A 115343-nucleotide genomic window follows, 5' to 3' on the forward strand; every position below is an offset into this window, starting at 1 on the left:
GAAGGCCTGTGGAGCGCGGCCCGCCCGCTGGAGACGGCCGCGCGGCGCGGGGAGGCGGAAGCGCTGCTCGGCCTGGTTGGCCTTGCCGACGACGCTGAGCGGATCAGCAGCACCTTGCCCGAGGGGCATCGTAAGCTCTTGGACATCGCGGTCGCGCTGGCGCTCAAGCCACGGCTCTTGTTGCTGGACGAGCCGACCAGTGGCGTTAGCGCGCTGGAGCGGTTCCCGCTGATGGAAGCGCTGATGAATGCGTTACGCCAGCGCCGGATCACGGCGCTATTCGTCGAGCACGATATGGACGTGGTCGCGCGCTACGCGAGCCGCGTCCTGGTCTGGAACTCCGGTAACATCATGGCCGAAGGGCGGCCCGACGAAGTGTTCAGCAATGTGCAGGTTCGCGAACGCGTCGTAGGGGTGGCGTGATGCTGAGCCTCGACAGGGTCAACGTATCGATTGAGGGCGTTCGCGTGCTGCGCGGGGTCAGCTGCGACATCCTCGAGAGCAGGACGACGGTGCTGATCGGCCGCAACGGTGCGGGCAAGACCACGACGCTACGCGCGATCATGGGTCTTCTCGACCTCGACGGCGGTTCCATCCGTCTCGACGAGGATGACCTCGGCCGCATGCCGGCCCATCATCGTGCTCGCTCCGGGATCGGCTATGCGCCCGAGGATCGCCGCCTGATTCCCGAGTTAAGCGTGCAAGAGAACATTCGCCTTCCGGGTCTAGCGCTAAAGCTAGACAGAGCGGAGATCGCGCACAGGCTTGACGAGGTCTATGGCTTGCTTCCCGAATTGCATGTCATGCGAGCAAGGCCGGCCGGCGGCGTCTCCGGCGGGCAAGGCAAGATGGTGGCGCTCGGCCGTGCACTGACAGTCGCGCGCAAGGTGTTGCTGCTCGATGAACCGTTCCAGGGCCTGGCCCCGGCGCTGGCGCTCGACTATGCGCGCACGCTCGGCGAGTTGCGCAAGCGCCGCCCCGAGCTTGCCCTGCTGATCACCGAATCGTCGCCGGCGTTGCTGGACCGGATCGCCGATCGGACGCTGCAGATCGAGCGTGGCGAAATCCTCTCGACATCGACCAAGGATAGGGAAGCGCATGTTGCTGCAGTTTGACCGCATCGCAAAAGACCGGACCGACCATGTCGGCGTCGAGATCAATGCCCTCGTCATCGCGGGGTGGGCGGGCCGAGACGCAGCGGCGATCGAACATCACATCGAAGAACTCGCAGCGCTCGGCATTCCACGTCCCTCGACGACACCGCTCTACTACCGCGTTGCGGCGCAGATATTGACGCAGGAAGCCAGCCTGACCGTGCTGGGCCAAGATAGCTCGGGTGAAGTGGAGCCGATCGTGGTCGCGATGGCCGACGGGCTTTGGATTGGCATAGGATCCGACCATACCGATCGCAGGGCCGAGGCATCGGGCATCGCGCTGTCGAAGCAACTCTGCGGCAAGCCAGTCGGCGCGCAGCTTTGGTCCTACCCCGATATCGAGGGGCATTGGGATCAACTGATGCTGCGGTCATGGGCCACCATCGATGGAAAGCGCGTGCTCTATCAGGAGAGCCCGGTTTCCTCCCTGCGCACACCGCGCGATCTGATCCGCCGCCACACGGGCGCGGACACGCTGCCCGCCGGCACGCTGATGTTTTGCGGCACGCCTGGCACGATCGGTGGCATTCGGCCGGGGACGCGGTTCGAGATGGAGCTGCAGGACCCTGTCCTCAATCGTGCACTCACGTATGGCTATGAAGTTGCCGCGCTGCCGATCATCTCTTGATCGCCACACCCAAGAACCGTTCGGAAGCAATGACAGACACGCGAGCCAATGCAAGTCCTTCGGCCGTCGCGCGGCTCGAGCTGACACTTGACCGCATTCGGTCGCTCGAGATGGAGGGCAGCAGGTCCTTTACCGCCGTCTTTGCCGACAGTGCGCAGCGGGAGGCCGAGGCAGCAGACCAGCGCGCCGCCGCCGGGTCGACGCGCGGACCGCTTGACGGTCGCATCGTCTCAGTGAAGGCATTATTCGACGTTGCGGGCACAGTGACAAGCGCGGGCTCCGCTGTGTTGCGTCGCCTGCCAGTCGCGGCTCGTGACTCTGCCGTCGTGGCGAATCTGCGCGCGGCGGGTGCGATCATCGTTGGCAAAACCCAGATGACCGAGTTTGCCTTCTCCGCACTTGGCACGAACCCGCACGACGGCGTGCCAGGCAATCCGCGCGACCGCAACCGTGCGCCCGGAGGTTCGTCGTCGGGGGCCGTGGTGTCGGTGGTCGACGGCATGGCTGAGATCGCCATTGGTAGTGATACCGGTGGATCAATCAGGATCCCCGCGGCGCTATCGGGAGCGATCGGCTTCAAACCGACGAGCGGTCTCGTGCCGACGGTTGGCGCTTTCTCGCTGTCATCGAGTCTTGACACGATTGGCCCGATCGCCTTGAGCGTTTCGGATTGCGCGGCCGCCGACATGGTGCTGTCGGGACAGCGAACGCCGTCAGGACTGCGGCCCGCGTCTCTCGGGACCTTCTCTCTCAGCGTTGCCCGCGGTCGGATCTTTGAGCGCTGTGAGCCGGAGGTGGTTAATGCGTTCGAACACGCAATCCAGCGGCTGCGGTCCTACGGCGTGCGGATTGCGGAGAGATCAATCGACGCAGCTCTCGACGACCTTGCGCAGATCGATAGGATAGGAACGTTTCCATCCATCGAAGTCGCCGCAACGCTGCGCGACCTCGGGCTTGAGAGTCTCGATGGGGTCGATCCGAAAACCCGGGTTCGCATCGAGGCGGGTGAGGGCATCCTCGCTGTCGACTATGTGCGCATGATGCGGCTTCGCCGCGCCGCCGTACAATCCTTCGAGCAGTCCTTCGCTGCGAACGAAGTCCTCATTCTGCCAACGACACCGATCCGCGCGCCGCTTTTGTCGGCGGTTGAGGACGATGCGACATTTCATGAGCTCAATGGGCTTGTCCTCCGCAACCCTCGCATCGCCAATCTTCTTGACTGCCCCTCGATTTCGCTTCCCTTACCCCTCGACGGTCTACCCGTCGGATTGATGCTGATTGGCCGCAGGAACACGGACCGGCGCCTGTTGGAGACTGCGTCCACCGTCGATTCAATGTTGCAACGTGGCGGGCACGCCAACGACATCGAACCGTTCTGATCAAAGAATTGAAGTAAAGGGAACGAAATGACCGAAGCGGTTGTCTTCACGCCAAGCGATCTACCAGTGGCTAAGCCTTCCAAGCCGCTTGAAGCCAGCTTGCGCGACTATCTTCATACTCACGCGAACTCCGTCGTCCGAATTCGTAAGCCCGTTGGCCTACGCGACATTGGCGCTCTATCCGCCCAAACGGACGATCCAATCCTGTTCGAGAATGTCATCGAGGCGCCTGGCTTCCGTGTCGCAGACATCCTGGTGAAAAACCGCGAAAACCAGGCGCGCGCGCTTGGCGTTTCACGCGAAGACTATTTAAAGACGCTGGCGTATCGGCTCAGGCTGCCACCGCGTCCCTTGGTGAAAGTTTCCGGCGGCCCAGTCAAGGAAGTTCGCTGGCTCGGCGTCGATGCCGACCTGACGCGGCTGCCGATCCCCTTTCACAAGGAAGGCGATGCGCAACCTTACATCACGCTCGCGAACATCATTCGGGATCCGGAAACCGGATTTCTCAACTCCAACCACGCCGGCACGACCGTTACCGGCCGCCATAGCGGCGCGATCAGCTTCGCAACACCGCACAGCATCCGCATCATGAACAAATATCGCCAGATGGGTGAGACCAGGATGCCGATCGTGATGATGGGCGGCGTACCTCCGGCCTACGAGATCATGGCCAACTACTCCGGCCTGCATCTCGACCTCTGGGGCGAGTTCGACATGATCGGCACAATCATGGACCGCGATATTGAAGTCGCTGATGCGGAGACCGTTCCTCTTCCGGTTCCAACTCAGGCAGAGGTGATCATCGAGGGTTACGTCCACTTTGCCTCGCAAAAGGTCGGTGCGGTTACCTCGCCGAGCATGTACCACCTTCCTCAGCACGAGCATGTGCCGACCTTGGAAGTCACCGCGATCACGATGCGGGAGGACAGGCCCATCTATCGAAACCATCAAACGTGTCCGGCAACCGACCATCAGACGTTACCTCGGCTCTGCCATGAAGCGATACTGTACAATCGCCTTAGCGAGATGGGGCTTGCCGTTAAGGACGTACGTTTTCCGACCTGGGGCGCGGCGTTGTCCTGCATCATACAGTTCGACTACCGTCATGATGGTTTTGTCAATGACGCATTGATGATGGTGATGGGCGCGCCCTGGATTAACACCAAGCTTGTTATTGCGGTTAGTCCCGACACCGATCTGGACGATCCTGCGGACGTTTATCACGCGATCGCGACCCGTTGCGACCCGGAGCGCGATACATTCGTGGTGCCCCGCACGCGCGGCTCGCTCTATGATCCATCCGCGACGCCCCTGCCGGCGGAATTTTATCCATATCGCGTGGTCGGGAAGATGGGGATCGATGCGACGATCAAGTCACGGCACGACCGTAATGATTTCAAGCGCGCCTGGCCGATGAATTGGGGGAAGGTCAAGCTTTTGGATTTTCTCTGATTGGGCCCGGCGCGATAGCGGGATGCGAGAGCCCGGAAGGAGGCATCATGAGCAGGTTGCATAACGAATTCTTCGGTCTCTATCCGGATTTCAGCTCGACCACTTGTGCGGTGCGGTCGCTCGCGGGCCTGTCTGGACCGTTCACTTGCGAAGTGGATGCTGGTTTATGAGGACTCGAGTCGGAAACGGCCATGCCGAGTGATCATCGTTCGAATTCGGACTTAGTACGCCCGCATGCGTTCGCGGAGCACGATGGGCCCAGAAGCAGGCGTCTTGAGAGCCAGCCGCTGAATCGGAGACTGGTAGTTGGAATCAGCGGTGCGTCCGGTGCTGTTTACGGCGTCCGCCTGCTCGAGTTGCTCCGAGCGGCTGGGGTGGAGACACATTTGGTAATGTCCAACGCGGCGAGCATTACTCTTGCCCACGAGGTCGGAAGGCCCCTGTCCGAAGTCAGAGCTCTTGCTGATCGGAGCTATGGTCAAAAGGATTTGTCTGCGCCCATTGCAAGCGGCTCCTTTCGGACGTCCGGAATGATCATTGCGCCCTGCTCGGTGCGGACAATGTCTGCCATCGCGGCAGGTGGCGCCGAGGGACTGCTTGCCAGGGCTGCCGATGTAGTGCTGAAAGAACGGCGGCGGCTAGTTCTCCTCCTGAGGGAAACGCCGCTGCACTTGGGGCACCTTCGTGCAATGACCGCCGTTGCCGAGATGGGTGCAATCATCGCTCCGCCGGTCCCTGCATTCTATGCAAAGCCAAAAGGTTTGGAGCAGATGATCGACTACACGCTCGGCCGCGTACTTGACCTGTTCGATATCGATATGGATTTGGCCAGCCGTTGGGAAGGCTTGCATTCATCGTCGACGAAATAGCGTGCTTAGCAACGCAGAGGTTGAGTTCCATCGCGCCTTGCGAGCGCATGCAGGCGCGGGGCGCGGGACCGCTTCGTCTCGACGAAAGCTGCGGCAATTTACGAATGAGATCCATCGGGAAGCTCGACGAAGCGCATACGTCCTGAGTCGAGGAAGGTCTGCTCCGCGGGCAGAAGGATGCATTTGCGACCGACCGAAACCCGAACTTGACGATCTAGACGGAGGATCTGCTGCCATGGTTGTGGAAAGCCGCTCTAAGCTTGACGCTCAGGGATGGCAGCGAACAAAAGCCCGAGGCCTTCCGCATATGTAAGGTGCGCAATCACTGCATCACGCAGTTTCGTGTAAGATGATCTCGCGATTATTGCTGTCTGAACCGCTGCAAGCACTTCGCCGGCATCGGCGCCGATCATGGTGAAACCAAGCACGCGATCATCACTCGCGCTCACAATTGCTTTCATCCATCCGCGCGTTTCCTCCGTCGCTTCGGTTCGCAGGACCCGACTCATTGGCAACTTCGCGACGCGAACCGGGATGCCTTGCCGCTTTGCCTCGTCTTCAGAGAGGCCAACCCGCGCGAGGGGCGGCTCAGTAAACATAACATATGGGACGAGGCGATCGTCCGTTCTACGATTGCCCCCCGCCATATTCTCGCGAACAATCCGAAAATCATCGACGGAAACATGCGTGAACTGCGGGCTGCCGGCGCACTCGCCGATCGCCCAGACGCCCGGGGCACTTGTTTCCAAACGTTCATTCACGCGGACGAAGGCTCTCGCGTCCAGCTCGACCCCAGTTTTTTCCAGCCCGATACCGGCGGTGTTGGCAACCCTGCCGGTAGCTACGAGCAGGTCGCTTCCCTCGATGGTCTTCTCGGCGTCCTCAGTGCGCAGCGTGACCGTCACGGCATCACCCGACAGCCCCTTCACCAATATCGGCTTCACGTTGGTCAGAACCTCGACGCCCTCGCTCGTCAGGATGCTATTCATCTCCTGAGCGACGTCCGCATCTTCACGGCCCATGGGTTGCCGCCCGGGTTCAATAATAGTCACTCGACTGCCGAGCCGCCGATAGGCTTGTGCCATCTCGATCCCGACATATCCGCCACCGAGAATGATCAGGTGAGAGGGCAAATAGTCGAGTTCGAGGGCTTCTATGTGCGTAAGAGGGCGAGACGTTGTCAGGCCCGGAATGTTGGGAATCGCGGCATGAGTGCCGACGTTGATGACCACCTGCAGGCCGGCGAGTGTGCGCGTGCCCCCGTCGTTCATCGCCACTTCGATGGTCTTCGGACCAATGAACCGACCATTCCCCATGATCAGTTCGGCACCGCTCTCTTCATAGGCGTTCAAGTGAGCGGCAATCTCCCTGTCGATCATATCTTGTTTCCGCCCACGCACCCTCCGCATGTCTGTTTGAAGGCCGCCCACGTTGGTGCCGAAATGCGCAGCATTCCGGGCCACATGAGCGACTTTCGCGCTCCAAATCTCGTTTTTGGATGGCAGACAAGCCACGGCGGGACAGGATCCGCCGACCCACCGACGCTCGACGACGGCAACTCTCTTGCCAGACTTGGCGAGGTGCCAAGCGAGCAGCTTGCCGCCCTGGCCACTGCCGAGGATCACCACCTCGAATTGTTCGTTGTGAGGCATAGCGACCCTCCTATTAGTCTACTGGTGGACTACCGAGATGTGAGCGTTACGTTTTCTCGTTGGCCTCTTCGCTTTCCGAGAGCGCGCGATAGCGCGCCAAATCGGGGTCCCCATCGAGGTAGAGTCCAATGAAGCCCCGGTAGCCGAAATCGTCGCGCAGAAGCACGAGCAGCCGATCCAAATCCTTGTAGGTACGATCGTCCTTGTCGCCCCAGGTCCGCAACGGCAGGAACTCGCGTCTCCAGCTCGGCCGAACATAGGCCAAGTGCTCGATCGTACCATCGATAGTCTTGGTGATGATGAGGACATTGCGCAAGTGCCCGCCGCTTTGCAGCTCCTGCTTAATTTCCCCTTCCTGTAACCCGCTCGTCAAGGGTCGCTCCCGCAAGTTGATCGCCCAAAGGCGGAGACCACAACGGGGCAGACTTCCTTGCGCCTACCAATCCGCACTCGCCTCGCGATATGCGGCTCAGAAGACTTGGAGCGAGTCGAACTGCTCCACGGCGAAGCTGCCTCCGGCCCGTGTCTATCAGTGAAGGGGGCGACCCTGCGAGCCCGACAATGAGGCGACGCGCACCGACAAGCGTTTCAATCCTGTCTTAGCTTCCTAATATCGACGGTATATATGGAAGTCGTTGTTTTTATTTTTGTGGCGACCATCGGCGTTACCGCACGGGCGGGAATGCGCAATTTCAGAGAAAGTCATTATATATCAATTTCTTACTTCTTGTGCCTCATGGCGGCGATCAGGCGTCGTAGGAGAATGAAAGCGAGTATGCCGCATGTGGTAGCGGGTAATTTCATAAAAACACCGGCGCGTGGCAGCTGTTGCGCCATGCGGCCGCTTGCCCGGCGAGAAACCCTCCAAAACGACCAATCCGTCAGCAATGCTCGAAGTCGGCAGGATCGATATCGGAACATTGTCTTTTTGAAAAACGCCTGCATTCAATACGACGAGGTCAGGGGGAGGTCAGTTCGCACGCGATCGGACGCGACGGCCTCCAGAGAAGCCTCGACGGATCGACCCTCTTCGCTCGCTGTGCGTACGACGCTGTCGAACTCGCGCAGATAACGAAGAGGGAATTCGATGCCCGCGGGATGCGCCGCCGCGGCCGCCGCAGCGTGGGAACCGCCGCGCAAGAGACCGCGGTTATTTCGCGGCTGCGCTGGCCGCCTGTATGATCACGTCGGCCACCACGTCCGGGTTGGAGACGGTGACAGCGTGCGAAGCCCTGACCTCAATGACGGTGGAGCGGGCACGATCGGCTTCGAACTTCTGTTCGGCCGGAGGAATGGCGAGATCCTGCGTGGTCAAGATTTGCCAGGTAGGCTTGGTCGCCCACGCAGCGGACGTCAGCTTCTCGGTCAGGCAGGCGAAGTCCATGTGGCGTTGGGTGGCGAGCAACATGGCGGCCTCGCTTGCGGGCACATCGGCGGCGACCTGGCTGTGGAACTTGTCGGCTTGGTAGAGGAGATACCTGCCACTGCTTCCGTCGGGCCGGGTGTAGGGGATCACGTCGGTGGACGTTGGGAATGAGCTGCCGGGAAACCGTTCGATCAGTTGGCTTGGAGCCTCCCCTACCGCGGGCAAAATTGAGCCCGCGTACACGAGGCCCTTTACCTTTTCATCCCCGCCGGCCTCGGTGATGACGGCCCCGCCGTAGGAGTGGGCCACCAGGATCATGGGTCCCTGAATTCTGTCGATCACGCTACGCAGATAGGCGGCATCGACCGCCACACCCAGCAGCGGGTTGGCGAAGGCGACGACCGGGTAGCCATCGCGCTGGAGCCGTTGGATTACTCTATTCCAGATCGACGCGTCTTCGAAGGCCCCGTGCACAAGCACGATAGTGGGCTTGGTTGATTTGCTATTCATTGTGATTTCCTTCTCAGGAGGGTTGGGCAGGAGGTGGCGCATCAGCTGCCTTGTGGGGAGCCGCAGAACGGCGCCTTACTTCTCGGCGATCATGTGAAGCCGATGAACCTTTGGAGCCACTGCGAACAGTTCGTCCGCACGCCCGAAGAGTGCCTTCGCAAGCTCTCCGTTCAGGTGGGCGTCGCGCCCAACTTCGTCCTTGAAGGTGTCGATGATCGCATAGACGCCGGGCTCTTCTTCCTTCGCCGCATACCACGACACGATCCCGGCCTCGGCCTTCGCCATCACGGCGCCCTGCTTCAGGAAGGACTCGACGTCCGCTTCCCTTCCCGGCCTTGCCTTCAACTCAACATAGAAGCCGAACTTAACCATTCGATTCATCCTTTCGCCGTCGTCTGACATAGATGCGCATCTTCAACGCGCGACTTCTTATCAAAACCTTTGCTGATCATGAAGGCGTTTTTTAAGAAACACCTTTTCAATAACGCTAGATTTTTCGCCATTCAGAGATTCTTGTCATCATTAAATATGCTGTAATATCAGTAGGCTATGCGATATGACTGGATATTCGGAAGGGGCGAATCGGGGGAGATATAAAAACGATATCGTGATGATAACTCATCGCTCTCCGATGAGGCCGCCAGGCGCTTGGTCTTGCTCGCAGCCATCCTTCCGAAGGGAGAGGATCTTTCGCGTCGTGCTCTCCGTCGGCGTAGCGCGAAGTCAGTCAGGCTCGACGCCTAACAGGGACGTGTTCACTTCGTCCCCACAATGCGGCTGTATCGCTGCTGCGGTTCAAGGTATCGGCGCAGTCGTCCCAAGTGAGCGCGGGGCGCATCTCAAAGATTAGTCCGAGCTCTGCGTGCCAGGAGACGAAGCTGGCTCTTGCCGCTTCTGCGGCGCCAGCTCGTTGATCGCATCTCGAAGGTGGGTCGCCGCTTTCAAGTGCTCCGTCCCATCTAGCAAGCTCAGCGCTTCCAGCATGAGCGAAAGCGCCACCGAAGTATCTGAAATCGAGTCCAGCATGGTCTTCCCCTGCGCTGCGGAAGCAATCCTCGGAAGGACGGTCGGCTCAGCGACGCTGGCGAACATGGTCTCCCGAGATGGCGCAACCGGGCTTTCTTCACGTCGCCAGTTCGATTTCCTTGATGTCGGCGATAGGTCCAAGAATTGCCGGGTCGAACTCTTTCAAGGCGCTGCGTTCGGACAGACGCCTAGGCAAGTCGGGATTCGCGAGAGCTCCTCTACCGATGGTGACGATATCGGCACCGTCGTCGAGCGCAGCCACCGCCTGCTCGATATTGTGCAGGCTGCCATTGGCGAAGATTGTTGCTTTCGGAGCATAGCGCTTGGCGAGCCGCATCAATGACGGACCCCCCTCGGCGAACGCCGGTCTCCACGCCTCGAATTCGGTTACATGGATGAAGTCCGCGCCGGCCTCGCCGAGGCTGCCGAAGATGATTTCGGCATCGCTCTCCGTGCCCGCCCACTTATGACCATAGTCATTCACCTTGCCCTGCGAGATCCGGACGCCGACTGGCGTGGTGGTGCTGACCTTTGCCCGCACCGCCTTCAACGTTTCCACGATTAACCGCACACGGTTTTCCGTGACACCGCCCCAGCGGTCCGTTCTGTGGTTGGAGTAGGCGGTCAAGAACTGGTCGAGCAAATAGCCGTTGGCGCCGTGAACTTCGATGGCGTCGAATCCGGCAACTTCAATTGCCCGTGCAGCCGAGTCAGCAAAGCCGGTGATGGCATCGGCGATCTGTTCTTCCGTAATGGCGGCTGGCAACGCGTAGCGGTCCTTGCCATGATAGAACGTCATCTGCTGGCCCATCGGCTGAATTGCAGACGGCCCGATTGTGCCATCGCGAAAGCGATTGCCCTGGCTGATCGCGCCAGCGTGCATCATCTGAGCGATCGCGAGCGCCCCGTGCGCCTTGATGCCGTTGACAACCGGCTTCCAGGCGTTGGCCTGTGCCTGATCGGTCATGCCGGGCTGATGGAAATAGCCCTGGGAGAACGCCTGATCGGTGTAAGTGCCTTCGGTGCTGACCATCCCAAAGCCGCCCCGCGCGAAGCGCTCGTAGTAGCGGGTCATGGTTTCGGTCGCCCGGCCGTCCTGGGTCGCCGTGATGCGGGTCATCGGTGCGACAGCGAGGCGGTTCTTTACTGTATGGCCTTTTATAACGATCGGCGCGAAAAGCGCGCTTGTGTCGATGTCCATAGCCAAGGTCTCCTTTGACGCCAAAAAGAAGCGCTTTGATCCCGAAAGTGTGGATTTGCAGCTCGATGGACATGCATTTAGCTTCTGCCGCTACGGTGCAGAAGCCAGACTAGAAGATAAGCACTATATCGCTTATCGTTATAATATGGATCTCGCAGACGTCGCGTTGTTTCGAACGATTGTGTCGGTCGGTAGCCTGTCGGCCGCGGCGCGCCAGCTCGGCACAACGCCGATGCTGGTCAGCCGTAGGCTGGCCGGCCTTGAAGCCGAGTTGGGCGTGCGCCTGTTTCACCGCACGACGCGCTCTCTGTCGCTTACCCCTGAGGGCGAGGCCTTTTCGCCCCATGCAGTCGCTCTCATTGAGGCTCGCGATTCAGCGCTCGAGTCGGTGTCGACCGCCGGCTCAGGCCTGTCGGGTGTATTGAAAATCACGGCCCCAAACGTCATCGGGCACTCTGTTGTCGTCCCCGTCGTGGCCGATTTGATCGCCGCCAATCCCGCACTACGCGTCGATCTGACCTTGAGTGATGGTGTTGTCGACATCGCGACGGCAGGATTGGATGTGGCGGTTCGCGTGGCCGTGATGAGGCCTTCCGACATGATTGCGACCAGGCTCGCAGATAACCCATTCACCCTCTGCGCGTCGCCCAGCTATGTCGCGCGCTTTGGAGAGCCCACCACAACCGGCGACTTGGTGGGGCACTCGTGCATCAAGCTTCATGCGATGGATACTTGGCCATTCATGCGTGACGGCGAGCAACATCGGATCCGTGTCAACGGTGCCTTGTCGGCCAGCACAGTCGATGCGGTGCGGGCAGCCTGTATTGCGGGCGTTGGCATCGCCTATTTGACCTACTGGGACGTGCACAAACTCGTTGCGCGTGAAGAGTTGCGGCGGATCATACTCAGCGACGCCAAGCCGCTCGAAATTGGCATATGGGCGGTTTTTCCGACTCGTACACTAATGCCCGCCCGCGTGAGAGCTTTCATTGATGTTTTACGCGAACGGTTGCACGCGGGGGCAGATGCAGAATTACATGTGACGCCCGGTTAGCGTTCGCGCGGACGCTCCTGAAGGCTCAGCCGATCCTCTGCATCGCCGATATCTGGTAGAGCAGCCTGAGAGAGGCTTTTCACCACCGATATCGCGTCGTGCCACGATCGGCACATCGCAATCTCGAACTGAGTCCGCAGGCGTGCTTGGCTTGCTATCGATGTTGCTCGATTATTGCGAGCTTGCGTCAGGACCAATCGTGCTCTCCGCACCATGGCGCGGAGGAGACCCGTGCAGCCCCTTCCGGGGCAACAATCCGTAGATGGCATCTCGGAGGTGACTTGCAGCCTCGGAGTGCTGCGGTTCATCAAGCAACTTCAGCGCTTCCGTCATGAGCGATAGCGCTACAGACGTGTCGGCAATCGAGCTTTTCATGATCCTACCTTGCCCTGCGGAAAGCAATTTTCGATGGAGAGGAGTGAGTGGATGGCCAAGGGACTGCAGCAACGGATCCACATCGGCCTTGCCGCGAATGATTCACGAACGACCTGCCGAAGATCCGCGAGGTTCAACTTGTTTGCGGAAGGCGGTGTCCAACCCAGTCACTCCGCGCGATCGCAGGTCACGTCCGCGCCTATTGTTCGTCAGGAGGACGCGTTCGGTTACAACTGGCTACGTTTTTTGCGCGTTACCGGAAGTTGATCCGCGAAATATTCGCCGGCTTCCGAACCGGATTCGAGCAATATCGCCGCAAACGCGATAATCCGGAAATAATGCGGCTCTCCTTGGGCCCCATATAATGAGCGCAGCATCCTTGAGGGGGTGGACGCTTGAAAGTGCGATTATGCGGGTTGGCGCAATAGATTTTGTCGTCTGCACGGCTGCCAAAGTCGTGATCGGCTCGGACGGTAGCTGACCCTGTCTTGAGTTAGATGGAGCCGGGGCCGTCGGGTAGTGCGAATGCATAAGTCGGTTTAAGCGGTCATGCCCGAAGTCGGGCGAAGGAGGGGATGCGGAGGCGCATCACCGTCTTGGGTGTGAAGCAGGGCGTTCAAGAAGCATATGGCCGGGCGTCGGGTCGTGAGACCGACGGTCAAGGTAGTTTACCGAGGAGTGACCGACTGATGCAGACTCAAACTAAACGTTACGACTTCACGCCGATTGTCGATCGTTCACTTGTCTCCTTTCCGAAAAAGGAACGTGTCGCCGTCGTGATCTATATCAATTTGGAGCATTTTCCGGAGGATCGACCTGGCCCGGCGATTGTGCCGCACACCGCGCATTTTATGCCGGACTCTCTTAATTACGGGTGGCGAGACTATGGGCAGCGGGTGGGCATCTGGCGGTTGATGGAGACGCTGGACAAGTGTGGCTTGCCGGCAAGCGTGTGTCTCAATTCCGATGTCTGTCGCGAGTATCCCCGGGTTGTTGAGGAAGGTTCGAAACGCAAATGGGATTTTATGGGGCACGGACGAAATAACTCCGAGATCGTCAACGGTCTTTCGTTGGAGGAGGAAGCTGCGCTGATCGAGAACACGCTCACGGTCATCGCGGAGGCCACTGGTGAAAAGCCGAAGGGCTGGCTCAGCCCGTTCTTGACCGAGACGCACGCCACGCCGGATCTGCTCGCGGAACGGGGCATCGAATATTTGTGCGACTACACGTGTGATGATCTGCCCTTTCAGATGAAAGTGAAGAAGGGCTCACTTCTGGGAATGCCGTACTCCGTCGAATGCAACGACCTTCCGTCGGCTCTGACGTTTGGTGCGTCCGCGGAAGACTTTGGCCGGATCATACGAGACCAATTTGACGTCCTTTACGAGGAAGGAGAGCGTATTCCGAGGGTTCATCCCATCGCCTTGCATCCCTTTATTTCGGGGCAAGCGTTTCGGACGAAGCACCTGGCGGCAGCCTTCGCTCACATCTTGAGCCGAAAGGACGTGTGGGTGACAACCAGCGGCGAGATCAACAAATGGTACAGGCAACAACATTGCGGAGCCGTATCGTGTAGCGAGCGGTGATCTTCGCACCAAGCGGACGGCCTGGGCCAGGGCCGGAAACGTCGGTCTCGCGCGGATTTTGTGTAGAAGCGATCGCCGGCGAGCACGATGCTTGCCGGCGATCCTTCGCTATCGGCGGAAAGAAACTATCGTTGCACCAAACGCGCCAAGTCCTGCCTGAGGAGATAGAACGACACAGCGAGCAGGACGACGTCCTTCATCAGGAAGGGCACGTTACCGGTCATCGCGGGGAAGCCTCCCGCGGCGAGGTCCCAGCCCTCCGGCATGAAGGGGATGATGGTGACGGTCGCGATGAAGGTGCCGGTCGAGCCGAGAGCGCCGAGCACACCAAGCCGGTGGCTCCAGAAGCCCGCGAGCAGCAGCGCGCCAAAGGTCCATTCAGAAATGCCGAGGAAATAGCTGGCGCCAGCATGGCCGAACACAGGATAAAGCCATCGGATCAACGGGCCACTGCTGATGAACGGGACCAGCCGTTCGAATTCGTACGGAAACCACTTCTGGTAACCGAAGAAGAAGAACATGATCACCATCGAGGCGCGAACGAGATGGTAGTCGAGATCTTTCGCGAGCAAGCCGGATCCCTGCAGGGCGCGGACGAGAGGATTTTGGGCAGTGTGGGTCTTGGCAAGCATGGTCATGGTCGTGATCCCTGAGATGAGATGATCGACGTGGCGGCCGTCGCGTTAGGCGACGGCCGGGAAGTCGATCTCGGTATCGTTGATGCGGTTGAAGACGTTGGTGAACGCGGTGGTAGCAAAGGCGAGGCTGATCTCGACGAGTTGCGCGTCGCTGTAGCCGGCGGCCTTGATCGCGACGAAATCCTTGTCGCTGATGGTGCCGCTCGTGCGCGCAAGCTTGTCGACGAAAACGACCAGCGCATCGCGCCGGGCATCACCGGTGGGCTGGCCATCGCGGATTTTCTTCAGGACTTCCGGCGCCAGGCCGACGAGCTTTCCGAGATGGCTGTGGGCGGCGACACAATAGTCACAGCCGGCGGCCTCGCTGATGACGAGCTTGATGATCTCCTTATCGGACTTGGTCAGTCCGCCTGAGGCGAGCACGGCGTCGGCGGCGAGTACGGCCTTGAGCGCGGCGGGGCCATGGGCGGCGATGGCCGCAAAGGTGTTCGGCACGCTGCCGATGGCCTTCTTGATCTGGGCATAGACCAGGCCGGAGGGGCCGGCGTCAGTTTCGAGGTTCGGGACGGAAAGACGGGACATGATGGCACTCCGTGGTTGGGGTAGTGAACGATTGCGGAGTGACACTATGGACGCGGTATGAGATGTTGAATGCTTAATGTGCTTGCATATATGCTCATTCGTCTCATTTGCATATCGAGAGGGGAGCAGGATGGATTGGCTGAGCCGGCTGTTCGAGATGATGCCTGTGCGCGGCCGTCTGGACCTGCGCTGCTCCTACGGCGCGCCCTGGCGGATCGAGCAGGGGCCGGGCGAGGCCAACGAAATCCCGTACCATGCGGTGCTCGCAGGCTCGGCGATGCTGGACGATCCGGCGGGAGGCCGGCCGCTGCTGCTGGAGGCCGGCGATATTCTGCTGCTGCCGCGCAACCCCCGGCACGTCATGCACGACGGCAGCCGAGCTGCGCCGCTGAAGGCCCGTAATCGCGCGTCACTGAACTTCACCATCAGCGAGAATCCCGGCTCGGATGCCCGGCTCGATCTGTTGTGCGGACATTTTTCGATCGCCCCGCCGCACGACCGGCTGCTGCGCAACTATCTGCCGCCGGTGCTGATCGTGAGGGCCGGCGCGCAGGCCGGAGAACGGGACACGGCGGGGCAGCTCGCAGGCCTCGTTGCCTTGATGCGCGGCGAAACCGCAGACGATCAGCTGGGTGGCCGCGCGATGCTGAACGCCCTGTCTACGGCGATGTTCGCGCTCGTGCTGCGCCTCGCCAGCGAGACCGGGGACGCGCCACGCGGGCTGCTTGCGCTTGCAGGTCACCCACGCCTCGCGCCGGTCGTCGCGGCCTTGTTCAATGCGCCCGCGCGCGCATGGACGCTGCCCGAGCTTGCGCAGCTCGCCAACATGTCGCGTGCGACACTCGCCCGTCAATTCCAGGAGAAGGTCGGACGCTCGCCGAGCGAACTGCTGACCGACATCCGCATGACGCTGGCAACGAACGAACTGAGGAAATCCTCGCTCTCGACCGGAGCTGTGGCGGAGGCGGTCGGATATCTGTCCGAGGCGGCGTTCCAGCGGGCATTCAAGAGCCACATGGGCATCACCCCCGCGCAATGGCGAAAGGCTGCGCAGACGCCTGCGACGATTGACGAGCTGGAGCTGGCGAAGAGGCCAGAGGCAACATCGGGTGTCGAGAATGCCTAGGCAGGCGAGCGCGAGGTGGCCGAGCTACCTCAGCATCTGCGGCAGATGATGAGCTTGCGATCCAGCATCTGATTGCGCTGCTGCTGCTCACGCTCCCAGGCCGACAGAGCATCCGATTGAGGCGCATCTGCCCGGCTCGGCTGACGGTGGCCGACCGGAGCGAGCCAGGGCAGGCGCGACGTCGGCTCGGCCGAGGCGAAACGCTGGGCGGCGCGCGACGGCAGATCGGGGAGGGCGTCGAGAGAGCTGTTCCGGTCGGAGGCATGTGCGGGCGACAGCAAGCCGATCAGGAGGAGGCCCGCAAAAGCGGAGCGGATCGAGCGTGTCTGGTTCGAACGATAGGACATTGTGGCGCTCCCGTAATGGAGGCTCGGGATGAGCGGCTCCGTTGAGGGTCACAATAATCGTGGACGCGAAAGGCTGAATGCTGCGCGATCTCTAAGGTGTGCTCGTTCGTCTCACGAACGTCGATGGAGTGGACTGGTTGCAGCTTCAGCGGGTTGGCTACCAGGCGTTGGCTCGGGGACCACCTCGCCGATGTCGAGATTACGATCGGGGCCGTGTGAAACCACCAACTGGCCGGGTTCGAGACGCATCTGCGTGCCATCGAGATGGACCGTCACGATGTCCGGCTCGAACGATACAAAATTGGAGATGCGGCGGACTTCGGGATAGGCGTCGAGATACGACCATGCAGCCTGGCGCGCGCCTCCGATCGAGTAATAGCTGCAGAGGCCCTTGTACGGGCAGAAGGTCTGGAGCTTTACCGGGGTGAGGGCAGACTCATCGATGTCGGCACGAGGAACGTACCATCGGGGTGCAAAGCCAGACTCGTAAAGGACCAGCGGCCGCTTTGTATCGGCAATGGCCCGGCCCTGGTGGCTGACCACGAGGTTACGAGAGGTCTGGCGGATGTCGATGCGGTGATAGGGATCGGCAGCATGGCCCACGATGCGTTCGTCTTCCTCGTAGAAGGCATCCATGGCCCGCCAGGCGAAGGCGATCAGACCCTGCAAATCGCCTGCATGGGCGGGCAGGTTGGTGTGCTGCCACGCTCCTCGCGCCGCGATGTGTTGCTTGTCGACCCGAACGCTGTACCAGGACGTCGGCCCAAGATCGGCGTGTTGAGTGATATGCTCGGTGCGTTCCAGCACATGTGGGGAAACATCGGCCTCCGGGAAATAGGCCACAGGATAACGGCCCGGTTCAAAAAGCAGGAGGACCCGTTCGCTATCGGCGATCCAGCTTGCCCCAAAGCGCACACGTATGCGGCGACGTAACGGTTCGACGTACAATAGTCGCTTGGGCAGCGGCTCGGGGACGAGAAAGCGGCCGATTGCTCCCGTTGAAAGCGGGCCTTGTTGCCAGGACAGTCCCAACTGATCTCTCCCTGCAGCACACCGTCAGCCGATGGCGGATCTATTCCGGCTCGTGCTTGGCTTCGCCGGTGCGATCCGATGGCTATATTTCGTTCGCGGCCCGGCCTTGGTTACAGTCACCCAACCAATTTTGCGGTGTGATGACGCCAGCCGAGACGGTTCAACCAACCGCAAAGCCGTCATCGATTGGTACGGTGAATTGGAAGACGGCTCCGCGCGGTTCGTTTGCAGCCGCCCATAGCCTGCCGCCATGCGCCACGATGATCGAACGGCATATCGACAGTCCGACACCGAGGCCGCCCGACTTGGTCGTGTAGAAGGGTTCGAACAGCCGCGCTTGGCCTTCCGCAGACAAGCCCGGTCCCGAATCCGTGATCGATACGAGTATGCTCTCGGCATCTGCTCTCGCGGTTTGGATCAATAGCTCGCGCTTGCCCTCCGTTGTCTCGCTCATGGCCTCGATGGCGTTCAGGATCAGGTTGAGCGCGACTTGCTGCAGCTCGACGCGATCGCCGATGACCTTGGGCAGACGATCGGCGAATATCGTCTGGATCGAGACATCGTTCCGCGCCGCTTCAGCTTCCGTGAGTTCGATAACTTGGTCGATGACGTTGTTGATCGCCAGGGAATCCCGTTTGGGCGGTGACTTTTTTACGAGATCCCGGATTCGCCCAATGACCTCGCTGGAGCGGATGCCGTTCTCGATGGCGCGTGTCAGCGCCCTGCGTGTCTGCTCCAGCGCCGGCGGTTGGTGATCGAGCCAGCTCAAGGCCGCTTGCGCGCTGGCGATAACGGCGGTGTTCGGCTGATTGACCTCGTGGGCGATGGACGCCGTCAGTTGTCCCATCACCGCCACGCGGTTGGCGTGGGCCAGTTCCATCTGAGCCTCGCGGTAACGCTGCTCGTTCTCGCGTGCCTCGGTTTCGGCGCGCTTGCGCTCGCTGAGATCCAGTACGAAGGCAACGCCTTGCTCTTGCTCGTCGTCGAACAAGGCTCCGCCGGTCAGCACCGGCACCCGGCTGCCGTCCTTGCGGAAGAACGCCTTTTCGAACGGCTGGACAACCCGCGTCGCCTTCAATTCGGCCCGGGCGCGAGCGGTGCGCTCCTGCCATTCGGGCGGCGTTAGATCTGCCCAGCGCAACCGGCCTGCGGCGAGATCCTCGCGATCATATCCGATGGTCTTCAGGAACGCGTCATTGGCATCGAGAAAGTCGGGGGTGTGATCGAAGATGAATATCCCGATGATGTTGGCCTCGACCATCCGGCGGATCCTCGACTCCCGCTCCTGAAGCTCACGGTACAGACGGGCATTGTCGAGCGAGGTCGCAGCCTCGGATGCGAGAAATTTCAGGATTGCGATCCGGGCGGGCGTGAAGACGCGCGAGGCGAGATTGTTCTCGAGATACAGAAATGCCACCGCCTTACCTTGCTTGATGAGCGGCACGCACACGGCTGATCGGACGTGCTTCTTCCGGATGTATTCGTCGCCGCCGAACGCGCTGCTCGTCGAGGCGTCGTCAAGCACGACGCTTTCTTGGGTGCGAGCCGTGTAAAGTACGATCGACATCGGTACTTCAGCGGCGGAGATCGGTGAATCGGCGAGATCGAGAGCGACCGAACCGCCGCCAGTCACCGCGTCCGCCCGAATTCTCAGCTCAGAACCCCTCGGTAAAATCAGCACGCCACGTTCCGCACCCGCATGCTCGATGGCCGAACGAAGCAGGGTCTCAGTGAGCTTCTCCAGAACGATCTCGCCTGAAACAGCCTCCGACACCTTGAGAACCGTCGCAAGGTCCAACTGTTCGACAGGTGCTCCGATCGTACCGGCCGCGTTGAGCGCGGATCCGCTCTCCCGCAGGCCCGGATGGAGTTTCTCGAGCTGGCTCACCTTCGCCTCGGCCCCCCAGCGCGCGTAGCAATCGCACGCTTTTTTCAAGTAGGACAGAACGACCGTTCGAATGCCTCGCGCCTCGTAGAACCCAGCTGCACGTTCCGCGGCGATCGCTTCGATCTGCGCGAATCCGGATTCTTGCGCCAATCGGATCGATTCTTCGTACAGCTGTTCCGCCTCAAGTTCGCGGCCTTCGATGCGCGCGAGCTCCGCCGTGACGAGCTTCTGCCGGGCGGCGAAGTTTGCGGGGCAGCGGTTGGACCAGATTGTCAGCTTGCGGTGGTGTTCGCGGAGGTCGCTGAAGCGTCGCTCGCGATCCTCGGGCCGTGATGCGTGATAAGCTCCGGCATGAGCAAGCGCCGTGTAGAACCGGTATTCGGTGAAATCCGAATAAGCCCGGACGCACCATGAGAACGTTTCTGCGCGTGCGGCGAGGGCGATCGCGACATCGTTACGTCCGGCAAGGACTTCGATCTGAATCTGCGTCGCGTAGTAGAAGAAGGCGCTTAGCGGTTCGCTCGCGTCCGAGGTCTGAAGCGCCCCGGGGCTCTCGAAGTCATTCGGCCCATCGCGCGCCATAAGGCTCAGCGCCAGATTTCGTTGCCTGATGAGGCCCTCCGCAGCCAATCGGACGCCCAGACCCTCGGCGAACGTCAAGGATTGCTCGGCGTTCGAACAGACGTCCATGAGCGAATCGCCGCAGAAGAGATCCACCGATATCAGTCCGCGATGCGAATACGCCGCGAATGCTAGATCTCCAGTCGTCAAACTGATTGCAAGAGCGCGCCGAATGAACGGCCTTCCCGATCGGATCGGGAGAATCCATGGGGTCACGTGGAGGCCGAATGCCAAAAGCGCGCGGCCGCTCAGCCCTGTCTGCGGTTGCCTGTCAGCAAGCGCTGCACCAAATTGTGATAATCTGAATCCAAGTTCTGCATCGGTTGAATTGCTCGCGAGCACGCCGAATATGGCGGTCAGCGGGTAGCACGATTCAGGGCAGGTCCCGTGCTCGAGCGTCAGTCGAGTTGCCTCCACGAGCATGGTGTCGGACAGGTTACGATCGGTGAGAAACGCAGGTGTGAGGAGGTCAGCCAAAACGCCCATGGTCGCACGATGATCCGGATCGGTCATCGGCGGTAGCGCGTAAAGCTGATCATCGGACAGCTTTTCGGTCAAACTCCGCAAACGTCGCCGATCCTCATCCACCTCGCTGCGGCTCGGATGAGGAGACCAGTCAATGCCGGTTCTGCGCAAAAATGCGAGGCAAACATCGACCGCCCGCTCGAGCTGTCCCGCAGTGGTGTATAGCTGCGCCTGGAGTCTGGCGACCTCGGCGTTCGCCTGAATGTCTGAACGGCTCTGCGACAGGACCGTCAATTCCGCCTCTGCTGTGTTCAGCTCGCCAAGCAGGAATTTGCATTCGGCGTGGAGCAGGCCGATCGCGAAGGCGTCTCGGCTGCACTGCGGATGCCCTTCCTCCCCGAGCAGTTCGCGGGCGATTTCAAGGTACGTTGCGGCCGCGTGGTAAGCCGTTGCATTTCGCGCGCGCCGGCCAGCTGCGAGATTGACGGCAATGACCTGTTCGCGTTCAGCGTCGTTCGTCAAAGAGGCAATGCCGCGGTTCAGCTGGTTGGCAACCATATAGACGCGCTCGTTGGTCTCGTCAGGCGTCAGCTGCGCTGCCAAGACCAGACCGATCCGAAGGTGCAAGGCTGTTCGCCTGTCCTGGTCCGGTTGAAGCGCATAAGCGGCCTCTTGCACGCGATCGTGCACGAACGCGTAAGAGCTCTTGAGGCGTCGAATTAGTTCGAGATGCGTCGCATCTCGCAAATCTGCGTGCAGTGTCTGCTCCGGTGTTCCGTGCACGAGGCAGAGCATTGCGATCTCGGCGCTGTTGCCCAAGCAGGCCAGCTCCAGCAGGGCCTGACGTGTCTCGTCGCGCAAACCGCTCAGCTTGCCGACCATGAGATCCGCGACGTTTTCGGCGTAGCTCTTTTCCCTGATGCGCTCGAGATCCCAGCGCCACTGTCCCTTGTCATGATCGAAGGTCAGTAGCTTTTCTTCGGCCAGTGCCCGTAGAAACTGCGTGAGAAAGAACGGATTCCCGTTTGTCTTCTCGTATATCAGCTGCGCCATGGGCATGGCGTATGCCGGCTCGCAGTGAAGTGCATCCGCGGTGAATTCCAGGACGGCAGCGCGAGTGAGGGGTGCTAAGTCGATTTCCAGCACCCGTTTGCGGGAGGCCCGAATTTCGACGAGTCGTTGTGCCAGTGGATGTTTAACGTCGACATCCTTGCGTCGATAGGCAGCGATGAGAAGCAGATCTTGCAGGTCGGATCTGTCTAGAAGAAACTCGATCAGATCCAATGTGGCCACGTCGAGCCATTGCAGGTCGTCGAGGAAAAGCACGAGTGGATGGTGAGGCTTGGCGAAGATGCCAATGAAGCGTCGAACGACGAGTTGGAAGCGTCGCTGTGCGTCTTGCGGGGGAGCTTCCGGGACAGGTGGTTGATCCCCGATCACGAGCCGCAGTTCCGGTACGAGATCCACCATCAGTTGACCGAGAGGGCCCAGCGCGTCGTGCAGTGCGCTACGCCAGGGTGCCAGATCGGCATCGCTCTTGGCGAGGAGGCCTCGGATAAGGCCTTGGAGCGCATGCGCGACCGTCGCGTAAGGCATATCGCGCTTGCTCTGATCGAACTTGGCGGAAGCGAAGAGCCCTCCCAACGGGATCAAGGCCTTGTGCATTTCGTCGACGAAAGCGGACTTGCCGATACCGGAGGGGCCGGATACCAGGATCAACTCGGGCGTGCCGCTCCGGGTGACGCGATCGAACGAGGTGAGCAACGCCTCGATCTCGTGCTCCCTGCCGTATAGCCGTTCGGGAATCAGCAGGCGGTCGGGTGTATCGGTTTGGGCCAGAACGAAATCATTGATCCGTCCCTGCGCTTCCCATTCGGCGAGTGACCGTTCGAGGTCGCTCTTGAGGCCGGCGGCGGTCTGGTAGCGGTCCTCGGCCGTCTTGGCGAGAAGCTTCACGATTATCGCCGACACGGCGCGAGGCACGCCATTGATTCGTTCGGCGGGCGGAACGGCACGTCTCGCGATGTGGCTGTGCACCCATTCCATCGGACTGGCCGCAGTGAACGGCAGCGCGCCAGTCAGCATCCGGTAGAACGTCACGCCGACTGAGTACAGATCGCTGCGGGAATCGACGGACCGGTTCATGCGGCCGGTTTGCTCGGGCGCCATGTAGGCCAGCGTGCCCGCGATGGTCTCCGGTGGTTCGAGCTGCTGTCGCTCGCGCGGCAGGCGAGATGCAAGGCCGAATCCTGTGATCCTGACCTCGTCTGCTCCGGTTACCAGGAGATTGGCCGGCTTCAAATCCTTGTGGACCAGGCCCTGCCGATGCAGCTGGTCGACGGCGGTGGTGATGCCGAGAGCCAATGGCAGAAAGCGGGTCAGCGTCATCGGCGCGCCGAGCTGCCGCTCGAGCGGTTCGCTGCCGGGGTCTTCCAATATCAGCACGGTTCGGCCACCGTCGCGGATCAGCTCCAGCGGCCGTACGGCCCAGGTCCCATCGAGCTCGTCGCGCAAGGCGTATTCATGGGCGAACCGGTCGAGGACCGCGGCCGGCGGATGTTCCGTAGCCGCCCTTACGGTCAGGACACTGTTGACGTTGCCATCGGCGGATCGGCGCCATTCACGGCAGAAGACGCGCTCGCCGTCGTCCCATAACGCCCTGAGACCGGCATTGCCATTTGTAGATACCCGCGAAGATACGTGCATCTGCCGGACTCCGGAACTAGCCGGCTAGTCGGTTGAAGAGGAGGGAAAGGTGTTCACCAGTCCCGTTCGGGAACGTACTCCCAACACCAATCCTCAACAATAGCGGGGATCGGAGCCGTGGTATGAGCCACATTCGGATTTCGGGGCGTGGCTCAACCAACTGCAAAGCCTTCATCGATTGGCACGGTGAACTGGAAGACGGCTCCGCGCGGTTCGTTTGCAGCCGCCCATAGCCTGCCGCCATGCGCAACGATGATCGAACGGCATATCGACAGTCCGACACCGAGGCCGCCCGACTTGGTCGTGTAGAAGGGTTCGAACAGCCGCGCTTGGCTCTCCGCAGACAAGCCCGGTCCCGAATCCGTGATCGATACGAGTATGCTCTCGGCATCTGCTCTCGCGGTTTGGATCAATAGCTCGCGCTTGCCCTCCGTTGTCTCGCTCATGGCCTCGATGGCGTTCAGGATCAGGTTGAGCGCGACTTGCTGCAGCTCGACGCGATCGCCGATGACCTTGGGCAGACGATCGGCGAATATCGTCTGGATCGAGACATCGTTCCGCGCCGCTTCAGCTTCCGTGAGTTCGATGACTTGGCCGACGACGTTGTTGATCGCCAGGGAATCCCGTTTGGGCGGTGACTTTTTTACGAGATCCCGGATTCGCCCAATGACCTCGCTGGAGCGGATGCCGTTCTCGATGGCGCGTGTCAGCGCCCTGCGCGTCTGCGCCAGCGCCGGCGGCTGGTGATCGAGCCAGCTCAAGGCCGCTTGCGCGCTGGCGATAACGGCGGTGTTCGGCTGATTGACCTCGTGGGCGATCGACGCCGTCAGTTGTCCCATCACCGCCACGCGGTTGGCGTGGGCCAGCTCCGTCTGAGCCTCGCGGTAACGCTGCTCGCGTTCCTGAAGCTCCCGGTACAGACGAGCGTTGTCGAGCGACGTCGCGGCCTCGGACGCGATAAATTTGAGGAGGGCGACCTTTGCGGGCGTAAACACACCCTTTGCAAGATTGTTCTCGAGATACAGCAGAGCGACCAGGCCGCCTTGCTTCGTGAGCGGAATGATCAGAACCGACCGGGCGCTCTTGAGCTGAATGTACGGGTCTCCTCTGAAGGTTCCGCTTTCCGCAGCATCGTCGAGAATGACGCTTCCTTGCGTGCGAGCCGCGTACAGGACGAGCGACTCCGGGATTTCCATCTGGGAGATCGGGCGATCGCACAGATCGACATTGATCGAAGCTCCCTGCGTCGTCGCCTCCGCCCGAATCCGCAGCTTCGCGTCCCGCTGCAAAATCAACAGTCCTCGTTCCGCACCGGCGTGCTCGATGGTCGTACGCATCAGAATGTCGATCAGTTTCTCGAGGACGATCTCTCCGGACACGGCCTCCGAGACTTTCAGGGCTGCTACGAGGTCCAGATGTTCGATCGGTGCACCGATCGTGTCAGTTGCAGTGCCCAGGGGTGCGTTCTCCGCAAGATGCGGATACATCTCATCGATCTGGCGTACCTTGCCCTCGGCTCCCCACTGGGAATAGGCGTCGCGCGCGTTCCGACGGTATATATCGGCGAACGCGTTATATTCGCGAGCCGCATAAAAATTCGCAGCCAGTTCGTAGGCGAGACCCTCATCGGCAATGAGTCCGTTTGCGCGGGCCGAGCGAACTGCGTGTTCGTAAAGGCGCATTGCATCGGAGTCGCGGCCCTCCAGGCGGGCGATTTCCGCATCGACCAGCGCTGCGCAGTGCGCGAAATTGTCCGGGCAATTCTCAGCCCAGGCTTGGAGTTGCCGATGATGCGCGACAATCGTGTCGATGTGCCGGTGCTCGGCGGTGATTGCTTCCGGCAGTGCAGCCAGAGAAAGCGCACTATAGTAGTGATACGAAGCTGCCTCGGCCGGAGTGAGCGGCGTCCATCGCCGCCGCTGCAGCTTCGACAGGATACCGACCGCCGTTGAGTAGTCGCAGGCAAGAAAACGCGCCCGGAGTTTGAGGATCCAGTAAATGCATTCTGCGCGCCACAAATTCGGATTGACGGCGAAGTGCTCTTCGATCCGAAGTTCGTCGAACTGCTCGTCGTCGAAGGAACCGAATGTTGGGGTCAACCCGCGGAGCGTCCGGAACAACCCGCGTTGCGCGGAGATGATGTCCTCGATGAACCCGAACCCCATCTTCCGGACGAAGGCGAGGCCAGCCTCGGCCTCGCTCAGAATCTCGACGAGTGGATCGCCTGCCTGGAATAGATTGCCGTTCAGATTGCTGCAACTATATGCCGCATAGGTGAGATCGCCGCTTCTGTGCGCGCTTTCGAAAGCGCGGCGAAGGAGATCGCGGGCGACCCTGAAGTGTCTGGTCCACGGCACGACGTGTGCGCCAAATATCAGATAGGTCGCAGCCTGGAAGCGGTTTATTCCGCGCTGCTCGACCAATTCATAACCGAGCTCTCCGAAGCGAAATCCGGATTTGTAGTCGCCGAATTGCAGGCCGGCCACCATTCCGAGCTGTACATAAGCAACGCACGATCCGTCGCTGTGGCCCCACTCGAGCCCAAGATTGACGGCCCTGCAGATCGTGAGGGAAAGCAGGTTCATATCCGTGAAGAGGGCGGGCGGCAGTAGCTTTGTCAGAACATCCATCGTCGCAAGGGAGGCTGGGTCGCTCATCAAGGGCAGCTTGACGAGGTCTTCGATGCTGCGTTCCCCAATGCCCGTCCAGACAAGATCGTACTCGCGGCGCGCCTCCGCTTCAGTCGGGTTGGGAGACCAGTGCACGCCGACCTGCCGCAGGTACCCCAGGCCGACGTCGACGGCGCGGCCGGATTGACCGAGCGTTGTATAGACATCCATACGTAGGCATGCGACGGCGGCCTGTTCGAGCGAATTGGTCGCGCGCGTCGCCAGTGCAGCCAGACGATCGTCCGCGACAGCTGGTTCGCCGGTCAGGAACTCGCATGCGGCCCGATTCATTTCCAGTGTGAAGGCAAGCTCGTGCCGCCGCGCCCAGCAATCGGCGGTCAAGAGCTCGCTTCCGGTGGAGAGATAGGCAAGTGCCGAGCTATAGGCTGAGGATGCCTTGGCGCGCTGGCCGGCAATCAAGTTGAGCTCGGCGACTTGCTCGCGCTCGCCCGGCGAGCCGACGAGGGGTAGGCCGCGGTTGAGTTGATTGACGATATCGAAGATCGCCAACTCGCGCTGCTCCGGCGGAGTGCGTGCCACCAGGAGCCGCCCGATTCGCAAGTGCGACGCAGGCCTCTCGGATTCGGGAATAAGTGCGTAGGCGGCTTCCTGGACCCGGTCGTGCACGAACCTGCAGTGCCGGTCCTGACGCTCGACCAGCTCGAGACGCACCGCGTCGACGAGATCGAGATGGACCTGCTGTTCCGATATGCCGAGCATCAATGACAGAGTTGGGACGTCGGCGCTGGTGCCGAGGCATGCAAGCGTCTGCAAAGCCGTCCGCGTTTCCTCTGGCAGACGGCTCAGCTTGCGGACCATCAAGTCAACGACGTTTTCGGTATAGCCTTTGGCATGGATGCGCTCGAGGTCCCACTGCCATTGGCCTGTCTCATGATCGAAGGCCAGCAAGCGTTCTTCCGAGAGTGCGTGCAGGAACTGGATCAGGAAGAACGGATTGCCGCCGGTCTTCTCATGTATCAGTTGCGCCAATGGCGCAGCGCGGGCCGGCTCGGAGCGAAGCGCATCCACGATGAAATGCTCGACGTCGGCGTGAATGAGGGCTGCCAGGCTGAGCGTCTGGACGGGCGCGCCCGAATCGTGAATTGCGGCGAGCTTGCGCCTCAGCGGATGGTTGGCATCGATCACGTTGCTGCGAAAAGCGCCGATCAGCAAGAGATGTTGCAGGTCCGATCGCGTCAGCAGCTCCTCGAGCAGGTCGAGCGTCGCAGCATCCAGCCACTGCAGGTCGTCGAGGAAGAGCACAAGCGGCCGGTCCGGTTGCGCGAAGACGCCGATGAAGCGCTGCAGGACGAGTTGAAATCGTCGCAGAGCATCTTGCGGTGAAGCATCCGGGACCGGCGGTTGATCGCCGATGACCAGTTTCAATTCGGGAACCAGATCGACCATGAGCTGGCCGTTGGACATCAATGCTTCGCAGATGGCGTTGCGCCACGATGCGAGTTCGGCGTCATTCTTGGCGAGGAGGCGACGGACGATGCTTTGAAAGGCCTGTGCGAGCGTCGCATAAGGGATGTCGCGCTTGTACTGATCGAACTTGCCCGAGGCGAAAAGGCCACCCAGCGGGACCAGGGCTCTGTGCAATTCGTGGACTACGGCCGACTTGCCGATACCGGCATAGCCCGAGATCAAGACAAGCTCGGGCTTTCCGCTCCGGGCGACGCGGTCGAACGCGTCGAGCAAGGCCTCGAGCTCAGGTTCCCTGCCGTAGAGCCGCTCGGGAATGAGCAGGCGGTCCGGTTGGTCCGCCTCGCCGGGTGTAAAGCCGTCAATCCGGCCTCGCGCCAGCCATTCGGCGAGGCAGTGCTCGAGGTCGTTCTTGAGGCCGGCGGCGGTCTGGTAGCGGTCTTCGGCTGTCTTGGCGAGAAGCTTCATGATGATCGCCGACACGGCGCGAGGGACGCCATCGACCCTTTCGGCAGGCGGAGCGGCTCGTCTCGCGATGTGGCTGTGCACCCATTCCATCGGATCGGCCGCGGTGAACGGCAGTGCCCCCGTCAGCATCCGGTAGAACGTCACCCCGAGTGCGTACAGATCGCTGCGGGAATCGACGGACCGGTTCATGCGGCCGGTCTGCTCGGGCGCCATGTAGGCCAGCGTGCCCGCGATGGTCTCCGGTGGTCCGAGCTGCTGTCGCTCGCGTGGCAGACGAGATGCGAGGCCGAATCCGGTGATCCTGATCGCGCCCGCTGCGTCGACCAGAATATTCGCCGGTTTCAGATCCTTGTGGATCAGGCCACGATGGTGGAGCTGGGCGACCGCCCCGGCAATACGAAGAGCCAATCGCAAGAAATGGTCCAGCTTCATCGGCGAGCCGAGCAGCCGCTCGAGCGGCTCGCTTCCGGGATCTTCCAATATCAGCAAGGCACGATCGCCATCGCGGATCAGTTCCAGCGGCCGTACAGCCCAGGCTCGATCGAGCTGGTCGCGCAAGGCGTATTCGTGCGCGAACCGGTCGCGGACCGCGGGCGGATGTTCCGCCGCGGCTCTTACGGTCAAGACACAGTTGAGGTTGCCATCGGCGCTCCGGCGCCATTCACGGCAAAAGACGCGCTCGCCGTCGTCCCATAGGAGTTCGAGACCGGCATCTCCATGCGGGGGGATCGGCGAGGACACATTCATCTGCCGGACTCCGGAACTGACCGGCCGCCCCGTCGAGAAAGCGCGCCAACCGTCCAATCGCCCCCTCATCACCCTAATCTCCGAAAAGGTCCCTCACAACGGCACTCATCAGAACGAACCCCGCTGGCTTCACGCTGCTCACTCCTCTGGCCTCCAATATTCGAACATGCTGCCATATAGGTTACAGGCAGATTTGATTTTGATCGGGAACTCTGGGTGTCGGGAACTCGCCCGTGAGCTGCAGATTCCTTGGCTTAAGCGCGGGGGAATTGCGGAATTCTTCGAGAGATCTTCAGCGTGGACAGCATCAACGTCTATAAGCCGTCGCCGCAAACTCACGCTGGCGTGGAGAATGAACTTGGCGTCCGTCCTTCGCAGCTCTGCATGATCGCCTGCCATGCCTGGGATACGCTCGGCGCCGTCGCGGTCGGCTCGGAAGCGGCGTTCATGAGGCAGCCCAGCAATAATATTCTCGCAATAATATCCTCGGAATTGGTCCTCAGCCGCAGATCATCGGCGGCGACCTCGCCGATGCCGCCGAGCGGCTCATCGCCCGTCACGGGGACGATGTTGATCCTGCTCCTCCAGTGCCAACCGGTGCTATTGCATCGCTTCCTGTCGAACAATCCCGTTCTGAGCAGGCGACACATCGGCTGCTGCCCGGAGGAGGTCCCGCTTGAGCAGATAGACCGAAGCCGCAAGCAGTACGACATCCTTCATGAGGAAGAGGAACGGCAGCGTGGCCGCAGGAAAGCCGCCGGCTGGCGCGGCCCAGGCATCGGGGAAAAACGGAATGATTGTCACGGTGGCCACATAGGTCGCGCATGAACCCAGCGACCCCAGGACTGCCAATTTTCTGCTCCAGAAGCCGAGCAGAAGAAGCAGCCCAAACAACAATTCCGCCGAACCCAGGAAGTAGGCCGCACCGCGCACGCCAAACACCGGATACAGCCAGAAGATCAGCGGACCATTGCTGATGAACGGAATCAACGCGTGCGCTTCGTAGTCGAACCATTTCTGGCAGCTGAAGACGAAGAAGACGACGATCATCGCCACACGCGTGGCATGGTAGTCAAAATCGCCTCTGACTAGATCGAGCTCGGACAGTTTCTTTATGAGCTGGTCCATCTGATGTGGTCTCATCCTCGAGGTCGGATTGGCGAATGGCCGCGTCGACGTCCGTCATTATCTGAAGAGTAGCCAAGCTTCGAAGGACGCGCTGTGCGCAGGTTATCGTGCCTTTCTCAAACTTGCGCTGTTCGGCCGCAGGCAACCGGGATCGGCGTGGGCAGACTTCGCTCGCGTTCTGGCACATGCAAATGACGTGATGAGACGGCGGCGCGGTCTCTCCACGCGTCCGCGCCACCGTGGGGTGGCTCGCCTCGGCGCCGCAAACCCATACCAAAGTATGGGTCCATGCATCACAACCGGGAGGTTGTACGGGGCACCCGCCGAACGCATGCTCGAGGCCGACACGCGCAACCGATCATGGCGCAGCTACTGGATTTTCCTCAGTTGGGGAGACCGAACATGTGCCTGTCGCGAACAAGCATCGAACGTCACGGCAGTCGCAGCCTGGTCAACTGGGGAGCGGCTTGCGCGCCGATCGACCCCGTTGCGATCGCGCTTCGATGATGATCGCATCTTGCGAGGGTAAGTCAGGTGAAGGTCCCTTTCGTAGGAGTCGTCGATGACGACGAGGCCCTGTGCCTGTCTTTGGTGGATCTGATGCGATCGATCGGATACCGCTCCGAGCCGTTCGACAGGGCCGAAGCGCTGCTGAGCTACGCCGACCGGTTCAGCTTCGACTGCATCATTGCCGACGTTCACATGCCCGGAATGGGCGGGCTGAACCTCGTTCGCGAGCTCCGGCAGCAGAGGGTCGGAGCGCCGGTGATTCTCATTACCGCGCTTCCTCACCGGCAGCTGGACGCCGAAGCGGCTTCAATGGGCGCATTCTGCCTTCTCAGAAAGCCGTTCGAAACGAGCGCGCTGCTTGAGTGTCTCGACAGGAGCCTTCGAAGATGAAAGCGCTCTCGGGTGACGACATCACGTCCTCCATGGCGACGCCATTGTCAGGTGGCGACGAGCCCGGGCGTCCACGACCCCGGGAAGATACGGATCGGCCGCGATATATTCGCCAGAGGACCGTCCGTTGGGAGAGATGGAACGAATGTTCGGAGCGATGGGGCCGGCTCATGCTTGCGGCGCGAGCAGGCGATGGGGCCGCATATGAGCGATTGCTGCGGGAGCTGGATCTGTGGCTGCGGGCCTACTACGCGCGCCGGCTTGCCTATCCCGCTGCCGACGACGCGAGGCAAGAGGTGCTGCTGGCCATTCACGCCAAACGCCACACGTTTGCGCCCTCGAAGCCCTTCGGGGCCTGGGTCACGGCGATTGCCCACTACAAATGGGTCGATCGCATTCGCGATGCTTCGCGCTACAGCGCGCTCGCGCTCGACAAGGACATCGCGATCGAGGATCACGAAGGTGCCGCGATCAGCGCTGCTGCGCTGGACCAGCTACTTGGCCGGCTGAAGCCTGCACAAGCGAGCGCGATCCGCCTCGTGAAGCTCAATGGTCTGAGCATCGAGCGAGCGGCCGGTGCGACCGGCCAGTCGGCGGCCCTGGTTAAGATCAATATCCACCGCGGCCTGAAGAAATTGGCGACATTAGTCTCCTGATGTTATTGGGGCCGACCGCCCGGGCCGGCCGGGACGTCGTGCGAAGGAAAATCGAAATTGCTCCAACTCCAGAACGAAATGCGATCCGCGGTGGCCGACCTGACGGCGGCGTTCCGCTATGACATCATGGAGGGGCTGAGCCTCGCGCCAAAGGCCATTCCGGCGCGATGGCTTTATGACCGCCGTGGATCGGCTCTGTTTGAAGCCATCACGTTGCTGCCCGAATACTACCCGACACGAACCGAGCGATCGATCATTGCGTCCGCAGTATCGGAAATCGCCGCGCTCGCAGGGCCGGGCCGCGCAGTCGTAGAATTCGGCTCAGGCTCATCGGCAAAGACGCGACTGTTGCTGGCGGAGACGAAGCCCTCGGCCTATGTGCCGATCGACATCTCGGGCGAGTTCCTCCGGCAGGTCGCGGCAGGCTTGTCGCATGCGTTCCCGGGGCTGCCGATCTATCCGACCGAGGTCGACTTTACTCATCCCTTTGCGCTGCCGGAAGAGATTGCGTCGACTGCGCGCCTCGGCTTCTTTCTGGGGTCGACGATCGGAAACCTGACCGTGCCTGCGGCGGTCGATCTGCTGCGGGCCATGGCGGCGACCCTGGGTGTCGGATCGATGCTGCTGATTGGCATCGACCGCATCAAGGAACAGGATGTTCTCCTGCCGGCATATGACGACACGCAAGGGCTGACGGCCGCATTCAATCTCAACCTTTTGCATCGGATCAACCGCGAACTCGGCGGCTCGATTCCCTTGGGGGCGTTTCGCCACCTGGCGCTCTGGAATGACGTGGAGGCGCGCATCGAGATGCATTTGGAAGCCACGCGCGACGTCTGCTTCGAGGTCGACGGTCGGCCCTTTTCATTGTCGAAGGGCGAGACCATCCACACGGAGAACAGCCTCAAATACGGTCGAAGGGATGCCTTCGTCCTGCTGCAGGCCGGCGGATGGAATCCCGTCGCCGATTGGACTGACGACAGAGGGCTCTTCTCGGTCATTCTCGCGGAGCAAAGGCCCGAGCCGGCGGCACCCTAGGCTGCATCGGCGGCGCAAACGGAATCATTCCAACAATATCGCCTCAATCGGCGCAATCCACGAACAGCGAGGCCCGTGCATATGCATCATAATGGGCGCGTCATCATGGCAATCAACGTCGAGGCGCGACCATGCAATTCCGTTCATCCCTCATCCTGAGCTTCGCCGCCATTCCTCTAACCGCCCTGGCAGATCCACTCCCGGCGCCATCGCCGAAAGCGCCGAGCCCGGCTGAGAGCGTCCAGGTGCAGCCGCGCAGCGATGAATTCATGCCGAATTCAACTGCCGAGGATGCGGTGCAGAGGCGCATTGCCGACTTCAACCGGAAACAGGAAGGCCTGGACGCAGATCTCGACAAGAAGCTGAAAATCTGCCGCGGGTGTTGATCGAGATGCGGTTCAGCAAACAGCGATAGGTCGGCAAATGAGGCACACTGTCACCGGTTCGGTCCGCGACGGAAGCGGGTGCGCGCAATACGAGCCGATCGCCCCGATCCGGGATGACGCGCTCGAGCTTGTCGTCAGGGAATTGCAGCATCGCATGCGCAATATTCTCAGCATCGTTCTGTGCTTCGTGAACAACACCGACGCAAATACGACCGCCGATTTTCGCGAGGCGCTCTCGGCGCGGATCGCAACCCTGTCCGACGCTTACAGGATGATCGAATCGGCGGGAGATCAGCGAGTGTCTCTTGCGGGGGTGCTGGAGCGAACGCTCAAGCCGCACGCGATGTTTCACAGGGGCCGCATTCTGCTCGCGGGGCCGGACCTCACGCTGGAGCCGCACATCGCCTTAGCGCTCCACGTCATCATTCACGAGCTGGCTACGAACGCGAGCAAGTACGGCGCGCTGACCTCGACGGCGGGAGCCGTCGAGGTGATCTGGGAGAGTCCGCCCTATCTCGGCGGACAAGGTCTTGCGATCCAGTGGCGCGAACGCGGCGGACCGATAGTGACCAAGCCAGAACGCAGAGGGTTCGGCACCCAACTGATCGCAAGGGCCCTACCGGGCGCGCAGGTCGATCTCGACTTCGCACCCGACGGTCTTGTCTGCCGGCTTCTGATCGATCTCGGGCAAACGGTGACCACGCAAGGGGCTGTCAGTTAGGATCAAGGAGGATCGACACCATGAGTACATTGGCGAGAGCCCCGCGCAAATCGTTCGCAGGCAGGCTGCCGATATCGGGGCTGCTTGCGGGAGACCTGGATTACCATATCGTCCGGGCCTCGATGGTGATCCTGTTCTTCTTCTTCGGCTACCAGAAATGGTGGGCGTACGAGGCGGATCGCCTGGAGCCCTTCATCAGCAACGGTCCCCTGATCTGGTGGCTCTACCCCGCTTTCGGCTATCAGGGGGCCAGTTGGTTCCTCGGCGTCGCCGAATGGACCTTTGGCGCCTTGATATTCGCGGGCTTCTGGAGCAAACGCCTCGGCATGCTGGGCGCCCTCGGATCTACCGGTACCTTCATCGCAACAGTCACAATCATTCCATTTATGCCGGACGGTTGGGACGCTGCTGCGGGCGGCTTTCCGGCGATGACAGGCAACGTTCCGTTCCTGATGAAGGATGTCGTGCTGCTTGCGGTGTCGTTGTATCTTCTGAAGCAAGACGCGGCGCGTGTCCTGCTACCTGAGGCTTGAGATATGTGGCAAGGCAGATGCAGATCATGGCCAGCGCGAGCATGGGATAGTGCAGGGAGACGCCCACCGCGGCGAGGAAGCCGAGCAGGGTGGTCAAGGATCGCATCCGCATCATCATACGCGCCTGGCCTGGGATCGCCTCGATCGCTGGCCGGTCGACGGATTCCCAGCACAGCAATAGATAAGTCGCGTTCACCAGGGCGAATATGCCGGCGTAGACGGCGACGGGCAGCGGCGACAGCCTTGAGCTCGCGATCCAGGCTGTCGAGAATGGCAGCAGCGATACGGAAAACAGATGAGCGAAGTTTCCCCAGATCAATCGGGGCGTCGCCGCACCTGCGTAGCGTAGAAGATGGTGATGGTTCACCCAGACGATGGCAATGAAGAGATAGCTGACCGCGTAGCTGATGACGGTCGGCCAGATTTCAAACAGGGCATCGAGGCTCGGCGCGTGTGGCGGGCGGAAGTCTAGGGCGAGAATTGTAATGACGACTGCAAAAACACCATCCGAGAATGCATTCAGGCGTTCTGTCTTCGGGGAGTCCGCGGTCATCATTCCTGTTTCCTTGCCGATGCAGGACTGCGCAGTGTCTCGACGCCCCGATCGGGCCTGAACAGAAAGCGAGCCATGCCAACGACCAGCGGGGCGCAATGCCGCCGCTCCACACTTTCGTAGATATTCGGAGCAAACGTCGCATCGGTTACACCTGCTTCGAAAAAAATCCGTGCGATGCGCAGCGACCTGCAAGGCGCGGGCGCCTAAACCGTGGCTCTCCGCGGCCAAACTTGGCAACGTCCTCAAGTCCCGTTACATGTTGCGACGTACTGACGCGCTCTCGTCCCATCCTTCGATCCGCAAGCGGTCGGGTGATGCGTCGAGACGTCTGGATATGATTGTCACGACGAGACATCTCGGTATGAGGCTTGATAACGAGACGCACGAATTGGATCTGGTCGCAAAGGCGATTCAGATCATCTCGCGAGAAATCAGCTATCAGGGATTGGCCAAGGCTCTCCTCATGGAGGCGCTGAGTTATTCCGGGGCCAGTCGAGGGGCGATCCTGCTCAGCGGGCAAAGAGAATTGCTTGCCAAGGCCGATGCGAGCTTCCCGCGCGAGAGGGCGAACTTCCTTGCCTCCTTCCCGCCGAACGCCGAATTCCGCTTGCCGAGCAACCTTGCCGAAGAGGTGCTGGATCGGAAACAAACGGTCGTGAGGCAAGCTGCAGCTGAGAACTCGGCACTGATCGACCCCGCGAACCCGCCGTCTGGCAAGATAGCTCAGCTGTGCCTGCCGTTGATTCACCAGCACTGGGCGATTGGCGTTCTCTACCTCGAAGCGGATGGAGATGCGGATATCTTCACGCCGCGGTGCGTCTGGGGGACATCCATGCTGGCCAATCAGGCTGCCGTCTCATTCGAATCGGTACGCCTGTTTGAAGCGCTGCGCGAGACCAACATGTGGATGGTCAGAGGTCAGCAGATCGGCGGGATGGGCAGCTATCGCTGGAACACGCGGACCCTGCTCTCGCGTGGATCGCGGGAATGTTACCGCATTCTGGATATCGACCTGGATGTAAACCCCGTGCCATTCGAGGTGTTCAGGAGCCGGGTTCACCCCGAGGATTATCCCGCGCTGGAGCAAGACCTCACCGAGGCAATCAGCACGAAGTCGCCATTCACCCACGAGTACCGAGTGGTCCACCGGGACGGCAAGACGTTGCACGTCGTGGCCGTTGGTCAATTCGATGAGGGGCCCACGGGAGACCTCGAGCTGGAAGGCATCATCACGGACGTCTCGCAACGGAAGGCGGCGGAGCAGGCTCTCGCCGACGCACGAAACGAGCTTGCACGGGCGACGGGGCTGACGTCCCTTGGCGAGCTCGCCGGCTCGATCATTCACGAGATCGATCAACCGCTGACGGGCATGATCATGAGCGCGGAAGCTTGCCTCCGGTGGCTCGCCAGGGATCCCGTTCAAGCCGCGGAGGCCCGGAAATCGGTCGCGCGCATCATCAGGCAGGCACGTCGAGCTGCGGAGGTCGTGACCGGAGTCCGCTCTCTGGTGAGGGGCACGCAGGTCCATTTTGCCCAGTTCGATATCAACGATGCGGTCGCGGAGGTTCTGCTTCTGTCGAAAAGGGAAATCGAGCGAGCCGGGGTCATCGTCCGTACCGACTTCGATCGATCATTGCCCCGTGTGGAAGCAGACCGTGTTCAGGTCCAGCAGGTCGCCCTCAACCTCGTGCGCAACGCGATCGAGGCGATGGCCGAGGTTGAGCACGGGAACCGCATTTTGGCCCTCTCCTCGGGGGTCGCCGATGGTATGATTTCCGTGGCAATCGCGGATACGGGGGGTGGCATCAGCCCGGCTGATAGAGAGCGGGTCTTCGAGACGCTCTATACGACGAAGGGAGCTGGACTCGGTCTGGGATTGTCGATCTGCCGCAAGATAGTGAAACTCCACGGAGGACGGCTATGGGTGGAAGAAAATGGGAGGTGCGGAGCGAAGTTCACCTTCGCTCTCCCGCTTCGCCAGACGGTTCGGATTCCGGAAAGACGGTAGACATGCCTCCGTCCGGCGTTGTGCATATTGTCGACGATGACCGCGCGGTTCGCGAGTCCCTTGGCGACCTGCTTGAGTCCCTGCACTATAAGGTCGCCTTGTACGGATCTGCTTCGGATTTCTTGAAGGTTGAACTGTCGGATGGCCCTGCGTGTCTGGTGCTCGATGTCAGATTGCCTGGCACGAGTGGACTGGAGCTGCAGGAGTACCTGACGAAAATCAATGTCGGAATCCCGGTGATCCTGATGACCGCTTTTGGCGACATTCCCATGTCCGTAAGAGGCATGAAGCTGGGGGCGGTCGATTTTCTCACCAAGCCGATACGGGATCAGGATCTCCTCGACGCGGTCACTGCTGCGATCCGAAAGGACATCGAGCGGCGCGACGACAACGCGCACCTTGCGCAGTTGCAGGAGAAGTTTGCACTCCTGACCACGCGCGAGCGGCAAGTGATGACGCTGGTGGCATCCGGTCTGATGAACAAGCAGGTCGCCAGCGAGCTCTCGATCAGCGAAGCGACGGTCAAGATGCATCGTGGCAGCGTCATGCGGAAGCTGGGGGCAAGAACCGCGGCGATGCTCGTTCGAATGGCTGAAGCACTCCAACTCCAGGGCTGAAGCGTTGCCTTCGGGACCGGCATCCCCTTCTCACTCATCGCAGCGGCGTCCCTGCGCGCGACCCATACCTAAGTATGGGCTGGAACAGCACAAGCGTGAGATTGCCCGCGAGGGCGATGAAAAGCATGTTGTTCCTGTGCGGTGCTGCCAGCCGGCGTTGGCAGCGCGCTTTGACCGGAGAGGTAACGCCACTTGCAGCTTGCGGCTTCAACGCCCGTATCCAGGCGATCATGGCATCTCCTCCGTGCAGAAGTTCGTTGACGATTGGACGCGGCCATCCGGAGCACAGAACAGGGCGACGACGATGGGCATGCACGTATCAAACTCGAGTGAGACCACGCCAAGGATGGCGGTTGCCGCTTCGCCAATCCGTCCGGTGGACGAGACGCATTCTTTCAGGCCGTCCGACGCGGCGCTTCATCCGACGGTCAGCATAACGCCTCCCGAACCGGTGAAGCGCCTTGGGATAGGCTGGCGTTGGTGGTTTTCGGAGAGCGTCCACCTCCCCATCGGCAACAGGATTGAATTTCGCTTTCAGGGATCGAGACATCTCCTGGTGTTGTACAACAAGGGAGCACGGAAAAGCGGTGAGACCTCCATCGATGGCCTCTGCCCGTCGAAGCTGCGAGATTCTGAGCACAGGCTGACCTTTGTCCCGGCGGGACGCGCTTATCAGGAATGGCATGAGGCCGCCTCGTCTGCGCAGGTGACCTTCCTCTACTTCGATCCCGCCGCGCTTCATAAGTCCGACGACGGCGCGGCCGGGCTCGCGCCAAGAATATATTTCGAGGATCCGCTGGTCTGGGAGACCGCCTCCAAACTGAAGAAGGCGATCGAGAGCGCAGCGTCGAACTGTGCGCCCTACCTCGAGGCGCTCTGCGGCGTGCTCGCCCACGAGCTTTCCAGGTCTGATCACGATCTCGTTCGCGAGCCGGCACCGGTCAGTCGTGGAGGCCTCGCAGGTTGGCAGAAGCGCGTCGTGGTCGAGTACGTCGAGGGGCATCTGGGAGAACAAGTCTGCCTCCTGACGCTTGCCGAGCTTGCCAGGCTCAGCGTTCATCACTTCTGCCGTGCTTTCAAGAAGTCGTTCGGAATTCCGGCCTACCAGTATCAGGTGCAGCGACGCATGGAGTGCGCCAAGCTACGACTGGCGGATCGCGCGGTATCGATTACGGATATCGCACTCAGCCTGGGCTATGCGCAAACGAGCTCCTTCAGCTCCGCCTTTCGCAAAGCGACGGGTTGGACTCCTACGGACTATCGCAGGGAGTTCGAGTGAGTCGGTCCGGAGGACGGTAGATCGGGCAGAGGAGGTGACAGGTAGTTTCGTACGGGCGGAAGAATCCCGGTGAGTCTGTAACCGGATGGTCCCGAGCCACGAAGTATCCAGGTGAGCGCCTCGGATCATCATTTTCACAAGGCGCAACGGGCGTCGAGGGGACCGCGAGGGACCGCAGATGACGAACATTCGATACCGCAAGGTGGACGTGGACGGACTGAACGTATTTTATCGGGAGGCCGGCCGGGCTGACGTGCCCGCCTTGCTGCTGCTTCAAGGATTTCCGACGGCTGGCCACATGTTCCGCGGGTTGATCCCGGCGCTGTCGGATCGCTTCCGATTGGTGGCGCCGGATTTGCCCGGGTTTGGCCAGTCCGACATGCCGGCTCGCGAAAGCTTTGCCTATACGTTCGCCGCGTTGGCGCAGGTGATCGAACGGTTCACGGAAATCATCGGACTTGCTCGTTTCTCGCTGTACGTCTTCGACTATGGCGCGCCGACGGGCTTTCGGATGGCCCTTCGACATCCCGAGCGCATCGCTTCCATCATCTCGCAGAATGGCAATGCCTATGAGGAGGGATTGAGCGAAGGCTGGAGCCCGATCCGTGCTTACTGGCAACATGCATCGCAAGCGAATCGAGAGGTGCTCCGATCATTCCTTTCGCCGGAAACGACGGCCTGGCAATACACCCACTGGGTGCCTGACGCCTCCCTGATCTCCCCTGATGGCTTCACGCTGGACAACCATTATCTCGAGCGCCCGGGCGCGGACGAGGTCCAGCTCGATCTGTTCGGCGATTACAGGACCAACGTCGCCATGTATCCAGAATTCCAGGCCTATTTCCGCAAGTACAAGCCGCCCTTGCTGGCGGTCTGGGGCAAGAACGATCCCTTCTTCCTGCCGGCGGGCGCGATGGCGTTTCAGCGCGACTTGCCAGGCGCCGAAGTGCGCTTCTTCGATACGGGGCACTTTGCGCTCGAAACTGATGCTCGGGAGATCGCAGTGGCGATCGGCGATTTTCTTGCACAGCCGATTTCAAACGGGTGAGCGCCGCCTCCCTCGCCACGGTGTTCGGGAGGGTTCATATGTCGAAATCAGTCGCCATCGTCACAGGTGCGAGCCAGGGAATCGGCCGGGCGACCGCGGTGCGCCTGGCGCGCGATTTCTCGGCTCTTGCCCTTGTCGCGCGAAACCGGGCCAACCTCGAGGACACCGCAAAGGCGGTCAGGGGCGCCGGCGCCGAGGTGCTGGTGATCGATGCCGATCTGGCCGAACCTCGTATTGCTCAATCTGTCGTCGACCAGACTTTGGCGGCGTTCAACCGGATCGATGCCCTGCTCAATATCGCAGGCGCGGTGCCTCAGGTCGATCCGTTCGAGACAACGGAAGCACAATGGGAAGCCGGGCTGGCGTTGAAGCTGCACGGCGCCCGGCGGCTCACGATCGCAGCCTGGCCGTCGCTCATGGCCGCGAAGGGGGCGGTGGTGTTGATGTCGGGAAACTCGGCCTCTTTCCCCAAGGCGCCCTATGCCGCGGTCGGCACCATCAACGCTGCAATCGTCGCTTTGGCAAAGGCATTCTCCGACAAGGGAATCAGCGACGGCGTCCAGGTCAACAGCGTCCTGCCGGGGCCGGTGATGACGGGCCGCCGCCGCTCCTACCTCGAGCACTGGGCGCCCCCTGCACGACATGACCGTCGAGGAAGCTACGGCAAAGTTTCCCAAGGAGGCCGGGATCGCGCGTTACGGCGAGCCGGAAGAGATTGCCGAGTTGATGGCATTCCTCGTATCGCCCGCCGCGCGCTGGATGACCGGCTCGGCGTTGCGGATGGACGGCGGCGAGGTGAAATCGATTTGATTTGGCGCCGAACGCAAATCGAAGATCGTCGAGGGATTGAAATTTCACAGCTGACGCTTCCAGGCCCGTTCGGTGCGCACGCGCTCGCCGTTCTTTTCAGTCTTTGCCAGATCTGGCTCTGAGGAGCTCTTCGCGGCGCCTGATCAGAATCTCAAGCCGGGCGGCCTGATCGTCAATGCGCTGGCCGACGAGCTCTTCGTTCATCGGGGCGACATGTGCGGCAGACTGTTCAATCAGCTCGCGAAGCTTCGCCGCCGTGGCGGCAATCTGGCGCTCGATTTCAACGAGGTGGACGTCTTCACCGTGCATGGCGGTTTTTGATCGGAGTTTGGCGGGCGGTCGGGCTCGGCCTTCAGAAGTACAGATGCCGGGCACCGTGCATTTCAAGGACACATCCCTTCTGAGTTCGCGTTGCCCTCATCAGATCGCATCCGCAATCGGCGCACTTGACGAGCGCCTCCAGGTGCCCGCCGTCGACGGCCAAAGCGCCAAGGCAGGACACGGTGTTGCATGCCGCGCACCGGATCTTCGTCAGGGTGATGTCAAAGGCAAAGGCTTCTTGAAGCAAATGCGTGCCGGGATCACCACCAAGAATGAGGTCGGCGATGTTGTCTGCCATGGCAATCATGCTCCTGTTGGCCCGAAACGCTCGGTCCTTACGGCGAGAGGGTCGAAGCCGAGCTTCACGAGCATGCTCGATATGCCTTCGACAAACCCGGTGGGACCGCAAATGAAGAACGTGGGATTTTGCTCGCGCGTAAAGCTGTTCTCTGAGAGCAGAGCCTCGTTGATCCGCCCCCGATGTCCGTTCCAGTCGCTCGGATGCTCGCGGGTGAGCGCATAGGCCAGACGCAGGTCGCGGTCGGAGCGAGCCATCGTATCGAGTTCATCCCGGTACACGATTTCGGCAAGGCTGCGTGCCGAATAGATCAATGATGCCGGTATATGCGCGAGCGACCTCCAGCGGTGGCGTAGCATTGCCATCAGCGGCGTAATCCCGGTGCCGCCGGCGACCAGGCAAATCGTTCCACCGCGCGTTTGGCTCCAGATGAAATGCCGCCCAATGGGTCCACGAAATTCGAGAGCGTCACCAACCCGCAATTCGTCGAGGAGATAGGAGGACACCTCACCGTCCTCGACCCGTTCCACGGTGAGAGTGAGCAGTTTTTCTTCCGGAGGCGATGCGATCGAGTAACTTCGTTCGGCTTGATAGCCGTCATCGGCGGTGAGACGGATGTCGACGTGCTGGCCGGGCCAGTGCCCGGACCAGTTGGCCGGTTGCAGGATGATGCTCTTCACCCGGCTTGTTTCGGCCACGATGGCCTGCACGCGACCGGTCTGCCACTCGATCCTGGGCTGCTGCAGTGGCGCATCAGTCGCCGTCATAACGTTGCTCCCGCCAGGGATCGCCATAGTTGTGATAACCACGCGATTCCCAGAACCCAGGCTCGTCCTTGGGCATGAAACGGAGCCTTCGCAGCCACTTTGCGCTCTTCCAGAAATAAAGATGCGGCACCAGAAGTCGCGCGGGGCCGCCGTGTGCGGGGGCGAGCGGCAGACCCCCATAGCGGGTCGCAATCATCGCCTTTCCCGCGGCCAGATCGGTTACCGGAAGGTTCGTCGTGTATCCGCCCTCGCAATGCGCCATGACATAGGCGTCCGGCGGCTCGCTCAGCCCGACCACCTTGAGAAGATCGTCGAAGCTAACGCCCTGCCAGACCGTGCTGAGCTTGGTCCATTTGGTGACGCAGTGAATGTCGACCGTGACCGTGGTCTGGGGCAGTGCCTCGAATTCGTCCCACGTCCATTTCCCCAGCAACGACCCGCCGAGTTGAAGGGCAATCTTCCAGTCGGCGACACGGATTTCCGGCGTGGGGCCGGCGGACAGCACCGGGAAGTCCGTCGTTAGATACTGACCGGGCGGCAACCGGGCGGCTTCGGCTGCCTGTCGCTTGGATTTGAAGCCGCGAGAAACGGGAGGTCGGTTCATGGAAGCGTGCCCTTGTGCGGTGATGCGCAGGATGTCCGAACGCGCGTCGGCTTAATCTGCAGCTCACGTAAGCGCACATGAACCCTGATCGGTGCCTTGTCGATGGCCGTCGCGGTGAATGCATCAAGATTGCGAAAGACGAAGCAATCGCGGCTGCGCAGTCAGGAACTGTTTCAATGTCAAATGCGGCTTCGTCCTGAAGTGGTTCAAAAGGAGGAAACGATGTCGAGCGTGAGCCAACCCTTGCATTCCGACGAACTCGCTTACCTCACCGCGCACGAGCTGGCAGCTCGCATCCGGCGGAGTGATCTGTCGCCGGTTGAAGTGGTCGATGCGTTCATCCGGCGCATCGAAGCGCGCAATCCGAGCCTGAATGCGCTGGTCTATCTCGATTTCGACGGCGCCCGCACGAGAGCGAAAGAGGCCGAGCGCGCATTGGTCGCCGGCGAGCGGTGGGGGCCACTGCATGGCATCCCGTCGGCGCTCAAGGATCTGTTCGACTTCAAGCCGGGCTGGCCTGCGAGCCTGGGCGGCATCCGCGCGCTCAAGCACCACGTCGTGAACGGTTACTGCGTGTTCTGCGAGCGCATGGAGAAGCGTGGCGGAGCTGTGTTCCTCGGCAAGACCAACAGCCCTCTGATGGGATTCCGAGGCACCTGCGACAATTATCTGTTCGGTCCCACGCGCAACCCGTTCAATCTTGCCAAAAACACGGGTGGTTCATCCGGAGGAAGCGCCGCGGCGGTCGCCGATGGACTGCTACCCATTGCAGAAGGTACGGACGCTGGCGGCTCGATACGAATCCCCTCCGCCTGGTGTGGAGTGTATGGCTACAAGGCGTCGTTCGGACGCGTGCCGTTTCTCGTGCGCCCCAACGCGTTCGGAGTGGCCGACTCTCCGTTCCTGTTCGAAGGGCCCATCACGCGGACGGTCGAAGATGCCACCATCGCGTTGAACGTACTTGCCGGCCCTGATCCACGAGATCCCTTCAGCCTGATCGAGCCGCCCGTCGACTTCACCGCGGCGACCCGTCGTTCAATCCGTGGCCTCAAGATTGCCTATAGTCCGAATCTGGACGTTTTTCCGGTCGACGGGAAAGTCGCGGAGACGGTCGGCCGCGCGGTACAGGCGTTCGAGGAAGCTGGCGCTCACGTTGAGGAAGTGAAGCTCGGCATCGCCCGCCCGCAACGGGAGCTGAGCGACGTCTGGTCGCGTCTCTACATGCTTCTGAACCTGCAGGCGATCGAGAACATGAAGCGCGACGGCATCGATCTGTTCGGAAAGCATCGTGACGACTTTCCACCCGAATACATGGATTGGGTCGAGAAGACCAATCGCATGTCGGGGCTCGATTTCTTCCGCGACCAGGCCGTCCGGTCGGAGGTCTACGCTGCCTTCCAGAACGTCCTTGAGAGATTCGATCTGTTGGTCACGCCGACTGTCGCGTGCCCGCCGGTCGACAACGCCAGCGATGGCAACACGGCTGGACCAAATTCGATCAATGGTGTCGACATAGATCCTCTCATCGGATGGTGCCTGACCTACTTCGTCAACTTCACAGGCCATCCGGCGGCCTCGATCCCGGCGGGTTTGTCCGACGGTCTTCCGGTCGGGATGCAAATCATAGGTCGGCGAAACGCCGACTTCGACGTACTGGCCGCGAGCGCGGCTTTCGAGCGGCTTCGTCCCTGGCAGGACAATTACCGGATCTGCCGCGAGCGCCCCCTGCGGGTATAACGAACGATCTGCGTGATCCATCGGTCAACCCACCCGCAGAATCGATGTCCGGCGGCTTCGCGCCTGCCGACACTTCCAATCGGTCTCCAGCCATTGGCAGGCCATATGAGGGCAAAGCCGTCCTCCCCGTGCAGCGAACGTTCTCAAGTGATGCGGCACCTGAGAGCAACCCCGCTTTCGGATCTCACCCGCTGACCCTGCACCCTCGGTCGTTTCCATGGCCGTCCGCGCCGTGGTCGCAGCGCCGATTGGGCCGCGCGTCTTGCTTCCGAAGTGTGAACCTCTTCGGCGATCGCAAGTTCGGCACCGAATGCATCAAGATGGCCAAAGCAAAGGCAATCCCCAACGCGCAAGATTTTGCGCGACTGGCTAAGTCATCTCTCGACAGGTCAATCGTGCCGGCGCCTCGCGCGTTCGGCCGCAGTCGCGGGAGAAGACAATGCGCGTGAGAGTCCAGGCAGCAGCGGCAGTCATCGCAGGCAGTGCGGTCGCAACGATCCTGTTCTTCGGATCGCTCAAGGATACCAATGCCCAGAGCGTTACGCGCTATCTGCCGGAATATACCGCGGACGGGCAGTTGCTTCTGCCGAAGAATTTCCACGAGTGGGTCTATGTCGGCTCGCCGCTGACGCCAAACGCCCTCAACGGCGGGCAGGCGAACTTCCCGGAATTCCACAACGTCTATATCGAGCCGGGCTCGTACGCGATCTACAAGAAGACCGGTGAATTCCCCGAGGGGACGATACTGTTCAAGGAGCTTCAGCTGACGTTGCCGCAGGAGAATGCCGACGGCTCGCGAACGGAAGCGTCGGGACGTGGCTACTTCCCGGGCAAGTGGAACGGCGCCGACGTGACCGTCAAGGACTCGAAGCGCTTCGCCGACACCAACGGGTGGGGCTATTTCAACTTCAATCACCACGAACCAAAGGCGTCGATGGCCAAGGTGAAGTCGAAAGACGAGTGCGCCTACTGCCATATCGCCAACGCCAAGAAGGATGAGGTCTGGACCCAGTTCTATCCGCTGCTGGACAACAAGGACGCGCGCTGAGCGCGCAATGGGCGGAAGATCGGCATGAAAGTCCTCAAAGCCGCTTGTGTTGCCTTCGTCGTGATCCTTGGAGTCGCGTCCGCGATCAGGCAGTCACAGCTGTGGGCGAACGCGGTGGATGCTGTTTCGACCGGTGCGAGTGTCGCCGACCGCGACGGGCGTCTGCACGTGCCAGATGATTATCGTACGACCTATCAGCTCCTCGGAAGCTGGGCGATTGCGGCAGACGACAGTCACGGCTCGAAGGAGCTTCACGTCGTGTACGCCTCGCCGGGAGTGATTGACGCCTATCGGAAGGACAAGCGCTTCCCGGACGGTGCGGTGCTGGTCAAGGAGGTGTTCAAGGCGACAACCTCTGAAATGACGACTGGTACCGTCAGCCGCGCCGATGCTTTGAAGGGCTGGTTCGTCATGGTGAAGGACGCGCCGAACAGTCACCCGGGGAGCCCGCTCTGGGGCGACGGTTGGGGATGGTCCTGGTTCGACGCGGGCGATCGGTCAAAAACGACAACGACGAATTACAAGGCTCAATGCCAGGCGTGCCATGTGCCCGTGCGGACGTCCGACTGGGTTTACGTCGATGGATACCCCCCGTTGAAGCCATAGCCATGGTGCGGGTCACTGAAAGTCATTCGATTTACCAAAGCCAATCATCAAAGGAGCGAGAGATGGCTAAAGAAGCGACGGCGAGTGAGATGGGAATGTCGAAGGGGCAGACTGGACATCTCTATATCCAGACCAACGAGATCGATAACGCCATTATTCACTACACGCGACAGGCGGACGGCAAGCTGGCCGAGGTCGCGCGCATCAAGACGGGCGGCGCCGGCTCCGGTGAATTCAAGCCGATCAGCGGCCAGGACAGCGCGCCCAACTCCTTTGAGGGCGCGGGAAGCGTCATCATAACATCCGATCGGCGCTTCATGTTTGCGACCAATGGCGGAGACAACTCCGTTTCGAGCTTCCGCCTGGATAGCGACGGTCATCTGACGCTGCTCGACGTGAAGTCGACCGGCAACCCGGTCGATGGCAGGAGCGGCACGGCCAAATCGCTGGCTTTCGCTCCGTCGACCCGCACCCTCTTCGTGCTGCACTCGTTCGGACCGGATCATCTTCGGCTGATGTCAGTCGATGCCGAAGGCATGCTCAAGACGCGGCCTGAGCGATACTCGGTCAACACGTACAGCAAGCGCAACCGTGTCTCCACCATGGTCGTGGTCTCGCCCAACGAGGAGCTGGTGCTCGTCGGCACCACTTTCGATGAGCCGATCGCGCTCACCGGCCTGTATCCCGACGGCTCGCCGATTCTCTGGGTCCAGCGCGCCGGCGGCGCGTTGCACTCGATCGCGTCGAATGCGCCGGATCCGGACGGCCTCGCTGTGTTCGCCCTACAAAAGGACGGCTCGCTCGGCACGGCCAGGTTCTACGACGCGAAGGGCGGTTCTCCGTTCTACATCGCGTTCCTGCATCAGCGCCCGAATACGTTCGTGATCGGCTATGCCGTCGGCGACGGATGCTCGATCTGCACCATCGAGAAGAACGGCTCGATCAAGATCGGTCCGCTCGTCAAGATCGACACCAGCGCGGGTCTTCCGTCCGAGCTGTGCTGGCTCGCCGTCTCGCCCGATGATCGCACGATCTACGCGACGAATTTCGGATACAGCAACATCAGCAGCTACCGGATCAACGGTAGCGGCCTGGAGATTGCGTGCGATCCGGCGTGCCCGAAGGTCCCCGGCGACGGCACCGCGAGGGGATTGAACGGAACCGTGACGAGCGGTCCCAGCGATAGCTGGCTCTCGCCGGACGGCGCCTATCTCTATCAGATCTACGGCAACGCCTCGAAGCTGGTCAGCTACAGCACCCAGCCCGACGGTTCGCTGAAGGAGATTAGCAGCGTCAAGATCCCCTACAACAGCTCCCAGGGGCTTGCGGGTTTCTGATCCTGGCTTCGCGACACGAGATCCGGGCGTGGTCGGCATTGCCGTTCCACGCTCGGCCTCCCCCTCGCCGACATGCGAGACACACAAGGTCAATCACGAGCCGCGAGACGGATGTTTGAAGCAATTCACGAGCGCTCTCGCGGTACATCCGCGGGTTATCCCGGCCATCCGGAAGAAAGGCGGAGCGCCACGGAAAAACTCGATCTGCAGCGCGCTGCCGGGGAGGCTCGCGTGGTGTTCTCCGGCGAGGCAAACGGCACGGAGATCATTGACGTCTATCAGAAATTTCCGATGGCCGTCGCGTTCCCGAATGTCGACGATCGTCGGCGCAAGGAAGCGGTCCTCATCAATACCTCGGGTGGTGTTGCAGGCGGCGACGAGATCAGGATCGAGGTGGTCGCTCAAGGCAATGCGTCGGTCGCAGTGACCACACAGGCCGCGGAGAAGGTCTATCGGGCGCTCGATCGGCCTGCCCGCATCCGGACGCGGTTAAGGGCTGAGGGACGTGCTCGGCTTGCGTGGCTTCCACAAGAGACCATCGTCTTCGACCAGGCGCGGATCGCGCGACAGACCGAGATCGATCTGAGCTCGGGCACCGAATTGATTGCCCTCGAGTGGCTGGTTCTTGGCCGCATCGAAAGCGGCGAGGAGGTTCTTGCCGGACATATCCTGGACAGCTGGCGCGTCAGGGTCGACGGCCGTCTGGTATGGGCAGATGGCTTCCTCGCGTCAGACCAGGCCCTCCTGCAGCTTCGGAAGACGGCGCTGCTCTCGAACTGGAAGGCGGTCGCGACAATGATCTATTTCGGTCCGGGTCTTGAGGCCCGGCTCGAGAGATTGCGCGAGATCGGTGCTTCCCTGGAATGTGCGTGCGGCGTCACGATCGTGGGCGCGATCATCGTGGTCCGGGTCGCCGCGATTGCAAGCGTGGATCTCAGGCGAGGTCTGCGCCGCTTCCTCGATCAACTCGACCATGAACTCGGATCCGGTCCCTTCGGAGTGCCGAAGATGTGGTCCTGTTAGCAGCGCGGCCAAGTGGGAGGAGCATTTGAATCTGACACCACGGGAACGAGACAAGCTGATGATCGCCCTCGCCGCGATCGTTGCGCGCGGCCGGCTCGCGCGAGGCGTCAAGCTGAATTATCCCGAAAGCATCGCATTGATTGCGGATGCCATCATGGAAGGTGCCCGCGATGGACGATCGGTCGCGGATCTGATGTCTGAAGGCGGCCGGCTTCTGCGCCGCGACCAGGTCATGGAGGGTATCCCGGAAATGATCCGCGAGGTCCAGGTGGAGGCAACGTTTCCGGACGGGACGAAGCTCGTCCCCGTGCACAACCCGATCCGATAGGAGCTGATGATGCGTATCCTACCGTTCTGTGTCGTCGCGCTGAGCGTGCTTGCCTCGCCGGCCTTCGCTCATCCCATTCCGGACGCGGCCAGTTCGTTCGACGCCGGTCTCGTCCATCCATTCAGCGGCGCGGATCATCTGATTGCGATCACCTTGGTGGGAACGTGGAGCGCGCTTGTGGGCGGATCCGCGAGAGCCGTGTGGCCGCTGACTTTTCTGATCGCGATGCTGGGCGGCTTCGCTGCGGCAAGCGCAGGACTTCAGATGGGCTTCGTGGAGGCGGCGATCAGCCTCTCGGTGGTGGCACTTGGAGCGTTCGTTGCGTTCGAATTCAGGATGCCCGTGATGCTGGGCGCGGCGGCCGTGGGGCTGTTCGCGTTCTTCCATGGTCACGCACATGGAACTGAAGCCGCCTCGATGCTTGTTCCCTACCTGATCGGCTTCACAACGGCGACCGCCGCTCTTCTCCTGACCGGAATGGTCATCGGGTTCTGGGGAGCACACGCGGCCAGAAGAAGTTTGCTTCGCGCCGCGGGCGTATGCGCCGGGCTTGTCGGACTGCTGCTGCTTGGAGGCGTGGCATGATCCCCGGGGAGGTCATTCCGGCTGACGGCGACGTCGTCCTGAACGGGGACAGGACCGGACCATCGATTGCCGTAGCCAACACCGGCGACCGGCCGGTCCAGGTGGGCAGCCACTATCATTTCGTCGAAGTGAATGCCGCACTCGCGTTCGATCGATCCTTGGCCCGTGGATGCCGCCTCGATATCCCGGCCGGGACGGCCGTTCGGTTTGAGCCGGGTCAGTCGCGCGAGGTCTCATTGATTCCGTTTGCCGGAGCGCGGCGCATCTACGGCTTCAGCGGCGGCGTGATGGGACCTCTGGAATCAGGGACCGATGCGTCCGGCGCCAACGAATAAGGTGAGGAAGATATGTCCCACACGATGAGCCGTAGCGCCTATGCGCAGATGTTCGGCCCTACGGTCGGCGACAGGGTGCGCCTGGCGGACACCGACCTGTTCATCGAGCCCGAGAGGGACCTCACGATCTATGGCGAGGAGGTAAAGTTCGGCGGCGGCAAGGTCATTCGCGACGGCATGGGACAATCGCAACTCACGCGCGCGCAGGGAGCGGTCGATACGGTCATTACCAACGCGCTGATCCTCGATCACTGGGGAATCGTCAAGGCCGACATCGCGATCAAGGACGGGCTCATTGCCGCCATCGGCAAGGCGGGCAACCCCGACATACAGCCGGGTGTCTCGATCATCATTGGGCCGGGGACAGAAATCATCGCGGGCGAGGGCAAGATCATCACCGCCGGCGGAATGGATACGCACATTCATTTCATCTGCCCGCAGCAGATCGACGAGGCGCTCTTCTCGGGCGTCACAACCATGATGGGTGGTGGGACCGGGCCTGCCGCAGGGACGACGGCGACGACCTGCACGCCGGGGCCATGGCACATCCATCGGATGCTCGAGGCGCTGGATGGGTTCCCGATGAACTTCGGCATTTTCGGAAAGGGCAATGCGAGCGTACCCGCGGGCCTGGTCGAGCAGATCGAAGCCGGCGCGTGTGGCTTGAAGCTGCACGAAGACTGGGGCGCAACGCCCGCATCGATCGACTGCTGTCTCTCTGTCGCCGACGACATGGACGTGCAGGTCATGATCCACACCGATTCCCTGAACGAAGGCGGGTTCGTCGAGAGCACGATCGCCGCGTTCAAGGGCAGGACGATCCATGCGGCCCATACGGAAGGGGCCGGCGGCGGGCATGCGCCGGACATCATCAAGGTCTGCGGCGAGAGGAACGTCATCCCAGCCTCGACAAATCCAACGCGTCCTTACACCGCCAACACGCTCGACGAAGCGCTCGATATGCTGATGGTGACCCACCACTTGGATCGCCGTATCCCGGAGGATGTCGCCTTCGCGGAGAGCCGCATACGAAGGGAGACGATCGCCGCAGAGGACATCCTGCACGATCTCGGCGCGTTCTCGATCGTGTCGTCGGATAGCCAGGCGATGGGGCGCGTCGGCGAGGTGATCACGCGGACGTGGCAGACTGCCGACAAGATGAAAAAGCAGTTCGGGCGGTTGCCGGAGGAGACCGGGCATAACGACAATTTCAGGGCTCGGCGCTACGTCGCGAAATACACGATTAATCCGGCTATCGTTCAGGGAATGTCACGTTATGTTGGCTCGCTCGAGGTCGGAAAGCTCGCGGACATCGTCATCTGGGATCCGGCGTTCTTCGGCGTCAAACCCGACATGGTCCTGAAATCCGGCGTGATCGTCGCCGCGATCATGGGCGATCCCAATGCATCGATACCGACGCCTCAACCGGAATACTACCGGCCTATGTTCGGCGCCTTTGGCCGTTCTCCCGGCAGAAATTCCGTGACCTTCGTCAGTCAGGCCTCGCTCGAAACGACGAGACAGCTGGGCTTGGCAAAGCAACTCCTGCCGGTCGCGAACACGCGATCGATCGGCAAGCATTCCATGATTCTCAACGACGCGTTGCCCCATATGGAAGTCGATCCCGAAACCTACGAGGTGCGGGCCGACGGACGGCTCCTCACTTGCCCGCCGGTGAATGTGGTCCCGATGGCGCAGCGCTATTTCATGTACTGACGCGTTGCCGGCATGGTGGTGCGATGACAGACGAAAGTTATGGACACAAGGCGCTGGCGTTCCTGAGGTTGCAGAGCTGGCTCTCGCCGGCGTTCCCGAACGGGGCCTACAGCTACTCGCACGGACTGGAGTGGGCCGTGGAGGCCGGCTATGTCTCCGATCGGCGCAGCCTGATCGATTGGCTCGAGGCCGACCTCTGTTATGGCTCCGGCCGAAACGAAGCAATCTTCTTTAACGAAGCCTACCGATGCGTGGCCGAAGGCACCGAGGACAAACTCCCGGATCTGGCCGAACTCGCAGCCGCTTCCCGCGGCACATCCGAATTCGTGCTCGAATCCGCACAACAATCGTCTGCCTGCCTTACGACCCTTCGCAGTGTCTGGCCGGATCGAATTCTGGACATGTTCTCCGACCCGAGATGTCCGCCGGTGTTGGCTGTCCTGCTCGGAGCGCGAGCGGCGCGCGAACGGATTGCCGTCGAAATCGCGCTACCGGCGTTCCTGCACAGCTACGTCGCCAATCTGGTGAGCGCGGGCGTGCGATTGGTGCCTCTCGGTCAGACCGATGGTCAGCTTGCCATCGCGGCGCTCGAGCAGGCGATCCTGTCGCGCAGTGAAATCGCAAGCCGTGAGACGGTCAACGATCTCGGTTCGGCGGGCCTGATGGTTGAGCTCGCGTCCATCGCGCACGAGCTCCAGTATACGAGGTTGTTTCGGTCATGAGAACGATTGAACGCGAGAGCAGGTCTCTCCGCACACTTGGCATTCCGGCAACCAACGGGCCACTGCGCGTCGGAATCGGCGGTCCGGTCGGTTCTGGAAAGACGGCGCTGGTCGAGGCGCTGTGCAAGCACCTACGTGATTTCTACGAGATCTACGTCATCACGAACGACATCTACACTAAGGAGGATCAGCTCATTCTGACTCGCGCGCAAGCGTTGGGGGCAGAGCGCATCATGGGAGTGGAAACGGGTGGCTGTCCGCATACGGCCATACGGGAGGACGCATCGATGAACCTGGCGGCGATCCATGACATGAACCTGAAGTTTCCGGACGCGGAGCTCTGCTTCGTCGAGTCGGGCGGTGACAATCTCGCCGCCACCTTCAGCCCGGAGCTTGCGGACCTGACCGTCTACGTGATCGACGTCGCCGCAGGAGAGAAGATCCCGCGCAAGGGAGGGCCGGGGATCATGCGATCCGATCTGCTGGTGATCAACAAGATCGATCTGGCTCCCCTGGTGGGCGCGAATCTGGAAATCATGGAAGCAGACGCACGACGGATGCGAGGCGCGCGACCGTTCGTTTTCTCCAATCTGAAGAGTGGCCAAGGTGTCGATGAGATCGCGGGCTTCATTCTGCAGAAGGGCGGGTTATCCGCCGCGACGCTGTCTGGAGGTGCCCATCGATGACGGATGATGACCAGGAGTTTGCCGGCGATCTGGCCAAGCTGCGCCGCAGCATCGACAATCTGGATGCGGCGATGGTGCACCTGCTCGCAGAACGCTTTCGCTGTACTGATGCGATCGGAGAGCTCAAGGCCAGACATGGACTGGTGTCTCGGGATCCCAGACGTGAAGCGGCGCAATTGAAGCGGCTTCGCACCCTAGCCGCCCAGAGCGGGCTCGATCCGGATTTTGTCCAGAAGCTGCATGCGCTGGTCGTGCGAGAAGTCATCACCAATCATGAGGCGATGAAGTTTGAGTTGGGCGCCGGCTAGGGCGGCGTATATCAGCGCGTGCCTATTCCGGCGAAACGAGGTCCAGCCGAGAGCGGCCACCCGACGTGCTCGAAGGTAGGGGAGAGGGGCCGCCGTTGATTGCGCTCGGGAAGTTCTCCGTGTTTGCGCAAGAAAGCGTCGTGGTCCTCTGCAGCCGACGAGAAGCCCGATAGCGCCGAGGGCGAGCGGGACGTCGACATGACGGGAAACACCGTCGGCAGCGCGACGACCGGCGCGACTGCCCTGGTCGATCACATTCTTCCGGGGCTTCTGCCGCGCCGTCAGGCTGCGATTCGAATCGTTTTAGGTTCGCCATTCAGGCCGGCGAAAACTCAATAAGTCTTTAGGACCGTGAGCCCACCGGCGTCGGCGCGATTCTTCGCCGCGAGCAGGATCTCCCTCATCCGCTTGATCACTGGCGGTTCGAGCGCCTCGATCTTCGCCGCGATTTGCGGATCGAGAATGCCTTTGCGGCCATAACGACCGCGAACGTCGCTGGCGTGCCCGAGAATGCGGTCGCGCGTCCGCTGAGCGATGCCGCCGCCGTCGAGCCAATCGGCCATGAGGTGCCGCGTGCTGTAAAGCGTCAAGTCGGCGCGGCTCAACTTCAAAAGCTTCTTTGCGTATTGCCACGACTTGCTCAGCGGCTGAGACCAGCGCTGCGTGCCATCTTTCCTGATGTAGACGTCCCACTCGGGAAACAGGCGTTCCTCGCCCTTGTCCATCAACTCCTGCATCCGCTCGAGCAAGCCTAATTCGATCAGCAAAGGATGAACGGGAATGACCCGACCGGCCGCGTTGGTTTTGAGGTTACGCAAGTCCTGCAGGGCAACGCGTCCGCTCCGCGCATCGAATGGTCTCAGATCGAAATAGAAGAACTGATTGTCGGTCCTGATGTCGGCGCACTTGATCTGGCCAACCTCGCCCGGTCGCATGCCGGTCAAGATGCAGATCAGAAAACCCCAATAGATATGGGACTGCACCAGGTATCCGCCCGGCTGCCAGACGTGCATGCGGTTCTTGCAGCCGGTGAACAGCGGCTGCGTCAAAAGCTTGAGCAGTTCGTCATCATCGAACGCGTCGCGCGGCAGCGGTGCCAGGTTCTCCGGGTCGATGCACTCAAACGTGTAGCGCGCTCCGCTGTAGCGCTTCTCCTGGATGGTCCAATCGATGAACTTGTACAGACCGCCCCAGTACCTGCTTTTGATCGTGGTTGTGGTGACGCGGGTGAGCTCGGACCAGCCGCGTTCTTCCGCGTACTTGAAGCGCTGGAAGAGTGTTTTTGCAGCCTCGCGCGGGATGTTGCTGCGGTTCGGAATGTCGGGCAGCGCCTCGTCGAGCAGCTTCCACTTGTCGTCGGTGAGCTCGTTCATCCGGGGATCGCCAAGGAAATCGATCGCGAACTGCACGACGGCCTCGGCCTCGCCGCGGCCCTTCATCGTGTGCTGGCGCTTTCGGCTGGCCGGCCGCAGAAATTCCCGTAGCAACGAGGACATGCGATCGGAATTGCTCGCGGTCGGATCGTCGGAGTTGGTCGGCTGAGTCGGGGCAGTAACCGCGAGCGGTGCGATGGACGGCGCAACGGGGCGACATTGGCCGGTACCAGCTGGGCCACGCGCTGAGCCACTGCGTCCTGAACGAGCCGATCGATCATGGCAACTGGATCGAAGCCGTCCCGACGTGCTGGCAAAGCCGCCTTCGGCTCCGACGCCCAGCCTTCCTTGGTTGCTTCGGTGGCCTCGCGGCGGCCGGCTTCGTAGGAACGGCGGACATTGAGCCGGGCAATGCTGGTTTCAGCGGCCTTGTTCTGGTTGACGAAGTCGACCCAAAGGGTCGGCATCTGCGGAAAGTGCATCGCGTAGGCGTAGCCGCGTTCCTGCGCCCGCGTGAGAAAGCGTCGGACCTCATGCTCGAAGGCGCAGCGCTCGGCCAAAAGCCGCTCGTCAGCCGGCGAGCCGCGGCCGACATAGGCCTGCAGCCGTACGTCGAGCACGGTTCCCATGGCTTCCAGGTCGGGAGCCTCGATCAGCTCCTGTACCCAATCGAGATTATCCACCAGCCGGCGCCTCGCCTCATTGAAGTTCCCGGTCCTGAGGCTGACACGAAGAAGGGGGAGCCCAAAGAGCCGAGCGGCCTGTTTCCCCAACCGAATCTGGAGGAAATAGCGACCGTCGCCGCGCCGGGCGAGGTAGGAGGGACGAGACACGTTGGCAGCCTTTCCGGAGGCAGCTGGCGTGAGACATCCGGATGGGATGTAACACCGTCAAATCCGCTACTCCAATCCGGCCAACGTGCTGGAAAATCTCAAGATTTTGCTTCAACTTGGACCTGGTAGCGTTTCCCTCTCCCGCTACCAAATTCCGCGATTTTGCATCCCTAATTACTATCTCCTGCGATTTTGTACTCCTGACCCGTAGCGGTCGGAGCCCCGCTTGCGGGACTGCGTTGTCCGAGAAAAAGCCTCGCGGAGCGTCCCGAACTCAGGAATCGTCATTTTTCCATCCCGGTCACGAACCAGGAGGGTGAGGAGATCGGGAAAGTGCCAATGGATGTCCTGCACTGAAGTCCCGGCCTGACATGTTGACGAGAATCGGAGTGATCTCGGATACGCACGGCCTTCTCCGGCCGGAGGCCGAGCGCTGTCTTGCGGGAGTGTCGCATATCCTCCACGCCGGTGATATCGGCGCGCCGGAGGTTCTGGAGCGGCTTTGCCGAATAGCACCCGTCACCGCCATCAGGGGAAACGTCGACGTCGGCAGCTGGGCGAGGCGCTATCCCGAAACCGAAACGGTGCACCTCGGCGCTCGTTGCTTCTATCTTCTGCACGATCTCAAGACGCTGGCCATCGACCCTGCGGCAACCGGTGTGAACGTGGTGATATCAGGACATTCGCATCGGGTGCAGGTCAACACGATCAACGGAGTGCTTTTCCTGAATCCCGGAAGCGCCGGTCCGAGGCGCTTCAAGCTGCCGATCACGCTGGCAACGCTCGATCCGGATGAGGGCGACCTGCGGCCCACCATCCATGAGCTCGACGCGTGAACGAGGTACGTGCGTCGCAGCTAGTGGGTATTCGATTTTTGCCACCGCTCCAGATCAATCGGGGGACGCTTTGGGTCGATCTGCTCCTTCTCGGGATTCCCCTGCCAAGGCTGGTCCGTCTGCCGGTGGGTTGGCAAATCGGTCTGCTGTCGCGGATCGTCGACCGGGGTTTCTCTCGGATCGTTTTCAGGTTCTTTTGCTTTCGGCATAAGCTGTCCTCTCTACAATCCGTCGATGCGGCGGCACGCGATCAGCGTACTGGCGCGGCACGGAAGTACCGATCATCATCTCGAAATTCGGGCGATCCATCGCGGGGTCATGCGCTGATGAGAGGATGGAGCGGAGCTGTTCGCGCTGCTGATCGTTGAGGCAGCCGGCTCCTGTGGAGGGGCGGCCCAGATAGTCCGTTGCCCCGGACATCTGCGGGACGGCGAACCAGACGATGAAACCCACAAACAGGACCGCGGCCACTCCCGATCCCGCCATCATCAGCTTCCGGGTGCCGTCCTTCTCCGTTTCACGCGATAGATCCTTGACCATGAACAAAAAGCCGTCGGTAGGAACTGCGGGGTCAACACGGGCAGGAATCGTTCGTTCCTACGGGCATGTATCGGCCGCCGAGGCTGGCTGCGCTGTCATATGGGCTCGCAGGACCGAAACCCTCTCATCCGCGTTTTGCTGTCATGACGCACATCATCTTCAACGACTACCGCAATCCTGCTGCCGAACAGGCCTATGAGATCGCATGGGACTTTCTCGCCCGTAGTGGAGCGATCCACGATGAATTCGATGCGTGCGTATTTCTAGCCCAACGCATCACCATGATGGTCCAGGAAGGCCAGGAAAATCGGATCCGGATGGCGAACCGCGCGATCTCCGAATACCAGTACCATCTCGAGAACCTCTGCAAGTCGGTCCGCGGCGCGGCTGCTTCACGGGCTTGAGGGCTCGCGAGGAGTTCCGCTGATCACTGCCGATCGGCGATCGTCAGCTTGCCGCGTGCCCCGGTACGTCCGCCCCGGCGCGGTGCAATGGCCGGAACGAGTGCCGGCGCTTCCCCGGCCATGCGCATGGCGAAATAGGCGATCGTCGCCTTGAGACCGTCTTTGAGCGCCACGCGCGGGCGCCATCCCAGCGCTCGAACGGCTGTGTCGATCACCGGTTTGCGGCGCTTTGGATCGTCCTTGGGCAACTCCTCGAACCGGAGCGGGGAAATTGATTCCGTGTACGCCAGCACGTCGCGCGCAATGGCCTCGATGGTGACCTCGTGGGGATTGCCCAGATTGCACGGACCGGTAATCGAAGACGAACTCTCCATGAGCAGCTGGAGGCCGTGCACGAGATCGTCGACGAAGCAGAAGCTCCTGGTCTGCGTACCACCTCCATAGATCGTGATCGGCTCTCCGCGAAGTGCCTGCACGATGAAGTTGGAGACCACGCGTCCGTCATTCTCCAGCATCCGGGGTCCGTAGGTGTTGAAGATGCGCGCGACCTTGATTTCGACCCCGTACATGCGATGGTAATCGAACATCAGCGTTTCCGCGGCCCGCTTGCCCTCGTCGTAGCAGGCCCGGGGCCCGATCGGATTGACGTTGCCGAGATAGGTTTCTGGCTGGGGATGGACCTCCGGATCGCCGTAGATCTCGCTAGTCGATGCCTGCAGCACCCGCGCGCCTTTCCGCTGCGCGAGCTCCAGCATGTTGATGGTGCCGAGCACGCACGTCTTCATCGTGCCGACCGGATCTTTCTGATAGTGACGGGGCGACGCCGGGCAGGCGAGGCTGTAGATCCGGTCGATGTCGCCCTCGATCTCGACGGGATCGCGCACGTCATGTTCGATGAAGCGAAAATTCGGATGATTGAGCAGCGGCCGGATGTTGTCGATCCTTCCCGTAAACAGGTTGTCGAGGCAGATCACGGTGTGGCCGCGCTGCAGAAGCGAGTCGCAGAGGTGGGATCCGATGAAGCCGGCGCCGCCGGCCACCAGAACGGTGGGGGAGCGGCGGGACGCGTTGATGCGGGTCTGAAGTGTCATGGTGCTGCCTTTCAGATTTGGGCGACCTGCATGGGACGCGAGGCGGGAAGTTGCGGGGCTTTCCGGCGGCGACGGACCGATGCCTCGGCATAGTAGGTCTCCACTTGCCGGGCGCGATGGTCGGAGGTGTGGTCGGCCAGAACGCGGCGCCGTGCGTTTTCCGCGATCGTGCGCCTTTGCTCCTCGGGCATGTCGCGCAGGATCTCCACGACGTCGCGGGGGCTCGATGCGAGCAGGATTTCCCGGAAAGGCTCGAAGACGGTTTCGATTCCAGGCCACCGGTCCGAGATGACGGGCGTGCCGCACGCGGCCGCTTCGAACAGCCGAACGCTGGGCGAGAAGCCGAGCGCGCGCATGTCGGCGCGGGTGGCGTTTAGCGTAAAGCGTTGCTCTGCGTAAAATCCCGGATGATGTCTGGGCGTGAGGTGCTCGATCCGGGCGACATTGGCGGGCCAGACCACCTCATCGGGATACTGCGCCCCGGCGACGACGAATTGCTCGCGTGACAGAGTGCGAGCAGGGGCGAGCAACAACTGCTCCAGAACCGGTTGCCGGTCCTCGCTATAGGTTCCGAGATAGCCTAATGCCCACTTCTTCTCCACGCGTTGTGGCGCGTAGATGTCGGTGTCGGCACTGCAATACAGCACCCGAGCCAGCGGACTGCCATAGTTCTCCTCGATCATGCCGGGCACCGGGCCGCCGGCAAAGGACAAATAAAGATCGAAGCGCGGGATCATCGCCGCGGAAAGATAGTCCAAGCCCTGCTCGAGCTTGGCAAGCGTGACTGGCGTGTCGATGTCGTAGAAGGCGGTAATCCCCCTGGCGTGGGTCGTGATCCATTCGGAGATCGCGATGCCGTCGGGCACGTAGGAGCCGATGACCACCAGATCGGCATCGCGGATTATCTTGCCGAAACGCTGCGGGATGTCCTTCAAGGATTGATAAAGCTCGACGGTCCAAGCGGAAGGCTTGGCAAGATCACGATGCTCGCGATACCAGGGGACGTCGCGTTCCAGAAACGTGACGTGGTGACCTCGTCGTGCCAGGGCTTCGATCAGGGCGCGGTAGGTCGTGGCATGACCGTTGCCCCAGGACGAAGTAACCGAAAGACCGACGACGACGATGGTGAGCTTCATTCTGCTGCCTCGATTCGCGAACTGCTTGCGGCAAAGAGATCGTTGAACTGGCGCGCGCGCTGCCGGTAGGTGTGATGGCTCAGAATGCGCGCACGAGCGCGCGCTGCGATCGCCTGAGCCCGGTCGAGGCGCAGTGCGGCAAGATGCTCTGCGACCTCGGCCCCGCTCGCGGCCACCAGCACCTCGCGATCTGGTTCGAGAAAATGATCGATGCCGTCCCACTGGTCGGTGATCAGGCAGGCTCCGGCACCGATGGCTTCGAACACGCGCGTTGGCGGCGAGAAGCCGTAGCGGGCCATGCTATCGCGATTGACGTTCAGCGTAGCCAGAGCGGAGCCGAAAAACGCGTTGTGGTCGCCGGTCCCGACATGCCCGACCTTGTGCAGATTGGCTGGCGTGTCTTTCGAGTCCCACCCCGATCCACCGAGCACGAATGTCTTGTCCGGCAATCGGCAGGCGACATCGATAAAGAACCGCTCGACGCGCTGCTCGCGATCAGGGAGGCGGTTTGCCAGCAAGCTCAGATCGCAGGTGAAGTGCGCATTGGGCGGCGCCGGAAAGTGCGTGGCGGGGTCGAGCGCATTGTAGATCGGCACGCAGTCTCGCGCGCCGATGCCGCGATAAGCGGATACGACAGCATCGCCGCCGCCATAGGTCAAAACCATGTCGTAGGACCGGATCGCATGGCGCAGATGATGGTCTGGATTGTCCGCCACCGATTCCAGCGTCGCGGGGGCATCGACGTCCCAGTAGATGCGCATCGCATTCGACGGAATTTCGGCGACCGCGTTCTCCAGCTCCCGATCGAAGACGCCGACGCCGCTGGCCTTGACCAGCATGTCGGCCGAGCGGGCCGCTTCCTCAAGCGAGCTTCGCCAGCCGTCGGGCGTCGCGGCGTAGACCACCACCTTCGCCCAGTCCGGATCGTCGATGTCGCGATGGGCCTGGCGCTCGAAGGCATCGGGCTCGAAGAATGTGACGTCGTGGCCGAGGGCCGCAATCTCCTTCAGCATGCCGCGGTAATAGGTGGCAGCACCGTTCCAGTAGGATGAGACGAGGCTGGACCCGAAGAAGCAGATCTTCATGCGGAGGCTCCGATGTATCGCAGGGGCTTTTTGGAGTGGCCTGTGGCCCGGAGGTCCTGCACGATGCCGACAAGCTGCTCCGCCCGGTGACGGCAGGTGTGACGTTCCTTGATTGTCCGGAGTCCGGTCTCCACGGTGGAGGACCATAACTCCGGGTCATCGAGCAGCGCACGAAGCGCCCGCTTCATTTCGGTGCCGTCGGAGGCGCTGAGATAGGCACCTTCCGGGAACAGGCCTTCCGCATCCGACCAGGGGGCCGAGACCAGTGGAATGCCGCAGGCCATCGCCTCGAAGACGCGAATGGTTGGAATGCCCGGAAGCAAGCGGACATAGGGGCCGCGGGGAACGTGGACAGTCGCGCGTGCGCCGGCGAAAGCGATGGGAGCCCAGTGTGCGGGCAGCCAGCCGCCATACCGAATGCCTGCCGCCTGAATGGTGTCGAGCGCCCCGTCCGAATAGCGGACGCCATAGACCCCCGCGCGCAGCTTCAGCTCGGCCACGGGTTCGACCAGAAATTCGTTGAGCTCGGTGCTGCGTTCGCCGTCGCCCCAATTTCCGATCCAGACGACATCGTCGGTGCGCTCGACATGCGGCAGCGGATGGTACAGGGCGATGTCGGCCGCCTCGTGCCAGGTGAACGCCCGGTCGGCCCAGCCGAGCTTCAGATAGATTTGACGAAGGACCTCGCCGAAGGCGAGCACACCGTCGAAGCCGTCGAGGTCGAACTGCGCAAGTTCGTCCGGTGCGCTAACGGCGCGATGATGGGTGTCGTGGAACAGCAGCGTGAACGGAGCGCCGTGAGCCCGTCTCGATCCGATGTCTGCGATTAGATCAGGCGAATTCCATTCGTGGACGACGACGAGATCGGCGCCGTGCAAGGCTTCATCGAGATTAAGGGAGGCATCGTAGCGGCGGATGCCGATGCCGGGAAATAGCGTTGGAATATCCTCCATCGTTTGACTGCCACCCTCGCGGATCGCATTCAATCGGCTCCAGCCGTCGATCGGCTCGAACACGACGACTTCATGACCGAGCGCGTGAAGTTCGCGGGCATAGCCGCGCAGGAAATGGGCATTGCCGTTGTTCCAGCAGGAGGTGAACGCGTGGTAGAACAGAACGCATTTCATGCGCGTACCTCCATGGGGGCGGGCGCGTGATGGTCAGCAAGCAGCTCCTCGTAGAGGCTGAAATAGGCGCTCGTGGTTCGGGTCAGCGAGTAGGTCAGGGAATGCTCAAAGGCGGCACGTTGCAGCCGCACTCGCTCGCGATCGTCGGTGCACAGATCCGCGAGTGCTCGATGCAGCGCCTTGCTGTCGGTGGGGTCGACGAACAGCGCGGCCCCGCTCCACAATTCCCTGAAAGTGGGAATGTTGGACAGGACGAGAGCGCATCCCGCCGCCGCGGCTTCCAGAACGGAGAGGCCGAACGGCTCATAGAGCGCGGGGCTGGCAAAGATAGCGGCGTGCTGCAAGTGCGCGCGCATGGCTTCGTGAGGCAAATGCCCGAGCCAGGTGACGGAAGCCGAAGGGCACTCGTTCGCCGGCCCGGCCACCTGAACGGGCCAGTCCAGCCCAGGCGCGGCAGTCGCCAGGACCTCGATGTTCTTGGCGCGGTCCCAGAGCCGGCCCGCCGCAAAGATCATGTCTTGCTTCTGTCCCGCGAGACCTTGAGGGCCAATTCCATTCCAGATCACGATGCCGCGCGAGCGAGGCCGATAAATTTCCGCAATGTCGTCGTGGAAGGACTGGCTGGGACAAACCCAGGCCTGTGCCGTGTCGAGTGCGGCCGTCACCCGCTCGGTGTAGCCGCGCCATTTCGGTTCGCCGAGCCAGCTCGTATCGCGGCAGGCGAGCCCCCAGGAGTTGACGCAGGAATGTGCGACGACGACCACCGGAGCGCGCCAAGCGAAGGTCGCCTCGCGAAAACTATTGAGGTGAACGACGTCGGGCCTGATTCCGGTTTCGAGCTTCGCAAGGACGCGCCTGGCCTGGGGCAGATCTCGTCCTTCCGGGTCCTGCCATTCGAGTGCAAGGTCCGTTTCGATCAGGCGGACCCGCGAGCCACGCAGCATCTCAAGCTGGCCGGCTCGCGCGCGCGGACCCATCGTCACAAGGGTGACGTCGGCGCCCTTCGCAGCAAGGGACGAAGCAAGAGAGGACGAGTAGGTCCAGACGCCCCCGACGGTATCGGTCGTCATCAGGATCCTGAGCTGCGAGCTGCGGCTCATGATGTCACCTGCAGTTCGAGAGTCTCGAGCGGGACCGGGCGATCGTTCTGCACGTCGCTGAACTGGTCGAACATCGCAAGATAGTGCCGGTGTGCGCGCTCCCAGGCGAAATCGTCGGGCTCGCCCCACAGCTTTCGATAATCCGGCGAGCCCGGATAGGGATACAGCGGGACCGGATCGTTGGCCCAGATGCCGGCATCCTGCATGGTGCGGCGCCAGCGCTGCACGACGGGATCATCGTCCTCGGGGACTTCGATCAAATTGGCCTGCACGAAAGGAACGTGACGGCGCGCTTCGACCAGCCGTTCGGCAAGCTGGTCGGTCGTCATCTTGCAGTTCTTGGCGAGCGCGGCGCGTCCTTCGACGGTCAGGCTCTCGATGCCGGCTTCAATCGAGACGCAGCCGGCGCGGCCGAGCAGAGCCAGCATATCCGGCCTCCAGAGGTCGATGCGGGTCTGCACTCCGAACTTCAGCCCGCGTGTGGTCAGCCCTTCCAGCAGTTCCGCGTTCGGAAGGAAAATCTCGTCGATGAAATAGACGTATTCGATGCCCTGATGACGCAGGCCGTCGATCTCTTCGAGAACGATGGAGGCAGGCCGCTTGCGGTAAGCGTTGCGGAAATTCTCCTTGGCGCAGAAGGTGCAGTTGTACGGACATCCCCTGGACGACTCGACCTCGGCTCCCGGCGCCTGCGGCTCGGCTTCGAAACGATGATGGTGATGATGGTGCCGCCGGATCATCTCCTCCGGCCAGTCGAGCGGCGGCTGATCCTTGAACGCGACGGCCTGCGGGCCGCCATTGACACGGAGCGATGCGCCATCGGCGAAGCACAGGCCCGGAAAGTCCCGCTCGCCATTGGCGAGACGCAGCAAGGACGCCTCGCACTCGCCCATCACGACGATGTCGGTGCCGAGCTTTCGAAGCGCGGTCCTTGGCACAGTCGAGCCATGCGGGCCCACCGCGATGAGGATCGGAGCCAAATCGCGCACCGCCATCGCGAGCTCCTGCGGAACGCGGAGCTCGGGAGGGGCACAGCGCCAGAACAGATAGGTCGGTGCCGTCGTGATGACGATCTGGTCGGGGCCGAACGCGCGCAGCTCGGCTTCGATATCGGCGAGGGAAAGATCGAACATGTGGGCGTCGAGCAGCAGCGTCTTGTGCCCGGCCGCCTTCAGGTAATGCTCGGAGATCCCGAGTTCGAGCGGAAGGTGAGGGGATCGGCAGCCGAAATAGATGCTGCCGCCAAAATCCCAGTTTGGATTGATGAGGGCAACACGCGTCATGCCAGCGCCTCGCGGTTGCCTTGTGACGATCCGAACCGGCCGTCCAGCCAGGTGTGAAGGGATCGGAGGCCGTCTGCGAACGAAACCTGAGGCGCCCAGCCGAGCGCGCTGGAGAGCGCGCGCGTGTCGGTGACGTACCAGGGCTGATCCCCCGGCCTCCAATCAGCAAAGCGATAGGCCACCTTGCGGCCGGTCAGATCGGTGATGCGGTCGATCAATTCCAGCAGACTGATTGCGTTGGCCGGACCGCCGCCGAGATTGAAGACGCGTCCACGGGCGAGCGCGATGCCATCGAGCACGGCGAGCCAGGCCGAGGCCGCGTCGGAGACGTGAAGCGCATCGCGGACCTGATGGCCGTCGCCATAGATCGTCAGCTCCTGGCTGCGGATGGCGCTCAGCAGGAAATGCGCGATCCAGCCCTGATCCTCGGTGCCGAATTGACGGGGCCCATAGATGCAGCTCATCCGCATCACGACGGTCTGGAGGCCATAGACCCGCGCATAGTCGTGGACGTATTGATCCGCCGTTCCCTTGGAGCATCCATAGGGACTGTAGAAGTCGAGCGGCGCATTTTCCGAGATGCCGGCGGCGAGCAGGTCGCTTGTCGGCGTGTAGCGCCGGCCGGTGAGCGCGATGTCGCCATCGTCGATCAGGCGTCCGTAGACCTTGTTGGTCGAGGCGAACACGATCGGCGCTGCGTTGTTGTGGAGGCGCACGGCTTCGAGCACGTTCAAAGTTCCTCGCGCGTTGATCTCGAAATCGGCGGCCGGATCGCTCACGCTGTCGGTGACGGCGACCTGGGCGGCCAAGTGCAGCACGGCGCGGGCTTCGCGTACGGCGTCGATCACCGGGATCGGCTCGCGAATATCGGCCACGGTGATTGTGACCCGGTCGCCATGCCGGGACTTCAGCCACTGCGCATTCTCCCGCACGCCGGCGCGGGCGAGATTATCCAGGATCAGCACCGGCTCGCCGCGCTCCGCGAGGCGGTCGGCGAGGTTGCAGCCGATAAACCCGCATCCGCCGGTGATCAGGACGGGTCTGTTGTCTCGTTCACTCATCACGCGACCAATCCTCGTTGCTGCAGCTCCCTGGTGGCTCGCTCCGCCTGATCGTCAGCGATCTGGTCGGCGAGATATTCCGCCAGCTCTTCGAGCCCGTTCTTGAATGCGACGCGAGGCTCGAAGCCGAGCACGTCGCGGGATTTTCCCATGTCGGCGAAGCAGTGCCGGATATCCCCGGCGCGATATTTCCGCGTCAGCTCCGGCGCAATGTCGCGGCGCCCCATGACTTCGGCCAGATCCTCCGCGACCGACAGGATGGTGCGACTCTGGCCCGAGCCGACGTTGAAGACGTCCTGCGCGTGCTCCGCCTCCAGCGCCAACCGGCAGGCGCGGGCAACGTCATGGACATGGACGAAATCGCGGCGCTGCCGGCCGTCCTCGAAGACGAGGGGAGGGCGGCCGTTGAGCAGCCGGGCGGCAAAGATGGCCAGCACGCCGGTATACGGATTGGACAGGGCCTGACGCGGCCCGAACGCATTGAAGAAGCGTAGCGCCACGGTCGGGATGCCATAAGCCTTGCCCGTGATCAGGCACATGCGCTCCTGCGCATATTTGTTGAGCGCATAGATCGAGCTCAGCGAAGGCTGCTTTGTCTCCGGCGTAGGGACAGGATCGAGCGGGTTACCGGCTGCATCGCGCAGCTCCCAATCGCCGCGGCGAAGCTGCTCGACCGCCCGCTCCTCGCAGGCGACCACGCTCTGATCGGCGCTCCGGTAAAGGCCCTCGCCGTAGATGCTCATGGACGAGGCCACCACGAGCCGCGCGACCGGGCGCTTGGACAGTGTCTGCAACAGCACGGCGGTACCGAGCTCGTTGGTTCTGACGTAGGGTTCGATGTCGTACATGCTCTGGCCGACGCCGACTGCTGATGCGAGATGCAGGACCATGTCGGTGCCGCGCAACGCATGATCGACCGCGAGAGCGTCGGTGACGTCACCGACGACGAGCTCCGCGTCTTTGGCAAGATACGCGGGACGCTGGCGGTTGCCTCCGTGGACCTGCGGCGAGAGATTGTCGAGCAGGCGGACTTCATAGCCGGCCGCCAGCAGCGCGTCGGCCGCATGCGACCCGATGAATCCCGCACCTCCAGTGATCAATACTCGCGTCATTCACCGCTCCGTGCCGCCGTGAGATCGATCCTGCGGGATCAATCCGTGATGAGAATGAAAGCGCGCTGCTGTTCTGGTCGGGCGACCGGCGCGCCAGTCACATTTGGAATTAGAAGCGATGCAAGGAATGTTCGTTCCTGCGAAACCTACAAACGAATATTTCTCTAACCTGGATCAATAACCCAGGTGAATCTGTCCGGTGCAGCGGACTAGAAATGCACGCCGTGACCCGGCGCCTGCAGTTCGAGATGGCTCGCGACCGTCGCGCCGATGTCCGCAAATCCGTCGCGCTGGCCGATGGGAGAAGTTGATCGTGCGTTCCACGCCAAGACCGGCACTTGTTCCCGCGTATGATCGGTGCCGCTCCAGGTTGGGTCGCAACCATGATCGGCCGTGATGATCAGGAGATCATCGTCGCGCAGGCGGTTCAGCAGGTCCGGAACGCGTGCATCGAAGGTTTCGAGTGCCGCTGCATAGCCCCCGACATCTCGGCGATGGCCATACATCGTGTCGAAATCGATAAAATTTGCGAACAACATCCCGCCCTCTGCAAGAGAAGCCAGCCCATCGAGCGTGGCATCGAACAGCGCTTGGTTGCCGTCGCTGCGCAGGTTCCTCCCGGTGCCGCGATGGGCGAAGATGTCGTCGATCTTGCCGATCGTGACGATGTCACGGCCTGCGCTTTCGGCTAGATCGAGGATCGTCCGCTCCGGCGGCGGAACGGAAAAGTCCTTCCTGTGCGATGTTCGCTTGAAGTCGCCTGCCGACGTGCCGATGAAGGGACGTGCGATGACGCGCCCGATGTTGAGGGGATCGACCAGTCGGCGCGCAATGCGGCAGACCTCATAGAGGCGTTCGAGTCCGAACGTCTCCTCGTGCGCTGCGACCTGAAACACGCTGTCGGCCGACGTATAGCAGATCGGTTCGCCCGTTCTGATGTGACGCTCGCCGAATTCGGCGATGATCTCGGTGCCGGACGCGTGACAGTTCCCGAGGATCCCGGGCAATCGGGCCTGTTTGCACAGGCGCTCCATCAGGTCGCGCGGGAAGCACGGCTTGGTTCTTGGAAAATAGCCCCAGTCGAACGGCACCGGCACGCCGGCGATCTCCCAATGGCCGGATGGCGTGTCCTTGCCTTTGGAGATCTCGCTCGCGCAGCCAAATCGCGCATGCTCAGGACGGCCATCGAGCCCCGGCGGTACGCGCCCGGTGGCGAGACGGCAAGCCTGGCCAAGGCCGAGCGCGACCAGATTGGGAAGCCGAAGCGGCCCCTCCCGGCGTGGTCCGTCGGCATTGCCGGCCATGCACATGTCAGCAATGTGGCCGACGGTATCAGCACCCTCGTCGCCGTAATTGATGGCATCGGGCGCGGCGCCGATGCCGACGGAGTCCATCACCAGGATCAGGGCACGCATGTCGGCTCCGAGATGGCCGCGCGCGAAGACGCTGCGGACGGCCCGAGCCCGGTTTTCGCGCAATAGCGTTCGACCATCTGTGCGCAGAAATCCGCGAACTCGTTGACGTCGAGCGGCGGGCTGGTGTGATGAGGCTCGATACCCCGATGTTCCGGGGTGAAGCAGAAGGTCACCGTGACCTGAAACTCGGCCAGCGCGTCCATCTGCCGATCGAACCAGGCGAGCGCATTGGGACGGAAGCTGTCAGCCCAGGACAGGCCGGTCCTGAGATGCTGCACGCCGAGTCGGCGCATCCAGCGCACGGCGTCATCGAGGCGGTGGTCCTCGAAGTGAAACCACTGGCAGAGGCCCATCGCAGGTGCATATTGGCCGAACAAGTCCGCGGCAGCTTTCGGCGTGCCGTCCTCGCGCAGCAGTCCCATGTGGAAATGCCGGTAGTAGGAGGAGCCTTCAGCTTCCTTGTGCCGCGTGGTCGCCTCCCAGCTCGAAGGCAGATCGTACAGGCTGTACCAGTGAATCCGCGGCGCCCGGCCAGTCAATAGCTCAGCGGTCCGCGTCAGTCCCCAGGCCTGCACCTCCTCGGCACCGAAGGACGAGACTCCCACCTCCGTCACCCAGACCGGTAGCGAGGTGACCGCCTTGATCTCCTCGATCTTGGCGGGCCATTCCGCGATCTGCCACAGGTTCCAGTCCAGCGGAAAGCCGTGCACGGCCACGGCATCGACATGATCGAGCACGCCGCGCGCCTGCATGTTGCGCATGAAGGACGGATCGATCGGCGACATGCCGCCAAGCACACGCGGGAGTGTGGGATGCGCGCTGCGGATCGCCTTTCCGGCAGCCAGCGCCAGGCTGGCGAACATGGTCCAATCCGGATCGATCAGGATGTCCCAGTGCGATTTGTTGTTGGGCTCGTTCCAGATCTTGGCGGCTTCGATCATCGGCCGGTCTCCCGCGACGGATAAACCGGACCTTCCGCCTGCGGCCTTGTCACCCGCTTGCAGAGATAGACTTCCTCTTCCGGATGCGCCGCGATCGCAAAGCCGGCGCTGCGCAGCATGGCTTCGGCGCAGGCGCGGTTCGGCACCCACCAATTGGTGGGGTCGTCGGCATATTTGTTCTCGATGAAGTGCAGCTTTGGATAGCCCGGGGAATCGAACTGATCGGTGGTCCAGAAGTCGTAGTTCTTGTCGAGGGAATCCACGCGGCTGTCGCCGCGCTGCATCGACTGGAACAGCAGGAGATCGCCGGCCACGTGCTCGTGGATCAGGTCGAGTGCCAGCAGGGGGTGCCGCAGGTGGTAGAGGACGCCCATGAAGATCACGAGATCGAATTTTTCGCGCAGCTGTCCGACATCGTAGGCTGACATCTTGCGGAATTCGATCCTGAGCCCGTTCACCTCGGCCGCGAAGCGGGCTTGCGCAAGATATTCGTCGTCGGTGTCCAGGCCGAGGACGCGCTCGGCGCCGCGCCGCTTCATCTCCATGGCGTAGAAACCGGCATTGCAGCCGATATCGAGCACGGTCTTGCCTTCGAGGCGGTCCGGAATGATCCCGGAAAAGCGGCGCCATTTCACGTTGGGATAGTCGCCGAGAAAGTGTGAAGGCGCTGTCGGCACGCCGTTGAGGTCCAGATTGTGAAACCATGGCCCGAGCGCATCGACGCGCTGGCGGATTTCCTCGCGGGAGAGGGCGCCACTGCTCATGCGGTCACTCCATTGTTCATTACCTGGGCTGGGCGGGCTGCCTCGGGCGAACCGCCGGCCGGTAGTCGAGAGCGTCCGTTCCCGGGAGAGCTTTCCGCGAGCAACGCCATTGCCGTTCGGTAGCCGTCGATGGTGCCGACATCGACATAGGATTCGCCAGCCTTGACGCCGAGACCCTGGCCGCCGGCCGCGATGTAGGCATTGACGAGCGTCCCGAAATATTCATCCCGGCGCTCGCGCTTTGTCCACAACGACTGGAGTTCGCGAAATCCGTTGCCGGACATCTTGAAGGCGCCCCATATCCATTTCGACGCCGCATCCGACTGCTTGACCTGGATCTCCGTGACGCGATCGCCGTCGAGCACGACGGCATCGAAGAACTCGGGGTGCTCAACCGGAAACAGCAGAAACGACAGATCAGCGGCCGGCAACGCCTGCAGGGCCGCCCTTGGGAACCAGACCGTGTCCGGAAGTCCGACCAGGATGTCTTCGTCGTGGCCAACCACCGTGCCGGCCCTGAACACAGCATCGCACAGCCCCGACGCATCGGGCTGCACGACATAGGCGAGTTGGGCGCTGCCGTAATGATCGCCGAAATATTCGAGGATGTCCGATTTTCCGGGGGAGATCACGAAGCAGATCTTGTCGGCCCCCCCAAGGATCAGCCGCTCCAGCAGATATTCGGAGACCGCGCACGGACGGTCGATGCCGTCGTCCCGTTGGCTTCCGACCGGAAGCAACTCCTTGGAGAAGGCAAGCGGCTGGATGCGGCTGCCGCGGCCCGCGGCCGGAACGATGCCCCACATGATCAGGCCTCCTCGGGTTGCTGTCGGCGCGCGCCAAGGGATGCCGTCTGCTCGAACAGCCAAATCAGTTCGGCTGCGCGCTTGTCGGATGTGTGCTGATCCATGGTCCGTTCATATGCGCGCCCGGCGATGTGCTGAAGCTCGGCGTCGGTCATCGTCAACGCGGCGAGCGTGTCCTTCGCATCGCGTGCGATCAGGATCTCCTGCCCGGGTACAAAGAATTCATCGAGTCCCGGCCAGTCGTCGCTGAGCAGCGGGGTGTTGCAGGCAGCGGCTTCGAACAGGCGGCCGGAGGGGCACCAGCCCATCTCCGCCATGGCCCGGCGCGTGACGTTGAGTGTCAGCCGGGACGACGCAAAGAACGACGCGTGCTCAGACGGCGGCAAGTGCTGCACGAAGTAAATGTTTGGCGACCAGGGAAAATCTTCCGGGTATTGTGCACCCCCGATCAGGAAGCGCCGATCCTGCCTGCTACGTGCGGGTTCGACGAAGAGGGCCTCGAGCGCGCGCTGGCGATCCTGCGAATATGTGCCGAGATAAGACAGATCCGCACGGTAATGCGGCTGCGACGGCACCGGCCGATGAATGTCCGTATCGACATGGCCGTAGAGCGGACGGACATTGCCGGCGCCGAGCCTGTCGCGAAATTCGTTGCAGATGCGGGAACCGCCGGTGAAGCTCAGGACCAGGGCGAAATCCCGCAGGCCCCGCGGCCCGATGTAGGGAACGGTCTCGCCAGCCATCAGCTTCGCCAGCGTGACCGGCGTGTCGAGGTCGTAGAACACGGGCACCGCACGACCCTCGGACAGGACGAGCTCCGTCGCGGCGATCGCGTCGGGACAATAGGAGGTCACGATCGCGACATCGGCATCACGAATGTCGCTGCGCGCCAAAGGAAGCACATCGTCCCAGTTCGAAAACAGTCGCAATTGCCCACCGGGCAGTTCGTGCAAATCCCGCGCGCCGGCGTAGTACGGCACGTCGCGCTCGAAAAAGACGACGCTGTGGTTGGCGCGCGCGAGATGCTTGCAAAGCCCTCGCCACAAGGTGGCGTGACCGTTGCCCCAGGACGAGGAAATTGTCAGGCCGAAAATGACGATCTTCACGCTGGCACCCGCTGATTGATCCTGGTGATCTTGAGTCCGCGATTGTCCACGCTGAGGGTGCTGACGCTGCCGGGGTCGATCTCGATCGAGAGGAAGTCGTCGAGCTCTTTCCGGGAATAATGCAGCAGCGCTGCGCGGATCGGTTCGGCATGGCTGACGGCGACGACGACGGTGCCGCTACCATGATCATTGCGCACTTGTTCCAGATGGGCGACGACGCGCTTCTGGAGCGACCGCATGCTTTCGCCGCCTGGCGGGCGGTTCGTTCCGCGTTGTTCGTTCCAGCGCGACCATCGGGGGTCTCCGGCGAGCGCCTCGAATGACAGTCCGGTCCATTCGCCGTAGTCGAGCTCGTCGAGTGCCGGCACGATCTCGACTGGCAAGCCGAAGCGCGTCGCCAGGATGCAGGCCGACTGCATGCAGCGCCGCTGCGGGCTCGACTGGACCATGCTCGGCGGCGGCGTGAAGGTATCGGCGCATCGCGCGATTTCCTCGCAACCGAGATCATCGAGCTCTACGCCCTTCATCCGGCCACAGAGCGTGCGGCCGAGCAGGGCATGATGCCCATGGCGGATCAAATGAATGATCTTCGCCATCAGGCGTATGCCTTGTCGTCGATGAAAGCGCGCGTTCGCCGTCCGGCCTCCTCGTCCGTGAACTGCTGAGGCGGCGACTTCATGAAATAGCTCGAGGGGCCCGTCAGCGCGCCGGACTGCCCGCGGTCCATGGCGAGCTTGGCGCAGCGGACCGCGTCGATGACGACACCCGCCGAGTTCGGGGAGTCCCAGACCTCGAGCTTGACCTCCGCGCTCAAGGGAACGCCGCCGAACGTCGTGCCTTCCAGGCGGATAAAAGCCAGCTTGCGGTCGGTCAGCCACGGCACATGGTCGCTCGGGCCGACATGGATATTATCGGCATCCATGGGCACATCGAACTGGCTGGTCACGGCCTGGGTTTTGGAGATCTTCTTGGACGTCAGCCGCTCGCGCTCGAGCATGTTCTTGAAGTCGGTGTTGCCGCCGACGTTGAGCTGGTAGGTTCTGTCCAACCGCACGCCGCGTTCGCGGAAGAGATTGGCGAGCACACGGTGCAGAATGGTGGCGCCGACCTGGCTCTTGATGTCGTCGCCGACGATCGGCAGGCCTGCATCCTCGAATCGCCGCCGCCAGTCGGGATTCGAGGCAATGAAGACCGGGATGCAATTGACGTAGCCGCAGCCGGCCTCGATCGCGCGCGCGGCGTAAAATTCGCTCGCGCGCTGCGAACCGACCGGAAGATAGGACACAAGCACGTCCGTGCGCGACGTCGCGAGCACCTCGGAGACGTCGGCTTCCGCAACATCCGCAATCGGAACGTCGTCCTTGAGATATTGGCCGACGCCGTCCATGACAGGGCCACGTTGGACCATGACGCCGGTGGGCGCGACGTCGGAGAAGCGGTGCGTGTTATTCGGCGCCGCGAAGATTGCCTCGGCCACGTCGCGTCCGACCTTGCCGGCATGGACGTCGAAGGCCGACGCGACCTGAATGTCGCTGATGTGGTAGCCGCCGAGATCGGCGTTCATCAGCCCAGGCACCGGCTCATTCGATTTGGCGTCCCGGTAATAGGAGAGCCCCTGAACGAAGGAGCTCGCACAATTGCCGACACCGACGATGCCGACGCGCACGCGCCGCCTGTCCTGAAGACGAGAATGCATGGATCTAGGCCCTCCGGAAGACGTGCAGCGTTAAGGCATGCAGTGTTGAAGACGTACTGTGTTAAAGACTTGCAGTGTTGAAGACTTGCAGTGTTGACGTAAGTACGTCGGCGAACGTGAGGAACGTATGTTCGTTCCTGAACTCACGGCACTACGTCAGATTCCGGCCAAAAAAATTTCGCGCCCTTAACCTGGGATAGAATCCCGAGCAGTTTGGCGGGAACTAAAAGCTTCCATGATGAAGATGAAGAAGATGATGCTCTGAGAGAGCCCGACACCACGAAAGAACAAATCCTTCCGTCCGGCGTTCACGGCGAACAGTCTGACGCGACGACCTATTCGTCGCTCGCTCTTTGTCAGCAGTCGAGGTGTGACATGTCAACCAAATCACAAACCAGCGAAGCCCAGCAGACCACCAGCCATGACGTGATCCGGAAATGGGCGGAGGAACGCGGCGGAAAGCCCGCGACGGTCAAGGCTACCGAGGAGGACGGACACGCCGGTATCCTGCGCATCGATTTCGATCCGCCCGACGAAGGTCTCGACCGGATCAGCTGGGACGAATTCTTCGCGAAGTTCGACGAGACCGGCATCGCGTTCCTTCACCAGGACCGCACCAAGGACGGCAAGATGAGCCGTTTTCACAAATTCGTGCGGCGTTGATCGGATCACCGCGAGTGTCGGTTAGTTGGACGGAAGCGATGCGGGCAGGCGACTTCGAACGCGCCTGGGCGATCAGCGACCGCGATCTGGCGATGTTTGCGTATCCACCCAAGCACACCGGGCCTCGGCACCTGCAGCGTATCTGGCGCGGCGAGGAGCTGACGGGCAAGGATGTGCTGGTCCGCTGCTACCACGGGCTCGGCGACACCATCCAGTTCCTGCGCTTCATGCGGCCGCTTCGTGACGTCGCGCGCCGGGTCACGGTCTGGTGCCAGGGCGAGCTTCTGCCGCTGGTCGAGCGAACGGCTGGCGTCGATCGGGCCTTTGCGCTCCATGATGGTACGCCTGAGGTCGACTTCGAAGTCGATGTCGAAATCATGGAGGTGCCGCATGCCATAAGGGCGGGGCGGGAGCACGTCGAGATGCGGGCACCTTACGTATCGCTGCCGCCGGCGGTCGCGCCAGCACTTGCGCAAGTGCGAGGTCTTGAACTTCGAGGTCTCGAAATTCCAGGTCTTGAAGTTCCAGGTCTTGAAGTTCCAGGTCTTGGACTGCGAAGGCTTGCCGTCGGTCTGGTTTGGGAAGTCGGCAACTGGGACAAACGAAGGACCATCCCGCCGTCCCTGTTGGGGCAACTTGACATTCCCGGCGTGACGCTCTGCTCGCTGCAACGCGGGGCCCGAGCGCGCGAACTGGCCGAGATCGGCGCGAGGGACGTCAGCACGCCTGACATTACGGTTCTCGGTCATCTCCTCCAGCGGCTCGATCTGCTCATTTGCGTCGATACCATGGTGGCCCATCTCGCGGGAGCACTCGGCTGTGATGCGTGGGTCTTGTTGCATGCGGATTGCGACTGGCGCTGGCCGTCATCCGAGTCCCACTCCCTTTGGTATCCGAGCCTGCGGCTGTTTCATCAGAGGACGCCAGATAATTGGGATGATGTCATTGGAGAAGCGCGGCAGGTCCTGATTGCACGCTCCGCAATCCGTCAAGGTGTCGTCCGAAACGGGCTCAAGCGAGCGCAAGGTCCGCCGTAAGTGGCCTGAGACGCGAGGACGACGCATCGTCGCGGCTGGACTGAATGCCCAGGTAAGTCGGATCGAATCTTGCGAGCCGCACGAGTCCCGGCCAGTCCGTGATCGTTACCGTCTTACCCTGCCATTGCAGGAGGTTGCATCGTCGCAGTTCCTGAATTGTGCGGTTCGCATGCACTGGGGAAATGCTGCACGCTGCCGCAAGGTCCGATTGGGTAAAGGGTGACGGCAGCCTGAGATCTCTCGCCAGGCCGACGCTTTGCAGGCGGGTGGTGATCTCGCACAGCAGATGCGCCACTCGCGTCAATGCATCACGACTACCCAGGTTCACCGTCCAGTTGCGCTGAATGGCGTGGCTGGTGAGCAGCATCAGCAGCAATGCGCGAGACATCGCGGGCGAACGCGCGGACAAATCGTGAAAGAAGCGGTGTGGCACGAGAGCGACGATGGCCGGGCCGAGTGCGATCAGGTTGCCGTCAACGCGAGGACGATAAAGCGTGTGTAGATCGGCGATGTCACCGGGAACATGGATTGACGTGATCTGCCCGTCCGCACTCTCTGCATCCTGCCAGGACAGATATCCCTGAAGCAGCAGGCAGCACTGGGTGGTATCATCGCCATGCCGCAAAACGGCCTGACGCGAACTGAGATGCGCGATTGTGCTTGCCATGTCCGCGAGCAGGTGGAGATCGTCAGCCGTTACGGGAGTGAGGCTCGCCAACCGGTCGGCGAGCTTGGAGAACGCAAATCCTGCCTGCATTGGTCGCCTAATAACTCAGAACCCGTCCCCAATTTGATCGATGAGAACGACAGAACGCATTAAACTTTGATAGTTTCGCTCCATGCAGGTGATTGTTTGTCTGCCTCGCACGCGCGAAAAAGGCGACGCGCCATCGGCGCCCGGGATCAGGTCTGCGTCGATGACGAGGTTCTTCTCCCGGTGAGGGCGGCGTATCCTGCCGCAATTGCGCGGAGCCGATCGACAAGCTAAGTCGTTGATCTCTTGAGCGGTGAAGCGGGCAAGCCTGATTGTTCGCGCACGTCTTCTGCCCAAGGGCTGTGACGGTCAAACCCGTACATCCGGCCTCGGCCTTCGTTCTGCGTGGCCGGTGCTGAGCGAACTTGGTGGCAGCTGTCCGCGAAAATCCACCATCAATGTGCCGTCCGTTTCGACTCAGGGAGGGCGCGCGGAACATCGCCGACATCGTCAAGGTCAGGCGCCTGGCCGTATCCCATGCGTTTCATCTGCTCATGTACCTGCGCCATTTCAGCGTCGCTGAGGCGCGGCGGCTCGCCGATAGCCAACGCATGGACATACATCTTCGCCAGCGTCTCCACCTCCACGGCGAGCCAAAGCGCCTTTTCGAACGTTTGGGCCGTCACGATCAAGCCATGATGGCCAAGGAGGCAAGCGTTGCGATCTTCGAGGGCCTTGAGGGCGTAGTCCGATAGTGCCTGAGTGCCGAAACAAGCATATGGCGTACAGCGCACATCGTTGCCACCCGCAACTGCAACCATATAGTGGAAGCAGGGAATGCCACGCTCATGAACGGCGAGAATCGTGCTGAAGGTGGAATGCGTATGCAGCACGACGTTGACGTCTTCGCGTGCTCGCAGAATATCGCGATGAAAGCGCCATTCGGATGAAGGCCGATGGTTGCCCTGGTAGTTCGCGGCAAAATCCATCGCGACAATGTCGTCTGGCCGCATCCGATCATAGGGCAGACTGGTAGGCGTGATCAGCATGCCGTTTGGAATCCGGTGCGAAAGATTGCCGGATGTGCCCTGATTGAGGCCGTTTCGATTCATCTCCCTGCAGGTATCGACAATGCCTTGGCGGAGATCGGCATGATTATGGTCTGTCATGAAGACGGCTCCGAGAAAGCGATCCAGGACTGGTAGGCGGCGGAAAGGTCGCGCGGTTCGAACCCATCGTTGCTGAGTGATGTGACGGCTTCAAGGATCACGCTCGAAACCGGCAGCGTACGCGAGAACCGCCGCCACAGCAGCGCAGCGCCAAGCGCCGTTCCGTCCGGAGACCGACTCACCCAGACGCTCTGCGAGGATCGCAAAGTCGCAAGGCAACGGGCGAAGGGCAGGTTTGCGGCAAAGCCACCATCGAGGACTATGCGTTGTGAGCTCTCGAGCGCATCAAGACAGCGGTTTGCGCTGAATGCTGCGTAGAGCACCGCTAATGCCTGCCATTCGGCAGGCGTTTCGGGGGGCGGTCCGATGACCCGTCCGCGGCGAGCCGCGCCCGGAAACAGTCCATCATCGCCGACGAATGAGGGGAGCGCCAGGGTTCCCCTCGACAGCAGGGTGGGCAATGCGGCAAGGACGGCTGCATCGGAAGCACAATTGTTCCCGCGGATCAGGTCGTATTCGCGGCCGGTCGCGATCAATGTCGAAGGTGCATTCTCGCCATCGACATCGATATTGAGAACCATCGCGCGCGTGCAATCGAGTTTGTCCAGGGGGAGGCCGCGCTGAAAGCCGATCATCCAGGTACCGGTCGATAGGATCGTGGCATCGGCCATGCCGGCGGCCTTGTAGCGGAACAGGTTGGCGTTGGAATCATGGACGCCACAGAGGATCTCGGTCGATTGCGCCAGGCCGGAGCGCCTGGCTACGGATTCCGAAACTGTCCCTAGCACCTCGCCGGCGGGTACGCATTCGGGCAGCAGATGTGTCCAGCCGCGCTTGCGCATAAGAGAAGAAGGCTGCTGGTGGATGAGGTCCCAGATATGGCTCTGAGCCGCGAGCTGTGAGATTTCACTGGCCGCACGTCCGCCAAGCCGCAAGGCAAAAAACTGCGCGGTGGTCAGATAGGTTTTTGCGCGGGCGAATTCGAGGGGATACGCGCTTTCCTGCCACAGCAGCTGTTTTCCTAGCCGCATCGCCCCTCCGATTCCGCAAAACACTTCATCGCAACCGGGCGCGATTCGCGCATATGCTTCATCGATTGCCGGTGGAGAGACGGCATCATAGTCCATCATCGGCAGCACTGGCGTATCACCGTCGACGAGAACCGCACCGCATCCATGCGCAGCCACGATCACGGCTCCAATGGCATGGCGTTGAGACACGACGGCAAGGGTATCGAGAAACCACTCTTCTAACCCGGCAAGGTCATAGGCGAGGTACGAGCCCTGAGTCATCGGCACATTTGGAAGCGCATGTGTTTCGAGCGGCCAGCCGTCCTCGCTCGCCACTAGCAGTTTGAGATTGGTCTTGCCAATGTCGAGAACTGCGATACGGGGCGAGGCGATCGAGCGCATCATCGCTGGCTACCGCGGCGCTTTGCCGGCGAAATGAGGAACCGCCGCGACGGCAATCAAGATTCCACCCCAGATCGCCAGCGTGAGGAATTGGCTGAGGTTCAGAAGGTTGAATGCCGATGAGATCACCTGAAGGATGATCAGCGCAAGCAATAGCCCGCCGACTTTGCCGAAGCCACCAAACGGATCGATGCCGCCGAGGACGGCCGCGAGAATGGTGACCAACAGATAGCTCTCGCCGTATGCTGCGTTGGCCGAATTGAAACGTGCCAACATGACCACCGCTGCCACGCCCGCGAGCAAGCTGGAAAACACATAGAGTTTGAGGAGGACGGCGCGTGTATCGACGCCGGAGTAGCGGGTCGCCTTCTCGTTCGAGCCGATCATGTAAACCTTTGCCCCGAACGGCGTCGCGTTCAGCATGAGCGCGACGGGCAAGGCGCAGAACACAAGTACGATCAAAGCAAAGGGTACCCCGAAAACCGTTCCATTGCCGATAAATACAATGGGCTCCGGAAATCCGGAGATGACGTTACCGCGCGACAGGCCGATCGCGATGCCCTTGCAGAGCGTCATCGTGCCGAGCGTGGCCAGGATCGGCGAAACGCCGAGATAGGCGATGACAAAGCCGTTGAGGAGGCCGACCAATGCGGCCACTGCGAATCCTGCAGCGATCGCCAGCACCTGAATGCCGACCCAGGCGAGGCCCTGACTCCCCGGGATGTAGTGCGTCAGCAGGAAGGCGATGGTCAGTCCGGACAGATTGGCGGTCGCGATGATGGAAAGGTTGAGTCCGCCGGATAGCAAGGCCAGCATCATCGCAAGTGAGAGGATGCCGAGTTCGGGCATCTGGAAAGCCATGGATTGCAGCGTGTTGACCGAGAAGAACCGGTCGCCGATCGTGATCGCGAACGCCACCCAGAGCGCGAACAACAGCAGGGTGAGGGTGGTGACCGTGCCGCTGCCGGCGAGGCCGACCATACGCCGGCGAAGCGAGAGGGCGGGCGCATTGCTCATCGGCGCGCGCTCCGGGTTCGCCGCTCTCGCTGCGACCAGGCGGTCGCTGAGACCGAAATGAGAATAACCAAACCGACGAAGAACGGCGACCAGTAGGACGAAACGCCCAACAAAATGATTCCGTTTTGGAGCACCGCGAGCAGTGTCAGGCCCAAAAACGTGCCGAGGACTGTGCCGACGCCGCCCATCAAGCTGGCGCCGCCCAGCACGACGGCGGCGACCACATCGAGTTCCTTGCCTACCAGCACTGTCGGGGCAACGGATTGCGCGAGTTGTGCCTGGATCAGGGAGGCGATTCCGGCCATGACACCCATGTAGCAATAGACCAGTATGTTGAGACCGAAAATGTGGAAGCCGAGCCGCTGTGCAGCGTCGGCATTGCCTCCCATGGCATAGATTTGCCGGCCGATATTAGTTCGATTAAGCAGGAGCCAGGTGACGAGAAACGCCAGCGCGAGCGCAAGGATCTGCAGGTTGATGCCGTACGAGCTATCCTTGCCCCATTCGAATTCGAACCAGAATATTCCGGTCGCAAACCAGTCGGGCAACGAATAGATGTATTTGCCGCCGGTGAAGAAGATCAGAAGTCCATAGAAAATGTTCAGAGTTGCGACCGAAACGATGATCGATGGTATTCGAAGTTTCTGGATGAAGATCGCGTTGAGGGCACCCAGCGCACCGCCAATCCCAATCGCGATCGCAAAGACGCTGATCCAGTTCGCGCCGTAAGCATTGGCAAGCGAGAGTGTGACATATTGCGCCACCGACGCGGTGGCGGTGAACGAGATGTCGATACCCCCGGCGATCAGCACGACCAATAGTCCGAGCGCCAGGATGCCGACGAAGGCGTAGGAGGTCAGCAGATCAAACAGATTCTGCACGGTCAGGAATTGGGCATTCGCGAAGCCCAAGCTGGCGCAGAGCCCGAGGATTACCATCAGCAGCCAGAACTCATGGCTGCGACGAAACCTCCCAAATGATGGAATGCGCGATTCAGGCATTGACGGCCTGCCGAAGCTCATCTTCGGAAGTGGCTGCGGCAGCCACATCGGTTGTCAAACGTCCTTCCCGCATCACTAGCACGCGATGACTATGATAAAGGACCTCCGGGATTTCGTCTGATATCATCAGCACCGCAACGCCGTCGCGGGCCAGCCGCCGGATGATTTCATAGATTCCGTCCTTGGCGCTGATGTCGACGCCCACCGTAGGACTATCGAGGATAAGCACCCGCGGGCTGGTCGCCATCCATTTGGCGAGCACGACCCGCTGCTGATTGCCCCCGGAGAGGGTCTTCACCGCGTTGGCCGGGTTGGAGACCTTAATCCCGAGTTCGGCGACCCACCGAGCCACATGGCTCTGTCGCGCGCCTGCGGCAATCAGGCCGAATGCGCCAGCCAGACGTTCCAGCACCGTGAGCGTGACGTTCGCCGTGACGGACTGATTCAGGATGAGACCAAGCGTAAGCCGATCCTCGGATACATAGGCAATCCCTCGGTCGATCGCCTCTGCATTTGTCCGGAGCGCGATCGGCTGCCCGTCAAGCAAGATGGTGCCGCGGTCGGGCGGCTTCATGCCGAACAGCGATAGCGCGAGTTCGGTTCGACCCGAGCCGAGCAGACCGGTGAGACCCACCACTTCCCCTGCGCGCAACTGCAAGCTTACATCCTCATACTCACCCTGGCGGCCAAGGCCCTTCACTTCCAGCACGACCGGGCCAGCGGCAAGCTCAGGCGCCTGCACCTGATACTCGAAGGACTTACCGGTCATCAGATGGCTGAGTTTCCCCCCGTCGATTGTGTCTGCAGCAAAAGTACCGACTTTGGCGCCATCCCGCAGCACAGTTACGCGTTCGGCGATTTCAAGCACCTCGTCGAGACGGTGACTGACGAAAACGACGCAGATGGCAGCACGCTTCAGCTCCCTTACGAGCGCGATCAGGGCGTTCACCTCGTGGCGGGTCAACGATGCCGTCGGCTCATCCATAATCAGGAGTTTGGCATCCGCAGCCAAGGCGCGGCAGATCGCGATCAGCTGGCGTCCGGCAATGCTGAGCTCTGAGACTTTCGCGTCCGGGTCGAACTCGACGCCGATCCTTGCCATTGTGGTCCTCGCGGTGGCGCGCATTGAGGCCCAGTTCACCGAATGGAGGCCGCCAAGATGGTGCGCCATCGCGATATTCTCGGCGACGGTGAGGTTGGGGAATAGCGAAAGATCCTGGTAGATGACCTGAATGCCGCAATGCGTGGAGTAGACCGGGTTTAGTTTGGGATATTCCTTGCCGGAAATTGCGATACGGCCGCCAGGCTCCGCTGCCTCGACGCCCGAAATGATCTTGATCAGTGTGGATTTTCCGGAGCCGTTTTCACCGACCAGGCAATGCACCTCGCCGACTTCCAGAGTGAAATCGACGCCGCGGAGCGCGTGCACGCCGCCGAAGCGCTTCGATATGTCGGACATCTCCAGGAAAGTCGCCAAAGGTTCGCCTGCAATGGACGTTCGATCGTGCGATCACTCGAGTGGTACTGCATTCCCGACCGGAAGGGCCGGGAATGCAGCGCGATGAGGCGACTAAACGGGTGTGGGCCTAGAGCCCTCCGGCGATCAACCCGTCGATGGTTTCCTTGTTGATGCGCATGATCTTGTCCACCTTGATCTGCTTTCCTGCAACGTCGACGGCTGCCTTGCCAAGGCCGGGTACATCGACGCCATCCGTGATCGGTTTGCCATCGAGCACGAGTTTGGCCACCGCGACCATCGCGTAACCCGCATCGGTGGGATTCCATAGAAAACCTTCGCGGATCGTATCGTCCGCGATAAGCGACTTCGCCTGGCTCGGCAGCACGGTGCCGACCACGGCGATCTTCTTGCCAAGGCGTTGCTGACGCACAGCATTTCCGGCCCCGATTGGTCCATTCGAACCGAAGCCGAGAATACCACGCAGGTTCGGATAGGCCTTGATCACGTCGAGCGTCGTGCGTTGGCTGGTGTCGATCTCGTCGGCGCCGGGGAAGCGGTCGGCGACGAGCTTCATTTTCGGAAAATTCTTCTGCTGGTAGGCAATCGCGGCATCGGCCCATTTGTTGTGAAGCGGCGTCGTAAGAGTCCCGACATAGACCACATAATCACCTTCGCCGCCCATGTCCTTGGCGAGACGTTCCATCTGCACCTCGCCGAAGCGAACGGAGTCGATCAATTCCACATTCCAGTCACGACCTTCCTGTTCCGGACCCTCATGCGTGATGACCTTGATTCCGGCGGCCTGGGCGCGCTTCAGCACGGGCTCGCAGACTTTTACATCAAGCGGGACCAAGCCGATCACGTTGACTTTCTTGGCAATCAGATCCTCAAGGAGCTTTACTTGCTGTGCCGGATCGACGTTCGCCGGGCCAACCATAGTGGCATTAATGCTGAAGTCCTTCGCACCCTTCTGGATTCCCTTTTCAAGTGCGTTGAACCACGGAATTCCCGCGATCTTCACGACCGTGACCATTTCCTTTTGGGCTTGCGCAAAGGCAAGGCCCGGAAAACCGGCACCGGCAAACGCGGCGGTACCACCGATCAGCTTGAGCGTCTGACGTCTGTCCATTGTTCCCTCCCAGGAAACTATCTTGGATTCCGCACCCTCGATCTGAGAGTCGATGGGTGGGGGCAGTCGAGCCTGTTCTTGCTTGGGGGCAGAAAGAGTTGCCTGTCCAACCGCAGGACCTTGAGGGAGATTAGAGACCGGCACTCCAGAACGTGTCAAGCAAGCGAGATGTTCGCCAGCCACCGTCGCAGTGCGATACCTGATCTCGCCTTCGAGCTGCTGAGTGAGGAGCCGCGAGCGATCGGCGTTCCTACAGCCATCGTCTCACCGAAGGAGCGCCACGCCACCCCGCCGGACGAAAGCAAGTAGTCCCGGCTTCTGGCTTCAATCCAGCTTCAGCAATCGGGCTTCGTTCGGCTTCGCGTAGCGATTCACACTTTTCCCTGAGTGTCATTTTTTTCGTGACGCGCGTGGATGCCACCATGAAAGGCCGGCCATGGCCGGCTTCGCCGTTGCACAATCCCTTGCCGCCCACGAACATCCGACTGTCATTGTTACGTTTTCTGCTTCCCGCAATTGTCGTCGGTTGGCCGTGCGTTCAGATCGTGTCTCGCGCCGGAGCGTCCGCCCTCGGCTTGTCAGCATCGCAAGTTGCGTGCCATCCTAACGCAACACGCGCACGGGAAGGTCAATTCCCGGCATGGCTACGCGCCGCGTTAGGGTGGAACACAAACGCTCAGGGAGACACGACATGGTGTGGACGCTTCGTCTGGCGGGGCTGGCTTGCGCCGGCTTGCTGTTGTCATCGGTGAGTGCTCTGGCAGGTCCTAAGGTCGTCTCCGGCCCGGGCGCCGACCCCGCCTGCTTCAAGCCATGGTCGTCCGAGACCAAATTCTTTCAGTGGCCCAAGAAGGCGGGCCCCTACAGGATCGCGCTGGTCAACGGTTTTGTCGGCAACACCTGGCGCATCCAGATGGTGAAGACTGCCAAGGCTTTCGCCGATCAGCCGGGTATCAAAGAGAACATCAAGGAGTTCAAGGTCGTTTCCACCGGGACCGATGTGGCGGCGCAACTTGGCGCGATGGAGGACTTCATCAACCAAGGCTTCGACGCAATCGTTACCATTGCGGTCGCTCCCGACGGTTTTGATCGCATCATCCGTCTTGCCGACAAGAACAACGTCGTGCTGGTGCCGTTCGACAACGTTCTCGACACCGACAAGGTGATGATGGTCAACGAGGACCAGAAGGAAATGGGCCGTATGTCGGCCAAATGGCTGATCGACGAGAGCGGCAAGAAATCCGGCGACATCCTTGAAGTCCGCGGCCTGCCGGGAAATTCCGTCGACCGCGACCGTCATCTCGGTTTCCGCGAGGTAATAGAATCGCCCGGCAACAGCTTCAAAATCACCGAGGTGGTGGGTAATTGGGACACCGGCACCTCGCAGAAGGTGACTGCGGATGCGCTAGCCGTCCATGGCCATTTCGATGGAGTATTCACCCAGGGCGGATCCGACGGCACCGTGCAGGCGCTGATGGCTGCCAAGCATCCCTTTGTGCCGATGTCGGGTGAGGGCGAGAACGAGTACCGCAAGCAGATCGCCGATCACGCCAAGGACGGACTGAAGGGAATGTCCTACGGCCAGTCGCCGGCGCTGGTGGCGATCGCGACCAAGGCGGCGATCTCGGCGCTGCAGGGCAGCATTATGCCGCAGCTGATCTCGATCCCGATTCCAGTGGCGACCTACAAGGATCTCAAGCCGGGCACGAATTACTGGCCTGAGCTCAATGCCAACTTCTTCGCGCCGAATCAGTTCACGCCGTGCGGCGTGAACTTCACTGCGCCGGAGATCATGTCGCAGAGCGAGAAGAACACCCAGTGACGGCTCCAGCGATGTCTCTGTCACGGCCCGGCATTCGCCGGGCCGCCGTCGCGTGAAGGCCCGGGCATGCCGGTTGCCGACCCGACGCAATCCGCCTTCCTGGAGCTTGCCGGCATCTCCAAGCGCTATGCCGGCGTTCGGGCGCTGGAAGGGGTCGATTTCGCCTGCGAGCGCGGCAAGATCCACGCCGTGCTGGGCGAGAACGGCGCCGGCAAGTCGACCCTGATCAAGATCATTGCCGGTGTGGTGCAGCCCGACAGCGGCCGCATGCGCCTCGCGGGGAGCGAGGTCAGCTTCGCCACGCCGTCGGCGGCGAATGCAGCCGGTGTCGTCTGCATCTTTCAGGAGCTATCGCTGATGCCCGACCTCTCGGTCGCGGACAACATCTCCATTGCATCCCCGCCGCGGCGGTTCGGCCTGATCGATGCGAAGTCCCAGCGCCGCCGCGCCGAAGAACTGTTGTCCGAGATCGGCTGTGAGGACGTCAACCCCCTGAGGCGCGTGCGCGATCTGCCCCTATCGAGACGCCAGGTGGTCGAGATCGCGAAGGCGCTCGGCAAGCGGCCGCAGTTGCTGATCCTCGACGAGGCGACATCGGCACTGACGAGCGCCGATGTGGAGAAGGTTTATGCGATGCTGGCACGGCTCAAGGCCGAGGGCGTCGCAATCCTGTACATCTCGCACCGCATGCACGAGGTCGAGGCGCTCGCCGACCGCGCCTCGGTGTTTCGCAACGGCCGCCATATCGAGACCTTCGACAAGGGGAGGCGTTCGACCGCCGATATCATCCAGCTCATGATCGGGCGTGACATCGCGGCCCAGTATCCGCCCAAGCCTGCGCGAAATGCCGCGAAGCCGGTGCTGGCGCTCGAGAACCTGTGCTGGGAGAGGCAGCTCGATCGCATTTCACTGAGCATCGGCGCCGGCGAGATCGTCGGGCTCGGCGGTCTCGACGGGCAGGGCCAGAAATCCCTGTTGCTTGCTCTGTTCGGTGTTTTGCGCGGCGTCACTGGTCGCCTCACGGTGGCAGATCGCGAAGTACGTCCCGGCTCCCCGGCGGCGGCAAAATCGGTCGGCATCGCGCTCGTCCCTGAGGACCGCAAGACCGAAGGGTTGATGCTGCCGATGTCGATCGCGGACAATCTTGCGATCGCATCGCTCGACGCGCTTTCCACTGGCCCATTCATCGATACCGGCCGGGAACGCACCGCGATCCAGCGAGCCATCGCGAGGCTACAGATCAAGTTGGACGCAGCGAGCGATGCGGTCTCGACGCTGTCGGGCGGAAACCAGCAGAAGGTCGTGCTCGCCAAATGGCTGATGACCGATCCGCGCATCATCCTGCTCAACGATCCCACGCGCGGAATCGACGTAGGCACCAAGCAGGAGCTCTACCGGCTGATGCGCGAACTCGCCGACCAGGGCGCCGCAATCCTGTTCTACTCGACCGACTATGACGAGCTGATCGGCTGCTGCGACCGCGTCGTCATCATGTATGACGGCCGCATCGTGCGCGAGCTCGAGGGCGACGACCTCACCGAGACCAACATTGTCGCAAGCTCCCTGAATGTCGATACCGATACCGCAGCGGGGGCGGCGCATGCTTGACGATATCGCGATCAGGATCCGCCAGAACATCGGTCTGGTCACCGCCATCCTGTTGTTCTGTGCCCTCTACATTTTCTACAACGCCGCGCATCCCCGCGGTTTCTCCTCCGCCGTGCTGGTGCAGAATGGCGACGAAATCTTTGCGCTCGCCATGCTGGCGATGGCGCAGACAGTGCCGGTCTTGATGTCGGGCCTTGATCTCTCCGTCGGAGCGGTCATGACCATGGTGGGCTGCTTTGCGAGCTACCTCCTGACCGGCGCGGCAGGTGGTGCGCCGCTGCATCTCGACATGTTCGGCGTGCATCTCGGCCTCGGCACCTTTCCGGGCGGCGTGAGCGGCATTCTGCTCGGGATCGCCGTGTGCCTTGCGATCGGCGCGGCTGCCGGCTTTATCAATGGTTGCGTCGTCGTCTATGGGCGCATCCAGCCGATCATCGCGACGCTTGCGACCGGCGCGGTCTACATCGGCATCGCGCTTTTCCTGCGTCCGACCCCGGGCGGCAAGATCGATGTTGATCTGAACTGGGCGCTGACTAACTCGCTCGGCGATTTCGCCTCGACCGTGCACATCTTCGACGATGGCGCGGCTGCCTGGTTTGCGCCGTTCGCCTGGATCCCGGTGCCCTTTGTGCTTCTCGTTCTCATTCCGCTGCTGGTGTGGGTGCCGTTCCGCCGCTCCGTTCTCGGCCGCGCCGTCTATGCGATCGGCTCGGCCGAGGGCGCGGCTTATATGTCCGGCCTTCCGATCGAGCGCGCCAAGATCGCCGCCTTCACGCTCGCGGGCTTCTTCGCCGGCTGCGGCGGTCTCTTCCTTGCTATCCAGACTTCGTCTGGGAATGCGGACATTCCGCAGGCCGGCGCCTATACGCTCAACTCGATAGCCTCCGTGGTGATCGGCGGCACGTCGCTGCTTGGCGGAACCGGCAGTGCGATCGGGTCGATCTTCGGCGCCATGGTCTTGCGCGTGATTTCCTTCTTCTTCCGCATCTTCGACATTGCCCCTCTTCTGCAGCCGCTGTTCGAGGGCGTGATCCTGCTCGCTGCCGTCAGCATCGGCGCGTTGGGTATGCTGCGCGTCAAGAACACGTTGGAGCTGTTTCGATGACGGCGGCCTCATTCAGCCTCTCGCGCGACGATCGCCCGATCCTGATTGCGGCGGTGTTCATCGTCGTCATTCTCGTCGCGGGTACGGTTTACACATTCGCCCGTTTCGGCAGCGCTCCCCTGTTGTCTCCGGCCTATCTTCTGCAGCAATTGCAGATCGGTGCGTTCCTCGGGATCGTCTCGGCCGGCATGATGATCGTGATCCTGATCGCGCAGATCGATCTGTCGGTGCCCTGGACGCTCGCCGCCGCGGCCATGATGGCGACCTCGGTCGGCGGTCCTCTCGCAATTCCGGTCGGGCTCGGGGTCGGCGTTCTGGTCGGGCTCGTCAACGGCGTCGGGGTCGCGTATCTGCGGGTCCCCTCGATGATCTTTACGTTGGGCGTGAACGCCGTGATGCGCGGCCTGATGGTCGCGCATACTGGCGGCTACGCACCGCAGACCGGGGCGACCGACCTGATGCGGATGCTGGCGGGCGATCGTACGCTCGGCATTCCCAACGCGCTGTTCGTCTGGGCCGCGGTGTCCATGCTGGTGGTCGTCATCCTGCAGCGCATGTCGCTCGGCCGCTACATCTACGCCATCGGCAACAAGGAGGCGGCGGCCTATCTGGCCGGCGTCAACACGCACCGCGTCACGGTGGTCTGCTTCGTGCTCTGCGGCCTTGCTGCCGCGCTCGCGGGCGTGCTGCTCGCCGGCTATTCCACCAAGGCCTACCAAGGCATGGGAGACGCCTATCTGCTGCCCTCGATCGCCGCCGTCGTGATTGGAGGCACCAACATCCTCGGCGGCCGCGGCCGCTATCTCGGCACCCTGATCGGCGTCGTCCTGATCGTGCTCCTGAACAGTGTATTGTCGATCATGGAGATGCCGGAGGCGGGCCGCCAGGTGATCTATGGTCTCGTTATCATCTTCATGCTGCTCGTCTACGGGCGGGGCGAACGCGTCACGAGCTAGATGGCCGGCCTAAGCTTACACGGCGGCGCGCGTATTGAGGAAGATCGAATACAACGAGGTCTGTCCGCAAATGTACAGGCGGTTGCGCCGTGGACCGCCGAAACAGACATTCGCCACGATCTCACCGATCGGGATCGTGCCGATATGCGTCCCGTCGGTCCCGTAGCAGAACACGCTCCGTCCCGCCGACGTCCAGATGTTGCCATGGATGTCGCAGCGAAATCCGTCATAGAGCCCGTCGGGGCAGGCGGAAAACAGCGAGGGCTCAGCGACCTTGTCTCCCTGCACCTTGTAGGACCAGATCGTCGCGGGCAGCCCGTCGACGTGGGTCGCGCCGGTATCGGCGACATAAAGCAGCTTCTCGTCTGGCGAGAACGCCAGCCCGTTCGGCTGCACGCGGTCAGAGACGACCAGGCTGATCTCGCCGCCCGCTGGACCGATCCGGTACACGTTGGAGGCGCCAATCTCGGATTTGGTCTGCCGGCCCTCGTAATCGCTGTCGATGCCGTAGGTCGGATCCGAGAACCAGATCGAGCCGTCCGATTTCACCACGACATCGTTGGGCGAGTTCAGCCGACGCCCTTCGAACTGCTCGGCAAGCACCGTGATGGAGCCGTCATGCTCGGTCCGGGTGACGCGGCGCATGAAGTGCTCGCAAGTGACCAGCCGCCCCTCGCGATCGGTCGTGTTGCCGTTCGAGTTGAAGCTCGGCGAGCGGAACACCGATACCGATGAATCCGTCTCGTCGAAGCGCATCATCCGGTTGTTCGGAATGTCGGACCAGATCAAATAGCGGCCGGCCGGAAAGTAAGCGGGTCCTTCGGCCCAGCGGCAGCCGCTGGTGAGTTTTTCGAGATTGGCATGACCAAAGACCAAGCGGGCAAAGCGTGGATCGTGCGTGACATAGGGGAGCATCGTTCCTCCTTCGTTGCCGCAGGTCGTGAAGTGCCCGCGTGCCGGTTCCGCTTTTCTTAGCAATCCGAATGTAGGAGCGGAATAGTCTTGTACGAGACCCGCAATCCTCGCGTTGACACCCGACCGCAAATACATACGCTGCGCGTCGCTGCAATGAGACGAGCGCGCGATCAAGGCGCGAAGAAGGAAGAGCAATCCACCATGATTTCGCAATCAGCTTTGCCGCGCCGCACACTTGGCCGGACCGGTCTCGAAGTCTCCATCCTCGGGTTCGGAACCGCACCGCTCGGCGATCTCTTTCTCGAGCTCGACGACCACACTGCGATAGCCGCCGCGAGCCGCGCCTTCGAGCTCGGCATCAATCTGCTCGATACATCACCGCACTATGGCAACGGCCTGTCGGAGCATCGCTGCGGAACGGCGCTCCGGCGCGTGCCCCGCAAGGATGTGGTGCTTTGCACCAAGACGGGTCGCTGGATGGATCCGTTTCACCAGCCGGAGACTCGGTCCGGATTTGTTGGCGGACAGCCGCACCGGGCCGTCGTCGACTATTCCTACGACGGCACCATGCGCTCGGTCGAGCAATCGCTGTTGCGGCTTGGCACCGACCGGATCGACCTGCTGCTAATCCATGATGTCGATGTGTGGACCCACGGCAAGGACGCGATCGAGGACCGGTTTCGCGAAGCGATGTCCGGCGCCTATGTAGCGCTCGACAAGCTTCGTTCCGAAGGTGTGGTCGCGGGCATCGGGATCGGCGTCAACGAGGCCGAGATGTGCGTGCGCTTTGCGCAGGCCGGATCCTTCGAGGTGATGCTGCTCGCGGGGCGCTATTCGCTGCTGGAGCAGCCAGCACTCGAAGAGTTCATGCCGCTGGCGCTGAAGCAGGGCATCGCGGTGCTGCTCGGCGGCGTGTTCAATTCGGGGATTCTGGCGACGGGCGCCACCAAGGGCGCCAAGTACAATTATCAGGACGCACCGCCGCAGATCCTTTCGAAGGTTGCCGAAATCCAGCGTATCTGCGCAGCTCATGACGTAGCGCTGCCGACGGCCGCTCTACATTTTGCGCTCGGTCATCCCGCAGTCGCGAGCGTGGTCCTCGGGGCGCATAATGCGCAGGAGGTCGAGCGCAACGTGGCAGCGCTGACCACCACAGTGCCAGCCGCGCTCTGGAGCGATCTCAAGGCCGCGTCCCTGCTGGAATCGGAAGCCCCTGTTCCGAGCTAGACCGGATGAACGCGCTTGAATCGGTACAAGGCGAGGACTCGGATCACCTCTCTCCGCGGGGGAGAGGTGATCCGAATGATACGGTCGGAATCGTGAGTTTTTGCATCGATGCGCGGGCGTGCGTGGACCGCGTAAGAACGGCGGCTTCTGGCGGGCTATCAAGGCACGAGGTCGGGGGTTAAGCTGCCCTCCGGTAAGCGAACAGCGCCTCCACAGTAGTGGGTTTGGCACCGTAGCGGTCTCCCGCTACGATTTCCCCGAGCTTCGCATGTGCGGCTTTGACCTATGGGAGGACAACCCGTCGGGCAAAACACCCGCCACCCCGTCAACCCCTCCCCACAAAAATATTCCACTTTACCGAAATTCGGAATTAGCGTATGTGTCGTCCATCCCGGCTCATCCTTGAGGGGCGATCTTGTGGTCGTCATGTTCGCGAGCCGGGCTTGCGGTGGACGCGGCAGCGTTCGGGTGCGAGTGGCCAAGGGCAGGGCGGATTGCTCTCCGTGAGCCCAAGGCTTCGTTCCGACGAGCGGCGCTGCTAGGCTTCGTCTCGTCTGTAAGTTTCCGGCTCCGTCGACAGGGCTGGAAAAACTGCGGCGAAATGGCGGGCCGTGCGTACGGCAAAACCGTGTGGTCCTGGCCGTCGTTGCTACGGTCAAGCCCTGGCGAATGCGGCATCTGCGTCAACCGGCGTGGTGTCGGTGAATTTCGCTGGGGTGAGAGAGGCCAGAACGAACTCGGCTCCCGGGAGAGCACGGCATAAGCCGTCCAACCACTGCGCAGGGAAGGCCGAGTGATTGGCTACACCTGTATGCTGCTGTGCGGTTCTTTTGCGCACCATCTTCGCGCAGCGGACCGCGGGTGCCAGCCGGCACCCGGCCTTCCCTGCACCCTCTTGGACAAGAGGGTGGAATGACGAAGCAAAGCTCGGGCGAAATGCGCCGCGAGGATGCGAAGCTGTGCCTGTTAGGCCGTAGGATGGGTAGAGCACTTGCGAAACCCATCATGCTTCCGCGCGGATGAAACATGATGGGTTTCGCTTCGCTCTACCCATCCTACCAGCGCTGCTAAAAGTGCGCGACTGGCTAGCTGCAGCTCAGCGGCAATGGCTGGCCGGGATGCAGCTCGTACCAATCATAGCAATCCGGACCGGCGCCGTAGAATCCATATCCGGCGCGGAAGCGGCCGTCGCGGTGAAACGCGTGCTGGCCGAAGCCGCGGGTTGCGGCATGATCGCCGAAGCCTAGGTGCTCGCCGCCGAACCGGGTGCCGCCGCCGAAGCCGCCCTCGTGCCCCATGCCGCCGAAATGCGCGCCGCCGCCAAAGCCCGCATGTCCGCCGCCGAATCCGCCACCGCCAAATCCGCCGTGGCCGCCGCCACCACCACCACCACCACCGCCGTGCGCGTCGGCCGTGCCGATGGCGAGCGTCGAGGCGAGCGCCGCTGTTGCCAGAATCATGATCACTCGTTTCATGGAAAACTCCTCTCGTGTTGAGCCCGGCCATCCCTGAAGCCCGCTTCCGCGCCGCGCGGTACGCGCGAGGCTGCTTGATGGCCGGGTGTGTGACGCTGGAGAGGTAGGAGCGCTGCGCGGCAATCCAACTGAATTCGACGTCAGACATTGGGGTCAGACATCGGGCTCGCCGCGCACGAAGGTGATCGCGCCGCGCGTAGCCGCGACGCACGCAAAGGAGCGGGCCGACGAGATCAGTCCGCTCCCTGTCATTCGATACGCGTCCGGCCGGCGAAGTCACCCGGCCGGATGCGTTGGCGCGATCAGAAGAAGCTGCCGGTGCCGGGCTCGCAAGGCACGTTGTTGCCGGTCCACGGCGCGGTGGCGAAGGCGCCGACGCGCGGCGCCGGCACGCAGCCACGTTCGCCCTGATAGACCGGCGCGCTCGTTGCGACCGTGTCGGCCTCCATCGCGGGCTGCCGCACGAGGCGGTGATGCTCGCGCGCCATGGCGGGGCCGCCGAGCATGGCGGCCGCAATCAGTCCCATCGACAACAGTTTGGACGTGGTCATTCGCTCTCTCCTTTGATGACATCAGGCCGACCAAGCCGGCTGGTCGTCGAGGTGTGCGCGATCGGGCCCGATTCAAATGCACGAGTTGCTCACCGCAATTCAACGGCCCGTGAGCCGATGTGACGTCGCAACCACGATCGTGCGAATCCATAACATCCGTTGTCCCCCGGACGACTGCGAGCGCGTCGAGCTCATATGTTCGATGCAGCGCAGTTCGGAGCGGAGCCCACAAGATGATCACGACATTGGCAACACGCATTGCCCTTGCACTGGCGCTGCTGGCGCGACGCGCAGCCTGCATCATGAACTGCAATTCAATGGCGCCCCATGCGCCGCAAGCCTATCCCGTACCGCAGCGAGTGGCCGGCAACAGGCGACATCAGGGCCGCGCGTTCGACGAGCACGGGCATCGCACATGACCCAGCGCGTCGCCGAGCCCACGCGCCCCTACCGCGCGCCGAGACGCCGCGTGGAACGTGGAGCGAGGGTCATGAACCGGATTCTCCTGATCGAGGACGACGCCGAGACCGCCGAGGCAATTGTCGCCGAGCTTGCCGACCGCGGGTTCGAGGTGCATTGGTCCGCCGACGGAGTCGATGGCCTCGACCGCGCGCGCGTGTCGAGCCCCGATGCCATGATCGTCGATCGCATGCTGCCGGGAATGGATGGGCTGACCGTCATCGAGGCACTTCGCAACGACCAGGTCAGGACGCCCGTTCTCGTCCTGAGTGCGCTCGGCGCGGTGGACGACCGGGTGCGCGGATTGCGAATGGGCGGAGATGATTACCTCACAAAACCGTTCGCGATCATCGAGCTGGTCGCGCGGATAGAGGCGTTGCTGCGCCGTCCGATCGACAGCCGCGAAACCATCCTGCATGTCGGACCGCTCGAGCTCGATCTGATCGAGCGGACCGCGCGGCGCGGCGAACGCCGGCTCGAGCTGCTGCCGCGCGAATTCCGCCTGCTCGAATACATGATGCGCCGGAACGACCAGGTGCTGACGCGTGCGATGCTGCTGGAGGAGGTCTGGAACTACAAGTTTGTTCCGGCAACCACGAACCTGATCGACGTGCATATGGGCCGGCTCCGTCACAAGGTCGACGGCCCCGGAGAGGTGCCGCTCATCCATAACGTCCGAGGCTCCGGCTTCGTCCTGCGTTCGCGGCAATAGGGGCCGGCGATGCGTCAGATCCAGCTGATCCGCTCCAGCACATTCCTTTCGGCCCTGGCCATGGCGGCCGGCTTCGCGCTGTTCGTCGTCGGCCTGTTCGCATTCATCTACTGGAAGCTCGACAATTATCTGGTCGCGCGATCCGATCGCATGATTACCACCCAGATTCACTTCATCTCAGACCTGTCGCCGGCCCATCGCATCAGCGCGATCGCGGATCATCTCGATCAGGATTCCAGGGGCGTGCAATACGCGGGACTGTTCGATGCCGCGGGCACCCGCCTTGCCGGCAATATCGACCGCGTGCCGCGCGAGCTCGGGCTCGACGGAGCGGTGCAGGGTGTGCGCCTCGATCTCATCAAGTCGACGGCCGTGCACTATCCCGTCGTCAGGGTGATCGGCAAGCGCCTCGACGGCGGCGATGTCCTGGTGGTCGGACGGAATGTCGATGAGACACGCGAGATCTCGAGCGTGGTGGGGCAGGCGCTGGCCCTGGGCCTGCTGCCGGCCTTCAGCCTCTGCCTGCTGGCCGGTGCCTGGCTCAGCCTCCGCGCCCAGAGGCGCGTAGAGGAAGTGAACCAGCGGGTCCAGCGCATCGTGGCCGGCGAGCTGCGCGAGCGGCTTCCGCAGGACGGGACGGACGATCCGTTCGCGCGGCTGGCCGGGATCGTCAACGGCATGCTCGACGAGATGGAGGCGATGATCAATGCGCTCGCCGGCGTCGGCAACGACATCGCCCATGATCTCAGGACGCCGCTCACGCGCGTCCGCCTGGCGCTGGAGCGCGGGCGCTCCCATGCGGCCACGCTGGAGGAGCTGCAAGAGACCATCGACAAGGCCATTGCCGGCATCGACCAGTCGCTCGCGATCGTCACCGCCCTGCTGCGCCTGACCGAAATCGAGAACAACCGCCGCATGGCGGGCTTTGGCGAGGTCGCGCTGGACGAGATTCTGCGGGAGGTGTGCGACGTCTACGAACCCATCGCCGAAGACAAGCGTGTGGGGCTCGGTGTCGTCATCGAGCGCGATGTGCTTGTGTGGGGCGACCGGGACCTGCTGTTCGAGGCGGTCGCCAATCTCGTCGACAATGCCGTCAAGTTCACGCCGTCAGGCGGTCGGGTCGAGCTCGCCCTGGAAGCGGACGACGACACTGCGCTGGTGCGCGTCAGCGATACCGGGCCCGGCATCAGCGAGCAGGAACGCGAGGCGGTGCTGCGGCGGTTCTATCGCTCCGACAAGATGCGCCATACGCCGGGCGTCGGCCTCGGACTGAGCCTGGTCGCCGCCATCGTCAAGCTGCACGACTTTCGGCTGATCGTCGGTCCCGCCCCTGGTGGACGGATCGAGATCCTTGCCTGGACCGGACGGATGGGCAAGGCCGCCACGCGCCGGTCGCGGACATTGCTGCGCGCAGACGCAGACCAGATGGGATGAGCCACATGGTCCACGATGCTTTCGAGATTGATCAGCCGGCCTGGAGTGCGGGAGCGACAGATGCAGACTAGCCACGAAGTGACGAGGATCAATCCCCCTGCGACGCCGGTCGCACCGGTGTCGGTGCCGTTCCTCAGCGCGTATTCCGCGGCCATCGGGCGCTACGACTTCCTCGAGCCCGGTCAGGAGCAGCAGCTTGCACGCCGCTGGCAGCAGACGCGGGACCGAAGCGCGGCGGACGCGCTCGTCACCAGCCATCTCCGGCTCGCGGCCAGGCTGGCGCGAGGCTACAAGGGATACGGCCTTCCGATGGTCGATCTGATTGCCGAGGCTAATCTGGGCCTCGTGATCGCAGCGTCACGCTTCGAACCCGGCCGCGGCGCGCGCTTCTCCACCTACGCGGTCTGGTGGATCAAGGCCGCCATTCACGAATACATCCTGCGGTCCTGGTCCCTCGTCAAGATCGGCACGACGGCCGCGCAGAAGAAGCTGTTTTTCAAGCTCCGCGGCGAGATCAGGAAAGCCACCGGCAGCGCGATGTCGGGGCTCACGCCTGACGTTGCCGAACTGATCGCCGGGAAGCTCGAGGTCACCGCGCGTGAGGTGATCGAGATGGACGCGCGGCTGCACGGCGACATGTCGCTGAACGCGCGCGTCGGTGGCGAGGACAGCGGAACAGAGCTGGAAGCGTTGCTCGTCGACGGGGCGGTCGACGCCGAGACGGTGCTGGTCGATCACGAGCAGACCGAGCGGCGTGCCAGCGCCTTGCGTGTTGCGCTCAGCGGGCTTGCGGCGCGGGAACGCCGCGTCTTCGAGGCGCGGCGGCTGACGGAATGCCCCGTCACGCTCGATCGGCTGGCCCACGAACTGTCCATATCCAGCGAACGTGTCAGGCAGATCGAGATGCGCGCCTTTGCCAAGGTCAAGCGCGCGGTGATGCTTGCCGTGCAGGATGCGCAGCGGGGCACCGCATGCAGCGTCTGAATTCGTTTTCATTTGAACGCAGGTCCGGCCGTTCTCACCTGTCCGACGATCCCGCGTAACTCCCTCCAGGCAGACCACCATGGGAATTGTTCGCTTCGCGTTACGGCTTCCGCACACATTCTATGTGCTTGCCGCGCTGATCCTGTTCCTCGGCGGCATCGCGATCCGCTCGATGCCGACGGATATTTTCCCGGAGATCCGGATCCCCGTGGTCACGGTGATCTGGAGTTACACGGGCCTCTCGACGCCGGAGATGGAGCAGCGCGTCAGCACCTATAGCCAGTATTCGATCAGCGCCAATGTCAGCGGCATCAAGAATATCGAAGCGCAGACCCTCAACGGCCTCTCGATTCAGAAAATCTACTTCCAGCCGGACGTCAATCTCGATCTCGCGATCTCGCAGATCGTCTCGGGGACCAATGCCATCCGCGCCCTGATGCCGCCGGGGATCCAGCCGCCGATCATCGTGCAGTTCAATGCCTCGAGCGTGCCGGTGCTCCAGCTCAGTCTCCAGTCGAACAGCCTGAACGAGCAGCAGCTCTACGATTTCGGCATTTACCGCGTCCGCCAGCAGCTGGCTCCCGTTCCGGGCGTGACCCTGCCCACGCCTGCCGGCGGCAAATACCGCCAGATCATGGTCGACATCGATCCGAACAAGCTCCTGTCGCGCGGATTGACGCCGCTCGACATCGTCAATGCGGTGAACACCCAGAACCTGACGCTGCCGACCGGCACGACCAAGATCGGCGATACCCAGTACACCGTTCGAACCAATGCGACGCCGGCCACGATCCAGGATCTCAACATGATCCCCGTCAAGTTCGTGAACGGGGCCACGATCTTCCTGAAGGACGTCGCCCAGGTCCGCGACGGGGCCCAGGTCCAGCAGAACATCGTGCGCGAGGACGGCCACCGCGCCGTCCTGCTCAGCATCATCAAGAACGGAAATGCCTCCACGCTCGCTGTCGTCAACGGCGTCAAGGCGGCGTTGACGTCTATCCGCGCGGCGGCTCCGGCGGGGCTGAAGATCAACGAGCTGTTCGACCAGTCGATATTCGTGACCCATTCGGTTAATGGCGTGCTGCGCGAAGGTGCGATCGCCGCCGGCCTGACCGCGCTGATGATCTTGGTGTTTCTGGGATCGTGGCGGTCGACGCTGGTCGTCCTGATCTCGATCCCGCTGGCGATGCTGTCTTCGCTGATCGTGCTGTATTTCCTCGGCGAGACCCTCAACACGATGACGCTCGGCGGGCTCGCCCTCGCGGTCGGTATCCTCGTCGACGATTCGACGGTGACGATCGAGAACACGCACCGGCTCTGGACCGAGGAAGGCATGCCGTTGCCCGAGGCGACCCTGCACGGAGCCGCTGAAATCGCCATCCCGACGCTGGTCTCGACGCTCGCGATCAGTTGCGTGTTCACCTCGGTCGTGTTCCTGGAGGGCCCGGCCAAATACCTCTTCACGCCGCTCGGCCTGGCGGTGGTGTTCGCGATGTTGGCGTCCTACGGGCTGTCGCGAACGCTCACGCCGATCACCATCGGCCTGCTGCTGAAGGGCGAACGGCGTCATGGCGAGAGCGCGCGCCCGTCAGGCATCTTTGCGCGCGCCTCCGCTGCGTTCGAGCGCGGGTTCGAGCACCTGCGCGAGGGCTATTCCGATCTCCTGCAAAAGTTGTTGCGGCGTCGTGCCGTCGTGCCCGTCGTCGCCGTGCTTGTGCTGGCGCTCGGAGCCACCATGTTCGCCTATGTCGGCAGGGATTTTTATCCCGTCATCGACGGCGGCCAGATCCAGCTCCATGTTCGCGCGCCAGCGGGTACGCGGATCGAGCGCACGGAAGCGATCTTCCAGGCGGTCGAGGACAAGGTCCGCGAGGTCATTCCGGAAGGCGACCGGGCGTTGATCGTCGACAATATCGGTCTTCCGGCGCGGGCCTACAATCTCGCATTCACCGACGGCTCGACGATCGGAGTGAATGACGGCACCATTCTGGTATCGCTGAAGGATGGGCACAAGCCGACGGCGGATTACGTCAGGAAGTTGCGGCAGGTGCTGCCAGCGGCGTTCCCGGAGGACACCTTTTATTTCCAGGCGGCCGATATCGTCACGCAGATCCTGAACTTCGGGCTTCCCGCGCAGATCGATGTCCGCACGGTCGGTTACGGCAGCAACAATCTGGCCGTGGCCAAGGAGCTGCAGAAGAGCCTCGCGGCGATCCCCGGCGTGGTCGATGCGCATCTGCAGCAGGAGGTCGATGCTCCCGCGTTCTACGCCGACATCGACCGCACCCGCGCCGCACAGCTCGGCCTCAATGCGAGCACGGTGGCGACCAATATCAATGTCAGCCTCAGCTCGTCCGCGCAGGTCTCGCCGAATTTCTGGACGGACCCGACGTCAGGCATCCCCTATTACCTTGCGGTGCAGACACCCGAATACAGGGCTGATTCGCTGAACGCTTTGGGCAACACGCCAGTGTCGGCCTCGGCTGCCGCAAGCGGTCAGACGGTGCCGGGCTCGCTCAGCAATGTCGCGACGTTCAAGCGGGGGACCGTTCCCACCAATTCGAACCAGGCCAATGTCCAGCCGGTGTTCGACGTCTATGCGAGTGTCCAGGGCCGCGATCTCGGCAGCGTAGCGGCCGATATCGAGAAGGTGACGTCAGCCCTGCAGAAGCAGCTCCAGCCAGGCAATTCGATCCAGGTTCTGGGACAGATCCAGAGCATGCATCAGTCGTTCCGCGATCTCGGGATGGGACTGCTGTTCGCCGCTATCCTGGTCTACCTGCTGATGGTCGTGAACTATCAGAATTTTGGCGATCCCTTCGTCGTCATCCTGGCGCTGCCGGCGACATTTTGCGGCATCGTGACGATGCTGTTCATTACCGGGACGACGCTGAACGTGCCATCGCTGATGGGAGCCATCATGGCGATCGGCGTTGCCTCGGCAAATTCCATCCTGCTCGTGACCTTCGCGCGTGACGAGCAGTTGAAGGGGCATTCCGCGTTCCAGGCGGCGCTGAGCGCAGGCCGTACGAGGATCCGGCCCGTCCTGATGACCGCGGCCGCGATGATCGTGGGCATGATCCCGATGGCGATCGGCGGTCCGGGCGAGGAGCAGAACGCGGCGCTCGCGCGGGCAGTCATCGGCGGGCTGCTGTTCGCAACCCCGACCACCCTGCTGATCGTGCCGTATCTCTTCGCCATGCTGCGCAAGAGCAACGATGGCAAGCCTCGGCACGGCGTATTTGAGGAGCAACCGGAATGAGCGACGTTCGCGCAAGAACCGATGACGACGGTGCGAGAGATCGCCCCGAGGCGGAAAACCTCCGGGTTGTGGAGCTGCCGAGCAAGGGCGCACGATCCGGACGCCCTTATGGTGGGGCGCTGCTGGGCGGAGGCCTGCTCCTGCTGCTTGCGGGCGGTCTCGGCATCGGCGGCTGGCGGCACTACGAGGTTGCGCGTCAGGTGGCCGCCGTGGCCGAACAGGTTCGGACCAACATTCCGGAAATTCGGGTGGCGACGGTCAAGCCCAGCGGCGACATCATGAAGGTCAGCCTGCCAGCGACGACGACTGCATTCGAGGCGGCCAACATCTTCGCGCGGACCAGCGGCTACATCGAGAAGCGCCACGTCGATATCGGCGATCGCGTGAAGAAGGGCGATCTCCTCGCGGAAATCACCGCTCCCGAGCTGGATCAGCAGATCGCGCAGGCGCAGGCGACGCTCGCCCAGGACCAGGCTGCGCTTCAGCAGGCGCAAGCCAGCCGGGAGCTGGCCGACGTCACCAACTCGCGCGACAGCAATCTTGTCAAGCAAGGCTGGTTAACGGCACAGCAGGGCGACAACGACCGTCTCACCCTGCGCGCGCAGCAGGGGGCTGTGGGCGTCGCCCAGTCGAACATCACGGCGCAGGAGGCGCAGATTCGCGTTCTCCAGCAAGAGAAGTCCTACCAGCGTGTGGTGGCGCCGTTCGATGGCGTGGTCACGCAGCGGAACGTGGACAATGGCAGCTTGGTGCAAGCCGGCTCCACCTTCATGTTCACGATGATGCATTCCGATGTGGTCCGAACTCAGGTCTTCGTACCGCAGGACGAGGCTTTCGGAGTTGCCCCGGGCGTCGATGCGGACATCCGCGTTCCCGAGATTCCGGGGCGGACGTTTGCGGGCAAGGTCACGCGGATCGCAACCGCGCTGCAGCCGGGGAGCCGAACGCTGCTGACCGAGATCGACGTGCCCAATCCAGATGGTCTGCTCAGTCCCGGCATCTATTGCACCGTCGAATTATCGATACCGCGCAGGACGCCATCAATGACGATCCCGTCCGACGCGCTCGTCTTCGATCAGAATGGCCTCCACGTCGCGGTCGTGCGGAACGGCACGGTCCACTTACAGCAGGTCTCGATCTCCAGGGATTTCGGCACCACGGTGGAAGTCCGCGACGGCGTGCAGCCCGGCGATCAGGTCGTGCTCAATCCTGCGGTCACGCTGGCAGAAGGCAGCAAGGTCACCGTTCGCAAGCTTGAGACGAGCTAGGGACACGAGAGATGATACGGTTCGCGTTTGCAATGATGGTCGCTTTCCTGCTCGGCTTCTCTCCGGGCCAGGCACAAATCGCAACGACCGGCAGCACCGCAATGGATCTGCCGACGGTGCCGGGCGCGATCGTGATCTCGCCGCTCAACAGTCCGGGGCCGTTTTCCGCAACGACTGTGCCGGGTGCTCCGGATACGACGCTGGCGCCCGTTCCGCTGGCTTCGGATCCGGTGACGCCGGGGACAGTGGTCATCTGCGCGCCGCCATCGTCATCGCTGTCGCCGGTGCCGGCGACTCCAGCTGTATCGCCCACGGGTCTTTCGCCTCCGGGCATCGCGGCTCCGATCCTGCCGCTCACGGGACAGAGCGGTAGCTCCATCGGGACGATTCCCGCGGCCGCTCCGGCGGGAACAGGTGCAACAGTGGCCTGCAGTTCAACGCCGGGAGGACAGGTGACCAGCGCTGCGTCTCTACCGCTTTCGATTTCGCAAGTGCCTGCAAGCCCCGCGCCCGGCACGATCCCGGCGGACGCCAGCAACGCCGGCGGCACGGGCATCGACCCGAACGCCACCGTCGTGCCGAGCCCTAACAGCTCGGCTTGCGCGGAAGGGGTCTCTATGAACCTGGCGGAGCCCGCGACGGTGGTGCCGGCGAACGCCTCAGGCGCTGCGCCGACGCCGGGCGTATCGCCGATCCTGCCGCCGGGATGCTGAGGTGGACTTGCAGGGCTTCCGTGTTATCGCATCACACGGCATTCGCCAGTCATATTGCCGGGCGCAACTTGCGGACTTGGGCATCCGGGGGAAGCACGCTTCCACCATCCCTATATTTCCAGTCTACCATGACGGCCTTGTTGCCCCTGACCGCGGTGCGACCGACGAATGTTCCCATCGTGCTTTGATGATCGATCGAACGCCAAATTGCCGGTCCAAACGGTGTATCGAAGCTGACATTGCCAAACCCATCCGCCATCGTTTCGGTATCGAGGCTCCCGAGCCGCTCGATCGGAGCCACGATGGAGCTGATCATGGCGTGACCGACCACGGAGCCCATGGTGGGAGCCTCGCCGTAGCGCGCGGAATAGGCCGACGCGAATGAACTGTTGGCCTGGTCCAGGATCTCGGTCACGGGATAGCCGGTCACGATCCATCCTGTCGGCGCGTCCTCTCCGAGCGGATGGAGATATTCGGGTTCGCCTGTCGTGAACGACACGACATCTCGTCCTTCGAACAGGCCGCGATCCTTTCCCTGCCGGACGAATTTGGTGAGATCGGGCCCGAAGGTGATATTGAGGATCGCCTCGGGATTCTGCTGTGCGAGCGCGTTCACGACCACGCCGGCATCGATGGCAGCCAGCGGCGGCCATTGACTGCCAACGAACGCGACATCGGGGCGACGTTGGCGGAGAAGCTGCATGAACCACCTTACGGCCGACTGCCCGTACTCGTAGTTCGGAGCGATTGTCGCCCATCGTGTCGCCTTGAGTTGAGCGGCCTCCTCAACCAGCATCGCTGCCAGCATGTAGGTCGAGGGGCGGAGCCTGTAGCAATATCGATGTCCCCGCTCCCAGACGAGGGCATCCGTGAGCGGCTCGCTCGCCACGAACAAGACCCGGTTCTGCCGGGCGAAGTCGCTGATCGCGAGGCCGACATTCGACAGATATGCGCCTGCCAGCAGATCGACGTCGTTCCTGCGCACGAGTTCCTCTGCCGCGCGGATCGCGACGCTGGGTTTGCCTTCGTCGTCCCGGCTGACGACCTGCAGCTCGCGACCGAGAAGGCCGCCTTTGGCGTTGACCTGCTCGACCGCCAACTGCCAGCCGCGACGATAGGGCAGGGTGAACGCGGGGGCGCTGCTATAGGAGTTGATCTCGCCGATCCTGATCGGTCCCGTGCCCTGCGCACGGATGATGCCGGGCGAAAACACCGAAGCGCCGATGCCGCCCAAAATCTGTCGTCGAGAGATGTTCATCACGCAAGGTCCGGAAGATGGAGTGAAGGGCAGTGTCGGCCGAAAGGCATCGCAACCTAATGGCAGGTGCAGGATGGGAGCCGGTCGCCGTCGGATGTCGAAAGCGAGATGCCCGGTATTTCAGCCAGAGTGCGGGCAAAGGCGAGTGCGGGAAGGTCAATCTCCTGATCGAACAGCGCGCTCACCGGGCCCACAAGATCAAGGGCCGTCTGCTGACGGTCCGATTTCGCCATGATCCCTGCCCACGCAGCCGCAACTTTCAACTCGTAGAAGCGGCATTGCTGGTCCCTGGCGATGGACAGTCCCTCGGCGAACAGCACCTCGGCTCGCGAAAGATCGGATGGTCCGGTGGCCAGGAGAATCTCGGCCTTGATCCGCAATAGGTCCGCAAGGCACCACAATTGCCGGCCTTGCCGCGACATCGACAAGGCCTCTTCCACCGCGGCCAGGGCCTGCGCAGCCTCACCGATCGCGAGCAGGCCTTCGGCGAGCGATCCGAGAAACTCGGGATTGCGCATCAGCCAGCCGTTCTCGGTCCGCGCCTTCAGGCCGCTGCGCAGCAGCGCTATTCCGTCGTGATGCTTGCCTTGCAGAACCAGCAATTGTCCCTTCAGGCAGGACGTCCAGCTGGTCCAGAAAGCTATTCCCTCGCGCGTGACGAGTTCGAGAAGGGAGGATATCGCCTGATCGGCGGCGGCAAGATCATGCGTCATCAGCGCGATCGGGCAGACGGCGTTGCGGAGTGCATAGGCGATCGCAAGCTTGTCCTTCTCGCGCTGGGCCTCCTCGAGGCACTCGGCGGCCAGAGATCTGCTCTGGGCGATCTTTCCCTGCAGCAGCAGGACGCGCGCCAACATCGCCTTGGCGAGGACACTCTGGTTCAGCAAAAACCACATCTGGTTCGCACCGCCGTTCAATCCGTGAGCCGAATGGTCCAGGGACAGCGTCAGCTCGCGTCGTGCATCCTCCTGCATTCCAAAGAAATGCGTTGCAGCGCCGATCAGGCGACGGCCTACCGCCTCGTTGGCGGGATTTCCGGTGCGTAGCGCGATCTCGAGGTAGCGTTCGCCAACCTCCTTGGCCGCGGCATATTGGCCCGAGTTGAGATTATAGCTCCACAAGGTCCAGACCGCCTTGAGCTGAAGCTCGAGATCGGACAATTCCTCGGCGAGCACGAGACCGATGCTCAGCGCCGCCTTCATGCGGTCCGCTGTTCCCGCCGTGTTGAGAAGTGCGAAACCCAACGCGACATAGAGCTGCGCCTTGAGCTTCGGAACGCAGGTGAACCCGGGACCGAAATGCGCAAGCGCGTGCTCGATCCGCGTCGAGCATTCCACGAAAGACAGCAACTGCATCCATACCGGAACGAATCCGGCCGTCAGTTCGATTCCAAGCGCGGTCTCTCCACCGGGCGAGAACGCCCAGTCGAGCGCGGCGTGCACGTTGCCGATCTCCTGAGCGAAACGGGAGATGTCGTCGGGAGCGGGAGAGGCATCGCCGAGCGGTGCGATGATCTGCCTGAGAAAGCCGGCCTGCCGCCTTGCCGCCCGCTCGACGAGGCCTGCCTCTGCGAGCTTCTCCAGCGCATAAGCGCGGGTGCTCTCCAGGAGCCGCCATCGTCCCTCGAATGAGGGGTCCAGCGACACCAGCGATTTCCCGACCAGATTGAACAGCGTTTCAATGACGTCCGACCGCGACAGAGTGTCGTCCATCATTGCACTGGCCGCATGGAGCGTGAAGCCGGCCGGAAACACCGCGAGCTGGCAAAGCAGGTGCTGCTCTGCCGGGGTCAAAAGGTCGTAGCTCCAGTCCAGGGTCGCCCGCAGGGTCTGGTGGCGCGGCAACTGGTCGCGGCGGCCGCCATTCAGGAGCTCGAAGCGCTTATCGAGACGGAGCAGTACGGTGTCCACCCCGAGATTGGCGGCCCGGGCCGCGGCAAACTCCAACGCGAGCGGAATGCCGTCGAGGCGGCGAGAGATGGCGGCGATCTTCCGGAGCTCCTCCGCGCCCGCAACGAAGGTCGTACGCAGTGCCCGCGTTCGCGCGACGAACAGCTGCACTGCGCTTGCCCGCAGCAGCAGGTCGGGATCGTGCATATCGGGATCGGGAACCGACAGCGCCGGAATGGCCGCAACATATTCGCCGTCGATGCGGAGACCCTCGCGGCTGGTCGCGAGCACGGTGACGTTCGGACAATAGCGAAGCACGGCACTGGCAATCTGCGCGGCGACTTCGATCACATGCTCGCAATTGTCCAGGACAAGAAGCAGACGGCGGGTTCCGATGGCCTGCGCAATGCTCGCGGCCGAGACTTCCTTGTCGTTCGAGGCGAGCTTGAGTGCACGGGCGCATGCGGATGCCGCAAGTGCCGCATCCTGCAGGGTCGCGAGTTCGACCAACGCCACGGAATCGTTGAATGCGGGTGCGACGCTGCGCGCCAACTCGATAGCCAGCTTCGTCTTTCCGATGCCGCCGGGTCCGACCAGGGTCACGGCACGATATGCCGAAAGCACATCGACCAATTGGCTCATGCAATCCTCGCGGCCGATGAGAGGCGCGCGGATGCTCGGCAGGTTGTTGGTAAAGGGTGCGTCGGCCGCAATCGTTACCGGCGCGGCCGCAGGGTGCTCCAGATGCCCGCTTCGCCAACTCCCGGCGAGCGTATAGCCGCGGCCCGAAACGGTCTTGAGGAGATTGCGATCCTCGCCGAGTGCCTTGCGGACGGCCGAGATATGGACCTGAAGCGTGTTGTCTTCGACGGTCAGGCCCGACCAGACGCTTCCGATCAAATCATCCTTGGTGACCAGGAGACCCGCGGAGCCGACCAGCCTCTCGAGAACCTCGAACGCGCGGCTTCCGATCGGCACCGTGACGTCGTTGTGCCTCAACTCTCTTCGTTGGCAATCGATATGCCATTGTCCGAAAGAGTAGGTGCGATCAACCGACATAAGGGGGCCCGTGATTCAATTCCGCCGCCGTGATCCGGGGGAAATCACGAGCCCGCCCCTTGAGGTCACCGATCCCTGGCATGGATTTGAAAGCGTCAATGCGGTTGGGTCTCCTACAGGGGAGATCGTCAGCGTGTCAAGAAGGCCCGCTCAGTCGCCGGGGCTTCGTTCATTATCAATGCTGACACCCGACACGTTGGTGATCGATACACGAATTCGTGACGACGTTCGGGCGCGTGTCAGAATGGAAAGGGTCCCTCGGAGGGAACCTGATGCCATCAAAGGAAGCATCATTTACTCGGCATCGCCGAGAATCGTCAGCGCAAGAACTCCGGAGCCCAAATGCTTCCAGGAGACGTGCACCAGTCGCAAGAACGGCGGCTTGGTCGTGAGCCGCCGTCCTTCCTTCCGCCGAGAGGTCATAATCCGGAACGTTGAGGCGATCAACTTCCGGTCGGCGTCAACCGGACTTGCTCCGGTTCGCGAACTCAATAGCCCGAGGTGGGCTCGCAGGGCGGCCGGCGCCAGGGGGCGGTCGCGTACGCACCGACGTCGGGAGCACGGGCGCAGCCGCGCTTGGCGGAGGCCGGCACGCGCTGAGCCGACGCATAAGCCTCGACATTGGTACGCTTCGCGTTGCCTTCGCGGGCCATCGCGGGGGAGGCAATCATGGCCGCGACCACGAATCCGGCCGACAAGAACTTCAGTGTCGTCATCGAACATCTCCTTGAGAAAGCGACGCCGAGAGCGCCTCGGCCCGCACCTGAGACATGTGCATGCATGCGCCGGATCCGCAGTGTCGATCGAACGAACATTTTCCTCTTTGCACGAAGCCGTCGCGGTGCGTTGAATTCATACATCGACGGCTCATCCGACAGGAGGTTCGCGCGCTAGTTTGGTGAGGACGTCGCCTGGTCAGTGCGTCCATCCAGCAGTGGGCCAAACCATTCCCATCTTTCGCCGGTGAAGCGCATCATCCGGAGCTGCTCGATCGGACGAAAGTCCCTCGGTGATGTCTTTATGCGAACACCGGGAATGTAGGCTTCGAGGTCGAGATCGAGATCGGTGGCCACGCGCATGATCCTTTCGTGCGTGAGATCGTCGCCGCAACGCCTGATCACCTCCACGAGTGCACTCGACATGTTGAAGGCCACCAGCGGCCCGCTCTCCGATCGATCTGCCTCCGGATAGTATTTCGCCATGAACGCGCGAAACTGCTGCATGCCCGGATGGCTGTCCCACTGCGGATCAGTCACGTCCATCTGATACCCCGCGCTGAGAATTCCTTTCGCATTGTCCAGTCCGGCGGGCTTCAGCACCGCGCCGACCGAGACCGAGACGTTCGTCACGATGTGGATGGGATGCCAGTCCAGCTCGGCGAGCGTCCTGATCGCCTGCGCGGCGAATTTGGGTGTTGCGATGTCGATGAATATGTCGGGCGCAGCGGCCTTGATCGCGGCGACCTCGGAGTCGATCGTCGGGGTGCTGACCTCATATGATTGGCTGGCAATCACCATTTGCGCGTACTGGTCCTGCAGCACGTCCTTCAGGCCGAGCAGATAGTCGCGTCCAAAGTCGTCGTTCTGGTACAGGATACCGATCCTTGCCCCCGGATGGTGCCGCAGAATGTAGTCCGCATAGATGCGTGCTTCGGTTCGGTAGCTCGGTTGCCAGCCGATGGTCCACGGAAAGTGCTCGGGATCCGCCCAGCGCGATGCTCCGGTGATAACGAACAATTGCGGCACATGCCGGCTATTCATGTATTTCTGGATCGCTGCGTTGCTGACCGTGCCGAACGGAGCGAAGATCGCAAGCACCTCGTCGTCCTCGACGAGCCGTCGCGCTTGCTCGACCGCTTTGGATGGACTGTAGGCGTCGTCGTATGAAATGAAATTGATCTTCCGGCCGTTGATCCCGCCATTGTCGTTGACCATGCGGAAATACGCGCTCATCGTCCTGCCGATGATGCCGTAAGCAGATGCCGGGCCACTGTAGGGCATGATGTTGCCGATCCGGATCTCGGTGTCGCTTGCGCCGGGATCATATCGTGGCTCCGCGGAAGCGCTGCCGACTGCAAGCGCAGCGCAGGAGATGAAGAGCTTTCCCAGGCGCCACGCGTTGCCCGAAATCGAATCACCAGTCCTGCCTGCGATCAAGCGATGCCTCCATGGCGCTGCCGGTCTTTGCACATGCCAACCCTGACGAGGCGTGGCTCGGCCGCGCCCGCTCGAGGCGGCGGACGAGCGCGTGCAGCAGTCGGCGTAGCGACTATAGCGCGGACGGCGCTGCGCGCCCGGTTGCGGATGCTGAAGAACTGTTAAGTTTCGCAGTTTTTGGGGCGGCTATCCGAATCGATGCAATCGGCCCTGCCGCGAAGCCGGCAGGGTGCGCCGCATGGCGCGGTCGCACTCCCGGATTACGGGCACCATCATCCGCACCTGCAGGAAGCAGAATACTGGATTGTGGTATCTCGTCATCGATGCCAGTTGTGGTCGCGAAATTGGCCTATGCCGAAGACGGGCGCGGCACCGCCCGGCCGTTCGAGACCCATTCGCCCGGCGGGCGTCAGTGCGCCGCCATTCAGCACGTCGCGATCGGGGTACATCGATGCAAAGGCTGCCGGCTCCTGATCAGCGAAAGACCAGGCTGCGGACGCCGACGATATCGTTGCCGTTGAGAGTAGCGCCGCTGCGATTAGAATCTTGAATACACTCATAGCGATTCTCCATTGTTTGCTCCGTGCGGAGAGTCGCTTGGCGATGGTCGCTGCTCGGCTGGTGGCGTTTCCGAAGTTTTTTTGATGAAAATGATCTAGGTCGTCGGAGCGGAAAGTCCCGGTGGATCTGAATCACTCCTGCGGGAAGAGTCTGTCACGCTTGTCAGGATTCTCGCGCGTTTGTGCGTAGTCAAACGCGTCCGGTGTCCGTTTCTGGGAGGCGGATAGTTTGAATACCTGGAGTGTGAGCAATGAAATCATTTGCTGTTGTTTGCGTCCTCGCCTGCTTTGCGCTTTCGGGCACCGCGTCCGCCCGCGGCGGCATGGGATCGCATATGTCGATGGAGAGCGGCGGTGCGCTCGGGACGAGCGCCGCCGCGCCGGGCACGAACTCGCTGGGCACTGCGCTTTCGTCGTCCGACGGCGGTGGTCACGCGATGAAGGGGCCGTTGCTTGGCACAGACCAGACCATCGACAAGGAAGATGCCCGGCTTGAGAAGATGCTGGAAGGATCGATCTGCCGCGGCTGCTGAACGGCGCGCATTGCGAGACAGGGGCCGGCGGCCGCGCCGCCCGGCTACCTGTGTCTTTCGACGGGGTTGGTGGTAAGCTGGACTGAAAATGACGAAACCGCTTGGGGCTGTCCCAATGATGGCTGAGCCGGGCCAGCGTCCCGTCTACATTTGCGCGGAATGGGAAATCGATCTTGCCAGACGCGAATTGCGCTCGAACGGCGAACTCGTTCCGTTGGGGGGGCGTGCCTTTGAGATTCTTGCGGAATTGGTTCAGGCGCAGGGCCAGCTCGTCACCAGGGACGACCTGAAGGAGCGGGTCTGGCGGGGCGTCTTTGTCGAGGAGAGTGCACTTCGCGTGCATATCGCTGCGATCCGAAAGGCGCTCGGTTCCGACCGCGACATGTTGTCAACCAGCGTTGGCCGCGGTTATCGTTTGCTGGGAGCATGGCGGGTTCAGCATAGGGACACCCCGCTACAATCTGCCGCAACCGGCCTGCTGCCGTCGATCAACATTCCCAGCGCATCATTCAATCTCATCGGCCGAACGGCTGCGATCGCACATTTGTGGCGGCTTCTGTCGGCCTATCGCATCGTGAGCCTGGTCGGGCCTGGCGGCATCGGAAAGACGTCGCTCGCGCTAGAGGTCGCCAGAACGCCGCCGCCCGGCTTTGTGGCTGACCGGTTGCTGGTCGAGCTGGCCCCACTGTCCGATTCGAAGCTCGTCTGCTCGGTCATCGCCAGTGTCCTCGGCACCAAGCTCGAGGGCGAGGAGATCTCACCTGATGCCATCGCGCGCGCGATCGGCTCTCGGCCATTGCTGCTCATTCTCGACAATTGCGAACATGTCATCGACGCCGTGGCGCAGGTGGCCGAGTTGGTTGTCAGCCACTGTGCGGGGACGGTCATTGTTGCGACAAGCCGGGAGGCGCTGCGTATCGAGGGGGAACATGTCTACCGCGTACCTCCTCTGGGCGTACCGCCTGAAACCTGGCACGAGCCCACTGACGCTTCTGCGTATAGCGCAGTGGAATTGTTCACGAGCAGAGCGAAGGCGCTGGGTTCGAGTTTTGTACCCGACGAGGAGAACATCGGCGCCATCGCATCCATCTGCCGCCGGCTCGACGGCATTCCGCTGGCGATCGAGTTTGCGGCGGCGCGCGCAGTCATGCTTAGCCCGCCGAAGATCGCGTCACTTCTCGATGACAGGTTCAAATTCCTGACGACCGGCCGGCGCACGGCGTTGCCGCGGCAGCAAACGCTACGCGCAACGCTCGACTGGAGCTACGACCTCTTGCCGGACGACGAGGCGTGGCTGCTCCGGCAGCTCGGCATATTCGCCGGCGAGTTCCAGCTCGATGCAGTGATTGCTGTTGCTGGCGAGAACATCGGCGATGTGACCGGCCAGCTTGCCAGGCTGGTGGCAAAGTCGCTCGTTCTCGCGGATATTTGCGGCGACAGCCCGCATTATCGTCTGCTGGATACGACGCGTGCCTATGCATTGGAGAAGCTGCGTGCCGGCGGAGAACATCCCGGCGCAGCCTACCGCCAGGCGAAATACTACTGCGGATTCTTTGCCAGCGCCGAAGCCGACAGCGAAGTGAGGCCGCAGGCGGAGTGGCTCACCCTCTATGGCCGACACATCGACAACGTGCGAACGAGTCTCGATTGGGCCTTCTCCCCCGGCGGGGACTCGCAAGTCGGGGCCGCCCTGACGGCGGCCGCGGTCCCGCTCTGGGTGCAATTGTCGCTGCTCGCCGAATGCCGCGAGCGGACCGAACTCGCTTTGGCGCGCCTCGATCCGACGGCTGCAAACGCGCCGCGACTTCGGATGCAGCTGTCGGCCGCGCGCGGCTGGTCACTGATGTACGGTGTTGGCAGGGCCCGGGAGGCCGGTCCCGCCTGGGCTGCGACCCTACAGCTCGCCGAGCAGCTCGGTGACAGGGATTACCTGCTGCGCGCGCTGTGGGGGCTCTGCATCGATCAGTTCAATAACGGCGAATTCCACAAGGCGCTTGAATTTGCTAATCGCTTCGCGGAGGTCGTGGCCGATTCCGGCAATCCCGTCGATCGCATGATGGCCGACCGCCTTCTCGCAACCACGCTGCATTATCGCGGCGACCAGCGACTCGCCTATCATCATATCGGCCGAACCCTGTCGCGGCTCTCGGAACTTGCGGCAAAGCCGCAGGTCATTCGTTTCCGGTTCGACCTGCGGGTCTCGACGCGCTATTTCCAGGCGCGGATCCTGTGGTTGCTCGGCCTCGCGGATCAGGCCTTGAGCGTCGTCGAGCACAACGTCGAGGAAGGCCGGACCAGTGGTCACGCACTCACGTTTTGCAGCGTCCTCGGCCAGGGTGCCTGCCCGATTGCGTTCCTGGCCGGCGATCTCGACGCCGCCGAGCGCTATTGTACGATGCTGCTCGAACACACCGAGCGACATCCGATCCGCCTGTGGAATCTGTGGGCGCGCGCCTTCAGAGGAATGCTGATCTCGCGCCGGGGTGACCTCGCGACCGGATTGCCCCTGCTGCGCAAGACGTTTGAGCTCGCGGGCGAGGCGCGCCACCTGCCGCGCTTTCTGCTTCCCCTCGGTGAACTCGCGGTATGTCTCGGCGACGCTGGCGAGGTATCGCAGGGGCTTGCGACCGCAGACGAGGCGCTCGCGCGATGCGAGGCGAGGGACGAGGGGTGGTACGTCGCCGAACTCTGGCGCATCAAGGGCGAATTGCTGCTGCTTCCCGGCGAGCACCGCTCGGCGATCGCCGCCGCGCAGGCCTTCGACAGGGCATTCGAGGTGGCGCGGAGCCAGGGCGCCTTGGCTTGGGAGCTGAGAACGGCGATCAGCGTGGCACGATTGAAAGTGAGGGAGGGGCATCCGGCCGATGCACGCCGTGTTCTCGCGTCCGCATACGGCAAGTTCACTGAAGGTTTCGAGACGGCGGACCTCCGCGACGCGCGTGCAATGCTGGCGAAGCTCGGATCGTAGGTCCTGGATGCCCCGGGGAGCGGCATCCGATTCAACCAATCGGATGCCGGTGCAGCCTCGGCGAGCACCGCATCGGTCGGGGCAAAGGGCGCTGACGCGCTCAGGAGAGGGTCATTTGGCCGCAGACGCGTACGGGCGCGCCGGAATTCAGCTCGGCAAGCAACTCTCTCGCCATCTTGAGGCTGCGCGTATCGAAGCCCTCGGTAAATCGCAGATAGACGGACGCAAGCATATCGTGCGCCTCCTGGCAGCGACCGCCTCGCTGCCATAGTCTCGCAAGCCCGATCGCCGCGCGAAGCTCATAGCCCAGCGCTCCTTGATGACGAGCGAGGTCGAGCGCCTGCACGAAGCTCATCTCCGCCTGCGAAAGATCCGGATTGCTCTTGTGCATCAGCGCTTCAGCCCTTGCGCGCAGCATGTCGGGCATCTCCATCATGAAGTTGCAGTGCCGGGCCTGGACAATCGCCTGATCAATGGTGTCGAGGGCTTCGTCACCGTGACCTGTAGCCGACAAGGCATCGGCGAGGGACATGCGCAACCCTGCCACCGCACCGAAGCTCTGGCTCTGCAGCTTGTCGATCGAGCCTTTCAGCATAGCGAGCCCGATGCCGGTCTCGCTTCGGGCCAGCAGCGTAATCCCCTTCATCGCCTCGCCGACCATCTGGAGAATGGCGAGGTTGTGCCTTCGAGCCTCCACGACGAGCCTGTCGATGTGTTCTTCGCAATCCGCCAGATCGCCATTCCAGAAGAAGACGTCGAATGCCCATGCTAACGCTCGGCAGAACATGACCGGATGGTTCGTCGCGATCACGTCGGAGATCGCCCGGCGCACCATTTGCGCTGCTTGATCCGGATATCCCTGAAGCCAGAGGACGCGCGCAAGGGTGATTTGAGCGCGTTTAGGGTATTCGAGGGTGAGGCCGCTAAGGATGTCCCCATCCATGCCCGGATGACGCAACGCCGCTTCGATGTATGAGCGGGACTCAACGAACCTGCCGAGATATTGGCAGGAGATGCTGAGCAACACGCGCATGCGCGCGATGGCAACGGGATCGTTGCTGGTCAGCGCAACGGCTTCGCCGCGTTTGGCGGTGGCTAGTACCTCATCGTATTTGCCGACGAACAATTGCAGCAGGTGCAACTGGTCGATCAAACGGATTTGCCCTTGCACGTCGCCGATCTTCTCGGTCAGTTCAAGCGCCCGGTTTAGATGATTAACGCCTAGTTCGTCGAGCCGTCCCGTGAGCATACGGGTGGCGCCCAGCGCAGTGTGAAGGACGAGGTCCTGCCTGATGCTTCCATTGGTTTCATCCAGTGCTTCGATGGCGCGAGTGACCCAGAGTTCGCATTCCGCCAGGAGCGACAGCTTGAAAAACAGCGGAATCGATGCCGCAGCGAGCGCCACGCCGATTTTGCGGTCTCCCTGATCGGAGAAGCACCACGTCAGCGCGGCGCGGACGTTACCGAACTCCTCGGCAACCGCCGAAAGGTCTCGGTTCGCTTCGCTCCCGATCCTTTCAAGGAGACCGCGAAAGTAGCAGGCGTGACGTCGCGAGATCGCGCCAGCGTCCCCGCTGGTGACAAGTTTCTCTTGCGCGTACGCCCGGGTCGAGTCGGCAAGGCGGTAGCGGGTTGGTTGCGAGCCGGTGTTCAGTGTAAGCATCGACTTGGCAACGAGGCCGTCGATGATCGCCAGGATCGTGTCGTCGTCCTCCGTGGCCGCGGCAATCGATCGGGCGGCGTCCAGGGTCATGCCGCCGACGAACACCGACAGCCGGCCGAGAATCACGCGCTCCGGTTCGGATAGAAGATTGTAGCTCCATTCGATGGTTGCGCGCAGCGTCCGGTGTCGGGGCAGTGCCGTGCGTCGCCCCTCCCACAGCAAATTGAGGTGCTGATCGAGGAGCTGGACCATCGCCCTCGCGCCGTATGCGCCCACATGGCCGGCGGTGAGTTCGATGGCAAGCGGGATGCCGTCGAGCCGACGGCAGAGGTTGCCGACGTCCGGGGCGTTCGCATCCGTCAGCGTGAACTCGCCGCCTCCTGCAGTCGCACGCTCCACGAAGAGTTTCACGGATGGGTAAGCGAGGGCGTTCGCGGCCGTCAGAACGGCCTTCTCCGGCGGGCTCGGGAGCGGCGGGAGACGGTATGTGAACTCGCCTTCGACGCGCAGCAACTCCCGGCTCGTGGTCAGGATGTGCAGCTCCGGGGCCGCCTGGTAGAGCCGCTCGGCCAGCGCCGCCGTTGCTTCGATGACATGCTCGCAGCAGTCCAGAATGAGCAGCATGCGCCTGTCGCGCAGGAATGCCGCCAGGCTGCTCGCCGGATCATTCGATCGCGCCGGCAGTCCAAGTGACGATGCGACGATCGCCGGCACCGGAGCGGCGTTGCCGGTTTCGCCGAGACCGATGAAGTGGACATGTCCGGCGAATTCCGCGAGCAGGGCGTGGCCCGCGGAAATGACGACCGTGGTCTTGCCGATGCCGCCGGGGCCGACAACCGTGACGAAGCGGTGGGCTCTCAGACTTTCCGAGATGTCCTGAATGGTATGCTCACGCCCCACCATCTGCCGGGGATGCGCTGGCAAATTGTGGACATAAGTCGGATTGGTCGACGCAGCTTGCCTCTGTTTGGGGCGTGAGACCGCGGCGACGAAGCAGTAGCCTTGGCCGGAGACCGTGCTCAGATATCTGGCGCCGGCATCGCCGTCTCCGAGTGCTTTGCGGAGTGCGGCGATATGGACACGCAGGCTGTTTTCCTCGACGTTGGCACCCGGCCATGTCGTGGCTATCAGATCCGTCTTGCTGACGACGTTGCCAGCCTGCCGGACCAGCGCGAGCAGGATGTTGAACGCACGATCCGATAGTCGGAGCGGGCTCCCGTTTCGTTCAATCCGCCGCTGCGAGAGGTCGAGGCGAAACGGCCCGAAGAGAAAGATCTCATGGGCGGACTCGTCTTGAGCGGAGCGGCCGGCTTGGGCCATCATGTCGTTGCTTTGCCAGCGGGGGACCATCTTCGGATATCAACCCGGCGCACGACTCGTCATGTTCTATGACTTGGAAGCACACCAAGACGTGTGAACGCAGTGGCCCTTAAACGGTAACATCCGGTAGTTTCGGGGTAAAGCATCGGGCTCTATCACTTTCGTCTGAGGCTTGGATGTGCGGCGCCACGATGCGCGCCTTATCCGATCAATGTCGGCTTGAGAATGTCTTCCAGTCCGATCCGGCGGAGCAGTTCCGCGCGGACGCTGTCGGCAACGGTGTCGACGGCTGCAGCCCCGTCGTCGTCCGGACCGAAATGAACGCGTAGCGGACGCTGTCCGAATGGCATATCGACGATATCGGCTATGGCGGTCGCGACGTCTTGCGGAGTTCGATCCTTCGCCGGAAGCTGCCCAAGTGCCGACAGCGCGATCTCGCTCAAATCGGCCGTCGGACCATCCGCGTATTCCTCTGCCCGAACGGTGTCCAGCGGCCGGCCGGAGCGAATGTAGTGGCCGGGCCCGAGCGCGCTGGGAACGACGATGGTTGTCTCGACACCCCAACGCGCGAGCTCGCCGGCATAGCCGAGCGCCAGCGCATCCAGGGCGGCCTTTGAGGAAGCATAGGCGCCCAGGAAAGGAACCGAGCCGCCTCGCGCGCTGCTCGACGAGACCCATATCAGCAGGCCATGGCCCTGCTTGCGCAACTGTGGCAACGCGGCCCGATTGAGCCGTTGCGCACTCAGCACGTTGGTGTCGTAGAGCTCGGCAAGCTGGGCCGGTGTAAAGGCCTCCGCCGGCCCGTAGAGGACCTGGCGGGCATTGTGCACGATCACGTCGAGGCGGTTGTTCTCAGCGACGATGGCATCGATAGCCGAGTTGACGGAGGCTTCCGAGGAGACGTCGAACGCGATGGTTCGGAGGTCCGCGCCAGGCTTGCCGTCCTCGGCTCCGCCATCCGCGCCGCCGTGCTCATCCACTTCCGGCATTGAAACGTAGACCGTGTGGCCGGCCTGTGCCAATTTCCTGCAGGTGCTTCGTCCGATGCTGTTCGCAGCTCCTGTGACGATGATCACTTTGCCCATTCGA

General features: G+C 62.1%; 103 protein-coding genes and 2 pseudogenes (1 of these 105 only partly in view). 52 read left to right on the forward strand and 53 right to left on the reverse strand.

Translation table 11 applies throughout. The features are described 5' to 3' along the window. From ABIB91_RS09115 to ABIB91_RS09140, 6 genes are all read left to right on the forward strand, one after another. Positions 1-423, forward strand: partial view of an ABC transporter ATP-binding protein gene (locus ABIB91_RS09115; RefSeq protein ID WP_354160163.1) — the 3' portion only. The gene continues 324 nt to the left of window position 1, outside the view; only the last 423 of its 747 coding nucleotides appear in the window; the start codon falls outside the window, past its left edge; it ends in the stop codon at positions 421-423. Continuing rightward, positions 423-1115 carry an ABC transporter ATP-binding protein gene (locus ABIB91_RS09120; protein WP_354160165.1) on the forward strand — a complete coding sequence of 231 codons (693 nt, stop codon included), beginning with the start codon at positions 423-425 and terminating at the stop codon, positions 1113-1115. Before ABIB91_RS09115 ends, ABIB91_RS09120 begins: the two co-directional genes overlap by 1 nt. Then, positions 1099-1782, forward strand: coding sequence for a DUF2848 domain-containing protein (locus ABIB91_RS09125; RefSeq protein ID WP_354160529.1), 684 nt, complete (start codon positions 1099-1101; stop codon positions 1780-1782). Before ABIB91_RS09120 ends, ABIB91_RS09125 begins: the two co-directional genes overlap by 17 nt. Beyond that, positions 1779-3161, forward strand: a complete 1383-nt coding sequence (locus tag ABIB91_RS09130; RefSeq protein WP_354160167.1) for an amidase family protein — start codon at positions 1779-1781, stop codon at positions 3159-3161. Before ABIB91_RS09125 ends, ABIB91_RS09130 begins: the two co-directional genes overlap by 4 nt. Positions 3162-3188: 27 nt before the next feature. Then, positions 3189-4613, forward strand: coding sequence for a UbiD family decarboxylase domain-containing protein (locus ABIB91_RS09135; RefSeq protein WP_354160169.1), 1425 nt, complete (start codon positions 3189-3191; stop codon positions 4611-4613). Positions 4614-4900: 287 nt separating this feature from the next. Continuing rightward, the gene (locus ABIB91_RS09140) at positions 4901-5482 is read left to right on the forward strand and encodes a UbiX family flavin prenyltransferase (RefSeq protein ID WP_354160531.1); all 582 of its coding nucleotides are present in this window, start codon (positions 4901-4903) and stop codon (positions 5480-5482) included. A gap of 254 nt (positions 5483-5736) precedes the next feature. On the opposite strand, the gene ABIB91_RS09145 is transcribed toward ABIB91_RS09140, so the two are convergent. The 6 genes from ABIB91_RS09145 to ABIB91_RS09170 form a co-directional block, all read right to left on the reverse strand. Continuing rightward, complete coding sequence (locus tag ABIB91_RS09145) at positions 5737-7134, reverse strand: dihydrolipoyl dehydrogenase family protein (RefSeq protein WP_354160171.1); 1398 nt, start codon at positions 7132-7134, stop codon at positions 5737-5739. A 46-nt stretch (positions 7135-7180) separates the two neighbouring features. Beyond that, positions 7181-7507: a hypothetical protein gene (locus ABIB91_RS09150; protein WP_354160173.1), complete on the reverse strand. Its 327-nt coding sequence runs from the start codon at positions 7505-7507 to the stop codon at positions 7181-7183. A 777-nt stretch (positions 7508-8284) separates the two neighbouring features. Next, entirely contained in the window at positions 8285-9010 is a 726-nt protein-coding gene (locus ABIB91_RS09155; protein WP_354160175.1) for an alpha/beta fold hydrolase, read from the reverse strand. A gap of 75 nt (positions 9011-9085) precedes the next feature. Beyond that, on the reverse strand, positions 9086-9412 hold the full coding sequence (locus ABIB91_RS09160; protein ID WP_354160177.1) for a putative quinol monooxygenase: 327 nt from the start codon (positions 9410-9412) through the stop codon (positions 9086-9088). A 444-nt stretch (positions 9413-9856) separates the two neighbouring features. Next, a complete protein-coding gene (locus ABIB91_RS09165; protein WP_354160179.1) occupies positions 9857-10102 on the reverse strand; it encodes a hypothetical protein in 246 nt (81 codons plus the stop codon). A gap of 31 nt (positions 10103-10133) precedes the next feature. Next, positions 10134-11237, reverse strand: coding sequence for an NADH:flavin oxidoreductase (locus tag ABIB91_RS09170; RefSeq protein WP_354160181.1), 1104 nt, complete (start codon positions 11235-11237; stop codon positions 10134-10136). Here ABIB91_RS09170 and ABIB91_RS09175 point away from each other — a divergent pair. Together ABIB91_RS09175 and ABIB91_RS09180 are read left to right on the forward strand one after the other, a co-directional pair. Then, on the forward strand, positions 11230-12291 hold the full coding sequence (locus ABIB91_RS09175) for a LysR family transcriptional regulator (RefSeq protein WP_354160183.1): 1062 nt from the start codon (positions 11230-11232) through the stop codon (positions 12289-12291). The two genes, ABIB91_RS09170 and ABIB91_RS09175, sit on opposite strands and share 8 nt — an antisense overlap. A 1064-nt stretch (positions 12292-13355) precedes the next feature. After that, positions 13356-14252 carry a polysaccharide deacetylase family protein gene (locus ABIB91_RS09180; RefSeq protein WP_354160185.1) on the forward strand — a complete coding sequence of 299 codons (897 nt, stop codon included), beginning with the start codon at positions 13356-13358 and terminating at the stop codon, positions 14250-14252. A 125-nt stretch (positions 14253-14377) separates the two neighbouring features. Here ABIB91_RS09180 and ABIB91_RS09185 read toward each other — a convergent pair whose 3' ends face one another. Both ABIB91_RS09185 and ABIB91_RS09190 read right to left on the reverse strand, forming a co-directional pair. Next, a complete protein-coding gene (locus ABIB91_RS09185) occupies positions 14378-14890 on the reverse strand; it encodes a YkgB family protein (RefSeq protein WP_354160187.1) in 513 nt (170 codons plus the stop codon). Positions 14891-14935: 45 nt separating this feature from the next. Further along, positions 14936-15472 carry a carboxymuconolactone decarboxylase family protein gene (locus ABIB91_RS09190; RefSeq protein WP_354160189.1) on the reverse strand — a complete coding sequence of 179 codons (537 nt, stop codon included), beginning with the start codon at positions 15470-15472 and terminating at the stop codon, positions 14936-14938. A gap of 130 nt (positions 15473-15602) precedes the next feature. Between ABIB91_RS09190 and ABIB91_RS09195 the strand changes: the two genes are divergently transcribed. Further along, positions 15603-16598, forward strand: coding sequence for an AraC family transcriptional regulator (locus ABIB91_RS09195; RefSeq protein ID WP_354160191.1), 996 nt, complete (start codon positions 15603-15605; stop codon positions 16596-16598). Positions 16599-16627: 29 nt separating this feature from the next. On the opposite strand, the gene ABIB91_RS09200 is transcribed toward ABIB91_RS09195, so the two are convergent. The 6 genes from ABIB91_RS09200 to ABIB91_RS09225 form a co-directional block, all read right to left on the reverse strand. Continuing rightward, the gene (locus ABIB91_RS09200; RefSeq protein WP_354160193.1) at positions 16628-16945 is read right to left on the reverse strand and encodes a hypothetical protein; all 318 of its coding nucleotides are present in this window, start codon (positions 16943-16945) and stop codon (positions 16628-16630) included. 111 nt (positions 16946-17056) lie between these two features. Next, the gene (locus tag ABIB91_RS09205) at positions 17057-17977 is read right to left on the reverse strand and encodes a DUF427 domain-containing protein (protein WP_354160195.1); all 921 of its coding nucleotides are present in this window, start codon (positions 17975-17977) and stop codon (positions 17057-17059) included. A gap of 160 nt (positions 17978-18137) precedes the next feature. Next, positions 18138-23657 carry a trifunctional serine/threonine-protein kinase/ATP-binding protein/sensor histidine kinase gene (locus ABIB91_RS09210; protein ID WP_354160197.1) on the reverse strand — a complete coding sequence of 1840 codons (5520 nt, stop codon included), beginning with the start codon at positions 23655-23657 and terminating at the stop codon, positions 18138-18140. Positions 23658-23809: 152 nt separating this feature from the next. Next, positions 23810-28966, reverse strand: a complete 5157-nt coding sequence (locus tag ABIB91_RS09215) for a trifunctional serine/threonine-protein kinase/ATP-binding protein/sensor histidine kinase (protein ID WP_354160533.1) — start codon at positions 28964-28966, stop codon at positions 23810-23812. Between the two features lie 335 nt (positions 28967-29301). Continuing rightward, positions 29302-29526: a hypothetical protein gene (locus ABIB91_RS09220; protein ID WP_354160199.1), complete on the reverse strand. Its 225-nt coding sequence runs from the start codon at positions 29524-29526 to the stop codon at positions 29302-29304. A 40-nt stretch (positions 29527-29566) separates the two neighbouring features. Continuing rightward, complete coding sequence (locus tag ABIB91_RS09225; protein WP_354160201.1) at positions 29567-30094, reverse strand: YkgB family protein; 528 nt, start codon at positions 30092-30094, stop codon at positions 29567-29569. 534 nt (positions 30095-30628) lie between these two features. Here ABIB91_RS09225 and ABIB91_RS09230 point away from each other — a divergent pair. From ABIB91_RS09230 to ABIB91_RS09255, 6 genes are all read left to right on the forward strand, one after another. Continuing rightward, positions 30629-30994 (forward strand): response regulator transcription factor, encoded by a 366-nt coding sequence (locus ABIB91_RS09230; RefSeq protein ID WP_354160203.1) that lies wholly within the window; start codon positions 30629-30631, stop codon positions 30992-30994. Then, the gene (locus ABIB91_RS09235) at positions 30991-31650 is read left to right on the forward strand and encodes a sigma-70 family RNA polymerase sigma factor (protein ID WP_354160205.1); all 660 of its coding nucleotides are present in this window, start codon (positions 30991-30993) and stop codon (positions 31648-31650) included. The genes ABIB91_RS09230 and ABIB91_RS09235 overlap by 4 nt, the downstream gene beginning before the upstream one ends. A 78-nt stretch (positions 31651-31728) precedes the next feature. Then, on the forward strand, positions 31729-32688 hold the full coding sequence (egtD, locus tag ABIB91_RS09240; RefSeq protein WP_354160535.1) for an L-histidine N(alpha)-methyltransferase: 960 nt from the start codon (positions 31729-31731) through the stop codon (positions 32686-32688). A gap of 131 nt (positions 32689-32819) precedes the next feature. Then, positions 32820-33074: a hypothetical protein gene (locus ABIB91_RS09245; RefSeq protein ID WP_354160207.1), complete on the forward strand. Its 255-nt coding sequence runs from the start codon at positions 32820-32822 to the stop codon at positions 33072-33074. A gap of 37 nt (positions 33075-33111) precedes the next feature. Next, on the forward strand, positions 33112-33795 hold the full coding sequence (locus tag ABIB91_RS09250; RefSeq protein ID WP_354160209.1) for an HWE histidine kinase domain-containing protein: 684 nt from the start codon (positions 33112-33114) through the stop codon (positions 33793-33795). Positions 33796-33815: 20 nt separating this feature from the next. Continuing rightward, a complete protein-coding gene (locus ABIB91_RS09255) occupies positions 33816-34328 on the forward strand; it encodes a YkgB family protein (protein WP_354160211.1) in 513 nt (170 codons plus the stop codon). Between the two features lie 283 nt (positions 34329-34611). On the opposite strand, the pseudogene ABIB91_RS09260 reads toward ABIB91_RS09255, so the two are convergent. Beyond that, positions 34612-34884, reverse strand: a pseudogene (locus ABIB91_RS09260) (TMEM175 family protein); the annotation flags it as partial. A gap of 361 nt (positions 34885-35245) precedes the next feature. Between ABIB91_RS09260 and ABIB91_RS09265 the strand changes: the two are divergent. The 6 genes and pseudogenes from ABIB91_RS09265 to ABIB91_RS09290 all read left to right on the forward strand — a co-directional run bounded on the left by ABIB91_RS09265 (position 35246) and on the right by ABIB91_RS09290 (position 40967). Next, entirely contained in the window at positions 35246-36892 is a 1647-nt protein-coding gene (locus ABIB91_RS09265; protein ID WP_354160213.1) for a GAF domain-containing sensor histidine kinase, read from the forward strand. Between the two features lie 2 nt (positions 36893-36894). Beyond that, positions 36895-37509 carry a response regulator transcription factor gene (locus ABIB91_RS09270; protein ID WP_354160215.1) on the forward strand — a complete coding sequence of 205 codons (615 nt, stop codon included), beginning with the start codon at positions 36895-36897 and terminating at the stop codon, positions 37507-37509. 346 nt (positions 37510-37855) lie between these two features. After that, positions 37856-38788: a helix-turn-helix transcriptional regulator gene (locus tag ABIB91_RS09275; protein WP_354160216.1), complete on the forward strand. Its 933-nt coding sequence runs from the start codon at positions 37856-37858 to the stop codon at positions 38786-38788. Positions 38789-38966: 178 nt separating this feature from the next. Further along, positions 38967-39836, forward strand: coding sequence for an alpha/beta fold hydrolase (locus ABIB91_RS09280; RefSeq protein WP_354160218.1), 870 nt, complete (start codon positions 38967-38969; stop codon positions 39834-39836). A 38-nt stretch (positions 39837-39874) separates the two neighbouring features. After that, positions 39875-40646: pseudogene (locus ABIB91_RS09285) on the forward strand (SDR family oxidoreductase). Between the two features lie 72 nt (positions 40647-40718). After that, positions 40719-40967, forward strand: coding sequence for a hypothetical protein (locus ABIB91_RS09290; RefSeq protein WP_354160220.1), 249 nt, complete (start codon positions 40719-40721; stop codon positions 40965-40967). A 31-nt stretch (positions 40968-40998) separates the two neighbouring features. Here the strand turns inward: ABIB91_RS09290 and ABIB91_RS09295 are convergent, their stop codons facing one another. From ABIB91_RS09295 to ABIB91_RS09305, 3 genes are read right to left on the reverse strand one after another with little or no spacing between them, the layout of a single operon-like run. After that, positions 40999-41265, reverse strand: a complete 267-nt coding sequence (locus tag ABIB91_RS09295) for a DUF6510 family protein (protein ID WP_354160222.1) — start codon at positions 41263-41265, stop codon at positions 40999-41001. 5 nt (positions 41266-41270) lie between these two features. Then, a complete protein-coding gene (locus ABIB91_RS09300) occupies positions 41271-42032 on the reverse strand; it encodes a ferredoxin reductase (RefSeq protein ID WP_354160224.1) in 762 nt (253 codons plus the stop codon). After that, positions 42019-42636, reverse strand: a complete 618-nt coding sequence (locus ABIB91_RS09305) for a sulfite oxidase-like oxidoreductase (RefSeq protein WP_354160226.1) — start codon at positions 42634-42636, stop codon at positions 42019-42021. The genes ABIB91_RS09300 and ABIB91_RS09305 overlap by 14 nt, the downstream gene beginning before the upstream one ends. 102 nt (positions 42637-42738) lie before the next feature. Between ABIB91_RS09305 and ABIB91_RS09310 the strand changes: the two genes are divergently transcribed. The 13 genes from ABIB91_RS09310 (at position 42739) to ABIB91_RS09370 (ending at position 53406) form a co-directional block, all read left to right on the forward strand. Beyond that, positions 42739-44373, forward strand: coding sequence for an amidase (locus tag ABIB91_RS09310; protein ID WP_354213006.1), 1635 nt, complete (start codon positions 42739-42741; stop codon positions 44371-44373). 439 nt (positions 44374-44812) lie between these two features. Further along, positions 44813-45421, forward strand: a complete 609-nt coding sequence (locus ABIB91_RS09315) for a cytochrome P460 family protein (RefSeq protein ID WP_354160229.1) — start codon at positions 44813-44815, stop codon at positions 45419-45421. Between the two features lie 24 nt (positions 45422-45445). Beyond that, positions 45446-46027 carry a cytochrome P460 family protein gene (locus ABIB91_RS09320; protein WP_354160231.1) on the forward strand — a complete coding sequence of 194 codons (582 nt, stop codon included), beginning with the start codon at positions 45446-45448 and terminating at the stop codon, positions 46025-46027. A 62-nt stretch (positions 46028-46089) separates the two neighbouring features. Further along, positions 46090-47364 carry a beta-propeller fold lactonase family protein gene (locus ABIB91_RS09325; RefSeq protein WP_354160233.1) on the forward strand — a complete coding sequence of 425 codons (1275 nt, stop codon included), beginning with the start codon at positions 46090-46092 and terminating at the stop codon, positions 47362-47364. Between the two features lie 111 nt (positions 47365-47475). Further along, complete coding sequence (locus ABIB91_RS09330) at positions 47476-48387, forward strand: urease accessory protein UreD (protein WP_354160235.1); 912 nt, start codon at positions 47476-47478, stop codon at positions 48385-48387. Positions 48388-48412: 25 nt separating this feature from the next. Next, a complete protein-coding gene (locus ABIB91_RS09335; protein ID WP_354160237.1) occupies positions 48413-48715 on the forward strand; it encodes an urease subunit gamma in 303 nt (100 codons plus the stop codon). 9 nt (positions 48716-48724) lie between these two features. Then, the gene (locus ABIB91_RS09340) at positions 48725-49300 is read left to right on the forward strand and encodes a HupE/UreJ family protein (protein ID WP_354236221.1); all 576 of its coding nucleotides are present in this window, start codon (positions 48725-48727) and stop codon (positions 49298-49300) included. Beyond that, positions 49297-49635, forward strand: coding sequence for an urease subunit beta (locus ABIB91_RS09345; protein ID WP_354160241.1), 339 nt, complete (start codon positions 49297-49299; stop codon positions 49633-49635). Before ABIB91_RS09340 ends, ABIB91_RS09345 begins: the two co-directional genes overlap by 4 nt. 12 nt (positions 49636-49647) lie before the next feature. Then, entirely contained in the window at positions 49648-51351 is a 1704-nt protein-coding gene (ureC, locus tag ABIB91_RS09350; protein ID WP_354160243.1) for an urease subunit alpha, read from the forward strand. A 137-nt stretch (positions 51352-51488) separates the two neighbouring features. Continuing rightward, the gene (locus ABIB91_RS09355; RefSeq protein ID WP_354160245.1) at positions 51489-52073 is read left to right on the forward strand and encodes an urease accessory protein UreF; all 585 of its coding nucleotides are present in this window, start codon (positions 51489-51491) and stop codon (positions 52071-52073) included. Further along, positions 52070-52759, forward strand: a complete 690-nt coding sequence (ureG, locus tag ABIB91_RS09360; protein WP_354160246.1) for an urease accessory protein UreG — start codon at positions 52070-52072, stop codon at positions 52757-52759. The genes ABIB91_RS09355 and ureG overlap by 4 nt, the downstream gene beginning before the upstream one ends. Further along, a complete protein-coding gene (locus ABIB91_RS09365) occupies positions 52756-53067 on the forward strand; it encodes a chorismate mutase (RefSeq protein ID WP_354160247.1) in 312 nt (103 codons plus the stop codon). Before ureG ends, ABIB91_RS09365 begins: the two co-directional genes overlap by 4 nt. 123 nt (positions 53068-53190) lie before the next feature. Continuing rightward, on the forward strand, positions 53191-53406 hold the full coding sequence (locus ABIB91_RS09370; RefSeq protein WP_354160249.1) for a hypothetical protein: 216 nt from the start codon (positions 53191-53193) through the stop codon (positions 53404-53406). Here ABIB91_RS09370 and ABIB91_RS09375 read toward each other — a convergent pair. Then, complete coding sequence (locus ABIB91_RS09375; protein ID WP_354160251.1) at positions 53400-54563, reverse strand: site-specific integrase; 1164 nt, start codon at positions 54561-54563, stop codon at positions 53400-53402. The two genes, ABIB91_RS09370 and ABIB91_RS09375, sit on opposite strands and share 7 nt — an antisense overlap. Beyond that, a complete protein-coding gene (locus ABIB91_RS09380; protein ID WP_354160253.1) occupies positions 54503-55273 on the reverse strand; it encodes a hypothetical protein in 771 nt (256 codons plus the stop codon). Before ABIB91_RS09380 ends, ABIB91_RS09375 begins: the two co-directional genes overlap by 61 nt. Positions 55274-55644: 371 nt before the next feature. Here ABIB91_RS09380 and ABIB91_RS09385 point away from each other — a divergent pair, with 371 nt between their 5' ends. Beyond that, the gene (locus ABIB91_RS09385; RefSeq protein WP_354160255.1) at positions 55645-56109 is read left to right on the forward strand and encodes a metallophosphoesterase family protein; all 465 of its coding nucleotides are present in this window, start codon (positions 55645-55647) and stop codon (positions 56107-56109) included. A gap of 20 nt (positions 56110-56129) precedes the next feature. On the opposite strand, the gene ABIB91_RS09390 is transcribed toward ABIB91_RS09385, so the two are convergent. Continuing rightward, complete coding sequence (locus ABIB91_RS09390; RefSeq protein ID WP_007596149.1) at positions 56130-56318, reverse strand: hypothetical protein; 189 nt, start codon at positions 56316-56318, stop codon at positions 56130-56132. Then, positions 56296-56649, reverse strand: coding sequence for a hypothetical protein (locus ABIB91_RS09395; RefSeq protein WP_354160257.1), 354 nt, complete (start codon positions 56647-56649; stop codon positions 56296-56298). The genes ABIB91_RS09390 and ABIB91_RS09395 overlap by 23 nt, the downstream gene beginning before the upstream one ends. A 143-nt stretch (positions 56650-56792) precedes the next feature. Here ABIB91_RS09395 and ABIB91_RS09400 point away from each other — a divergent pair, with 143 nt between their 5' ends. Further along, entirely contained in the window at positions 56793-57053 is a 261-nt protein-coding gene (locus ABIB91_RS09400; protein ID WP_219681643.1) for a hypothetical protein, read from the forward strand. A gap of 23 nt (positions 57054-57076) precedes the next feature. On the opposite strand, the gene ABIB91_RS09405 is transcribed toward ABIB91_RS09400, so the two are convergent. The 15 genes from ABIB91_RS09405 to ABIB91_RS09475 all read right to left on the reverse strand — a co-directional run bounded on the left by ABIB91_RS09405 (position 57077) and on the right by ABIB91_RS09475 (position 72776). Continuing rightward, positions 57077-58144, reverse strand: coding sequence for a UDP-glucuronic acid decarboxylase family protein (locus ABIB91_RS09405; RefSeq protein WP_354160259.1), 1068 nt, complete (start codon positions 58142-58144; stop codon positions 57077-57079). A gap of 11 nt (positions 58145-58155) precedes the next feature. After that, positions 58156-59280, reverse strand: a complete 1125-nt coding sequence (locus ABIB91_RS09410) for a CgeB family protein (RefSeq protein WP_354160261.1) — start codon at positions 59278-59280, stop codon at positions 58156-58158. Further along, a complete protein-coding gene (locus tag ABIB91_RS09415) occupies positions 59277-60365 on the reverse strand; it encodes a CgeB family protein (RefSeq protein WP_354160263.1) in 1089 nt (362 codons plus the stop codon). The genes ABIB91_RS09410 and ABIB91_RS09415 overlap by 4 nt, the downstream gene beginning before the upstream one ends. Then, on the reverse strand, positions 60362-61492 hold the full coding sequence (locus tag ABIB91_RS09420) for a CgeB family protein (RefSeq protein ID WP_354160265.1): 1131 nt from the start codon (positions 61490-61492) through the stop codon (positions 60362-60364). Before ABIB91_RS09420 ends, ABIB91_RS09415 begins: the two co-directional genes overlap by 4 nt. Further along, complete coding sequence (locus tag ABIB91_RS09425) at positions 61489-62592, reverse strand: glycosyltransferase family 4 protein (protein WP_354160267.1); 1104 nt, start codon at positions 62590-62592, stop codon at positions 61489-61491. Before ABIB91_RS09425 ends, ABIB91_RS09420 begins: the two co-directional genes overlap by 4 nt. Then, the gene (locus ABIB91_RS09430) at positions 62589-63875 is read right to left on the reverse strand and encodes a TIGR04295 family B12-binding domain-containing radical SAM protein (RefSeq protein WP_354160269.1); all 1287 of its coding nucleotides are present in this window, start codon (positions 63873-63875) and stop codon (positions 62589-62591) included. The genes ABIB91_RS09425 and ABIB91_RS09430 overlap by 4 nt, the downstream gene beginning before the upstream one ends. Further along, a complete protein-coding gene (locus ABIB91_RS09435) occupies positions 63872-64936 on the reverse strand; it encodes a GDP-mannose 4,6-dehydratase (protein ID WP_354160271.1) in 1065 nt (354 codons plus the stop codon). Before ABIB91_RS09435 ends, ABIB91_RS09430 begins: the two co-directional genes overlap by 4 nt. Continuing rightward, on the reverse strand, positions 64936-66048 hold the full coding sequence (locus ABIB91_RS09440) for an NAD-dependent epimerase/dehydratase family protein (protein ID WP_354160273.1): 1113 nt from the start codon (positions 66046-66048) through the stop codon (positions 64936-64938). Before ABIB91_RS09440 ends, ABIB91_RS09435 begins: the two co-directional genes overlap by 1 nt. Positions 66049-66257: 209 nt before the next feature. Beyond that, positions 66258-67463, reverse strand: coding sequence for a phosphopentomutase (locus ABIB91_RS09445; protein ID WP_354160275.1), 1206 nt, complete (start codon positions 67461-67463; stop codon positions 66258-66260). Continuing rightward, a complete protein-coding gene (locus ABIB91_RS09450) occupies positions 67451-68404 on the reverse strand; it encodes a glycoside hydrolase 5 family protein (RefSeq protein WP_354160276.1) in 954 nt (317 codons plus the stop codon). Before ABIB91_RS09450 ends, ABIB91_RS09445 begins: the two co-directional genes overlap by 13 nt. After that, complete coding sequence (locus ABIB91_RS09455) at positions 68401-69168, reverse strand: TIGR04290 family methyltransferase (protein WP_007596136.1); 768 nt, start codon at positions 69166-69168, stop codon at positions 68401-68403. Before ABIB91_RS09455 ends, ABIB91_RS09450 begins: the two co-directional genes overlap by 4 nt. Beyond that, positions 69165-69974, reverse strand: a complete 810-nt coding sequence (locus tag ABIB91_RS09460; RefSeq protein WP_354160278.1) for a nucleotidyltransferase family protein — start codon at positions 69972-69974, stop codon at positions 69165-69167. The genes ABIB91_RS09455 and ABIB91_RS09460 overlap by 4 nt, the downstream gene beginning before the upstream one ends. Before the next feature lie 2 nt (positions 69975-69976). Next, entirely contained in the window at positions 69977-71080 is a 1104-nt protein-coding gene (locus tag ABIB91_RS09465; RefSeq protein ID WP_354160280.1) for a CgeB family protein, read from the reverse strand. Then, positions 71077-71676 carry a histidine phosphatase family protein gene (locus ABIB91_RS09470; RefSeq protein WP_354160282.1) on the reverse strand — a complete coding sequence of 200 codons (600 nt, stop codon included), beginning with the start codon at positions 71674-71676 and terminating at the stop codon, positions 71077-71079. Before ABIB91_RS09470 ends, ABIB91_RS09465 begins: the two co-directional genes overlap by 4 nt. Beyond that, positions 71676-72776, reverse strand: coding sequence for an inositol-3-phosphate synthase (locus tag ABIB91_RS09475; protein ID WP_219681630.1), 1101 nt, complete (start codon positions 72774-72776; stop codon positions 71676-71678). The genes ABIB91_RS09470 and ABIB91_RS09475 overlap by 1 nt, the downstream gene beginning before the upstream one ends. A 375-nt stretch (positions 72777-73151) precedes the next feature. Between ABIB91_RS09475 and ABIB91_RS09480 the strand changes: the two genes are divergently transcribed. Next, the gene (locus ABIB91_RS09480; RefSeq protein WP_007596131.1) at positions 73152-73439 is read left to right on the forward strand and encodes a hypothetical protein; all 288 of its coding nucleotides are present in this window, start codon (positions 73152-73154) and stop codon (positions 73437-73439) included. A gap of 38 nt (positions 73440-73477) precedes the next feature. Further along, on the forward strand, positions 73478-74476 hold the full coding sequence (locus tag ABIB91_RS09485; protein ID WP_354160284.1) for a glycosyltransferase family 9 protein: 999 nt from the start codon (positions 73478-73480) through the stop codon (positions 74474-74476). On the opposite strand, the gene ABIB91_RS09490 is transcribed toward ABIB91_RS09485, so the two are convergent. The 7 genes from ABIB91_RS09490 to ABIB91_RS09520 all read right to left on the reverse strand — a co-directional run bounded on the left by ABIB91_RS09490 (position 74451) and on the right by ABIB91_RS09520 (position 82357). Beyond that, positions 74451-75233, reverse strand: coding sequence for a Crp/Fnr family transcriptional regulator (locus tag ABIB91_RS09490; RefSeq protein ID WP_354160286.1), 783 nt, complete (start codon positions 75231-75233; stop codon positions 74451-74453). The two genes, ABIB91_RS09485 and ABIB91_RS09490, sit on opposite strands and share 26 nt — an antisense overlap. Positions 75234-75625: 392 nt before the next feature. After that, complete coding sequence (locus ABIB91_RS09495; RefSeq protein ID WP_354160288.1) at positions 75626-76339, reverse strand: class II aldolase/adducin family protein; 714 nt, start codon at positions 76337-76339, stop codon at positions 75626-75628. Then, a complete protein-coding gene (locus ABIB91_RS09500) occupies positions 76336-77754 on the reverse strand; it encodes an FGGY-family carbohydrate kinase (protein WP_354160290.1) in 1419 nt (472 codons plus the stop codon). Before ABIB91_RS09500 ends, ABIB91_RS09495 begins: the two co-directional genes overlap by 4 nt. Before the next feature lie 6 nt (positions 77755-77760). After that, positions 77761-78768 carry an ABC transporter permease gene (locus ABIB91_RS09505; protein WP_007596126.1) on the reverse strand — a complete coding sequence of 336 codons (1008 nt, stop codon included), beginning with the start codon at positions 78766-78768 and terminating at the stop codon, positions 77761-77763. Next, complete coding sequence (locus ABIB91_RS09510) at positions 78765-79769, reverse strand: ABC transporter permease (protein WP_354160292.1); 1005 nt, start codon at positions 79767-79769, stop codon at positions 78765-78767. Before ABIB91_RS09510 ends, ABIB91_RS09505 begins: the two co-directional genes overlap by 4 nt. Then, entirely contained in the window at positions 79762-81228 is a 1467-nt protein-coding gene (locus tag ABIB91_RS09515) for a sugar ABC transporter ATP-binding protein (protein ID WP_502916964.1), read from the reverse strand. The genes ABIB91_RS09510 and ABIB91_RS09515 overlap by 8 nt, the downstream gene beginning before the upstream one ends. 127 nt (positions 81229-81355) lie before the next feature. Continuing rightward, positions 81356-82357, reverse strand: a complete 1002-nt coding sequence (locus ABIB91_RS09520; RefSeq protein ID WP_219681623.1) for an autoinducer 2 ABC transporter substrate-binding protein — start codon at positions 82355-82357, stop codon at positions 81356-81358. Positions 82358-83048: 691 nt separating this feature from the next. Between ABIB91_RS09520 and ABIB91_RS09525 the strand changes: the two genes are divergently transcribed. The 4 genes from ABIB91_RS09525 to ABIB91_RS09540 all read left to right on the forward strand — a co-directional run bounded on the left by ABIB91_RS09525 (position 83049) and on the right by ABIB91_RS09540 (position 87848). Then, a complete protein-coding gene (locus ABIB91_RS09525; protein WP_354160296.1) occupies positions 83049-84179 on the forward strand; it encodes a sugar ABC transporter substrate-binding protein in 1131 nt (376 codons plus the stop codon). Between the two features lie 66 nt (positions 84180-84245). Continuing rightward, complete coding sequence (locus tag ABIB91_RS09530) at positions 84246-85787, forward strand: sugar ABC transporter ATP-binding protein (protein WP_354160298.1); 1542 nt, start codon at positions 84246-84248, stop codon at positions 85785-85787. After that, positions 85780-86892 carry an ABC transporter permease gene (locus ABIB91_RS09535; RefSeq protein ID WP_007596118.1) on the forward strand — a complete coding sequence of 371 codons (1113 nt, stop codon included), beginning with the start codon at positions 85780-85782 and terminating at the stop codon, positions 86890-86892. Before ABIB91_RS09530 ends, ABIB91_RS09535 begins: the two co-directional genes overlap by 8 nt. Beyond that, positions 86889-87848, forward strand: a complete 960-nt coding sequence (locus tag ABIB91_RS09540) for an ABC transporter permease (RefSeq protein WP_354160300.1) — start codon at positions 86889-86891, stop codon at positions 87846-87848. The genes ABIB91_RS09535 and ABIB91_RS09540 overlap by 4 nt, the downstream gene beginning before the upstream one ends. Positions 87849-87863: 15 nt before the next feature. On the opposite strand, the gene ABIB91_RS09545 is transcribed toward ABIB91_RS09540, so the two are convergent. Beyond that, positions 87864-88763, reverse strand: coding sequence for an SMP-30/gluconolactonase/LRE family protein (locus ABIB91_RS09545; protein WP_354160302.1), 900 nt, complete (start codon positions 88761-88763; stop codon positions 87864-87866). Positions 88764-88964: 201 nt separating this feature from the next. On the opposite strand from ABIB91_RS09545, the gene ABIB91_RS09550 reads away from it, so the two are divergent. Beyond that, on the forward strand, positions 88965-89990 hold the full coding sequence (locus ABIB91_RS09550) for an aldo/keto reductase (protein WP_354160304.1): 1026 nt from the start codon (positions 88965-88967) through the stop codon (positions 89988-89990). 1085 nt (positions 89991-91075) lie between these two features. Here ABIB91_RS09550 and ABIB91_RS09555 read toward each other — a convergent pair. Beyond that, the gene (locus ABIB91_RS09555) at positions 91076-91465 is read right to left on the reverse strand and encodes a hypothetical protein (protein ID WP_354160306.1); all 390 of its coding nucleotides are present in this window, start codon (positions 91463-91465) and stop codon (positions 91076-91078) included. A gap of 302 nt (positions 91466-91767) precedes the next feature. Further along, positions 91768-92016 (reverse strand): hypothetical protein, encoded by a 249-nt coding sequence (locus ABIB91_RS09560; RefSeq protein WP_007596106.1) that lies wholly within the window; start codon positions 92014-92016, stop codon positions 91768-91770. 233 nt (positions 92017-92249) lie between these two features. Between ABIB91_RS09560 and ABIB91_RS09565 the strand changes: the two genes are divergently transcribed. The 7 genes from ABIB91_RS09565 (at position 92250) to ABIB91_RS09595 (ending at position 100848) form a co-directional block, all read left to right on the forward strand. Next, a complete protein-coding gene (locus tag ABIB91_RS09565; RefSeq protein WP_354160308.1) occupies positions 92250-92435 on the forward strand; it encodes a hypothetical protein in 186 nt (61 codons plus the stop codon). A gap of 71 nt (positions 92436-92506) precedes the next feature. Beyond that, positions 92507-93187: a response regulator transcription factor gene (locus ABIB91_RS09570; RefSeq protein ID WP_035993491.1), complete on the forward strand. Its 681-nt coding sequence runs from the start codon at positions 92507-92509 to the stop codon at positions 93185-93187. Positions 93188-93196: 9 nt separating this feature from the next. Further along, complete coding sequence (locus tag ABIB91_RS09575) at positions 93197-94621, forward strand: sensor histidine kinase (RefSeq protein ID WP_354160310.1); 1425 nt, start codon at positions 93197-93199, stop codon at positions 94619-94621. 60 nt (positions 94622-94681) lie between these two features. After that, positions 94682-95605 carry an RNA polymerase sigma factor RpoH gene (gene rpoH, locus ABIB91_RS09580; protein WP_354160312.1) on the forward strand — a complete coding sequence of 308 codons (924 nt, stop codon included), beginning with the start codon at positions 94682-94684 and terminating at the stop codon, positions 95603-95605. 79 nt (positions 95606-95684) lie between these two features. Continuing rightward, positions 95685-98867 carry an efflux RND transporter permease subunit gene (locus ABIB91_RS09585; protein WP_354160314.1) on the forward strand — a complete coding sequence of 1061 codons (3183 nt, stop codon included), beginning with the start codon at positions 95685-95687 and terminating at the stop codon, positions 98865-98867. Then, on the forward strand, positions 98864-100135 hold the full coding sequence (locus ABIB91_RS09590) for an efflux RND transporter periplasmic adaptor subunit (RefSeq protein WP_354160316.1): 1272 nt from the start codon (positions 98864-98866) through the stop codon (positions 100133-100135). The genes ABIB91_RS09585 and ABIB91_RS09590 overlap by 4 nt, the downstream gene beginning before the upstream one ends. An 11-nt stretch (positions 100136-100146) precedes the next feature. Continuing rightward, positions 100147-100848 carry a hypothetical protein gene (locus ABIB91_RS09595; protein WP_007596098.1) on the forward strand — a complete coding sequence of 234 codons (702 nt, stop codon included), beginning with the start codon at positions 100147-100149 and terminating at the stop codon, positions 100846-100848. A 49-nt stretch (positions 100849-100897) separates the two neighbouring features. Here the strand turns inward: ABIB91_RS09595 and ABIB91_RS09600 are convergent, their stop codons facing one another. From ABIB91_RS09600 to ABIB91_RS09615, 4 genes are all read right to left on the reverse strand, one after another. Further along, positions 100898-102106, reverse strand: coding sequence for an ABC transporter substrate-binding protein (locus tag ABIB91_RS09600; RefSeq protein ID WP_354160318.1), 1209 nt, complete (start codon positions 102104-102106; stop codon positions 100898-100900). A gap of 56 nt (positions 102107-102162) precedes the next feature. Further along, positions 102163-104994, reverse strand: a complete 2832-nt coding sequence (locus ABIB91_RS09605; RefSeq protein ID WP_354160320.1) for an ATP-binding protein — start codon at positions 104992-104994, stop codon at positions 102163-102165. Between the two features lie 548 nt (positions 104995-105542). Further along, positions 105543-105770, reverse strand: coding sequence for a hypothetical protein (locus tag ABIB91_RS09610; protein WP_219681611.1), 228 nt, complete (start codon positions 105768-105770; stop codon positions 105543-105545). Positions 105771-105944: 174 nt separating this feature from the next. After that, positions 105945-107210 (reverse strand): ABC transporter substrate-binding protein, encoded by a 1266-nt coding sequence (locus ABIB91_RS09615; protein WP_502916965.1) that lies wholly within the window; start codon positions 107208-107210, stop codon positions 105945-105947. A gap of 811 nt (positions 107211-108021) precedes the next feature. Between ABIB91_RS09615 and ABIB91_RS09620 the strand changes: the two genes are divergently transcribed. Beyond that, on the forward strand, positions 108022-108303 hold the full coding sequence (locus tag ABIB91_RS09620; RefSeq protein ID WP_354160322.1) for a hypothetical protein: 282 nt from the start codon (positions 108022-108024) through the stop codon (positions 108301-108303). Between the two features lie 115 nt (positions 108304-108418). Continuing rightward, a complete protein-coding gene (locus ABIB91_RS09625; protein WP_354160324.1) occupies positions 108419-111271 on the forward strand; it encodes an ATP-binding protein in 2853 nt (950 codons plus the stop codon). A gap of 100 nt (positions 111272-111371) precedes the next feature. Here ABIB91_RS09625 and ABIB91_RS09630 read toward each other — a convergent pair whose 3' ends face one another. Further along, positions 111372-114257, reverse strand: a complete 2886-nt coding sequence (locus tag ABIB91_RS09630; protein ID WP_354213009.1) for an ATP-binding protein — start codon at positions 114255-114257, stop codon at positions 111372-111374. 197 nt (positions 114258-114454) lie between these two features. Beyond that, complete coding sequence (locus ABIB91_RS09635) at positions 114455-115339, reverse strand: SDR family NAD(P)-dependent oxidoreductase (protein ID WP_354160328.1); 885 nt, start codon at positions 115337-115339, stop codon at positions 114455-114457. Positions 115340-115343: the final 4 nt, after the last annotated feature.

This window comes from Bradyrhizobium sp. JR4.3 (genome assembly GCF_040547695.1).
In the GTDB taxonomy this organism is placed as follows: Bacteria; Pseudomonadota; Alphaproteobacteria; order Rhizobiales; family Xanthobacteraceae; genus Bradyrhizobium; species Bradyrhizobium canariense.

Coding starts and splice junctions, on each gene's coding strand:
- rpoH (WP_354160312.1), top strand. CDS start 94,682: ATGCAGACTAGCCACGAAGTGACGAGGATCAATCCCCCTGCGACGCCG.
- ABIB91_RS09145 (WP_354160171.1), bottom strand. CDS start 7,134: ATGCCTCACAACGAACAATTCGAGGTGGTGATCCTCGGCAGTGGCCAG.
- ABIB91_RS09190 (WP_354160189.1), bottom strand. CDS start 15,472: ATGTCCCGTCTTTCCGTCCCGAACCTCGAAACTGACGCCGGCCCCTCC.
- ABIB91_RS09255 (WP_354160211.1), top strand. CDS start 33,816: ATGAGTACATTGGCGAGAGCCCCGCGCAAATCGTTCGCAGGCAGGCTG.
- ABIB91_RS09160 (WP_354160177.1), bottom strand. CDS start 9,412: ATGTCAGACGACGGCGAAAGGATGAATCGAATGGTTAAGTTCGGCTTC.
- ABIB91_RS09270 (WP_354160215.1), top strand. CDS start 36,895: ATGCCTCCGTCCGGCGTTGTGCATATTGTCGACGATGACCGCGCGGTT.
- ABIB91_RS09210 (WP_354160197.1), bottom strand. CDS start 23,657: ATGCACGTATCTTCGCGGGTATCTACAAATGGCAATGCCGGTCTCAGG.
- ABIB91_RS09390 (WP_007596149.1), bottom strand. CDS start 56,318: ATGCCGAAAGCAAAAGAACCTGAAAACGATCCGAGAGAAACCCCGGTC.
- ABIB91_RS09405 (WP_354160259.1), bottom strand. CDS start 58,144: ATGACACTTCAGACCCGCATCAACGCGTCCCGCCGCTCCCCCACCGTT.
- ABIB91_RS09495 (WP_354160288.1), bottom strand. CDS start 76,339: ATGACAGACCATAATCATGCCGATCTCCGCCAAGGCATTGTCGATACC.
- ABIB91_RS09365 (WP_354160247.1), top strand. CDS start 52,756: ATGACGGATGATGACCAGGAGTTTGCCGGCGATCTGGCCAAGCTGCGC.
- ABIB91_RS09440 (WP_354160273.1), bottom strand. CDS start 66,048: ATGACGCGAGTATTGATCACTGGAGGTGCGGGATTCATCGGGTCGCAT.
- ABIB91_RS09525 (WP_354160296.1), top strand. CDS start 83,049: ATGGTGTGGACGCTTCGTCTGGCGGGGCTGGCTTGCGCCGGCTTGCTG.
- ABIB91_RS09485 (WP_354160284.1), top strand. CDS start 73,478: ATGCGGGCAGGCGACTTCGAACGCGCCTGGGCGATCAGCGACCGCGAT.
- ABIB91_RS09490 (WP_354160286.1), bottom strand. CDS start 75,233: ATGCAGGCAGGATTTGCGTTCTCCAAGCTCGCCGACCGGTTGGCGAGC.
- ABIB91_RS09235 (WP_354160205.1), top strand. CDS start 30,991: ATGAAAGCGCTCTCGGGTGACGACATCACGTCCTCCATGGCGACGCCA.
- ABIB91_RS09555 (WP_354160306.1), bottom strand. CDS start 91,465: ATGAAACGAGTGATCATGATTCTGGCAACAGCGGCGCTCGCCTCGACG.
- ABIB91_RS09415 (WP_354160263.1), bottom strand. CDS start 60,365: ATGAAGATCTGCTTCTTCGGGTCCAGCCTCGTCTCATCCTACTGGAAC.
- ABIB91_RS09245 (WP_354160207.1), top strand. CDS start 32,820: ATGCAATTCCGTTCATCCCTCATCCTGAGCTTCGCCGCCATTCCTCTA.
- ABIB91_RS09550 (WP_354160304.1), top strand. CDS start 88,965: ATGATTTCGCAATCAGCTTTGCCGCGCCGCACACTTGGCCGGACCGGT.
- ABIB91_RS09630 (WP_354213009.1), bottom strand. CDS start 114,257: ATGATGGCCCAAGCCGGCCGCTCCGCTCAAGACGAGTCCGCCCATGAG.
- ABIB91_RS09195 (WP_354160191.1), top strand. CDS start 15,603: ATGGATTGGCTGAGCCGGCTGTTCGAGATGATGCCTGTGCGCGGCCGT.
- ABIB91_RS09340 (WP_354236221.1), top strand. CDS start 48,725: ATGCGTATCCTACCGTTCTGTGTCGTCGCGCTGAGCGTGCTTGCCTCG.
- ABIB91_RS09610 (WP_219681611.1), bottom strand. CDS start 105,770: ATGACGACACTGAAGTTCTTGTCGGCCGGATTCGTGGTCGCGGCCATG.
- ABIB91_RS09510 (WP_354160292.1), bottom strand. CDS start 79,769: ATGCCTGAATCGCGCATTCCATCATTTGGGAGGTTTCGTCGCAGCCAT.
- ABIB91_RS09470 (WP_354160282.1), bottom strand. CDS start 71,676: ATGGCGAAGATCATTCATTTGATCCGCCATGGGCATCATGCCCTGCTC.
- ABIB91_RS09250 (WP_354160209.1), top strand. CDS start 33,112: ATGAGGCACACTGTCACCGGTTCGGTCCGCGACGGAAGCGGGTGCGCG.
- ABIB91_RS09265 (WP_354160213.1), top strand. CDS start 35,246: ATGAGGCTTGATAACGAGACGCACGAATTGGATCTGGTCGCAAAGGCG.
- ABIB91_RS09585 (WP_354160314.1), top strand. CDS start 95,685: ATGGGAATTGTTCGCTTCGCGTTACGGCTTCCGCACACATTCTATGTG.
- ABIB91_RS09540 (WP_354160300.1), top strand. CDS start 86,889: ATGACGGCGGCCTCATTCAGCCTCTCGCGCGACGATCGCCCGATCCTG.
- ABIB91_RS09400 (WP_219681643.1), top strand. CDS start 56,793: ATGACGCACATCATCTTCAACGACTACCGCAATCCTGCTGCCGAACAG.
- ABIB91_RS09320 (WP_354160231.1), top strand. CDS start 45,446: ATGAAAGTCCTCAAAGCCGCTTGTGTTGCCTTCGTCGTGATCCTTGGA.
- ABIB91_RS09515 (WP_502916964.1), bottom strand. CDS start 81,228: ATGTCCGACATATCGAAGCGCTTCGGCGGCGTGCACGCGCTCCGCGGC.
- ABIB91_RS09600 (WP_354160318.1), bottom strand. CDS start 102,106: ATGAACATCTCTCGACGACAGATTTTGGGCGGCATCGGCGCTTCGGTG.
- ABIB91_RS09315 (WP_354160229.1), top strand. CDS start 44,813: ATGCGCGTGAGAGTCCAGGCAGCAGCGGCAGTCATCGCAGGCAGTGCG.
- ABIB91_RS09300 (WP_354160224.1), bottom strand. CDS start 42,032: ATGACGGCGACTGATGCGCCACTGCAGCAGCCCAGGATCGAGTGGCAG.
- ABIB91_RS09305 (WP_354160226.1), bottom strand. CDS start 42,636: ATGAACCGACCTCCCGTTTCTCGCGGCTTCAAATCCAAGCGACAGGCA.
- ABIB91_RS09330 (WP_354160235.1), top strand. CDS start 47,476: ATGTTTGAAGCAATTCACGAGCGCTCTCGCGGTACATCCGCGGGTTAT.
- ABIB91_RS09570 (WP_035993491.1), top strand. CDS start 92,507: ATGAACCGGATTCTCCTGATCGAGGACGACGCCGAGACCGCCGAGGCA.
- ABIB91_RS09215 (WP_354160533.1), bottom strand. CDS start 28,966: ATGAATGTGTCCTCGCCGATCCCCCCGCATGGAGATGCCGGTCTCGAA.
- ABIB91_RS09620 (WP_354160322.1), top strand. CDS start 108,022: ATGAAATCATTTGCTGTTGTTTGCGTCCTCGCCTGCTTTGCGCTTTCG.
- ABIB91_RS09420 (WP_354160265.1), bottom strand. CDS start 61,492: ATGAAATGCGTTCTGTTCTACCACGCGTTCACCTCCTGCTGGAACAAC.
- ABIB91_RS09565 (WP_354160308.1), top strand. CDS start 92,250: ATGATCACGACATTGGCAACACGCATTGCCCTTGCACTGGCGCTGCTG.
- ABIB91_RS09275 (WP_354160216.1), top strand. CDS start 37,856: ATGGCGGTTGCCGCTTCGCCAATCCGTCCGGTGGACGAGACGCATTCT.
- ureG (WP_354160246.1), top strand. CDS start 52,070: ATGAGAACGATTGAACGCGAGAGCAGGTCTCTCCGCACACTTGGCATT.
- ABIB91_RS09450 (WP_354160276.1), bottom strand. CDS start 68,404: ATGATCGAAGCCGCCAAGATCTGGAACGAGCCCAACAACAAATCGCAC.
- ABIB91_RS09425 (WP_354160267.1), bottom strand. CDS start 62,592: ATGAGCCGCAGCTCGCAGCTCAGGATCCTGATGACGACCGATACCGTC.
- ABIB91_RS09395 (WP_354160257.1), bottom strand. CDS start 56,649: ATGGTCAAGGATCTATCGCGTGAAACGGAGAAGGACGGCACCCGGAAG.
- ABIB91_RS09480 (WP_007596131.1), top strand. CDS start 73,152: ATGTCAACCAAATCACAAACCAGCGAAGCCCAGCAGACCACCAGCCAT.
- ABIB91_RS09595 (WP_007596098.1), top strand. CDS start 100,147: ATGATACGGTTCGCGTTTGCAATGATGGTCGCTTTCCTGCTCGGCTTC.
- ABIB91_RS09385 (WP_354160255.1), top strand. CDS start 55,645: ATGTTGACGAGAATCGGAGTGATCTCGGATACGCACGGCCTTCTCCGG.
- ABIB91_RS09175 (WP_354160183.1), top strand. CDS start 11,230: ATGTCCATAGCCAAGGTCTCCTTTGACGCCAAAAAGAAGCGCTTTGAT.
- ABIB91_RS09225 (WP_354160201.1), bottom strand. CDS start 30,094: ATGGACCAGCTCATAAAGAAACTGTCCGAGCTCGATCTAGTCAGAGGC.
- ABIB91_RS09170 (WP_354160181.1), bottom strand. CDS start 11,237: ATGGACATCGACACAAGCGCGCTTTTCGCGCCGATCGTTATAAAAGGC.
- ABIB91_RS09435 (WP_354160271.1), bottom strand. CDS start 64,936: ATGAGTGAACGAGACAACAGACCCGTCCTGATCACCGGCGGATGCGGG.
- ABIB91_RS09625 (WP_354160324.1), top strand. CDS start 108,419: ATGATGGCTGAGCCGGGCCAGCGTCCCGTCTACATTTGCGCGGAATGG.
- ABIB91_RS09200 (WP_354160193.1), bottom strand. CDS start 16,945: ATGTCCTATCGTTCGAACCAGACACGCTCGATCCGCTCCGCTTTTGCG.
- ABIB91_RS09155 (WP_354160175.1), bottom strand. CDS start 9,010: ATGAATAGCAAATCAACCAAGCCCACTATCGTGCTTGTGCACGGGGCC.
- ABIB91_RS09560 (WP_007596106.1), bottom strand. CDS start 92,016: ATGACCACGTCCAAACTGTTGTCGATGGGACTGATTGCGGCCGCCATG.
- ABIB91_RS09590 (WP_354160316.1), top strand. CDS start 98,864: ATGAGCGACGTTCGCGCAAGAACCGATGACGACGGTGCGAGAGATCGC.
- ABIB91_RS09165 (WP_354160179.1), bottom strand. CDS start 10,102: ATGTTCGCCAGCGTCGCTGAGCCGACCGTCCTTCCGAGGATTGCTTCC.
- ABIB91_RS09635 (WP_354160328.1), bottom strand. CDS start 115,339: ATGGGCAAAGTGATCATCGTCACAGGAGCTGCGAACAGCATCGGACGA.
- ABIB91_RS09345 (WP_354160241.1), top strand. CDS start 49,297: ATGATCCCCGGGGAGGTCATTCCGGCTGACGGCGACGTCGTCCTGAAC.
- ABIB91_RS09295 (WP_354160222.1), bottom strand. CDS start 41,265: ATGGCAGACAACATCGCCGACCTCATTCTTGGTGGTGATCCCGGCACG.
- ABIB91_RS09375 (WP_354160251.1), bottom strand. CDS start 54,563: ATGTCCTCGTTGCTACGGGAATTTCTGCGGCCGGCCAGCCGAAAGCGC.
- ABIB91_RS09325 (WP_354160233.1), top strand. CDS start 46,090: ATGGCTAAAGAAGCGACGGCGAGTGAGATGGGAATGTCGAAGGGGCAG.
- ABIB91_RS09185 (WP_354160187.1), bottom strand. CDS start 14,890: ATGACCATGCTTGCCAAGACCCACACTGCCCAAAATCCTCTCGTCCGC.
- ABIB91_RS09455 (WP_007596136.1), bottom strand. CDS start 69,168: ATGAGCAGTGGCGCCCTCTCCCGCGAGGAAATCCGCCAGCGCGTCGAT.
- ABIB91_RS09545 (WP_354160302.1), bottom strand. CDS start 88,763: ATGCTCCCCTATGTCACGCACGATCCACGCTTTGCCCGCTTGGTCTTT.
- ABIB91_RS09430 (WP_354160269.1), bottom strand. CDS start 63,875: ATGACGCGTGTTGCCCTCATCAATCCAAACTGGGATTTTGGCGGCAGC.
- ABIB91_RS09520 (WP_219681623.1), bottom strand. CDS start 82,357: ATGGACAGACGTCAGACGCTCAAGCTGATCGGTGGTACCGCCGCGTTT.
- ABIB91_RS09120 (WP_354160165.1), top strand. CDS start 423: ATGCTGAGCCTCGACAGGGTCAACGTATCGATTGAGGGCGTTCGCGTG.
- ABIB91_RS09500 (WP_354160290.1), bottom strand. CDS start 77,754: ATGATGCGCTCGATCGCCTCGCCCCGTATCGCAGTTCTCGACATTGGC.
- ABIB91_RS09125 (WP_354160529.1), top strand. CDS start 1,099: ATGTTGCTGCAGTTTGACCGCATCGCAAAAGACCGGACCGACCATGTC.
- ABIB91_RS09180 (WP_354160185.1), top strand. CDS start 13,356: ATGCAGACTCAAACTAAACGTTACGACTTCACGCCGATTGTCGATCGT.
- ABIB91_RS09530 (WP_354160298.1), top strand. CDS start 84,246: ATGCCGGTTGCCGACCCGACGCAATCCGCCTTCCTGGAGCTTGCCGGC.
- ABIB91_RS09310 (WP_354213006.1), top strand. CDS start 42,739: ATGGCCGTCGCGGTGAATGCATCAAGATTGCGAAAGACGAAGCAATCG.
- ABIB91_RS09460 (WP_354160278.1), bottom strand. CDS start 69,974: ATGTGGGGCATCGTTCCGGCCGCGGGCCGCGGCAGCCGCATCCAGCCG.
- ABIB91_RS09280 (WP_354160218.1), top strand. CDS start 38,967: ATGACGAACATTCGATACCGCAAGGTGGACGTGGACGGACTGAACGTA.
- ABIB91_RS09445 (WP_354160275.1), bottom strand. CDS start 67,463: ATGCGTGCCCTGATCCTGGTGATGGACTCCGTCGGCATCGGCGCCGCG.
- ABIB91_RS09475 (WP_219681630.1), bottom strand. CDS start 72,776: ATGCATTCTCGTCTTCAGGACAGGCGGCGCGTGCGCGTCGGCATCGTC.
- egtD (WP_354160535.1), top strand. CDS start 31,729: ATGCGATCCGCGGTGGCCGACCTGACGGCGGCGTTCCGCTATGACATC.
- ABIB91_RS09505 (WP_007596126.1), bottom strand. CDS start 78,768: ATGAGCAATGCGCCCGCCCTCTCGCTTCGCCGGCGTATGGTCGGCCTC.
- ureC (WP_354160243.1), top strand. CDS start 49,648: ATGTCCCACACGATGAGCCGTAGCGCCTATGCGCAGATGTTCGGCCCT.
- ABIB91_RS09410 (WP_354160261.1), bottom strand. CDS start 59,280: ATGAAGCTCACCATCGTCGTCGTCGGTCTTTCGGTTACTTCGTCCTGG.
- ABIB91_RS09535 (WP_007596118.1), top strand. CDS start 85,780: ATGCTTGACGATATCGCGATCAGGATCCGCCAGAACATCGGTCTGGTC.
- ABIB91_RS09575 (WP_354160310.1), top strand. CDS start 93,197: ATGCGTCAGATCCAGCTGATCCGCTCCAGCACATTCCTTTCGGCCCTG.
- ABIB91_RS09135 (WP_354160169.1), top strand. CDS start 3,189: ATGACCGAAGCGGTTGTCTTCACGCCAAGCGATCTACCAGTGGCTAAG.